General features: G+C 69.5%; 107 protein-coding genes, 4 tRNA genes, 9 pseudogenes and 1 riboswitch (2 of these 121 only partly in view). Of the genes and pseudogenes, 61 read left to right on the top strand and 59 right to left on the bottom strand.

Annotated elements, in window-relative coordinates; translation table 11 throughout:
• Together QFZ76_RS26210 and QFZ76_RS26205 are read left to right on the top strand one after the other, a co-directional pair.
• A protein-coding gene (locus tag QFZ76_RS26210; protein ID WP_307676026.1) for a transglycosylase domain-containing protein crosses the window boundary here: on the top strand, positions 1–1,767 show its 3' portion. The gene continues 945 nt to the left of window position 1, outside the view; only the last 1,767 of its 2,712 coding nucleotides appear in the window; the start codon falls outside the window, past its left edge; the stop codon is at positions 1,765–1,767.
• A gap of 100 nt (positions 1,768–1,867) precedes the next feature.
• Positions 1,868–3,397 (top strand): glycosyltransferase family 87 protein, encoded by a 1,530-nt coding sequence (locus QFZ76_RS26205; protein WP_307680129.1) that lies wholly within the window; start codon positions 1,868–1,870, stop codon positions 3,395–3,397.
• Positions 3,398–3,498: 101 nt separating this feature from the next.
• Here QFZ76_RS26205 and QFZ76_RS26200 read toward each other — a convergent pair whose 3' ends face one another.
• The 3 genes from QFZ76_RS26200 to QFZ76_RS26190 all read right to left on the bottom strand — a co-directional run bounded on the left by QFZ76_RS26200 (position 3,499) and on the right by QFZ76_RS26190 (position 6,207).
• Positions 3,499–4,530 carry an alanine racemase gene (locus QFZ76_RS26200; RefSeq protein WP_307676025.1) on the bottom strand — a complete coding sequence of 344 codons (1,032 nt, stop codon included), beginning with the start codon at positions 4,528–4,530 and terminating at the stop codon, positions 3,499–3,501.
• A 74-nt stretch (positions 4,531–4,604) separates the two neighbouring features.
• Positions 4,605–5,726, bottom strand: a complete 1,122-nt coding sequence (gene femX / locus QFZ76_RS26195) for a peptidoglycan bridge formation glycyltransferase FemX (protein ID WP_307676024.1) — start codon at positions 5,724–5,726, stop codon at positions 4,605–4,607.
• A 178-nt stretch (positions 5,727–5,904) separates the two neighbouring features.
• A complete protein-coding gene (locus QFZ76_RS26190) occupies positions 5,905–6,207 on the bottom strand; it encodes a hypothetical protein (RefSeq protein ID WP_307676023.1) in 303 nt (100 codons plus the stop codon).
• A gap of 265 nt (positions 6,208–6,472) precedes the next feature.
• Here QFZ76_RS26190 and rpsF point away from each other — a divergent pair, with 265 nt between their 5' ends.
• From rpsF to rplI, 4 genes are all read left to right on the top strand, one after another.
• Complete coding sequence (rpsF, locus tag QFZ76_RS26185; RefSeq protein ID WP_005482942.1) at positions 6,473–6,763, top strand: 30S ribosomal protein S6; 291 nt, start codon at positions 6,473–6,475, stop codon at positions 6,761–6,763.
• A gap of 77 nt (positions 6,764–6,840) precedes the next feature.
• Positions 6,841–7,449 carry a single-stranded DNA-binding protein gene (locus tag QFZ76_RS26180; RefSeq protein WP_307676022.1) on the top strand — a complete coding sequence of 203 codons (609 nt, stop codon included), beginning with the start codon at positions 6,841–6,843 and terminating at the stop codon, positions 7,447–7,449.
• A 57-nt stretch (positions 7,450–7,506) separates the two neighbouring features.
• Positions 7,507–7,743 (top strand): 30S ribosomal protein S18, encoded by a 237-nt coding sequence (gene rpsR / locus QFZ76_RS26175; RefSeq protein WP_003949403.1) that lies wholly within the window; start codon positions 7,507–7,509, stop codon positions 7,741–7,743.
• Positions 7,744–7,761: 18 nt separating this feature from the next.
• Positions 7,762–8,208, top strand: coding sequence for a 50S ribosomal protein L9 (gene rplI / locus QFZ76_RS26170; protein ID WP_307676021.1), 447 nt, complete (start codon positions 7,762–7,764; stop codon positions 8,206–8,208).
• A 144-nt stretch (positions 8,209–8,352) separates the two neighbouring features.
• Here rplI and QFZ76_RS26165 read toward each other — a convergent pair whose 3' ends face one another.
• A complete protein-coding gene (locus QFZ76_RS26165) occupies positions 8,353–9,690 on the bottom strand; it encodes an MATE family efflux transporter (protein WP_307676020.1) in 1,338 nt (445 codons plus the stop codon).
• Positions 9,691–10,149: 459 nt separating this feature from the next.
• Here QFZ76_RS26165 and dnaB point away from each other — a divergent pair, with 459 nt between their 5' ends.
• The 9 genes and pseudogenes from dnaB to QFZ76_RS26120 all read left to right on the top strand — a co-directional run bounded on the left by dnaB (position 10,150) and on the right by QFZ76_RS26120 (position 16,264).
• Complete coding sequence (gene dnaB / locus QFZ76_RS26160) at positions 10,150–11,628, top strand: replicative DNA helicase (protein WP_266436707.1); 1,479 nt, start codon at positions 10,150–10,152, stop codon at positions 11,626–11,628.
• A gap of 198 nt (positions 11,629–11,826) precedes the next feature.
• Complete coding sequence (locus QFZ76_RS26155) at positions 11,827–12,546, top strand: TnsA-like heteromeric transposase endonuclease subunit (protein ID WP_307676019.1); 720 nt, start codon at positions 11,827–11,829, stop codon at positions 12,544–12,546.
• Entirely contained in the window at positions 12,543–12,920 is a 378-nt protein-coding gene (locus tag QFZ76_RS26150) for a hypothetical protein (protein ID WP_307676018.1), read from the top strand. The genes QFZ76_RS26155 and QFZ76_RS26150 overlap by 4 nt, the downstream gene beginning before the upstream one ends.
• Positions 12,921–13,079: 159 nt before the next feature.
• On the top strand, positions 13,080–13,268 hold the full coding sequence (locus tag QFZ76_RS26145) for a hypothetical protein (protein ID WP_307680390.1): 189 nt from the start codon (positions 13,080–13,082) through the stop codon (positions 13,266–13,268).
• A gap of 86 nt (positions 13,269–13,354) precedes the next feature.
• Positions 13,355–14,668, top strand: a complete 1,314-nt coding sequence (locus tag QFZ76_RS26140; RefSeq protein ID WP_307676017.1) for a hypothetical protein — start codon at positions 13,355–13,357, stop codon at positions 14,666–14,668.
• Complete coding sequence (locus QFZ76_RS26135) at positions 14,665–15,063, top strand: hypothetical protein (RefSeq protein ID WP_307676016.1); 399 nt, start codon at positions 14,665–14,667, stop codon at positions 15,061–15,063. The genes QFZ76_RS26140 and QFZ76_RS26135 overlap by 4 nt, the downstream gene beginning before the upstream one ends.
• Positions 14,990–15,205: pseudogene (locus QFZ76_RS26130) on the top strand (ATP-binding protein); the annotation flags it as partial. The gene QFZ76_RS26135 and the pseudogene QFZ76_RS26130, both read left to right, overlap by 74 nt.
• 45 nt (positions 15,206–15,250) lie before the next feature.
• Positions 15,251–15,549: pseudogene (locus tag QFZ76_RS26125) on the top strand (hypothetical protein).
• Positions 15,550–15,634: 85 nt separating this feature from the next.
• On the top strand, positions 15,635–16,264 hold the full coding sequence (locus QFZ76_RS26120) for a hypothetical protein (RefSeq protein WP_307676015.1): 630 nt from the start codon (positions 15,635–15,637) through the stop codon (positions 16,262–16,264).
• Between the two features lie 613 nt (positions 16,265–16,877).
• On the opposite strand, the gene QFZ76_RS26115 is transcribed toward QFZ76_RS26120, so the two are convergent.
• Positions 16,878–17,441: a dihydrofolate reductase family protein gene (locus QFZ76_RS26115; RefSeq protein WP_307676014.1), complete on the bottom strand. Its 564-nt coding sequence runs from the start codon at positions 17,439–17,441 to the stop codon at positions 16,878–16,880.
• Between the two features lie 325 nt (positions 17,442–17,766).
• Between QFZ76_RS26115 and QFZ76_RS26110 the strand changes: the two genes are divergently transcribed.
• On the top strand, positions 17,767–19,152 hold the full coding sequence (locus tag QFZ76_RS26110) for a serine hydrolase (RefSeq protein ID WP_307676013.1): 1,386 nt from the start codon (positions 17,767–17,769) through the stop codon (positions 19,150–19,152).
• 91 nt (positions 19,153–19,243) lie between these two features.
• Here QFZ76_RS26110 and QFZ76_RS26105 read toward each other — a convergent pair whose 3' ends face one another.
• Together QFZ76_RS26105 and QFZ76_RS51850 are read right to left on the bottom strand one after the other, a co-directional pair.
• Positions 19,244–19,696 carry a GNAT family N-acetyltransferase gene (locus QFZ76_RS26105; protein ID WP_307676012.1) on the bottom strand — a complete coding sequence of 151 codons (453 nt, stop codon included), beginning with the start codon at positions 19,694–19,696 and terminating at the stop codon, positions 19,244–19,246.
• 25 nt (positions 19,697–19,721) lie between these two features.
• Positions 19,722–19,808 (bottom strand): annotated as a pseudogene (locus tag QFZ76_RS51850) (MarR family transcriptional regulator); the annotation flags it as partial.
• Between the two features lie 214 nt (positions 19,809–20,022).
• Between QFZ76_RS51850 and QFZ76_RS26095 the strand changes: the two are divergent.
• A complete protein-coding gene (locus QFZ76_RS26095; protein WP_266436715.1) occupies positions 20,023–21,231 on the top strand; it encodes an MFS transporter in 1,209 nt (402 codons plus the stop codon).
• 109 nt (positions 21,232–21,340) lie between these two features.
• Here QFZ76_RS26095 and QFZ76_RS26090 read toward each other — a convergent pair whose 3' ends face one another.
• The gene (locus tag QFZ76_RS26090) at positions 21,341–22,207 is read right to left on the bottom strand and encodes a GNAT family N-acetyltransferase (RefSeq protein ID WP_307676011.1); all 867 of its coding nucleotides are present in this window, start codon (positions 22,205–22,207) and stop codon (positions 21,341–21,343) included.
• A 193-nt stretch (positions 22,208–22,400) separates the two neighbouring features.
• Here QFZ76_RS26090 and QFZ76_RS26085 point away from each other — a divergent pair, with 193 nt between their 5' ends.
• Together QFZ76_RS26085 and QFZ76_RS26080 are read left to right on the top strand one after the other, a co-directional pair.
• Positions 22,401–23,033, top strand: coding sequence for an HAD family phosphatase (locus QFZ76_RS26085; RefSeq protein ID WP_307676010.1), 633 nt, complete (start codon positions 22,401–22,403; stop codon positions 23,031–23,033).
• A gap of 396 nt (positions 23,034–23,429) precedes the next feature.
• Positions 23,430–25,094, top strand: a complete 1,665-nt coding sequence (locus tag QFZ76_RS26080) for a globin domain-containing protein (RefSeq protein ID WP_373464352.1) — start codon at positions 23,430–23,432, stop codon at positions 25,092–25,094.
• A 14-nt stretch (positions 25,095–25,108) separates the two neighbouring features.
• Here QFZ76_RS26080 and QFZ76_RS26075 read toward each other — a convergent pair whose 3' ends face one another.
• The 5 genes from QFZ76_RS26075 to QFZ76_RS26055 form a co-directional block, all read right to left on the bottom strand.
• On the bottom strand, positions 25,109–25,591 hold the full coding sequence (locus tag QFZ76_RS26075; RefSeq protein ID WP_266436723.1) for an NUDIX domain-containing protein: 483 nt from the start codon (positions 25,589–25,591) through the stop codon (positions 25,109–25,111).
• A 133-nt stretch (positions 25,592–25,724) separates the two neighbouring features.
• Positions 25,725–26,738 carry a LysR family transcriptional regulator gene (locus tag QFZ76_RS26070; RefSeq protein WP_307676008.1) on the bottom strand — a complete coding sequence of 338 codons (1,014 nt, stop codon included), beginning with the start codon at positions 26,736–26,738 and terminating at the stop codon, positions 25,725–25,727.
• Positions 26,739–26,967: 229 nt separating this feature from the next.
• Positions 26,968–28,122 carry a cystathionine gamma-lyase gene (locus QFZ76_RS26065; RefSeq protein ID WP_307676007.1) on the bottom strand — a complete coding sequence of 385 codons (1,155 nt, stop codon included), beginning with the start codon at positions 28,120–28,122 and terminating at the stop codon, positions 26,968–26,970.
• Positions 28,119–28,610 (bottom strand): low molecular weight protein-tyrosine-phosphatase, encoded by a 492-nt coding sequence (locus tag QFZ76_RS26060; protein ID WP_307676006.1) that lies wholly within the window; start codon positions 28,608–28,610, stop codon positions 28,119–28,121. The genes QFZ76_RS26065 and QFZ76_RS26060 overlap by 4 nt, the downstream gene beginning before the upstream one ends.
• Before the next feature lie 7 nt (positions 28,611–28,617).
• Positions 28,618–28,995 (bottom strand): phage holin family protein, encoded by a 378-nt coding sequence (locus QFZ76_RS26055; protein WP_307676005.1) that lies wholly within the window; start codon positions 28,993–28,995, stop codon positions 28,618–28,620.
• A 57-nt stretch (positions 28,996–29,052) separates the two neighbouring features.
• Between QFZ76_RS26055 and QFZ76_RS26050 the strand changes: the two genes are divergently transcribed.
• The 4 genes from QFZ76_RS26050 (at position 29,053) to QFZ76_RS26035 (ending at position 31,457) form a co-directional block, all read left to right on the top strand.
• Positions 29,053–29,370 (top strand): cupin domain-containing protein, encoded by a 318-nt coding sequence (locus tag QFZ76_RS26050; protein ID WP_266436733.1) that lies wholly within the window; start codon positions 29,053–29,055, stop codon positions 29,368–29,370.
• 148 nt (positions 29,371–29,518) lie between these two features.
• Positions 29,519–29,731, top strand: coding sequence for a DUF5326 family protein (locus QFZ76_RS26045; protein ID WP_307676004.1), 213 nt, complete (start codon positions 29,519–29,521; stop codon positions 29,729–29,731).
• 343 nt (positions 29,732–30,074) lie between these two features.
• On the top strand, positions 30,075–30,920 hold the full coding sequence (locus tag QFZ76_RS26040) for an IclR family transcriptional regulator (RefSeq protein ID WP_307676003.1): 846 nt from the start codon (positions 30,075–30,077) through the stop codon (positions 30,918–30,920).
• A 99-nt stretch (positions 30,921–31,019) separates the two neighbouring features.
• Positions 31,020–31,457, top strand: a complete 438-nt coding sequence (locus QFZ76_RS26035; protein ID WP_266436739.1) for an SsgA family sporulation/cell division regulator — start codon at positions 31,020–31,022, stop codon at positions 31,455–31,457.
• Between the two features lie 166 nt (positions 31,458–31,623).
• Here QFZ76_RS26035 and QFZ76_RS26030 read toward each other — a convergent pair whose 3' ends face one another.
• Entirely contained in the window at positions 31,624–33,183 is a 1,560-nt protein-coding gene (locus tag QFZ76_RS26030; RefSeq protein WP_307676002.1) for a YibE/F family protein, read from the bottom strand.
• Between the two features lie 242 nt (positions 33,184–33,425).
• A riboswitch (TPP riboswitch) is annotated at positions 33,426–33,615 on the top strand.
• Here QFZ76_RS26030 and thiC point away from each other — a divergent pair.
• Positions 33,608–35,401: a phosphomethylpyrimidine synthase ThiC gene (gene thiC / locus QFZ76_RS26025; protein WP_307676001.1), complete on the top strand. Its 1,794-nt coding sequence runs from the start codon at positions 33,608–33,610 to the stop codon at positions 35,399–35,401. It overlaps the preceding riboswitch by 8 nt.
• Before the next feature lie 102 nt (positions 35,402–35,503).
• Here the strand turns inward: thiC and QFZ76_RS26020 are convergent, their stop codons facing one another.
• The 3 genes from QFZ76_RS26020 to QFZ76_RS26010 all read right to left on the bottom strand — a co-directional run bounded on the left by QFZ76_RS26020 (position 35,504) and on the right by QFZ76_RS26010 (position 38,994).
• Positions 35,504–36,364, bottom strand: a complete 861-nt coding sequence (locus QFZ76_RS26020; protein ID WP_307676000.1) for a hypothetical protein — start codon at positions 36,362–36,364, stop codon at positions 35,504–35,506.
• Positions 36,365–36,556: 192 nt separating this feature from the next.
• Entirely contained in the window at positions 36,557–37,639 is a 1,083-nt protein-coding gene (locus QFZ76_RS26015; protein ID WP_307675999.1) for a metallophosphoesterase, read from the bottom strand.
• A gap of 242 nt (positions 37,640–37,881) precedes the next feature.
• Complete coding sequence (locus QFZ76_RS26010) at positions 37,882–38,994, bottom strand: LacI family DNA-binding transcriptional regulator (protein ID WP_266436748.1); 1,113 nt, start codon at positions 38,992–38,994, stop codon at positions 37,882–37,884.
• A 419-nt stretch (positions 38,995–39,413) separates the two neighbouring features.
• Here QFZ76_RS26010 and hisC point away from each other — a divergent pair, with 419 nt between their 5' ends.
• From hisC to QFZ76_RS25980, 6 genes and pseudogenes are all read left to right on the top strand, one after another.
• Positions 39,414–40,493, top strand: a complete 1,080-nt coding sequence (hisC, locus tag QFZ76_RS26005) for a histidinol-phosphate transaminase (protein ID WP_266436749.1) — start codon at positions 39,414–39,416, stop codon at positions 40,491–40,493.
• Between the two features lie 270 nt (positions 40,494–40,763).
• Complete coding sequence (locus tag QFZ76_RS26000) at positions 40,764–42,272, top strand: cytochrome ubiquinol oxidase subunit I (RefSeq protein ID WP_307675998.1); 1,509 nt, start codon at positions 40,764–40,766, stop codon at positions 42,270–42,272.
• A 20-nt stretch (positions 42,273–42,292) separates the two neighbouring features.
• Entirely contained in the window at positions 42,293–43,300 is a 1,008-nt protein-coding gene (gene cydB, locus QFZ76_RS25995; RefSeq protein ID WP_307675997.1) for a cytochrome d ubiquinol oxidase subunit II, read from the top strand.
• Between the two features lie 90 nt (positions 43,301–43,390).
• Positions 43,391–46,882: a thiol reductant ABC exporter subunit CydD gene (cydD, locus tag QFZ76_RS25990; protein ID WP_373464351.1), complete on the top strand. Its 3,492-nt coding sequence runs from the start codon at positions 43,391–43,393 to the stop codon at positions 46,880–46,882.
• 188 nt (positions 46,883–47,070) lie between these two features.
• Positions 47,071–47,675 (top strand): annotated as a pseudogene (locus QFZ76_RS25985) (hypothetical protein); the annotation flags it as partial.
• Between the two features lie 126 nt (positions 47,676–47,801).
• On the top strand, positions 47,802–48,875 hold the full coding sequence (locus tag QFZ76_RS25980) for a M23 family metallopeptidase (RefSeq protein WP_307675995.1): 1,074 nt from the start codon (positions 47,802–47,804) through the stop codon (positions 48,873–48,875).
• A gap of 22 nt (positions 48,876–48,897) precedes the next feature.
• Here the strand turns inward: QFZ76_RS25980 and QFZ76_RS25975 are convergent, their stop codons facing one another.
• The 7 genes from QFZ76_RS25975 to QFZ76_RS25945 all read right to left on the bottom strand — a co-directional run bounded on the left by QFZ76_RS25975 (position 48,898) and on the right by QFZ76_RS25945 (position 56,085).
• The gene (locus tag QFZ76_RS25975) at positions 48,898–49,770 is read right to left on the bottom strand and encodes a Cof-type HAD-IIB family hydrolase (protein WP_307675994.1); all 873 of its coding nucleotides are present in this window, start codon (positions 49,768–49,770) and stop codon (positions 48,898–48,900) included.
• A gap of 111 nt (positions 49,771–49,881) precedes the next feature.
• Entirely contained in the window at positions 49,882–50,793 is a 912-nt protein-coding gene (locus QFZ76_RS25970) for an LLM class flavin-dependent oxidoreductase (RefSeq protein ID WP_307675993.1), read from the bottom strand.
• Positions 50,794–50,944: 151 nt separating this feature from the next.
• Positions 50,945–51,493 carry an RNA 2'-phosphotransferase gene (locus QFZ76_RS25965; protein ID WP_307675992.1) on the bottom strand — a complete coding sequence of 183 codons (549 nt, stop codon included), beginning with the start codon at positions 51,491–51,493 and terminating at the stop codon, positions 50,945–50,947.
• Positions 51,494–51,615: 122 nt separating this feature from the next.
• A complete protein-coding gene (locus QFZ76_RS25960; RefSeq protein ID WP_307680127.1) occupies positions 51,616–52,530 on the bottom strand; it encodes a MerR family transcriptional regulator in 915 nt (304 codons plus the stop codon).
• Between the two features lie 92 nt (positions 52,531–52,622).
• Positions 52,623–53,492: a metal-dependent hydrolase gene (locus QFZ76_RS25955; RefSeq protein ID WP_307675991.1), complete on the bottom strand. Its 870-nt coding sequence runs from the start codon at positions 53,490–53,492 to the stop codon at positions 52,623–52,625.
• The gene (locus QFZ76_RS25950; RefSeq protein WP_307675990.1) at positions 53,489–55,249 is read right to left on the bottom strand and encodes an SDR family oxidoreductase; all 1,761 of its coding nucleotides are present in this window, start codon (positions 55,247–55,249) and stop codon (positions 53,489–53,491) included. Before QFZ76_RS25950 ends, QFZ76_RS25955 begins: the two co-directional genes overlap by 4 nt.
• Entirely contained in the window at positions 55,246–56,085 is an 840-nt protein-coding gene (locus tag QFZ76_RS25945; protein WP_307675989.1) for a M24 family metallopeptidase, read from the bottom strand. Before QFZ76_RS25945 ends, QFZ76_RS25950 begins: the two co-directional genes overlap by 4 nt.
• Positions 56,086–56,340: 255 nt before the next feature.
• On the opposite strand from QFZ76_RS25945, the gene QFZ76_RS25940 reads away from it, so the two are divergent.
• From QFZ76_RS25940 to QFZ76_RS25915, 6 genes are all read left to right on the top strand, one after another.
• On the top strand, positions 56,341–57,306 hold the full coding sequence (locus QFZ76_RS25940; RefSeq protein ID WP_307680126.1) for an ABC transporter ATP-binding protein: 966 nt from the start codon (positions 56,341–56,343) through the stop codon (positions 57,304–57,306).
• On the top strand, positions 57,296–58,213 hold the full coding sequence (locus QFZ76_RS25935) for an ABC transporter permease (protein ID WP_307675988.1): 918 nt from the start codon (positions 57,296–57,298) through the stop codon (positions 58,211–58,213). Before QFZ76_RS25940 ends, QFZ76_RS25935 begins: the two co-directional genes overlap by 11 nt.
• The gene (locus tag QFZ76_RS25930) at positions 58,210–59,121 is read left to right on the top strand and encodes an ABC transporter ATP-binding protein (RefSeq protein WP_266436761.1); all 912 of its coding nucleotides are present in this window, start codon (positions 58,210–58,212) and stop codon (positions 59,119–59,121) included. Before QFZ76_RS25935 ends, QFZ76_RS25930 begins: the two co-directional genes overlap by 4 nt.
• An 11-nt stretch (positions 59,122–59,132) precedes the next feature.
• Positions 59,133–59,852, top strand: a complete 720-nt coding sequence (locus tag QFZ76_RS25925; RefSeq protein WP_307675987.1) for an ABC transporter permease subunit — start codon at positions 59,133–59,135, stop codon at positions 59,850–59,852.
• A gap of 79 nt (positions 59,853–59,931) precedes the next feature.
• Positions 59,932–60,177, top strand: a complete 246-nt coding sequence (locus tag QFZ76_RS25920) for a hypothetical protein (RefSeq protein ID WP_307675986.1) — start codon at positions 59,932–59,934, stop codon at positions 60,175–60,177.
• 269 nt (positions 60,178–60,446) lie between these two features.
• A tRNA-OTHER gene (locus QFZ76_RS25915) sits at positions 60,447–60,552 on the top strand.
• Between the two features lie 14 nt (positions 60,553–60,566).
• Here QFZ76_RS25915 and QFZ76_RS25910 read toward each other — a convergent pair.
• The 9 genes from QFZ76_RS25910 to QFZ76_RS25870 form a co-directional block, all read right to left on the bottom strand.
• Positions 60,567–61,382: an HAD family hydrolase gene (locus QFZ76_RS25910; RefSeq protein ID WP_307675985.1), complete on the bottom strand. Its 816-nt coding sequence runs from the start codon at positions 61,380–61,382 to the stop codon at positions 60,567–60,569.
• Entirely contained in the window at positions 61,379–62,656 is a 1,278-nt protein-coding gene (serS, locus tag QFZ76_RS25905; protein WP_307675984.1) for a serine--tRNA ligase, read from the bottom strand. The genes QFZ76_RS25910 and serS overlap by 4 nt, the downstream gene beginning before the upstream one ends.
• Positions 62,657–63,196: 540 nt before the next feature.
• Entirely contained in the window at positions 63,197–64,129 is a 933-nt protein-coding gene (gene pheA / locus QFZ76_RS25900) for a prephenate dehydratase (protein ID WP_307675983.1), read from the bottom strand.
• Positions 64,130–64,201: 72 nt separating this feature from the next.
• The gene (efeB, locus tag QFZ76_RS25895; RefSeq protein ID WP_307675982.1) at positions 64,202–65,512 is read right to left on the bottom strand and encodes an iron uptake transporter deferrochelatase/peroxidase subunit; all 1,311 of its coding nucleotides are present in this window, start codon (positions 65,510–65,512) and stop codon (positions 64,202–64,204) included.
• A gap of 8 nt (positions 65,513–65,520) precedes the next feature.
• On the bottom strand, positions 65,521–67,452 hold the full coding sequence (locus QFZ76_RS25890; protein WP_307675981.1) for a copper resistance CopC/CopD family protein: 1,932 nt from the start codon (positions 67,450–67,452) through the stop codon (positions 65,521–65,523).
• 13 nt (positions 67,453–67,465) lie between these two features.
• Positions 67,466–67,921 carry a copper chaperone PCu(A)C gene (locus tag QFZ76_RS25885; protein WP_307675980.1) on the bottom strand — a complete coding sequence of 152 codons (456 nt, stop codon included), beginning with the start codon at positions 67,919–67,921 and terminating at the stop codon, positions 67,466–67,468.
• Positions 67,918–68,571, bottom strand: a complete 654-nt coding sequence (locus QFZ76_RS25880) for an SCO family protein (protein WP_307675979.1) — start codon at positions 68,569–68,571, stop codon at positions 67,918–67,920. The genes QFZ76_RS25885 and QFZ76_RS25880 overlap by 4 nt, the downstream gene beginning before the upstream one ends.
• 112 nt (positions 68,572–68,683) lie before the next feature.
• Positions 68,684–69,436, bottom strand: coding sequence for a YcnI family protein (locus tag QFZ76_RS25875; protein WP_307675978.1), 753 nt, complete (start codon positions 69,434–69,436; stop codon positions 68,684–68,686).
• A gap of 210 nt (positions 69,437–69,646) precedes the next feature.
• Complete coding sequence (locus tag QFZ76_RS25870) at positions 69,647–70,480, bottom strand: hypothetical protein (RefSeq protein ID WP_307675977.1); 834 nt, start codon at positions 70,478–70,480, stop codon at positions 69,647–69,649.
• A gap of 231 nt (positions 70,481–70,711) precedes the next feature.
• On the opposite strand from QFZ76_RS25870, the gene QFZ76_RS25865 reads away from it, so the two are divergent.
• Together QFZ76_RS25865 and QFZ76_RS25860 are read left to right on the top strand one after the other, a co-directional pair.
• Positions 70,712–71,167, top strand: coding sequence for an ATP-binding protein (locus tag QFZ76_RS25865; RefSeq protein WP_266436783.1), 456 nt, complete (start codon positions 70,712–70,714; stop codon positions 71,165–71,167).
• Positions 71,168–71,170: 3 nt separating this feature from the next.
• A pseudogene (locus QFZ76_RS25860) lies at positions 71,171–71,694 on the top strand (triphosphoribosyl-dephospho-CoA synthase); the annotation flags it as partial.
• Here the strand turns inward: QFZ76_RS25860 and QFZ76_RS25855 are convergent.
• The 4 genes and pseudogenes from QFZ76_RS25855 to QFZ76_RS25840 all read right to left on the bottom strand — a co-directional run.
• Positions 71,669–72,600: pseudogene (locus QFZ76_RS25855) on the bottom strand (MFS transporter); the annotation flags it as partial. The pseudogenes QFZ76_RS25860 and QFZ76_RS25855 sit on opposite strands and share 26 nt — an antisense overlap.
• Positions 72,589–72,781: pseudogene (locus QFZ76_RS25850) on the bottom strand (GntR family transcriptional regulator); the annotation flags it as partial. The pseudogenes QFZ76_RS25855 and QFZ76_RS25850, both read right to left, overlap by 12 nt.
• Positions 72,782–72,834: 53 nt before the next feature.
• Complete coding sequence (locus tag QFZ76_RS25845; protein WP_307675976.1) at positions 72,835–74,301, bottom strand: aminopeptidase P family protein; 1,467 nt, start codon at positions 74,299–74,301, stop codon at positions 72,835–72,837.
• A gap of 94 nt (positions 74,302–74,395) precedes the next feature.
• Complete coding sequence (locus QFZ76_RS25840) at positions 74,396–75,919, bottom strand: PP2C family protein-serine/threonine phosphatase (protein WP_307675975.1); 1,524 nt, start codon at positions 75,917–75,919, stop codon at positions 74,396–74,398.
• Between the two features lie 492 nt (positions 75,920–76,411).
• Here QFZ76_RS25840 and QFZ76_RS25835 point away from each other — a divergent pair, with 492 nt between their 5' ends.
• Both QFZ76_RS25835 and QFZ76_RS25830 read left to right on the top strand, forming a co-directional pair.
• The gene (locus QFZ76_RS25835; RefSeq protein ID WP_307675974.1) at positions 76,412–77,077 is read left to right on the top strand and encodes a bifunctional DNA primase/polymerase; all 666 of its coding nucleotides are present in this window, start codon (positions 76,412–76,414) and stop codon (positions 77,075–77,077) included.
• 55 nt (positions 77,078–77,132) lie between these two features.
• Positions 77,133–77,732 (top strand): hypothetical protein, encoded by a 600-nt coding sequence (locus QFZ76_RS25830; protein WP_307675973.1) that lies wholly within the window; start codon positions 77,133–77,135, stop codon positions 77,730–77,732.
• A gap of 244 nt (positions 77,733–77,976) precedes the next feature.
• Here QFZ76_RS25830 and QFZ76_RS25825 read toward each other — a convergent pair whose 3' ends face one another.
• The 3 genes from QFZ76_RS25825 to QFZ76_RS25815 all read right to left on the bottom strand — a co-directional run bounded on the left by QFZ76_RS25825 (position 77,977) and on the right by QFZ76_RS25815 (position 80,801).
• Positions 77,977–78,966, bottom strand: coding sequence for a DUF5926 family protein (locus tag QFZ76_RS25825; protein WP_307675972.1), 990 nt, complete (start codon positions 78,964–78,966; stop codon positions 77,977–77,979).
• 175 nt (positions 78,967–79,141) lie between these two features.
• Positions 79,142–79,834, bottom strand: coding sequence for an ATP-binding protein (locus QFZ76_RS25820; protein WP_307675971.1), 693 nt, complete (start codon positions 79,832–79,834; stop codon positions 79,142–79,144).
• A 139-nt stretch (positions 79,835–79,973) separates the two neighbouring features.
• A complete protein-coding gene (locus QFZ76_RS25815) occupies positions 79,974–80,801 on the bottom strand; it encodes a glycerophosphodiester phosphodiesterase (protein ID WP_266448314.1) in 828 nt (275 codons plus the stop codon).
• 263 nt (positions 80,802–81,064) lie between these two features.
• On the opposite strand from QFZ76_RS25815, the gene QFZ76_RS25810 reads away from it, so the two are divergent.
• Together QFZ76_RS25810 and QFZ76_RS25805 are read left to right on the top strand one after the other, a co-directional pair.
• Entirely contained in the window at positions 81,065–82,636 is a 1,572-nt protein-coding gene (locus QFZ76_RS25810; RefSeq protein ID WP_307675970.1) for a S1C family serine protease, read from the top strand.
• Between the two features lie 61 nt (positions 82,637–82,697).
• Positions 82,698–82,784: transfer RNA gene (locus QFZ76_RS25805), tRNA-Ser, on the top strand.
• A gap of 55 nt (positions 82,785–82,839) precedes the next feature.
• Here QFZ76_RS25805 and QFZ76_RS25800 read toward each other — a convergent pair.
• From QFZ76_RS25800 to QFZ76_RS25790, 3 genes are all read right to left on the bottom strand, one after another.
• Positions 82,840–83,361, bottom strand: coding sequence for a DinB family protein (locus tag QFZ76_RS25800; RefSeq protein WP_307675969.1), 522 nt, complete (start codon positions 83,359–83,361; stop codon positions 82,840–82,842).
• A 50-nt stretch (positions 83,362–83,411) separates the two neighbouring features.
• On the bottom strand, positions 83,412–83,843 hold the full coding sequence (locus QFZ76_RS25795; RefSeq protein WP_307675968.1) for a hypothetical protein: 432 nt from the start codon (positions 83,841–83,843) through the stop codon (positions 83,412–83,414).
• A 91-nt stretch (positions 83,844–83,934) separates the two neighbouring features.
• Positions 83,935–84,801 (bottom strand): bifunctional DNA primase/polymerase, encoded by an 867-nt coding sequence (locus QFZ76_RS25790; RefSeq protein ID WP_307675967.1) that lies wholly within the window; start codon positions 84,799–84,801, stop codon positions 83,935–83,937.
• Between the two features lie 356 nt (positions 84,802–85,157).
• On the opposite strand from QFZ76_RS25790, the gene QFZ76_RS25785 reads away from it, so the two are divergent.
• The 6 genes from QFZ76_RS25785 (at position 85,158) to QFZ76_RS25760 (ending at position 90,968) form a co-directional block, all read left to right on the top strand.
• Entirely contained in the window at positions 85,158–85,472 is a 315-nt protein-coding gene (locus QFZ76_RS25785; RefSeq protein WP_307675966.1) for a hypothetical protein, read from the top strand.
• A 298-nt stretch (positions 85,473–85,770) separates the two neighbouring features.
• Positions 85,771–86,742 carry a bifunctional MaoC family dehydratase N-terminal/OB-fold nucleic acid binding domain-containing protein gene (locus QFZ76_RS25780; protein ID WP_307675965.1) on the top strand — a complete coding sequence of 324 codons (972 nt, stop codon included), beginning with the start codon at positions 85,771–85,773 and terminating at the stop codon, positions 86,740–86,742.
• Positions 86,739–87,197 (top strand): MaoC family dehydratase, encoded by a 459-nt coding sequence (locus tag QFZ76_RS25775; protein WP_307675964.1) that lies wholly within the window; start codon positions 86,739–86,741, stop codon positions 87,195–87,197. Before QFZ76_RS25780 ends, QFZ76_RS25775 begins: the two co-directional genes overlap by 4 nt.
• Complete coding sequence (locus QFZ76_RS25770) at positions 87,194–88,360, top strand: lipid-transfer protein (protein ID WP_307675963.1); 1,167 nt, start codon at positions 87,194–87,196, stop codon at positions 88,358–88,360. Before QFZ76_RS25775 ends, QFZ76_RS25770 begins: the two co-directional genes overlap by 4 nt.
• A gap of 234 nt (positions 88,361–88,594) precedes the next feature.
• Positions 88,595–89,152 (top strand): SigE family RNA polymerase sigma factor, encoded by a 558-nt coding sequence (locus tag QFZ76_RS25765; RefSeq protein ID WP_307675962.1) that lies wholly within the window; start codon positions 88,595–88,597, stop codon positions 89,150–89,152.
• A gap of 121 nt (positions 89,153–89,273) precedes the next feature.
• Positions 89,274–90,968: a long-chain fatty acid--CoA ligase gene (locus tag QFZ76_RS25760; RefSeq protein WP_307675961.1), complete on the top strand. Its 1,695-nt coding sequence runs from the start codon at positions 89,274–89,276 to the stop codon at positions 90,966–90,968.
• A gap of 67 nt (positions 90,969–91,035) precedes the next feature.
• On the opposite strand, the gene QFZ76_RS25755 is transcribed toward QFZ76_RS25760, so the two are convergent.
• Positions 91,036–92,253 carry an MFS transporter gene (locus QFZ76_RS25755; RefSeq protein WP_307675960.1) on the bottom strand — a complete coding sequence of 406 codons (1,218 nt, stop codon included), beginning with the start codon at positions 92,251–92,253 and terminating at the stop codon, positions 91,036–91,038.
• A gap of 146 nt (positions 92,254–92,399) precedes the next feature.
• On the opposite strand from QFZ76_RS25755, the gene QFZ76_RS25750 reads away from it, so the two are divergent.
• A complete protein-coding gene (locus QFZ76_RS25750; RefSeq protein WP_307675959.1) occupies positions 92,400–92,978 on the top strand; it encodes a TetR family transcriptional regulator in 579 nt (192 codons plus the stop codon).
• Here QFZ76_RS25750 and QFZ76_RS51845 read toward each other — a convergent pair.
• From QFZ76_RS51845 to QFZ76_RS25740, 3 genes and pseudogenes are all read right to left on the bottom strand, one after another.
• Positions 92,944–93,018 (bottom strand): annotated as a pseudogene (locus QFZ76_RS51845) (hypothetical protein); the annotation flags it as partial. The gene QFZ76_RS25750 and the pseudogene QFZ76_RS51845 overlap by 35 nt on opposite strands.
• A gap of 27 nt (positions 93,019–93,045) precedes the next feature.
• Positions 93,046–97,719, bottom strand: coding sequence for a PAS domain-containing protein (locus QFZ76_RS25745; RefSeq protein WP_307675958.1), 4,674 nt, complete (start codon positions 97,717–97,719; stop codon positions 93,046–93,048).
• Positions 97,720–97,999: 280 nt separating this feature from the next.
• A complete protein-coding gene (locus QFZ76_RS25740; RefSeq protein WP_307675957.1) occupies positions 98,000–98,476 on the bottom strand; it encodes an SSI family serine proteinase inhibitor in 477 nt (158 codons plus the stop codon).
• 179 nt (positions 98,477–98,655) lie between these two features.
• On the opposite strand from QFZ76_RS25740, the gene QFZ76_RS25735 reads away from it, so the two are divergent.
• Both QFZ76_RS25735 and QFZ76_RS25730 read left to right on the top strand, forming a co-directional pair.
• A tRNA-Ser gene (locus tag QFZ76_RS25735) sits at positions 98,656–98,746 on the top strand.
• A 228-nt stretch (positions 98,747–98,974) separates the two neighbouring features.
• Positions 98,975–99,047, top strand: a tRNA-Arg gene (locus QFZ76_RS25730).
• A 167-nt stretch (positions 99,048–99,214) separates the two neighbouring features.
• Here QFZ76_RS25730 and QFZ76_RS25725 read toward each other — a convergent pair.
• A pseudogene (locus tag QFZ76_RS25725) lies at positions 99,215–99,431 on the bottom strand (replication initiator); the annotation flags it as partial.
• Positions 99,432–99,476: 45 nt separating this feature from the next.
• Here QFZ76_RS25725 and QFZ76_RS25720 point away from each other — a divergent pair.
• Positions 99,477–99,860, top strand: a complete 384-nt coding sequence (locus tag QFZ76_RS25720) for a DUF3303 family protein (protein WP_307675956.1) — start codon at positions 99,477–99,479, stop codon at positions 99,858–99,860.
• A 315-nt stretch (positions 99,861–100,175) separates the two neighbouring features.
• Positions 100,176–100,433 carry a hypothetical protein gene (locus QFZ76_RS25715; protein ID WP_307675955.1) on the top strand — a complete coding sequence of 86 codons (258 nt, stop codon included), beginning with the start codon at positions 100,176–100,178 and terminating at the stop codon, positions 100,431–100,433.
• 71 nt (positions 100,434–100,504) lie between these two features.
• Here the strand turns inward: QFZ76_RS25715 and QFZ76_RS25710 are convergent, their stop codons facing one another.
• On the bottom strand, positions 100,505–101,677 hold the full coding sequence (locus QFZ76_RS25710; protein WP_307675954.1) for a hypothetical protein: 1,173 nt from the start codon (positions 101,675–101,677) through the stop codon (positions 100,505–100,507).
• Positions 101,678–101,730: 53 nt separating this feature from the next.
• On the opposite strand from QFZ76_RS25710, the gene QFZ76_RS25705 reads away from it, so the two are divergent.
• The gene (locus QFZ76_RS25705) at positions 101,731–101,913 is read left to right on the top strand and encodes a hypothetical protein (protein WP_307675953.1); all 183 of its coding nucleotides are present in this window, start codon (positions 101,731–101,733) and stop codon (positions 101,911–101,913) included.
• A gap of 52 nt (positions 101,914–101,965) precedes the next feature.
• Here QFZ76_RS25705 and QFZ76_RS25700 read toward each other — a convergent pair whose 3' ends face one another.
• Positions 101,966–102,181 (bottom strand): hypothetical protein, encoded by a 216-nt coding sequence (locus QFZ76_RS25700; protein WP_307675952.1) that lies wholly within the window; start codon positions 102,179–102,181, stop codon positions 101,966–101,968.
• 227 nt (positions 102,182–102,408) lie between these two features.
• Here QFZ76_RS25700 and QFZ76_RS25695 point away from each other — a divergent pair, with 227 nt between their 5' ends.
• A complete protein-coding gene (locus QFZ76_RS25695; RefSeq protein WP_307675951.1) occupies positions 102,409–102,711 on the top strand; it encodes a hypothetical protein in 303 nt (100 codons plus the stop codon).
• Between the two features lie 8 nt (positions 102,712–102,719).
• Here the strand turns inward: QFZ76_RS25695 and QFZ76_RS25690 are convergent, their stop codons facing one another.
• The 5 genes from QFZ76_RS25690 to QFZ76_RS25670 form a co-directional block, all read right to left on the bottom strand.
• Positions 102,720–103,433 (bottom strand): cation transporter, encoded by a 714-nt coding sequence (locus tag QFZ76_RS25690; RefSeq protein ID WP_307675950.1) that lies wholly within the window; start codon positions 103,431–103,433, stop codon positions 102,720–102,722.
• Between the two features lies 1 nt (position 103,434).
• Entirely contained in the window at positions 103,435–103,770 is a 336-nt protein-coding gene (locus QFZ76_RS25685) for a helix-turn-helix transcriptional regulator (RefSeq protein ID WP_307675949.1), read from the bottom strand.
• Between the two features lie 46 nt (positions 103,771–103,816).
• Positions 103,817–103,987: a hypothetical protein gene (locus tag QFZ76_RS25680; protein WP_307675948.1), complete on the bottom strand. Its 171-nt coding sequence runs from the start codon at positions 103,985–103,987 to the stop codon at positions 103,817–103,819.
• 177 nt (positions 103,988–104,164) lie between these two features.
• Complete coding sequence (locus tag QFZ76_RS25675; RefSeq protein ID WP_307675947.1) at positions 104,165–104,464, bottom strand: hypothetical protein; 300 nt, start codon at positions 104,462–104,464, stop codon at positions 104,165–104,167.
• Positions 104,464–104,715: a hypothetical protein gene (locus QFZ76_RS25670; RefSeq protein ID WP_307675946.1), complete on the bottom strand. Its 252-nt coding sequence runs from the start codon at positions 104,713–104,715 to the stop codon at positions 104,464–104,466. The genes QFZ76_RS25675 and QFZ76_RS25670 overlap by 1 nt, the downstream gene beginning before the upstream one ends.
• Before the next feature lie 159 nt (positions 104,716–104,874).
• Between QFZ76_RS25670 and QFZ76_RS25665 the strand changes: the two genes are divergently transcribed.
• Together QFZ76_RS25665 and QFZ76_RS25660 are read left to right on the top strand one after the other, a co-directional pair.
• On the top strand, positions 104,875–105,126 hold the full coding sequence (locus QFZ76_RS25665) for a GntR family transcriptional regulator (RefSeq protein ID WP_307675945.1): 252 nt from the start codon (positions 104,875–104,877) through the stop codon (positions 105,124–105,126).
• 95 nt (positions 105,127–105,221) lie between these two features.
• On the top strand, positions 105,222–105,578 hold the full coding sequence (locus QFZ76_RS25660) for an SCO4225 family membrane protein (protein ID WP_307675944.1): 357 nt from the start codon (positions 105,222–105,224) through the stop codon (positions 105,576–105,578).
• A 60-nt stretch (positions 105,579–105,638) separates the two neighbouring features.
• Here QFZ76_RS25660 and QFZ76_RS25655 read toward each other — a convergent pair whose 3' ends face one another.
• The 4 genes from QFZ76_RS25655 to QFZ76_RS25640 form a co-directional block, all read right to left on the bottom strand.
• Positions 105,639–106,358, bottom strand: a complete 720-nt coding sequence (locus tag QFZ76_RS25655; protein WP_307675943.1) for a hypothetical protein — start codon at positions 106,356–106,358, stop codon at positions 105,639–105,641.
• 78 nt (positions 106,359–106,436) lie between these two features.
• Positions 106,437–106,958, bottom strand: a complete 522-nt coding sequence (locus QFZ76_RS25650) for a GtrA family protein (protein ID WP_307675942.1) — start codon at positions 106,956–106,958, stop codon at positions 106,437–106,439.
• Between the two features lie 180 nt (positions 106,959–107,138).
• Positions 107,139–107,309, bottom strand: a complete 171-nt coding sequence (locus QFZ76_RS25645; RefSeq protein ID WP_307675941.1) for a hypothetical protein — start codon at positions 107,307–107,309, stop codon at positions 107,139–107,141.
• A gap of 62 nt (positions 107,310–107,371) precedes the next feature.
• Positions 107,372–107,917 (bottom strand): MarR family winged helix-turn-helix transcriptional regulator, encoded by a 546-nt coding sequence (locus QFZ76_RS25640; protein ID WP_307675940.1) that lies wholly within the window; start codon positions 107,915–107,917, stop codon positions 107,372–107,374.
• Between the two features lie 124 nt (positions 107,918–108,041).
• On the opposite strand from QFZ76_RS25640, the gene QFZ76_RS25635 reads away from it, so the two are divergent.
• The 4 genes from QFZ76_RS25635 to QFZ76_RS25620 form a co-directional block, all read left to right on the top strand.
• Positions 108,042–108,425, top strand: a complete 384-nt coding sequence (locus QFZ76_RS25635) for an HGxxPAAW family protein (protein WP_307675939.1) — start codon at positions 108,042–108,044, stop codon at positions 108,423–108,425.
• A gap of 80 nt (positions 108,426–108,505) precedes the next feature.
• The gene (locus QFZ76_RS25630) at positions 108,506–109,384 is read left to right on the top strand and encodes a DUF2797 domain-containing protein (protein WP_307675938.1); all 879 of its coding nucleotides are present in this window, start codon (positions 108,506–108,508) and stop codon (positions 109,382–109,384) included.
• Between the two features lie 149 nt (positions 109,385–109,533).
• Complete coding sequence (locus QFZ76_RS25625) at positions 109,534–110,274, top strand: response regulator transcription factor (RefSeq protein WP_307675937.1); 741 nt, start codon at positions 109,534–109,536, stop codon at positions 110,272–110,274.
• Positions 110,271–111,248 carry the 5' portion of a HAMP domain-containing sensor histidine kinase gene (locus QFZ76_RS25620; protein WP_307675936.1) on the top strand. It continues 663 nt past the right edge of the window, so 978 of the gene's 1,641 nt are visible here — the first part of the coding sequence; its start codon is at positions 110,271–110,273; the stop codon falls past the right edge of the window. The genes QFZ76_RS25625 and QFZ76_RS25620 overlap by 4 nt, the downstream gene beginning before the upstream one ends.

Raw genomic sequence — 111,248 nt, 5'->3', positions numbered from 1 at the left:
GACGCCGTCGACCTGAACGAGGGAGAGTGCGCCTTTCTCGCGGCGACACTCAAGGGTGCCACGTACTACGACCCGGCGGGCGCGCAGTCCATCGACCCGGCCAACGCCACTCCCGAGGCCAACAGCAAGCGGGCTCTGGCGCAGATGCAGGACACGCTCGACAAGATGGTCGAGTACGGCCATCTGAGCCCCACGGTCCGGGCCGACTACCGGCAGCTTCCTGAGGTGAAGAGCCCGCGCTCGAACAACGAGCTGAGCGGCCAGGTGGGTTATCTCGTCGACCTCGCCAAGGCGTATCTGATCAACAACGACGTCATCAGCGCCGACAAGATGCAGCAGGGCGGTTACTCGATCTACACGACCTTCGACAAGAAGAAGGTCAACGAACTCGAGAAGTCGGTCCAGAAGGTCCAGAAGGCGAACATCAAGCCCAAGGAGCGCCCGGATACGGACACCCACGTCCAGTTCGGCGGAGCCTCCGTGGATCCGACGACCGGTGCCATCAAGGCCATCTACGGCGGTGAGGACGCGACGAAGCACTTCACCAACAACGCCGACGCGACCGGCGCCCAGGTGGGTTCGACCTTCAAGCCGTTCGTGCTCGCGGCGGCGATGAAGTGGGGTGTGCGCGATCCGGACCTGGGCGAGAGCCAGGCGCAGGACGAGCGCACGGTCGTATCCCCGAAGAGCCTGTTCAGCGGCAAGAACGATCTGAAGATCAAGAACTACGACGGGACGATCTGGAAGAACGAGAAGGACAAGGAGTGGCTCCAGGAGAACGACGGCCAGGAGTCGTACGGCAGTCCTCCGAAGTACCAGATCGACCTGCGTGAGGCCATGCGGGAGTCCGTGAACTCCGCCTTCGTACAGCTCGGCATGGACGTCGGGCTGGACAAGGTGAAGGAGGCGGCCATGGACGCCGGCCTCAAGGAGAACAGCCTCGCGGGCACGAGCTTCCCGTCCTTCTCCATCGGCATCTCCGACCCCAGCGCGATCCGTATGGCGGGTGCCTACGCCACGTTCGCGGCCAGCGGCACGCAGCGCGAGCCGTTCTCGGTCCAGAAGGTCACGAGCAAGGACGGTCAGATCTACACGCACAAGGACGCGCCCACGGACGCCTTCGACCCGAAGGTCGCCGACAACGTCACGGACGTCCTCAAAACCGTGGTCGACAAGGGCACCGGCACCAACGCCAAGCTGGACGACCGTGAGGTGGCGGGCAAGACCGGCACCACCGACGGCAACAAGTCCGCCTGGTTCGTGGGCTACACCCCGCAGCTGTCCACGTCGATCACCATGTTCCGGATGGACGACGACGAGACAAAGAAGAACCGCGAGTTCCTGAAGATGTTCGGAACGGGTGGCCAGGAGAAGATCCACGGTGCCTCGTTCCCGTCCGAGATCTGGCACGACTACATGGAACAGGCGCTGAAAGGCGTGAAGGCGGAGCCCTTCCCGACTCCGGAGCCCATCGGCGAGATCGTCAACGACGTTCCGAGTCCGACGCCCACTCCCACGGTCATCGAGACGCCGTCCGCCACTCCGACTCCGACTCCGACGCCCAGCCAGACGTCGCCGTCGCCGTCGCCCACCCCGACCGAGAGCTGCCAGTTCGACTGGCAGTGCACTGGTGACAACACCGGGGGGACGGACACCGGAGGCACCACCGACGGGGGTGTGACCCAGACACCCACAGTCACGCCGACAGACGAGAACGGGAACAACGGAAACAACAACGGCGGCATCTTCGGAGGCCCAGCCGGTTAGCCGCCATATCGCCCGCCAAGGGTGTTTCACGTGAAACATGGGGCCGCCGCACCCACCAGGTGCGGCGGCCCTCGGCATGTTCCCAGGCGCGTACGGCAGGATGTGCGACATGCCCAGTGCAGAATCGACGCCAGCGAGCGTGCACGAGCCGGACCTGGTACGGCCGACCAAGAACGACGAGATCGCCAAGAACGGCAGCGAGCTGATCGGTGGCCCCGTCGGGCGGCGTGCCCTGTTCGGGACGTCCTGGTGGACTCCCGTCCGGATCATCGCTCTCGTGGCGATCGGCATGTTCGCCCTCGGCCTGGTCCAGAAGGCGCCCTGTTACAACGGTGCCTGGTTCTTCGGCGCCAGCTCGCAGTACACGCACGCGTGCTATTCGGACATCCCGCACCTCTACCAGGGACGCGGCTTCGCCGACGGACTCGTGCCCTACTTCGACAAGCTCCCCGGCGACATGCAGTACCTCGAATACCCGGTGCTGACCGGAGTGTTCATGGAGGTCGCCAGCTGGCTCACACCCAGCAGCGGCAGCATCCAGGACCAGGAACAGTGGTACTGGATGGTCAACGCCGGGATGCTGATGGCGTGCGCCGCCGTCATCGCCGTCTGCGTGACCCGTACGCACGCCCGGCGCCCCTGGGACGGTCTGTTGGTCGCACTGGCGCCCGCGGCCGCGCTCACCGCCACCATCAACTGGGACCTTCTCGCGGTCGCTCTGACGGCCGCCGCGATGCTGATGTGGTCGCGGGGCCGCTCCCTCGCTTTCGGCGTTCTGCTGGGGCTCGCCACGGCCGCCAAGCTCTATCCCTTCCTCTTGCTCGGCCCGTTGCTCGTGCTGTGCTGGCGCGCCGGCAGATGGCGGGAGTACGGGACGGCCCTGGTGGGTGCGATCGTCGCCTGGCTGATCGTGAACCTGCCGGTGATGTTCTTCGCCTTCGACGGCTGGTCGAAGTTCTACACGTTCAGTCAGGAGCGGGGCGTCGACTTCGGCTCCTTCTGGCTGATCTGGTCCCAGAACTCGAGCAACCCGCCCAGCACCGAGACCGTCAACACGATGGCCACACTGTTGATGCTGCTGTGCTGCGGAGGTATCGCGGTGCTCACGCTGACCGCTCCGCGCCGTCCCCGCTTCGCCCAGCTCGCCTTCCTGATCGTCGCGGCCTTCATCCTTACCAACAAGGTCTACTCGCCGCAGTACGTCCTCTGGTTGGTGCCGCTGGCCGTGCTGGCCCGGCCCAAGTGGCGGGACTTCCTGATCTGGCAGGCGTGCGAGGTGGCGTACTTCCTGGGTATCTGGATGTACCTCGCGTACACGACCAGCGGCGACGCCCACAAGGGCCTGCCGACCGACGGCTACCACTGGGCCATCGCCCTGCACCTGCTGGGCACGCTGTACCTGTGCGTCGTGGTCGTGCGCGACATCTTCATGCCGGAACGGGACGTGGTGCGCCGGGCCGGCGACGACGATCCCTCGGGCGGCGTGCTCGACGGTGCGGAGGACGTCTTCGTCCTCGGTCCCGCCGCCCATCCCCCGCGGCACGCGGCCCACTTCGACGTCCCTCAGGTGGAGTGGGGAAACCGAGGCGGGGAGGCCCCCTCCGACCCTTCTGCCGGCGGTTCGCTCTGAGCGAACGCGGCGTAAGGGAACCACCGCAAATGGCCGTACACGGGTTCCGTGTACGGCCTTTTGACTGTTCCTGGCTTGCTCAGCGGGCGGGGAGCCGCTGTTCAGCGGTCGACGAGCCGGTCGAACTGCGTGGTCGTGTGCCGCAGATGGGCCACCAGTTCCTCACCGACCTTCGGTTCCGGGGCGTCGGACGGGACGAACAGGATGGAGACCTGCATGTGCGGGGGTTCGGCGAACCAGCGCTGCTTGCCGCCCCAGACGAACGGAGAAAGGTTCCGGTTGACCGTGGCCAGGCCGGCGCGGGCGACGCCCTTGGCGCGCGGCATGACGCCGTGCAGCGCCTTGGGGGCCTCCAGGCCCACCCCGTGGGACGTACCGCCCGCCACGACCACCAGGAAGCCGTCCGAGGCGGCCTTCTGCTGCCGGTAGCCGAAGCGGTCGCCCTTGGCCACCCGCGAGACGTCCAGAACGGCCCCGCGGTACTCGGTGGCCTCGTGGTCCCCCAGCCACAGCCGCGTGCCGATACGGGCGCGGAAGCGGGTCTGCGGGAACTGCTGCTGCAGTCGGGCCAGGTCCTCGGCCTTGAGGTGGCTGACGAACATCGTGTGCAGGGGCAGGCGGGCCGCGCGCAGCCGGTCCATCCAGCCGATGACCTCCTCGACGGCGTCCGAGCCGTCGGTACGGTCCAGCGGGAGGTGGATGGCGAAGCCCTCCAGGCGGACGTTCTCTATGGCCGCGTGCAGCTGTGGCAGATCCTGCTCGCTGATGCCGTGCCGCTTCATCGAGGACATCACCTCAATGACCACCCGGGCGCCCACGAGGCCGTACACGCCGTCGATCGACGACACCGAGCGGATGACCCGGTCGGGCAGCGGGACGGGCTCCTCGCCGCGCCGGTACGGCGTCAGCACCAGCAGGTCACCGCCGAACCAGTCCTTGATCCGGGCGGCCTCGTACGTCGTGCCGACGGCGAGGACGTCCGAGCCGAGCCGCGTGGCCTCCTCCGCCAGCCGCTCGTGTCCGAAGCCGTAGCCGTTGCCCTTGCAGACCGGGACGAGTCCCGGGAACTGCTCCTGCACGTGCTTGTGGTGCGCCCGCCAGCGCGCGGTGTCGACGTAGAGGGTGAGCGCCATGGCCGGACCTGGAACCTTTCTCGTGGCTGCGGTGTATCAGAGGTATGGGAGCTATTGAAGCGAAGAACGCGACCTCAGCGACGCGACATGTAGATGTCGAGCGCCTTGTGGAGCAGCTTGTTCAACGGGAAGTCCCACTCGCCGAGGTACTCGGCGGCCTGGCCGCCCGTGCCCACCTTGAACTGGATCAGGCCGAAGAGGTGGTCGGTCTCGTCCAGCGAGTCGGAGATGCCCCGCAGGTCGTAGACCGTGCCGCCGAGCGCGTAGGCGTCGCGCAGCATCCGCCACTGCATCGCGTTCGAGGGCCGGACCTCACGGCCGATGTTGTCGGAGGCGCCGTAGGAGTACCAGACGTGCCCGCCGACGATCAGCATCGTCGCCGCCGACAGGTTCACACCGTCGTGCCGGGCGAAGTACAGCCGCATGCGGTTGGGGTCCTCGGTGTTGAGGGCCGTCCACATGCGCTGGAAGTACGACAGCGGCCGGGGCCGGAAGTGGTCGCGCACAGCCGTGATCTCGTACAGGCGCTGCCATTCCTCAAGATCGTGGTAGCCGCCCTGGACGACCTCGACGCCGGCCTTCTCGGCCTTCTTGATGTTGCGGCGCCACAGCTGGTTGAAGTTCTTGTGGACCTCTTCCAGGGAGCGGTTCGCCAGCGGCACCTGGAAGACATAACGGGGCTGTACGTCGCCGAAGCCGGCGCCCCCGTCCTCGCCCTGCTGCCAGCCCATGCGGCGCAGCTTGTCGGCGACCTCGAAGGCGCGCGGTTCGATGAAGTCCGCCTCGATGTCCCGCAGCCGCTTCACGTCCGGATTCTGGATACCCGCCTTGATGGAGGTGGCCTCCCAGCGCCGAATGATCACCGGCGGGCCCATCTTCACGGAGAAGGCGCCCTGCTGCTTGAGGTGGGCGAGCATCGGTTCCAACCACTCGGTCAGATTCGGCGCGAACCAGTTGATGACCGGGCCCTCGGGCAGGTAGGCAAGGTAACGCTTGATCTTGGGGAGCTGGCGATAGAGAACGAGGCCGGCACCGACCATCTCGCCCGTGCGGTCGTCGAACCAGCCGAGGCTCTCGGAGCGCCACTCCGCCTTGACGTCGGCCCAGGCCGGAACCTGCATGTGGCTCGCCGAGGGCAGGCTCTGGATGTACGCCAGATGCTGCTCACGGCTGATCGTCCTCAGGGTCAGGCTCATTCGGGGCGCTCCTCGGGCTGGTGTGTCCCCATGGGTACAGGGGCTCCGGCTCTCGCGCCGAAGCCTACTGCGCCTGGCGAGCGCCCCGACTGGGCATACGGCACCTTCGCCCCGGCCTGTGGCCGCCGAGACGTTCCGCCGTACTTTATGGGTGGTTCAGCGGGCGATGTCCGTGGCGTCAGCCGAAGAGACCGCCGTGCGCCATGCCGAGGAAGAAACCGACCCCCGCCGCACCCAGGCCGAGGATCAGCCCGAAGCGCTCACGCGTCGTCTCCGAAATCCACTGCCCGTACGCGCCGGTGATGATCCCCACCAGGCCGGTCCAGGAGCTGAGCAGATGCAGGCTGTGGAACATCGCCGTGACGAACGACGTGAGGCCTAGTACCAGGGTCACCGCGAGCAATGTGTCCTGGAGTGGGTGGGGCCTGCCGTCCGTGGCGAAAAGGCCTCCGACGGTGTTGGGTCGCATTGCTTGTGCCATAGGGCACCTCCTGCGGAAGACGGCGCACCGTAGCGCCATACACACCCGATGTGTACAGATTGACGGTCCTCGCGGCCGGATTTCAACCGGAAGCCGCTGTGCGGGTAGTCTGTAGCGTCTGTACCGGTGTCTGCCCACGTCATGGCAAGGGATTCCCTCTCGGGACCCCCGATTGTCAGTGGCGGCCGATACCGTTGCGTACGCATCACAACCCTCCTGCCACGGAACTGCCGTGGCCGTTGAGTCCAAAGGAGGTGGGTTCTACATGCGTCACTACGAGGTGATGGTCATCCTCGACCCCGATCTGGAGGAGCGCGCCGTCGCCCCCCTGATCGAGAACTTCCTCTCCGTCGTCCGTGAGGGCAACGGAAAGGTCGAGAAGGTCGACACCTGGGGCCGTCGTCGTCTCTCGTACGAGATCAAGAAGAAGCCTGAGGGCATCTACTCGGTCATCGACCTGCAGGCCGAGCCTGCGGTCGTCAAGGAGCTCGACCGCCAGATGAACCTGAACGAGTCGGTCCTCCGGACCAAGGTCCTCCGTCCCGAGACCCACTGAGCTCTTTCGCTCAGCTGATCTCGGGATTCGAGTAGCAGCACTAGCAGCCAGCAGCAAACCCGCCGAGAGGTTCCCCCATGGCAGGCGAGACCGTCATCACGGTCGTCGGCAATCTTGTCGACGACCCCGAGCTGCGCTTCACCCCTTCCGGTGCGGCGGTCGCGAAGTTCCGTGTCGCGTCCACCCCCCGCACCTTCGACCGCCAGACGAACGAGTGGAAGGACGGCGAGAGCCTGTTCCTGACCTGCTCGGTCTGGCGTCAGGCGGCTGAGAACGTCGCCGAGTCGCTCCAGCGAGGCATGCGCGTCATCGTGCAGGGCCGGTTGAAGCAGCGGTCCTACGAGGACCGTGAGGGCGTCAAGCGCACGGTCTACGAGCTGGACGTCGAGGAAGTCGGCGCCAGTCTGCGCAGTGCCACGGCCAAGGTCACCAAGACCGCCGGCCGTGGTGGCCAGGGTGGTTACGGCGGCGGCGGTGGCGGTGGCGCCCAAGGTGGCGGCGGCTGGGGTGGAAGCCCCGGCGGCGGTCAGCAGGGCGGCGGCGCGGCTCCGGCCGACGACCCGTGGGCGACCGGCGCTCCCGCCGGTGGCAACCAGGGCGGCGGCGGTGGCGGCGGCTGGGGTGGAAACTCCGGCGGCGCCAGCGGTGGCGCTGGCGGCGGCTACTCGGACGAGCCCCCCTTCTAGGCCTTCGGGCCGAGGGTGGGTCGTACCCACACTTCTTGATCACACAGGAGATACACCATGGCGAAGCCGCCTGTGCGCAAGCCGAAGAAGAAGGTCTGCGCTTTCTGCAAGGACAAGGTCACGTACGTGGACTACAAGGACACGAACATGCTGCGGAAGTTCATTTCCGACCGCGGCAAGATCCGTGCCCGCCGCGTGACCGGCAACTGCACGCAGCACCAGCGTGACGTCGCCACGGCTGTGAAGAACAGCCGTGAGATGGCGCTGCTGCCCTACACCTCCACCGCGCGATAAGGGAAGGGTGACCGAAAGATGAAGATCATCCTCACCCACGAGGTCTCCGGCCTCGGTGCCGCGGGCGACGTCGTTGACGTCAAGGACGGTTATGCTCGCAACTACCTGATCCCGCGGAACTTTGCGATCCGTTGGACCAAGGGTGGCGAGAAGGACGTCGAGCAGATTCGTCGCGCTCGCAAGATCCACGAGATCCAGACCATCGAGCAGGCCAACGCTGTGAAGGCCCGGCTCGAGGGCGTCAAGGTCCGTCTGGCCGTCCGCTCCGGCGACGCCGGTCGTCTCTTCGGTTCCGTCACCCCGGCCGACATCGCTTCCGCGATCAAGGCTTCCGGTGGCCCCGAGGTCGACAAGCGCCGCATCGAGCTGGGCGCGCCGATCAAGACGCTGGGCGCTCACGAGACGTCTGTGCGTCTGCACCCCGAGGTTGCCGCCAAGGTCAACCTCGAGGTCGTCGCGGCCTGATCGCTGCGCTCGGCACGAATTGCTGAGGGAAGGGGCCGCACCCCGACGGGGTGCGGCCCCTTCCCTGTGCCTGAGACCGGCGCTGGAGTTCATGTTTCACGTGAAACGCTGGTTTCACGTGAAACGGTCGGCGCGTTCAAGCGGTCAGCGCGTCGCACCCGTCACCAGCCAGCGCCCGGATCGGGCTCGCAGCCACAACGTCAGCATCCGCACGGTCATCATCAGCGTCATGGCTGCCCAGAGCGCCGTGAGCCCGCCACCGAGTGCGGGAACAAGGAAGGCGGCCGGGATGAACACAGCCAGGGTGACCAGCATCGCCCACGCCAGGTACGGGCCATCGCCCGCGCCCATCAGGACTCCGTCAAGGACGAAGACGACGCCGCAGATCGGTTGTGAGAGGGCGACGATCATCAGAGCGGGCAGGGCGGCATCCTTCACCACGGAGTCGCTGGTAAACAGCGGCAGGAACACCGGGCGGCTGATCACGACCAGGACGCCGAGCGCGATGCCGACGGCGAAGCCCCACTGCACCATGCGACGACAGACGTTACGGGCCCCCTCCGGGTCGCCGGCGCCGAGATAGCGGCCGATGATGGCCTGTCCGGCGATGGCGATGGCATCGAGCGCGAAGGCGAGCAGGCTCCACAGCGACAGGATGATCTGGTGTGCCGCGATGTCGGCGTCGCCCAGGCGGGCCGCCACAGCGGTGGCGATCATCAGGATCGCCCGCAGGGAGAGCGTGCGGACCAGCAGAGGTACGCCGGCCTGCGCGGAGGCCCGGATCCCGGCGGCGTCGGGGCGCAGAGAAGCGCCGTGCCGACGGGCGCCACGGACCACCACCACGAGATAGGCGGCGGCCATGCCGCATTGAGCGATGACTGTGCCCCAGGCGGAGCCCGCGATGCCGAGATCGGCCCCGTAGACGAGGCCCACATTGAGGACGGCGTTGGCGACGAAACCTGCGATGGCGACGTACAGGGGGGTCTTCGTGTCCTGTAGCCCGCGCAGGACGCCGGTGGCGGCGAGCACGACGAGCATGGCCGGAATACCCAGGGCCGAGATCCGTAGATACGTGGTCGCATACGGGGCGGCGGTGTCGGAGGCGCCGAAGAGCTCCACAACGGCCGGCGCCGTGGGCAGCACGACGGCTATGACGACGGCACCGAGCAGCAGCGCCAGCCAGATGCCGTCCATGCCTTGGCGTATGGCGGCCTGTAGATCATCCGCACCGACGCGCCGAGCGACGGCGGCCGTGGTGGCGTAGGCGAGGAAGACGAAGATGCTGACGGCAGTCATGAGGAGGGCCGAGGCGACGCCGAGTCCGGCGAGTTGGGCTGTGCCGAGATGGCCCACGATCGCGCTGTCGGCCATGACAAAGAGGGGCTCGGCGACGAGGGCGCCGAAGGCCGGGAAGGCCAGCGCGACGATCTCTCGGTCGTGCCGACGTCGGGCGGCCTTGAGGGGCGCGCGAGCCTGTGTCATGACCACCAATCTAATCGTCCACAGGTAAGAGATGCAATGTCTCTCTGACCCTTACCTAGTCTCTTGTGATGCGCACTTGTGAGCACCGGTCGATGTGATCTTGGCCCGACCGGGAAAGTTTTTCTTCTACACAGCCGGTGGACGGGAAAAGAGCAGGTCGGAGTAGGTGGCGCGAGAGAACGCGAGGCTTGTTCACAGGGCTGTCCACCGGGTCGTGCACAGGTTTTGTGGAGTTCTCCACAGCATCCGGGCCGTCGTCCACATGGCCTGTGGATAACCAGATTGGCTGACGGTGCCCGCGGGCCTACGGTGGACCGGCGCCCGCTCCGTTCGTCGGCTTGGAAATCACGACAAAACCGACGCTCCAGAACCGGAGTTGGGCGTCTCATTTGTCAGTGCCGTGCCGTAGAAAAGAGGGGCACGGCTAGGTCCGCTCTGCGGACGGGAGGAGGTGGCTCGGTGAGTATTTCCGAGCCCTTGGACGACCCCTGGGCCGACAGCGGTCCCAGTGATCGTCTGCCCACCTCCCGCCGGCGCGGCGACGGAGCCCGGGGCCGCGACGAGCAGCACGACCGAGGCAGGGAGAACGGCGCTTGGGAGGGCGGAGGATCGTCCTTCGAGCGCGTTCCGCCGCAGGACCTCGACGCCGAACAGTCCGTGCTCGGCGGCATGCTCCTGTCGAAGGACGCCATCGCCGATGTCGTCGAGGTCCTCAAGGGCCACGACTTCTACAAGCCCGCGCACGAGACGATCTACCAGGCGATCCTCGACGTCTACGCCAAGGGCGAGCCGGCCGACCCGATCACGATCGCCGCCGAGCTCACCAAGCGCGGCGAGATCAACAAGGTCGGCGGGGCGTCGTATCTGCACACGCTCGTCCAGACCGTGCCGACGGCGGCGAACGCCGAGTACTACGCGGAGATCGTTCACGAGCGCGCCGTCCTGCGCCGCCTGGTCGAGGCCGGTACCCGCATCACACAGATGGGGTACGCGGCCGACGACGACGTCGACGAGATCGTCAACCGGGCCCAGGCGGAGATCTACGCGGTCACCGAGCAGCGCACCAGCGAGGACTATCTGCCACTCGGCGACATCATGGAGGGCGCACTCGACGAGATCGAGGCGATCGGCTCGCGCAGCGGCGAGATGACCGGCGTGCCCACCGGCTTCACCGACTTCGACTCGCTCACCAACGGCCTGCACCCGGGCCAGATGATTGTCATCGCCGCCCGTCCCGCCATGGGTAAGTCCACGCTCGCACTGGACTTCGCGCGGGCCGCGTCGATCAAGAACAACCTGCCCAGTGTCATCTTCTCCCTCGAGATGGGCCGCAACGAGATCGCGATGCGTCTGCTGTCCGCCGAGGCACGCGTCGCCCTGCACCACATGAGATCCGGCACGATGACCGACGAGGACTGGACGCGCCTTGCCCGGCGGATGCCGGATGTCTCGGCTGCGCCGCTCTTCATTGACGACTCCCCGAACCTGTCGATGATGGAGATCCGTGCCAAGTGCCGCCGGCTCAAGCAGCGCAACGACATCAGGCTGGTCGTCATCGACTATCTCCAGCTGATGCAGTCCGGTGGCTCGAAGCGCGCCGAGAACCGTCAGCAGGAGGTCTCGGACATGTCCCGAAACCTCAAGCTGCTGGCCAAGGAGCTGGAGGTGCCGGTCATCGCGCTCTCCCAGCTGAACCGTGGTCCCGAGCAGCGCACGGACAAGAAGCCCATGGTCTCCGACCTGCGTGAGTCCGGTTCCATCGAGCAGGACGCCGACATGGTCATCCTGCTGCACCGCGAGGACGCCTACGAGAAGGAGTCCCCGCGTGCGGGCGAGGCCGACCTGATCGTGGCCAAGCACCGTAACGGCCCGACGGCGACGATCACTGTCGCCTTCCAGGGCCACTACTCGAGGTTCGTGGACATGGCGCAGACCTGATCAGCCCCCTTGTAGGGTCTCAGATTTCGTGGCCGAATCTCATGACTGGTGGCCAAGTGCTGGCCGAGTGGCCATGAATCTGAGATCGCCTGGTCAAGGTATGCACTCGTTGGAGTGAGCCGTTCGTGACCCGAGCTTTCCATGGGCAGTCGCTCAGCAGCGTGGTTCTCGTGCGAGGGCCTGAGCTGGGGGTACGCCATGGATGGTGGCACGGTCACAGTCAGCGTTCGCCGTCGTGGCAGTGAAGTCCTTGAAGACCAGGCGTGGTTGGCAGTATCGGCTGATCTTCTGGGATCGGCTGCCCCGTGGCGGACGTTCCGCTGGTACAAGGGGCAGAAGCACTATTCCGGCACCTACTGGGCGGCGACGACGCGGGATCACGTGATCTACGAGTCGCGTCTGGAGCTCGCACGGCTGTTGTTCGCCGATTTCGATCCCGTGGTGCACGGCATCGTGGCCCAGCCGTTCCTGCTGAAGGCCGAGGTTGAGGGGCAGCTCCGCAAGCACATCCCGGACTTCTTGCTCCTCACCGGGCACGGCCCGATGGTAATGGACGTCAAGCCGCGCCGACGGTTGTCTGACCCGGTGGTGGCTTTCACGTTCGCGTGGACCCGTCAGGCGGTGGAGTCGCGAGGGTGGCGCTACGAAGTCTGGAGCGAGCCGCGGGAGGCAGAGCTGGAGAATGTCCGCTTCCTGGCTGGCTACCGTCGTGCGTGGTTGTTCGCGCCGGAGCTCCTGGATGAGTTGCATCGCACCGCCCTGGATGGTGTCCCTCTGGGACAGGCGGCGAGGCTCTTGCCCGAACGGTCCGAGCTGTCGGTGCGGGCTGCAATCCATCACCTGTTGTGGACTCACGAGCTGCACACGGATCTGACCGAACCTCTGCGGCCTTCCCGGGTGTTGAGGAGGGCGGCATGAGCGGTGGCGGAGCCCGCATCGGAGCAGGTACGCGATTCCGCTACGACGGGGAGACCGTCGAGGTGGTCGAGCTGGCCGCAACGACTTCAGGCAACGAGGTGGTCCTGAAGGACGGCCTGGGCCGAGTACGTCGACTGACGCTGAAGGAACTGCTGTTTACCGACCGCGCGGAGGTGATCCCCGAGCAGGCCGAACCCTCGGCCGACGACGTCGAGGAGATCGCCTCGGTGGTGCTGGGACAACTGCGTGAGGATGAGCGATACGTCCTTCTGGATCGTGCTGAGCATGTCTGTGAAGTCCTCTCGGGTTACCGCTCCGGGTGCCAGGAGCTCGCGCGCGAGGGAGAGCCCCGCCCTGAGTACGCGCCCGGATAGGCGTTGGAGGCGAAGTACGCGGCGAAGGCGGCCGAACTGGGTGTCGGCGCACGGTCGGTGAGACGGTGGGTGAGCCTGTTCCGTGAACATGGCGAGGCCGGTCTGGCTCCCAGGAAGGGACACGCCAGCGGTTCCGCGGCGTCAGCAGACCGTCGCTGGGTGGAGATCGCGCTGGAAGTGATGGTCGAGCACACCGACCAGTCACGGCCATCGCGGACGCTGGTGATCGAGCGCACGCGGGCCAGGGTGACTGCGCGGTTCGGTCCGGATGTGGTGCCGCAGCCGAGCCGGGCGACGGAGTTTCGGATCCTGGGGCTCTGGAGCGTCGGCATCCGCTGTTCCGGCTGAGTACGAAGCGGAACCGGGACATCGCCGGCCGCCCGGAGGGCCCCTACGGCAAGTTGCGGCCGACGAGGCCGGGTGAGTACCTGCTGATGGACACCACGCGGTTGGACGTCTTCGCGTTCGACCCGCTGACGCTGAAGTGGGTTCAGGCCGAGCTGAGTGTCGGGATGGATTGGTACGCCCGCTGCATCACCGTGATCCGGCTCACTCCGGTCTCGACGAAGGCGGTGGATGTCAGCGCGGTGCTTTTCCAGTCGTTTCGGCCGAGGCCGGCGGGGCGGGACTGGCCGCGGCACGCAGTCTGGCCCGAGCACGGCATCCCCCGCACCGTCCTCGTCGATGTCGAGGGCGCCACCGGGCCGGGGCTCGCCTCGCCGCCCCTGGTACCCGAGACGCTGGTGGTGGACCACGGCAAGGTCTACGTCTCGGAGCATCTGACGAGCGTCTGCCGGCGGATGGGCATTTCGATCCAACCAGCGAGGCTGCGAACGGGCTGGGACAAAGGGCCGGTTGAGCGCTATTTCCGCAGCCTGCGCGAGGGCCTGCTGCAGGCCCTGCCCGGCTACAAGGGCCCCGACATCCACTCTCGGGGCGAGAGCCCGGAGGACGACGCGTTCTTCTTCCTCGACGAGTTGGAGGCGATCATCCGGGAGTGGACCGCGACGGTCTACCACTGCCGGCCGCACTCCAGTCTGGTCGATCCGGGTCTGCCGGGGCTGCGGATGTCCCCGGCGAAGATGTTCGAGTACGGCATGGCCAGGGCCGGATACATCGAAGTTCCGCGGGACCGGGACCTCGCTTTCGAGTTCCTGAAGACCGAGTGGCGCACGATCCAGCACTACGGTGTTGAGATCGGTCGCCGTCGCTACAGCGGCCGGGGCCTGCCCGATCCCGGCATCCGCAGTCCCTACGACAGCCCGGTGAAGAACGGCTGGCCGTTCCAGGTCGACCCCGACGACATCACCCGCATCTACTTCCGCGAGTTTGATCATCACTGGCAGGCGCTGACCTGGGAACACGCGCTGTCGGCGCGGATGCCGCTGAGTGAGGACGCGCTGGCTTTCGCCCGGAAGCTGGCCGCCGCGAAATACCCCTACCCCGACGACCGGCTCGCCGTCGCCGATCTGCTGGAACGCTGGAATCTCGGGCTGGGCACCACGCTCGCCGAACCGCGCATGGCCTTGCGGCTCTCGCGCGAACAGGCCGCCATCGACCTCCCCGACACCGAGCAGGAGGCGGTCGTCTCTCTTCTGTCGGTACGCAAATCCCTGGGCCAGGACGACGGACCGGCAGAGGCCGAAGCCCGGGAGCCGGTGACTGAGACGGGCGATGACGACGAGGCCGACCTCGAAGACCTCGCCCAGGAGAGTGACTTCTACGCGGACGCCCTGGAGGACGTGTGAGTACGGCCAGTCTGCCGAACCTGGGAAACCTGGCCCTGTCGAGGAAGGAAGACTTTAAAGCCTTCGCCGAGGCTGCCCGCCGCGACCAGCCCGAGGCGCTGAACCGGACTCAGCTGAACGCCTTGAGCGAGCCGGCAAGAGCCGATTACGACCGCCGACGGCGTGACTGGCACGCGAACCTCGGACCGATCAAGACACCTCAACTGGCCGAACTGCACAATGAGTTGTGGGACATCGTCGACAGCAACCAGCAGGACGGGGACGAAGCCAAGGGAGCAGCGCCCGTCGACGCCTTCCCCGGTCCTGGGGAAGACCACCTCGGTGCTGGCCTTCGCGCGGGAGTTCCACCGCAGGGAGATCGCCGAACAGGGAGAGTTCACCGCGGCCGGCCATGAACGCTGGCCCGTCTGCAGGGTCGGACTCACGGGCAACACGGGCATGAAGGACCTCAATCGGGCCCTGGTGGAGTTCTTCGGCCACCCCGGCCGCATCCGCGGAACCACTGCCCAGCTCGGCCAGCAGGCCCTGGACTGCGTTCTGTCCTGTGAGGTCCGTGTCCTGGTACTCGACGACCTGCACTTCTTGAAGTGGGGCAAGACGAACGTCTGCTTCTACTTCGAGGTGAACGCCGAAGGCTGGGTGACCCGGCAGATCGAGTTCCAGGGCCCTGAACTGACGCCGATCGCAGCTGCCTCCCTCGACGAATGGCAGCAGGCCCATGACGCTGGCCTCCTCGACGAGTACGACAACAGGTTCGGCATCACAGCTGAACTTCCCGTCCCAGAGTGGGAAGGGCATGATCCGGAGCAGCTCACCCCCGAGGAGTTCGAGGAGGTCTGGGACACGGAACCCGCCGACAGATCTCAGCTCGGCCAGCCTGACTCCTGACCAGTTGATCAGAACCTCCCGCACGCCGGGGGAACCTCAACCCCAAAATCGATTGACGGCGGTTGCAGAATCTCTGTCATGGGGACGGACATCAGCGGGTTTGTCGAGTGCCGAGCATGGCACCTCCACGAGGAGGACGAGGACTCGGTTTGGCGAGCCGCCATCGACCTCTTCTTCCTCAACATCACCCGGAACTACGACGCGTTTGGCTGCCTCTTTGGAGTCCGCAACTACGCGAACTTCCGACCGCTGGCCGCAGACCGAGGACTCCCAGTCGATGCGTCGGAGACTGTTCGCGCCGAACTCGATCAACTTGCCCAGTGGCCGGACCAGGCATACGGCACCACCTGGATCACCTGGGCCGAGATCAAGGAGGTCGATTGGGGCGAGCCAGCTGAGAAGGCCGACAGTCGACTTCACCAATACCGGCAGACTCCGGATGGGCTCAGGTTGACGGGGAAGTCGGCCTGGAGCTCTCGCTTCGCACAAGCCGTCGGCCTTCCTGCCCAAGTGCCGGGCGAGCCTGAAGAGTGGCCCGAGGAGAGCGAATGGCTCATCGGCGACACTCTCTACAGATCCGAGAAGCTGCGCCGTCGAGATGCCGTCCCGGAGACTGGCGAGTGGAAACCGGTCTGGACGGTCATGGAGGCGCTCGCATCGCAGCACGGCGATGACAATGTGCGACTCGTCGTCTGGTTCGACAACTGAGTGGGCCCAGGCACGAGCTCCACCTGCAGCTCGCGCTGAGGAAATGCCACCCGTCTTGAGACAAGAGTGGCCGGCCATGTCGTGAGACAGCCGGAGAACTAACTGGTCAGCACGATGCCCTGGGACACGAGCCGCGAGATCCTACACCCCTGCAGGGTCTCAAATCTCGCGGCACAATCTGATCTCCGATGGCACATAGGCAGCATATATGCCGTCCTTGAGATCCCCCTCCGGCCACGCGTCGGCGCCAGCCACCAGACCGCCCTACGCGCCGCTGACGAAGCCGAGTCTCTTCCCTCCATCCTCCGCAAAGCCTTCACCGGCCCATAGGCACGACAACGGCTCTCGCGCTGCCTGGCAGCCCAATCCGACCCCACCCTCACCGAAGCAGCCCGAGACCTCGGCATCCACCACTCGACCCTGGCGATCCAGCTCAACCGACTCGAAGCGGACCTCGGACACCCCTCTTCGAACGAGCCGAACGCGGTGCGGCCATGAAACTGACCCGATTCGGGAAACGAGTCGCTGCAGCCGCCCAGACGATCCCGGCTGAGGAAATGCCACGACGGTGAGAGGAAACACCCATCCAAGCCGTGAGACAGCGGGAAGCTGCTCAGCGCCTCGTCTCGTACCTGGTCAGGACCACGCCGCCGGGAAGCGTCCGCGTCTCCACCAGGTTCAGGTTCACCCAGCTGTCCAGCGCGGTGAAGAACGGCGTCCCGCCACCCACCAGGACCGGATGGGCGGCGATCGCGTACTCGTCGATCAGCCCGGCGCGCATGGCCGCCCCGGCGAGAGTTGCGCCGCCGATGTTCATTGGGCCGCCGTCCTCGGCCTTGAGCCGCGTGATCTCGGCGATCGCGTCGCCGGTGACCAGGCGGGTGTTCCAGTCGACCTTGTCGATCGTCGAGGAGAACACCACCTTCGGCGTGTCCCGCCAGTTCCGCGCGAACTCGATCTCCGCCGGGGTGGCGTTGGGCTGCTGGTCGCCGGTCGGCCAGTAGGAGCTCATCGTCTCCCATAGCTTGCGCCCATACAGCGACAGGCCACTCGCCTGCTCGTGGTCGAGCCACCACTGGAACAGCTCGTCGCTCGGCACGCTCCAGCCGATGTCGTCGCCGGCCGCGGCGATGTAGCCGTCCAGGGTCAGGTTCATGCCGTAGATCAGTTTCCGCATGGCCCAGCCTTCCGTCCGTGGGTGTCCGGCGTATAGACCAGCGCGACGCGGGAAACTCATCGGTGCGCGATCTGGGCTCGCCGGTAGTCCTCGTGCTCGGGGCTCAGCGTGGTGTACTCGGCCGACACGGGCAGGCTGCCTGATCTCGACCTCGCCCTCGCGAGGAAATGCCACGGATTTGAGACTGATCATGGGTGACAAGGCCGTGAGACAGCCAAGAACGCCCAGTCACGCAAGATCGACATGTCACGAGCGGCGAGACCCCACACCCCCCGAGGGCCAAATGAGCTCGACGCCCGAGCGCCCCGCAGGATGGACTGGGGTCATGACGACACCTCAGGAAGAGCTGCTTCCCGGCACGCGCCGGGCGCTGTTGCACCGGATTGCCGTGGCCCAGGCGGAAGGGCGTGCGCCGTCGATGGTCGCGGCGGTCGTTCGGGGCGGGCAGGCCGTGTGGCACGGCTCGCGGACCTCGGTGGAAGGGCACGGTCCGGACGAGAACGTGCAGTACCGTATCGGGTCGATCACAAAGACGTTCACCGCCGTTCTCGTGCTGCGACTGCGTGACGAGGGTGCACTCGACCTTGGTGATTCCCTGGAGAAGCACGTGCCGGGCACCGGTGCGGGGGAGGCCACGATCGCCGAACTGCTGGCCCACACCAGCGGTCTGGCGGCCGAGTCACCCGCGCCGTGGTGGGAGCGCACTCCGGGGTCCCTGCGGCCCGAACTCGCCGACGTGCTGGGGGAGCAGGCCTTCCGGCATCCGGCCGGCCGCCGCTTCCACTACTCCAACCCCGGTTACACCCTCCTGGGCGCGCTCGTCGAGAAGCTGCGCGGGGCTCCATGGGAGGACGTACTACGGCGCGAAGTGCTCGAACCTCTGGCCCTGGACCGTACGGGCACACGGCCGCAGGCTCCACACGCCGGCGGGTGGGCGGTGCACCCATGGGCCGACGTGATGCTGCCCGAACCCACCGAGAATCTTGGACTGATGGCTCCGGCCGGTCAACTCTGGTCGACCACAGGAGACTTGGCGCGCTTCGCCGCCTTCCTGGCGAAGGGGGACGACAGGGTGCTGAGCGCAGACACCGTGCGGGAGATGCGGACGCCCGCCGCACCGGCGGAGGCCGCGGATGTCGTGGACGGTGCCACGTACGGTCTCGGGCTGCAGATCCAGCACCGGGACGGACGGCTGCTCGTGGGACATTCGGGGTCACTGCCGGGCTTCCTGGCCAACCTCACCATCAGCGTGGTGGACGACGTCGCGGGCGTGGTGTTGGCCAACTGCACCTCCGGGCCGTTGCTGTCGGCCGTGGGCGCCGATCTCGTACGGATCGTCGCCGAGGCCGAGCCGCGCTTCCCCGATCCCTGGCGGCCCCTGCCCGAAAATGACGCTATTGCCCTCGAGTTGGCGGGCCAGTGGTACTGGGGCACCCATGCCTTTGCCCTGCGGCTGACGGCCGATGGGCTCGTCTCGCTGGAGCCCCTTTCCGGCAACGGCCGCCGTTCGCGGTTCCGGGCGAACGGCGACGGGACCTGGACGGGCCTGGAGGGCTACTACGCCGGAGAGCTCCTGAAGGCTGTACGGCGCCCGGACGGCTCCGTGAGCCATCTGGACCTCGGGTCGTTTGTCTTCACACGTCAGCCGTACGACGAGGGGGCCTCCCTGCCCGGTGGGGTGGATCCCGAGGGCTGGCGCGGCATCGGCTAGACGCGCTCGCGGTGAAGCGGCCTGTTTCACGTGAAACAGGCCGCTTCACCGCGTCACAACCGAGAGCGTCATGCCGCCTCGAAGCGGCATGTCACAACTGGAGCTTGAAGCCCACGTGAGAGGCCGTGAAGCCGAGCCGCTCGTAGAAGCGGTGGGCATCCGTGCGGGTGTTGTCCGAGGTCAGCTGGACCAACTGGCAATCCTGGCGGCGGGATTCCTCGATCGCCCACTCGATGAGCCGCGTCCCGAGACCACTGCCGCGTTCGTCCGCGTGGACGCGTACGCCTTCGACGATCGACCTGGTGGAACCGCGTCGGGACAGCCCGGGAATGATCGTGAGTTGGAGCGTACCGACGACGCGGCCCTCACGAACGGCGACCACCAGCTGCTGGTTGGGGTCGGCGGTGAGGCGTTCGAGCGCTGCCAAGTAGGGCGTCAGGTCGTCCGGTGACTCGCGCTGGGCACCCAGGGGGTCGTCGGCGAGCATGGCGACGATCGCGGGAATGTCGTCCGTCGTGGCGGGCCGTATCTCAAGATCTCCCATGCCCGCACTCTATGCAGAGGCGTCCCTATGACGGCGTGCGGCGGGTCTCGACGGCTCGTACGAGTGGGGCGAGTTCGGGGTTGTGGGCGGCGGTGTCGAGGGCTTCACGCAGGGAGTACTCGCGCAGGTCGTGTCCCTCCTGCAGGTCCGCTCGATGGGGGCCTCGATCCTGCCGTGCACCAGCGACAGGGCGCACCAGGTCCAGGAGCGGCTGTCACCAAGATATGACGACATCGAAATAGTCGGCGTTTGCATGTATCGAGCGTCTGCAATTAATGTGGCCGTGCGCAACACGCTCCTGCAATCGTCTGGAAGGTGTCACCCCCATGCCGCTCGCGCTTCTCGCCCTCGCGATCGGGGCCTTCGGAATCGGAACGACCGAGTTCGTGATCATGGGCCTGCTGCCCGAGGTCGCGGGCGACTTCGGGGTCTCCATCCCCACCGCCGGCTTCCTGGTGACCGGCTACGCGCTCGGTGTCATGTTCGGCGCCCCGCTGATGACCGTGCTCGGTACCAAGATCTCCCGCAAGCGGATGCTGATGCTGCTGATGGGTCTGTTCATCGCCGGCAATCTGCTGTCCGCCCTCGCACCCACCTTTGCCGTCATGCTGATCGGCCGCGTGATCGCCTCACTCGCCCACGGCGCCTTCTTCGGCATCGGATCGGTCGTCGCGGCCGACCTGGTCGCCCCCGACAAGAAGGCCGGAGCCATCGCGATGATGTTCACCGGACTGACCGTCGCCAACGTGGTCGGTGTCCCGCTGGGCACACTCGTCGGGCAGTCCGTCGGCTGGCGCGTCACCTTCTGGATCGTCGCCGTCCTGGGCGTGATCGGTCTCCTCGGCATCGCCAAGCTCGTCCCCGACATGCCCAAGGCGGAAGGCGTGAGCCTGCGCCACGAACTGGCCGCCTTCAAGAACGCGCAGGTCCTGCTCGCGATGGCGATGACCGTCCTGGGCTTCGGCGGCGTCTTCGCGGCCATCACCTACATCGCCCCGATGATGACCCAGGTCGCAGGCTTCGCCGACGGCTCGGTCACCTGGCTGCTGGTCCTCTTCGGCCTCGGCATGGTCGGCGGCAACCTCGTCGGCGGCAAGTACGCCGACCGCGCGCTGATGCCCATGCTCTACGTCTCTCTGGGCGCACTGGCCGTTGTCCTCGCCCTCTTCACGCTCACCGCCCACCACAAGGCCCTGGCGGCCGTCACGATCGCGCTCATCGGTGCCCTGGGGTTCGCGACCGTCCCGCCACTGCAGAAGCGCGTCCTCGATCAGGCACACGGCGCCCCGACCCTGGCGTCGGCCGTGAACATCGGCGCCTTCAACCTCGGCAACGCGCTCTCCGCCTGGCTCGGCGGTCTCGTCATCTCGGCCGGCCTCGGGTACACCGCCCCCAACTGGGTCGGTGCCGCCCTCGCCGCGGCCGCCCTGCTTCTCGCCTTCCTCTCGGCCGCTCTGGAACGCCGAGACAGCGCGCCGAGCACGGTGGTCGCTGAAGCCGTGCCGACGGATCAGCGAGCTGCCCTTCACCACTGAGCCGCACACTGCTCTCCGCAACCTTCACCACGAGTCGTACCCGGCGACCGCCGGTTCCCGAATCCCTGGGGAACCGGCTTCGTCGTACCAGAACTCGGCCTGCCGGACCTCAGCCGGCCGCCACCGTCAGCGGCGCGAAGCGCCGGCTCCAGTCCCCGGGGAGTTCCGCGACGCCATGAGTCATGACGGCGTTGAAGGCGGTGGATGCCAGACCGTGTTCCTTCACCCACGCCAGCAACTCCTCGTGCCGTACGTCGATGTCGGTGCGCAGAGGGCGGTCGGTGTGGGCGGCGAGGGAGCCGATCAGCGCCTTCGCCGTTGCTGTGTCGCGGGCGATCAGCGGGCCGACGACATGGGTGTCCATGTTGGGCCAAGCGGCCGCGTAGCCGATGATCCGGCCGTTCTCCTCGGCGACCCGCAACTGGTCGGCGAAGGCGGGCAGCCGGGTGATGATGTGCGTGCGATCGGCACCGAAGACCTCCCCGTCGAGCCGGAGGATGCCGGTCAGGTCTTCGGCGGTGACCGCACGCGTGGCGACCTCGGGCGGCGGCCCGCCCGGCGTGAAGTGGCCGCACAGCATCTCGGCCCGGCCGGTGACCTTGAAGCCGAGCTCTTCATAGAGCGGGCGACCGTACGGCGTCGCGTGCAGCGTCAGAGGTGTGGTGCCCATCGCCGAGACGACGTGGCGCATCAGCCGGCGTCCGATGCCCTGGCGGGCATGCCGTCCGGCCACCAACACCATGCCGATGGCGCCGAGATCGGGCTGGTCCTGCGGCCCGTACTCCGTGACTACGCAGGCGCTGACGAGCCCGCCGTCGGGGTCGTCGATGCCGTAGCCCTTGCCGGCCGTGAGGAGGAAGCCCCACTTGTGCTCCTCGCGTGGCCACCCCCGGTCCTCGGACAAGTCGGCGCAGGCGGTGAGATCGCGACGCGTCAGACGGCGGATGGGCAGAGCGGTGAGGGAAGGAGTCGGCACGCAGGTCAGGCTGTCTGACGGGCGCCCTCGTCGTCCACCTGTTTCCCGTAGGACGGACGAGCTTTTGGCCATGTCGTAGCCAACGGCACAGCCTGCGAACAGGCGCTGGGTGTTTCACGTGAAACATCGGCGAGCGGCGACCGTCCGGTGGCCGCCCCTGAAGCCGGACAAGCACCCCGTTAGCCTCGGTGGCATGGCCAGACTTCATCTCTTCGACCTCGACGGCACGTTGTTGCACGGAAGCACTGCGCCGGTGGAGATATCCCGGCAGCTCGGGCTGGAAGCCGAGGCGGTGGCGCTCGATCAGGCGATCGGGGCAGGGTTGATCGGGCCGCCCGAATACGCGGCGGAGGTGTACACGCTGTGGGCGGAACTCACCGAGGCTCATGTGGTGGCGGCTTTCGAAGGTGCCCCTTGGCTGGCTCGTATCCGCGAGGTCTGGGCGGAGATCAGGAGCGACGGCGACTACTGTGCCGTCGTGTCGCTCTCGCCCTCCTTCTTCGTGGAGAAGCTCATCGGCTGGGGCGCACATGCGGCGTACGGGTCCCGCTTTCCCGCACTGCCGTTCACCGAGCCCGTCGATCCGGCAGGGGTGTTGAGCGCCGCGGCCAAAGTCCGGATCGCCGACCGGCTGTGCGAGGAGTTCGGCGTGACACGGACCGACTGCATCGCTTACGGGGACTCCCTGTCGGACAAGGACCTGTTCGGGGCGGTGCCGATCTCCGTCGCGGTCAATGCGGACAGCCATCTGGTCGGCATCTCGACCCACGCCTATATGGGGCGGGATCTGTGGGAAGCCTATGAATTGGTGCGGAACGCCCGGTAATTGAAGTAATTGACGGTTCGCCCCTCGTCATATTCGTGGAGGAGGAGGGGGGACTTGTGTGCGGAGCGGTGGCCGGTATGGTCGACTCCGGTTCGCGTCCGGGTGAGGAGCTCGTCCTGCACGTCCCGAGCGGGCCGAGAGCAGGGCAATGCAGCCTAACGGGACGGAGAGATCGAAGACCCGCATTTCCGGTAATGAGGCCGGGCGTCCATACCGGGTGGGACGCTGCGGTGAGAGTGCTGCGGCCAATGTCACACTCTCGCCTACTTGTCCGTACGGAGCCGGAACACGGGTTGACTGTGGCCGCATTGGCTGCGGCGCCGGACAAGAGAGCAAGCCGTCTGCGGGGGAAAGCAGGCATCTTCCGACCAGGGAAGTGCGCAGACCGACCGAAAGATGTTCGAGGCGAGGCACACCATGGACGCTCCGATCACCACGCCGGCCGACAACGGCACGTCCGGCGGCGGGAGCGGCTGGTTCACGCCGCGCAAGCAGCCGGCGACGACTCCGGGCAGCGAACAGGAGCCCACCGACGGCCGTCGTCTGGCGGCGATGCGCCCGGTAGGCAGCAGGACCGCGACCGGCGCCGACAAGGACCCGCCGACGCCGAACACCGCACCGCCCGCCACGACAAGCGACGGCGCACAGCCGCCCGCCGAAGCCGGCGACGACACACCGCCCACACCGGCGTCAGTCGGCGCACCGCCCGCCACCCCGGCCGACGTACCGGCCGCCACCGGGACCGGCGAGACCACCGCGATACAGACGCCCGAGATATCGCCCCTCATATCGGCCTCCGGCCCGCCCGCCCCGGCTCCGCCCGTCCAATCCCCGCTCGCCCAGGCCCCGCTCGTCCAGACTCCTCTCCTCACCCAAGCCCCCCTTCCCGAAGCACCGCCCGCCGAACACCGCGTACCCACCCAGCGCTCCGCCCCGAAGCAGGACGCCTCCCCGGATGCCGTCCTCGTCCGCCGGACCATGGCCGAGGTCGGACCCGTGGCCGACAAGGTCACCTCGTACTTCTATGCGCTGCTTTTCGTACGCCACCCCGACCTCCGGTCGCTGTTCCCGGCCGCGATGGACACCCAGCGGGACCGGCTGCTCAAGGCGCTGCTCACTGCGGCCGAGCACATCGACAACACCGAGGTCCTCGTCGAGTATCTGCAGAACCTCGGCCGCGGACACCGCAAGTACGGCACCCGGGCCGAGCACTACCCGGCTGTCGGCGAGTGCCTCATCGGTGCCCTGAGCAAGTACGCCTCCGCCATCTGGAATCCGGAGCTCGAGGCGGCATGGGTCCGGACGTACACCACGATCTCGCAGGTCATGATCGACGCGGCGGCGACGGACGAACTGCGCGCCCCCGCCTGGTGGTACGCGGAAGTCGTGGCGCACGACCTCAGAACACCGGACGTCGCGGTCGTCACCGTCCGCCCCGACCAGCCCTATCCCTTCCTTGCAGGCCAGTACACGAGCGTGGAGACGCCTTGGTGGCCGCGGATCTGGCGGCACTACTCCTTCGCTTCCGCGCCCCGCTCCGACGGTCTGCTGTCGTTCCACGTGAAGGCCGTCCCTGCGGGCTGGGTCTCCAACGCCCTGGTGCACCGTGCCCGGCCCGGTGACATCATCCGGCTCGGCCCGCCCGCCGGTTCGATGACCGTCGACCACACCACCGACAGTGGGCTGCTCTGCCTGGGCGGCGGGACCGGCATAGCGCCCATCAAGGCACTCGTCGAGGACGTTGCCGAGCATGGCGAACGGCGCCCGGTCGAGGTGTTCTACGGTGCCCGCACCGACCACGACCTCTACGACATCGACACCATGCTCAGGCTCCAGCAGTCCCACCCGTGGCTCTCGGTCCGTGCGGTCATCGACCAGCAGGCGCACCTCCAGCTCCCGGACGCCATACGCGCGTACGGACCGTGGAACGAATACGACGCCTATCTCTCCGGCCCGCCCGGAATGATCCGCAGTGGTGTGGACGCGCTCAGGGACAGTGGCATCCCGTCGGAACGCATACGCCACGACTCGGTGGAGGAGCTCGTCGCCGTCGCTCAGTGACCCGGTGCCGGAGGTCAGCCGAGGTCCGGGGCGTGCATGGCGCGTACGCCCTCGATGTTGCCGTCCAGGTAGTGCCGCAGCGACAGCGGTACGAGGTGGACGGAAGCGATCCCGACGCGAGTGAACGGCACCCGCACGATCTCGTACTCGCCGATGGGCTCGTCCACCTCGGGGCCGTGCCGCAGGGAGGGATCCATGGACTCCAGGTGGCAGACGAAGAAGTGCTGCACCTTCACGCCGGTCGCACCGCCGTCCGCGCCGATGTGCTCGACGGTGTCGACGAAGCAGGGCACCACGTCGGTGATCTTGGCGCCGAGCTCCTCGTACACCTCGCGGTGCAGGGCGTCGACGACGGTTGGGTCGTCCGGCTCGACTCCGCCGCCGGGCGTGAGCCAGTACGGATCCAAGCCGGGCTTGGTGCGCTTGATCAGAATCAGGTCGTCACCGTCCAGCAGAACGGCGCGGGCGGTGCGCTTGACCACGGGTCGGACGGTCATGGGAGAAATGTGGCCCCGCTGGTTCCACGTGAAACATCGCGAAACGTCACCGAATGAGCGCACCGTGTGAACGGCTCGGAGCGAGCTGGCGGTCGGCGGCACCGCGAGGCGGTGACCAGCTGAAATACGCGGCTCAGCACCAGTCGCCGGCCGCCCGCAGCAACCACTCGTGGGCCCGCGCGATGTGCGGCATCGCCAGGGTGCCGGTGCGGACCACCAGAAAGTACGTCCGCAGGGGCGGCACCGCAGGATCATGCAGCGCGACGACCTCACCGCGTTCCAGGGCGGATGCGCACAGATAGCGGGGCAGCACGGCGAGCCCGGCGCCTGCCACCGCGCAGGCGAGGACCGCACGCAGGTCCGGGACGATCACGGTGCCCGGGGCGGCCGGGAGAGAGTCGAAGACCGAAGCCCAGTAGCGGGAGACGAAGGGCAGCGACTCGTGCACCTCGACCACCGGGACGTGCTCCAACGCGGGTGTGGACTTGGTCATGGCGAAGTTCTCCGGCGCCCGTCTCCCTTTGGCCGCGGAGCCGCCCTCCGACACCCGTCTCCCCTTGACCGAGGTGACGTTCTCCAGGACCCGTGCCCCCTTGCGGCGCGGTTTTCCGGAGCCGAGCCGCTCGGCCCAGTGTGGGGCAGCGATCAGGACGTGTTCCTCGTCGCAGAGCGCAGTCGCCGTGAGCAGTGCGCCGCGCGGACGGGCCGTGCAGATGGCCAGATCGTGATGCCCGGCGGCGAGTCCTTCCAGAACTTCTTCGGCGTTCCCGAAGGAGGCACGCAGGGCGAAGCCCTGACCGTCCTCGCCGGTCAGTTCGGTGAGCGCGGGCAGTGCCCGCTCGGCGGTGAACTCGGGAGGGCCGGCGAGGTGCAGTGTCCGTAAGGAGGACTCGTCGTCGAGCCCGGCCTCGGTGATCTCCACCAGGGCGTCGAGATGCGGCGCCGCCTTGTGGGCGAGCTCGTCGCCGATGGTCGTAGGCGTCACTCCCCGGGCCTGCCGCAGGAACAGGGGGCGCCCCAACTGCCGCTCCAGAGTGCGGATCTGTGAGGTGACGGCCGGCTGCGACAGGCCGAGCAGCGCGGCCGCGCGGGTGAAGGAACCGGCCCGGTGCACCGTGACAAAGGTGCGCAGCAAGGCCAGATCCATGGCGACGCCCTCCTCTTCCCTGCCCTTCTCCCGGCCCCCAGGCAGGGCCCAACTATAAATATGTCGATAGGTCTCTGTCGCTACTGTGATTGGACACTGACACAGAGTCAACTAGCCTTGGTCGCGCGGTTCTTCGCGCGCAGAACCGCGGCGGTCCGAGCCACGAGGGGGGAGGCTCGGACCGCCCGTTGTGCGTAGCCGTGCCCGCCCTCGGCGGGCGCGCAGGGGCTTACCGGGACGATTCGTCCAGCGCGCGCAGCACATCCGCCACCAGGTCCTCGGGATCCTCGGCACCCACCGAGAAACGGATGAAACCGTCCGGCACGGCGTCTCCGCCCCAGCGCCCGCGGCGTTCGGCCGTCGAGCGCACCCCACCGAAGCTGGTCGCGTCGTCGACGAGCCGCAGCGCGTCGAGAAAACGGTCGGCACGCGCGCGCGTGGGCAGCGTGAAGGAAACCACGCACCCGTAGCGTCGCATCTGCTGCGAGGCGACCTTGTGCGAGGGGTCGTCGGCCAGCCCCGGATAGCGCAGCCCGGTCACCTCGGGGCGCCCTCGCAGCGCCTCCGCGAGCACCAGGGCGGTCGCGTTCTGCCGGTCGACCCGCAACTGGAGCGTGGCGATCGAACGGTGGGCGAGCCAGGCCTCCATCGGCCCCGCGATCGCTCCGACGATCTTCCGCCAGCGCCGTACGGCGGCCATGGCCTCGGCGTCGCGACCGGTGACGTATCCCAGCAGGACGTCCCCGTGCCCGGTGAGCTGCTTGGTGCCGCTGGCCACGGAGAAGTCTGCGCCGAGCTCCAGCGGGCGCTGCCCGAGCGGTGTCGCGAGCGTGTTGTCGACGGCGACCAGGGCGCCACGCGCGTGCGCAGCCTCGGTGAGCCGTCGGATGTCGCACACGTCGAGCCCGGGGTTCGACGGCGTCTCCATCCACAGCAGCTTCGCGCCGTCGAGGACGTCCAGCTGGGCGTCGCCGGCGGTGGGCGCCGTGCGCACCTCAATGCCGTAGGCCTCCAACTGCGTGCGTACGAGGGGCAGCGCCTGGTAGCCGTCATCGGGCAGGACGACCGCGTCTCCGGCCCGCAGCTGCGAGAAGAGCACCGAGGAGATGGCAGCCATGCCCGAGGCGAACACGAGCGTCTCCACGCCCTCCCGCCCGGGCGCCTCCAGCTCCCCGATGGCGCGCTCCAGCAGGGTCCAGGTCGGGTTGTCGTCGCGGCCGTAACTGTACGGACCCGTCACCTCGCCCGGCAGATGGAAATGGGCGGCGAACACCGGACCGGGCAGGGTCGGCTCGTGCCTGACCGGCTCGGGCAGCCCGGCCCGCACCGCGCGCGTGCCGTCACCGCTGCCCCCAGGGAGTCCCTGCCCGCTCGTAGCGCTCATGCCGCCCGTCCCTCCACGTCCTCGCGTACCGCGGCGAGCAGACCCTCGCTCGCCGCCTCCACCATCTCAAGGCACTCCTCGAAGCCGTCCATGCCCCCGTAGTACGGATCCGGCACGTCGAGGTCGGCGCCCGCGGCGGGGTCGTAGGAACGCAGCAGCTGAACCTTCTCCGCGTCCTGCGAGGTGGGCGCGAGACGGCGCAGGGCCTTGAGGTGGCCTACGTCGAGAGCGATGACAAGGTCGAGGCGGGAGAACCACGACGGCTGGAACTGGCGGGCTGTGTGAGTGCCGTCGTAGCCGCCGTTCTCCAGGACCGTGACGGTGCGCGGGTCGGCGCCGTCGCCCTCGTGCCAGCCGCCCGTGCCGGCGCTGTCGACCTCCACCAGGCCGTCGAGCCCGGCTTCCCGTATGCGGGCGCGGAAGACCGACTCGGCCATCGGGGAGCGGCAGATGTTGCCGGTGCAGACGAAGCAGACGCGGTAGGTCATGGCGCGCTCAGTCCTCGTCGGGCAGGACGACGTGGAGCGCCCAGGACACGATCGAGATGATCAGGCCGCCCAGGACAGCGGTCCAGAAGCCCTCGACATGGAAGCTCAGGTCGAGCTTGTCGGCCAGCCATGAGGTCAGCAGCAGCATCAGGGCGTTGACCACCAGGGTGATCAGGCCGAGGGTCAGGATGAACAGAGGGAAGGTCAGGACCTTCACGATGGGCTTGACCAGGAAGTTCACCAGACCGAAGACCAGGGCGACGAGGAGCAGCGTCCAGACCTTCTTGCCGGTGCTGTCGCCGGTCAGGGTGATCTTGTCGAGCAGCCATACGGCGACCGCCAGGGCGCCCGCGTTGGCGATCGTCTTGACTACGAAATTCTTCATGTGTCTGATCGTCGCAGAAGAGATCTGTTACGACACGGGCAAGGGCGGACGAAGTCGATGAAGGCATTCCGGTTGGACGAACTGGAGGCGGAGCGCGCCGCCAATGATGGCGCCTACCTGCAGTTCCTGCGGGAGCGGAACATGTCGGTCGGCCTGTACGCCCTCGACGCGGGCGAGCGCGACCCGCAGCAGCCGCACAACCAGGACGAGGTCTACTTCGTCGTCAGCGGCCGCGCCGCGATCACCGTCGGCATGGAGACCACCCAGGTGGCGCGCGGCAGCGTCGTCTACGTACCGGCCGGTGTCGCGCACAAGTTCCATCACATCAGCGAGGACCTCAGGGTGATGGTGGTTTTCTCTCCGCCCGAGAGCTGACCTGCGACCTCGGGGTTCCCTAGGGGATCAGTCAGGGGCGGACAAGGGATGCGAGGCCCCCGCCGGAGCTCCTCCCGCCCTAGCATCGAGTGCAGGACATTCAGGAGCTCCGGCACCACAAGTGCCGGGCACCAGAGAGGCGAGGGCGATGCGAGAGATCTTCACGGGACTGCCGTGGTGGGTGAAGTGGGTCGCGGTGCCTGTCATCGCCCTGGTCGTGTTCGGCGGGCTGATAGCCAGCGTCGTCGGCTTCGTCATCGGTCTGCTCTTCAAGGTGCTGGTTTTCGTGGCACTGGTCGGCGGACTGATCTACGTCGTACGGAAGTTCACGACGAGTTCCTCGTCACGCAGCGACTGGTGAGCGGTCAACTCGAGGCAACCGGCGATCGGTAACAGGAATCACCGGTTCCCTCGGGCGAGGGAAGTTTCCTGTGCAGGCCGTCTGCCAACGGTGGCGGACGGTTAGAGTCCGGAACTCGACGCGGGGACGACGACCCCGCGAGCGGCGTACACCCCCTCCCGTGTTCCCCCGCACGGGCTGCCCCCTCGCGCTCCGGGAGTGACCCTTGGCCACGGTTGACACCGCACTCGCTCAGTCCCACGGACCCACCGCACCCGTTCCATCTCCCGTACCCACCTCACCCGCTCAGCTCCACGCACCCGCCGCGGCCGGCAGGGCCGACCTCCTGCCCCCGGGAGCCCGTATGCGGCCCCCGGAGCAGCCCGCCGCACCGCCGGCGCGGCCACGCCCCACAACCCCTCCGAGGCAGCGGCAGGCGACCGCGTCACCCACGCCGCCGCACTCCTCGACCCTCATCGGATCCGTGCAGCGCGCCATGCGCCTGCTGGAGTGCGTCGCCGAACACGAACACGGAGCCCCCGCCAAGCAACTGGCCCGCGAGACGGGCCTGGCGCTCCCGACGGCCTACCACCTGCTGCGCACCCTCGTGCACGAGGGCTATCTGCGCCGCGACAAAGGGCTGTTCTTCCTCGGTGAAGCGGCTGAGCGGCTGGGCAGCAGCGGAGCCCAGCAGAAATGTCGCAGCACGGTCGCGGAGACGCTCGCACACTGGCGCGACGCGATCGGCGTACCGGTGTACTACGCGATGTACCGCGACGGCGAGATCGAGGTCGTGTGCGTCTCCGACACCCCGGGCAACCCGGCGGTCGAGGAGTGGGCGGACTTCCGCGAGACCGGGCACGCGCACGCCATCGGCCAGTGTCTGCTGGCCCAGTTGGACGACGACGCCCGCCGCGACCATCTCGACCGCTACCCGGTGCAGTCCATCACGCCCTACACCGTGCGTGACAACCATTCCATGCTGCGACGGCTCGAACGGATGAGGCGGGCGGAACCGGTGACGGAACGACAGGAGTACGCACTGGGCACGGTGTGCGCGGCGATCCCGATCACAGTGGGTAACGTCGCGGCGACGATGGCCATTTCTCTGCCCTCCCATCAGGCCGACCGGCTCCCGGCGGCAACGCAGCAATTGCAGGGCGCGTTGGCTCGGCTCATGGGGTCACTCGCGATCTCTATCAGTATCTGAAAACTCACTCCTTGTGATCTGTCGTGCACGTTCAGCAAGATTCCCTCAGTGTCAGAGGGATGGTTCCCAGCCAGTCGACGTCAAGTGACGGGGTAGGCGATGCGCGAGTTCGTGCAGGCAGAGGTCATGATGAGCTTTCTCGTCTCCGAGGAGCTCTCCTTCCGAATTCCGGTGGAGCTGCGCTACGAGACCTGCGATCCCTATGCCATCCGGCTGACCTTCCATCTGCCGGGCGATGCCCCGGTGACCTGGGCCTTCGGTCGCGAGCTGCTGATCGACGGGGTGGGACGGCCGTGCGGGGACGGGGACGTGCGCGTCTCGCCCGCCGAGCCCGACTCACTGGGTGACGTACTGATCCGGCTTCAGGTCGGCAGCGACCAGGCACTGTTCCGCTCGTCCACGGCGCCCCTCATCGCCTTCCTCGACCGCACCGACAAGCTGGTGCCCCTGGGCCAGGAAGGCGCGCACGCCGACTTCGACGCCCACCTCGACGAGGCTCTGGACCGCATCCTGGCGGAGGAGCAGAGCGCGGGCTGAAGCGTTTCAGCGGGGAAGCGGCGAATCGCTTCACTCTCGGGCGTGGGGGTGTGCAGTAACGCTTCTGCGTGCGGGCGTGGTGGGTCATTGGCGGGACGGGTTGATGGCAGGGTCGGCAGGTGTGGCCGGGTCGGCCATGTCGGCCAGGCTGGACGGCTCTCCCGTCTCAGCGCCTGCGCCGCCGTCCCTTCCCGCCGCGTGCCGGAGCCGGTCGGGCACCGGTCGTTGCCGCTTCCGTTGCCCCGGGGGCCGTAGGGGCCCCAGACGACCCGGGAGCCCCCGTCGTCACCGCGTTCCCCATCCCCGTCCGGTCGGCCGAGACCACCAGGGCCGCGAGAGCCGTGGTGACGGGTACCGAGGCGACCAGGCCGATCGAGCCCACCAGCGTGCGCACGATCTCCTCCGCGACCAGTTCGCTGTTGGCGACCGTTCCCACACTGCTCTGCGCGATCGAGAACAGCAGCAGCAGCGGCAGCGCGGCGCCCGCGTAGGCGAGGACGAGCGTGTTGACGACCGACGCGATGTGGTCACGGCCGATCCGTATGCCCGCGCGGTACAGCCCGCGCCAGCCCATCGTCGGATTGGCCTCGTGCAGTTCCCAGACCGCCGACGTCTGGGTGACCGTCACGTCGTCGAGGACACCGAGCGAACCGATGATGACGCCGGCGAGCAGCAGACCGCTCATGTCGATCGACGGATACAGACCGTGGATCAGACCGGTGTTGTCGTCCGTGTTGCCGGTGAGTGCGGCCCAGCCGATGAACAGCGAGCCGAGTACGCCGATCAGCAGCAGCGAGATCAGTGTGCCGAGCACCGCGACGGACGTACGGGCCGACAGGCCATGGCACAGATACAGGGCGATCAGCATGATGGCGCTCGACCCGACCACGGCCACGACCAGCGGATTCGAGCCCTGCAGGATCGCGGGCAGGACAAAGAAGTTCAGCACCATGAAACTGATGGCCAGCGCGATCAGGGCCATGACGCCCCGCAGCCGGCCCACGGCCACGACGGCGAGCGCGAAGATGCCGGCAAGCAGCGCCATCGGGAGGCGACGGTTGACGTCGGTGACCGAGTACTGCAGGTCCCTCGGCGCAGAGGGCTCGTAGGCGACCACGACCTTCTCGCCCTCGTGCAACTGCCGTGACTGGTCCGGCTGGACGATCTCTGTGAAGGTACGCCCCTTGTCCTTGCCGGTGTCGACCCGGATCGTCGCCCTCTTGCAGGTGCCGTTCGCCTGCTGCTGCGCGGACGAGCCCTCGGCGGTGGAGGTGTCGCCGGTCGGAGTCTCCCCCGAGGCGTTCACCGAGGAGCAGCTCACGCTCTCGACCTCGGTGACCGTGGCCTGCTGAGTCTGCCGGTCGAAGCCGACGCCCGTGCGCTCGTGCCCCGGGGCACCACCGGGCCACAGCACCGCGAGCCCGACCAGGACGGCCGCGGCGAACGGGATCAGGATCGCCGCGATGACCTTGCGCAGATGCTTGGAGACGGGCGCCGCCGGCCCATGACTGTGGCTGTGCGAGTGCCCGTGTCCGCCGTCGGAACCGGGACCGTCATGCCCCTGCCCGCCACCGGAACCGTTGTCGCCGTGACCGTGACCATCACCGGACCCGTGACCGCCACCGGACCCGTGACCGCCACCGGAGCCCTGACCAGGCCCCTCGCCATAACCAGGCTCATGACCGCCACCGTGCCCGCCAGCGGCTTCGGCGCGATGGCCACGCATGTCGCCTCTGGCGCCGAAGAAATCATGGCCGCCTCCGTGGCCGGCTCCGCCGCCACCAGGGCTCTCGCCACGGCCGTCTCCACGTCCGCCGTCGTCTCCGTTGCCGTTCCCGCCACCCGGCCTGCGGGGCGGCTCGGAGGGCGGAAACGGGAACTGCTGTGTCGTGGTCACCGACCGATCATCGCAAGAACGACAGGGGCCCTCTGTTCACCGCGCCCGAATTGACGCTAGCGTGGAGGCACCTTTGTACACGCGGGAGCTCGGAGCACCGGGCTGAGAGGGCGCTGACCTCCGTCCCAGTCATGTTTCACATGAAACATCGCCACAAGCGAGTGATGTTTCACACGAAACATCGGCAGACGGAAGCCGCTGCGTCGACCGCCGAACCTGTTACCGGGTAATGCCGGCGTAGGGAGTAGGTCTCATGACCAACAGGGACGCACGCACGCCTGCCTCCACGCAGAACGAGCTCAGCGAGGAGAGCGGGAAGAGCGGGAAGTCCATCGGCTGGCACAAGGCGTACGTCGAGGGCTCACGCCCCGACCTGCGGGTGCCGGTCCGTCAGGTGCACCTCACCAACGGGCAGTCAGTCACGCTGTACGACACGTCGGGCCCGTACACCGATCCGCTCACCGAGACCGACGTCCGCAGGGGCCTGGCGCCGCTGCGGGAGAACTGGATCATCGCCCGCGGTGACACCGAGGAGTACGCGGGCCGTCCCGCCCGTCCCGAGGACGACGGGATCAAGCACACCTCACCGCGAGGCGGCCTGCGCAACCTCGACGCCGTCTTCCCGGGACGGCCGCGCCTGCCGCGCCGCAGCCGCGACGGGGGCGCGGTCACACAACTCGCGTACGCCCGCCAGGGGGACATCACTCCCGAGATGGAGTTCGTGGCCGTCCGGGAGAACGTTTCGCCCGAGGTCGTACGGGAGGAGATCGCGGCGGGCCGAGCCGTGCTGCCGGCCAATGTCAACCACCCGGAGATCGAGCCGATGATCATCGGCAAGCGGTTCCTGGTGAAGGTCAACGCGAACATCGGCAACTCCGCGGTGACGTCCTCCATCGAGGAAGAGGTCGAGAAGATGACCTGGGCGACCCGCTGGGGCGCCGACACGGTCATGGACCTGTCCACCGGCCGCAACATCCACACCACCCGCGAGTGGGTGCTGCGCAACTCCCCCGTCCCCATCGGCACGGTCCCGCTCTACCAGGCCCTGGAAAAGGTCGACGGCAGGGCCGAGGAGTTGACCTGGGAGATCTACAAGGACACGGTCGTCGAACAGGCCGAGCAGGGCGTGGACTACATGACGGTCCACGCGGGCGTGCGCCTGCCGTACGTACCGCTGACCGCGAACCGCAAGACCGGCATCGTCTCCCGCGGCGGTTCGATCATGGCCGCGTGGTGCCTCGCGCACCACAAGGAGAGCTTCCTGTACGAGAACTTCGAGGAGCTCTGCGAGATCCTCGCGTCCTACGACGTCACGTACTCGCTCGGCGACGGCCTCAGGCCGGGCTCGATCGCGGACGCCAACGACGAGGCACAGTTCGCGGAGTTGCGCACGCTCGGGGAACTCAACCGGATCGCGAAGCGTTTCAATGTTCAGACCATGATCGAAGGCCCGGGACATGTCCCGATGCACAAGATCAAGGAGAACATCGACCTTCAGCAGGAGATCTGTGATGAAGCTCCGTTCTATACGCTCGGCCCGCTGACGACGGACGTCGCGCCGGCGTACGACCACATCACCTCCGGCATCGGTGCCGCGATGATCGCCTGGTGGGGCACGGCCATGCTCTGCTATGTCACGCCCAAGGAGCACTTGGGCCTGCCCAATCGTGACGACGTCAAGACCGGCGTCATCACCTACAAGATCGCCGCCCACGCAGCCGACCTCGCCAAGGGGCACCCAGGTGCGCAGGAGTGGGACGACGCGCTGTCGGACGCCCGCTTCGAGTTCCGGTGGGAGGACCAGTTCAACCTCGCCCTCGACCCGGACACGGCACGTGAGTTCCACGACGAGACACTGCCGGCCGAGCCTGCCAAGACGGCACACTTCTGCTCGATGTGCGGGCCGAAGTTCTGCTCGATGAAGATCTCCCAGGACATCCGCCGCCGGCACGGCGGGAGTCAGGACGAGATCGAGGAAGGCATGGCGCAGAAGTCCAAGGAGTTCGCCGCGGCGGGCAACCGCGTGTACCTGCCCCTCGCGGACTGACAGCGCCGTAACCACCGCTGTTCGGCAACGACCGGATCGCCGCAGCAGGGTCTTCGGCTTGCGCTCCCCTGGGTGGGGGCGCAAGCCGAGGGGCTGCTCCGGCTACTCCGGCTGGTGTTCCGGCCCCCCGAAGTCCGGGCTGGTGTAGTCCGGGCTCGTGAAGCTGGGGCGCGAGCCCGGGGCGCCGTCGTCCGGGCTGCTGAAGCCCGGGCGGTCGTAGCCGAGGTGTGGCATTCGGCTGGTCCGCGCCGGTGGTGTCGCACGGTGCAGTGCGGCGCTGCCGGGGTCGGCGAGAGCCTCTCGGAGGAACGGCAGGATGCCGCGCTCCAAAAGGGCCTCGCGCCAGGCTTCCTTGGCCCGCGCCACTTCCTCGCTCATCACGCCGTACGACCCGGCTTCGAGCGAGGGCCGATTGCGCAGCGCGGTGAGCAGCAGTCCGACGGCGGCGACGAGGATCCCGGCCGCGGTCATCGCGCCGAACACCCAGCCGGTGGTGAGCATGGTCTGGGCGAACGCCGGCTCGGGGTCGAGCATCTTCAGGATGTAGCCCACGAGCAGAAAGATCGCCGCGGCCGTTCCGGCGAGGACGGGTGCCAGGACCGCGACGACGGCAACGGCGCCCGCGCCGGCCTCGGCGACCTCACCCATGGTGGTGGCGAGCCCCATCGTGCTCGTGCCCGGCTCCGCGGAGCCGGATTCGCGCCTGGACGACGGGGTGGACGGCGCCGGTTGGCGCAGTTCCTCGCGGACCTTCACATAGTGCTGGTACTCGGTCGTCGCGGCCGCCGTGATGATTACGGTGGCGTTGAGCGCCATGGTGCGCAGCTGTTCCGGGTTGAGCCGCTGACCAACAGCGGCCAGTTCAGGACGGTGTGGGGCGGAGCGCAGCGCCTCGTCGAGGATCCGCTCGTATTCCTGGCGGTCCTCGCTCAGCAGGTGCTGCGGAACGCTGTTCATGTGCATCCCCCGATGCTCCGTAGGGCTTGGGGCTCGCACGCTGACGAGCCGTCGGGCAGAAACGGAGGGGAGCCTGCTACGGATAAGCCGATGGTAGAGCGATGAAGGCACGCCGTGACAGGGGGTTTACCGAAAATGCCCTCTGGCCAGCACCGTCGTCGATCAGTCCGTCACGGGAGACGCCTGCCCTGTGAACCTTCAGATATCCAGGGGAAGTTGCTGGACCAGCAGCTTTCCGGCCATGGTCACTCCGCCGTCCATCGCGATGGCGAGTCCGTCGGCGTAGACGTGCGGTCCCTCGACCAGCGGCGTAGTCGGGTCCTCGCCCTCTTCGGAACCGACCTCGCCGAGGAGGTACGGAATGGGGCTGTGACCGTGAACGATGCGGGTGCCACCGTACGTATCGAGCAGGGAGCGTACGGCGTCGGCGCCGCCCTCGTCGCGGAAGGAGAAGCGCTTGGTGAACTTGCGGAACAGATCCCACACCTCGTCCGCGTCGTTGCGCGTGATCGTCTCGCGGACGGTGTCGTTGACCTCTTCGATGGAGTGGCCGTAGTCGAGATACGCGGTGGTGTCGGAGTGGACGAGCAGATGGCCGTCGACCGCCTCGATGGCGTCGAGGCGTGCCATCCACTGAAGGTGGTGGTCCTGGAGGCGGTCCATGTCGCTCTTCTGGCCGCCGTTGAGCAGCCAGGCGGCCTGGAAGGTGGCGGTGCCCGCGCCGGAGTTGACGGGAGTGTCGCCGAACCGCTTGGCGCCGAGCAGCAGCAGCTCGTGGTTGCCCATGAGGGCCTTGCAGTAGCCGCCGGCCGCGGCGGCCTCGGCGGACAGCCGCATCACGAGGTCGATGACGCCGATGCCGTCGGGCCCGCGGTCGGTGAAGTCGCCGAGGAACCAGAGCCGGGCGGTGCCCGCGCACCAGTTCCCCACGGAGTCGACCAGGCCCTTCTCCTGGAGGGCTGCCACCAGCTCGTCGAGATAGCCGTGCACGTCTCCGACGACGTACAGCGGCCCGGGGCCGGTCGTCGGCTGAGGATCCGGCGCGGCCGCGGGGTCGATGTGCACCTGGAGCGTGTCGCCCCGGTTGATGACCGGCAGGTCGCGCTCGGTCGGCGTGTACCCGTCGGGGTGGTCGACCGGCTCCTCCACCGTGCGGACGGCCTCGTCGGCGGGCGCGTCAGGGGGGTAGGGACCGGTCCCGTGGACGTATGCGGGCACCCGGAAGTCGCGCAACGTCGCCGCCCGCTCCACTTCGGGTCCCTGACCGGCCCCCTGAGTCATCAGACCCCTCCACCATCACGCCGCATCTGCACCGATTCGGACTGCCTGGTCGCAGCGGCCCGCGGTGTCGTGGGCCCATCATAGGAATGCGGATCGCGCCATGTGATGACCCAGGGGTGGTGAATCGGAGCAAGACTCCAGTTCACCGCGGCTTTCGCCCCGATTGGGCAGGGCTTCGACCTCCTGGCCATCGGCCTGCCCCGCCCCGGGGAACGCGCTTTCCCGCTCTGGCCCGCCCCGCGCTACTTCTCCTCGGGCGACCGCGGCGGACTGACGGTCGTTCGCTGAGGACGTCGCTGGGACGAGGTACGCACGATCAGTTCGGTCGGTATCACCTGCTCGACCGGTTGGTCCGAGTTGACCCCCTCGATGGCGTCGATGAGGAGCTGGACCACCGCGGTGCCGATGCGGCGCGGCTTCAGGGAGAGCGTGGTGATGGGCGGCTCGGTGCTGGCGTACACGGTGGACTCGCTGCAGCAGACCAGAAGCAGGTCGTCCGGTACGCGCAGTCCGTAGCGGCGGGCGGCGGCGAGCAGGTCGGTGCCGTTCGGGTCGAACAGTCCGTAGACGGCGTCGGGCCGGTCGGGGCGGGCGAGCAGCCGGTCGGCGGCGACGGCGCCCGCGCACGGATCGTGCGCCGGGTAGGCCTCGTACACCGGATCCTGGCCGACGCGCTCGCACCAGCGCAGGTACGCGGTGGTCGACAGGTGGGTGTACGTGTCCGTCGTGGTGCCCGTCAGCAGGCCGATGCGGCGGGCGCCGGCGTCGGCCAGATGGTCGAGGATGCCGAGGACGGCGGCCTCGTGGTCGTTGTCGACCCAGGCGGTGACCGGAAGCGTGCCGGCCGGGCGGCCGTCGGAGACGACCGGTAAACCCTGCCGGACCAGTTCGCTGACGACCGGGTCCTGGTCGGACGGGTCGATGACGACCGTGCCGTCCAGGGCGACGTTCGACCACACGTCGTGGCGGGAGGTCGCGGGGAGGATGACGAGGGCGTAGCCGCGGGCCAGCGCGGCCGAGGTGGCGGCGCGTGCCATCTCGGCGAAGTACGCGAACTCGGTGAAGGTGAAAGGTTCATCCCCGTACGTCGTCACGGTCAGACCGATCAGTCCCGACTTGCCGGTACGGAGTGTGCGGGCGGCGGCCGACGGGCGGTAGCCCAACCGGTCGGCGACCTCGCGGACATGCCGTCGGGTGGCGTCCGGGAGCCTGCCCTTCCCGTTGAGGGCGTCGGAGACGGTTGTGATGGATACTCCGGCGGCGGCGGCGACGTCTCTGATGCCTGCCCGGCCCGGCCGGCTTCCCCGACGTGAGGTTTCCGCGCGGCTCACCTGGTGCTTCCCTGCTGCTGTCATGGCGAGCCGATAGTAGGGCTCATGCGGTGGGGTAGGGCGGACGCATATGCACGCGTTGACAGGCACGTTTCTGCAAGGTCATTGGGTGTCAACTGCCTTGGAAAGCAAGGTAGTTGACACCTTCAATGTCAGGACGTGGCTTGTCGACCCATGCAAGCCTGCCAAGTGGCCCATGTTTCGAAGAGGTCTCAACTCACCTCTATGAGGGATGCGCGCCACGGCGTGAGCCACCGGCGCATAGATATATGTGACAGCGCCCCCGGATTCGTGCACCTTCGGGCGGTGTGATGCCCCTGATGCAGGTGTGGCGGACGAGGTCGGATCCGACCTGTACGCAGCCGCGCCGAATCCTCATAGGGTGAGGAGTATTGGAAGCCGGCGGTGGTGATGGGCCGCCGGTGGTCGCGAGGAGGACTGCGGTGAGCGAGACGAGCCCCAAGCTGCGCGCCGAGCTGGAGGGAATCCCCACCTACAAGCCGGGCAGGCCCGCCGCGGCCGGAGGCCCGGTCGCCTACAAGCTGTCCTCCAACGAGAACCCCTATCCGCCGCTGCCCGGCGTGATGGAGACCGTGACGGCCGCGGCCTCGTCGTTCAACCGCTACCCGGACATGGCGTGCACAGGCCTGATGAACGAGCTGTCCGAGCGCTTCGCCGTCCCACTGTCCCACCTGGCCACCGGCACCGGCTCGGTCGGCGTGGCCCAGCAGCTGGTCCAGGCGACCTCCGGCCCCGGCGACGAGGTGATCTACGCCTGGCGGTCCTTCGAGGCGTACCCGATCATCACGCAGGTCAGCGGTGCCACCTCGGTACAGGTGCCGTTGACGCCGGGTGATGTGCACGACCTGGACGCCATGGCGGACGCGATCACCGACCGGACCCGGCTGATCTTCGTCTGCAACCCCAACAATCCGACGGGCACGGTGGTACGGCGGGCCGAGCTGGAGCGTTTCCTCGACCGGGTGCCGGGTGATGTCCTGGTCGTGCTCGACGAGGCCTACCGCGAGTTCATCCGCGACGCCGAGGTGCCGGACGGCGTGGAGCTGTACCGCAAGCGGCCGAACGTCTGCGTGCTGCGCACATTCTCCAAGGCGTACGGCCTGGCCGGTCTTCGCGTCGGCTTCGCGATCGCCCACGAGCCCGTGGCGGCGGCGCTGCGCAAGACGGCCGTGCCCTTCGGCGTGAGCCAGATCGCACAGGACGCGGCGATCGCCTCGCTGCAGGCCGAGGACGCACTGCTCGGCCGGGTCGGCTCGCTGGTGTGCGAGCGCACGCGGGTGGTCGACGCGCTGCGCGCCCAGGGCTGGACGGTGCCCGAGACCCAGGCCAACTTCGTGTGGCTGCGGCTGGGGGAGAGCACGGTCGCGTTCGCGGCGGCGTGCGAGCAGGCGGGCGTGGTGATCCGGCCGTTCCCGGGCGAGGGTGTGCGGGTCACGGTCGGGGAGAACGAGGCGAACGACATCTTCCTGAAGGTGGCGGAAGGGTTCCGCAAAGAGCTGTAGGGCCGCCCTGTCCCAGGACGGCGGGTGCTGGGCGTCTCGGTTTCACGTGGAACCGAGAAGCCCTTCGCATGCCAGGGCCTACCGGTCCGTCCCTGGTGGGGCCCCTCGGTCCGGCTTAGGGACCCCGCCCTTCCGGTCTCGAACGGGCATGCTGCATAATTGCTTGTGAATGTGAACGCGTTCACAAGCGTGTCCCGGTTGCTCCAGTGATGTGTGTGACAAAAGGGGCAGACCGCCGCTGCACCACGGCGATGTAAGGAGACTGACGACGTGGACTTGGCTCTGGCGCCGGAGACATTGGCGCGCTGGCAGTTCGGCATCACCACCGTCTACCACTTCCTGTTCGTTCCCCTGACGATCTCACTGGCGGCCCTCACCGCCGGACTGCAGACCGCGTGGGTGCGCACGGAGAAGGAGAAGTACCTCAAGGCCACCAAGTTCTGGGGCAAGCTCTTTCTGATCAACATCGCGATGGGTGTCGTCACCGGCATCGTTCAGGAGTTCCAGTTCGGCATGAACTGGTCCGACTACTCGCGCTTCGTCGGTGACATCTTCGGCGCCCCACTCGCCTTCGAGGCGCTGATCGCCTTCTTCTTCGAGTCGACCTTCATCGGTCTGTGGATCTTCGGCTGGGACAAGCTGCCCAAGAAGATCCACCTGGCCTGCATGTGGATGGTCTCGATCGGCACGATCCTGTCGGCCTACTTCATCCTCGCGGCCAACTCGTGGATGCAGCACCCGGTCGGCTACAAGATCAACGAGTCGAAGGGGCGGGCCGAGCTCACCGACTTCTGGCTGGTACTGACCCAGAACACCGCGCTCGCTCAGGCCTTCCACACGCTCACCGCGGCCTTCCTCACCGGCGGCGCCTTCATGGTCGGCATCTCCGCCTTCCACCTGCTCCGCAGGAAGCACATCCGTGAGATGAAGACCTCACTGCGGCTCGGTCTGGTCACCGTCGTCGTCGGTGGCCTGCTCACCGCGGTCAGCGGCGACACCCTCGGCAAGATCATGTTTGAGCAGCAGCCGATGAAGATGGCCGCCGCCGAAGCACTGTGGGACGGCGAGGCGCCCGCGCCGTTCTCCGTCTTCGCCTACGGGGATGTCGACGCCGGCCACAACAAGGTCGCCATTGAGATTCCGGGACTGCTGTCCTTCCTGGCCAATGACGACTTCACCTCGCACGTCCCGGGCATCAACGACGTCAACAAGGCCGAGCAGGAGAAGTTCGGTCCGGGCGACTACCGGCCCAACATCCCGGTCGCCTACTGGGGCTTCCGCTGGATGATCGGCTTCGGCATGACGTCGTTCGCCATCGGACTGGCCGGACTCTGGCTGACCCGCAAGAAGTTCCTGCTGCCCCAGCACCTGCGGGTCGGCGAGGACGAGGTGCCGCATGTGGTCCTCTTCAAGAACAAGGCGCTCGGCCCGACACTCACCCGGTGGTACTGGCGCATCGCGATCTGGACCCTGGCCTTCCCGCTGATCGCCAGTTCCTGGGGCTGGATCTTCACCGAGATGGGCCGGCAGCCGTGGGTGGTCTACGGCGTCCTGCAGACCCGGGACGCTGTCTCCCCCACGGTCTCCCAGGGCGAGGTCATCACCTCCATGATCGTCTTCACCAGCCTGTACGCCATCCTCGCGGTCGTCGAGGTCAAGCTGCTCGCGAAGTACGTCAAGGCCGGCCCGCCGGAGCTCACCGAGGCCGACCTCAACCCGCCCACGAAGATCGGCGGCGACTCCCGTGACGCCGACAAGCCGATGGCCTTCTCGTACTAGGCCGAGGGAGCTGCACAGTCATGGAACTTCACGGCGTCTGGTTCGTCCTCATCGCCTTCCTGTGGACCGGGTACTTCTTCCTGGAAGGCTTCGACTTCGGGGTCGGCATCCTCACCAAGGTGCTCGCCCGCAACCGGCCCGAGCGGCGGGTGCTGATCAACACCATCGGCCCCGTCTGGGACGGCAACGAGGTGTGGCTGCTCACGGCCGCCGGCTCGACGTTCGCGGCCTTTCCCGAGTGGTACGCCACGCTCTTCTCAGGCTTCTACCTGCCGCTGTTGATCATCCTGGTCTCTCTGATCGTCCGGGGTGTCGCCTTCGAATACCGGGTGAAGCGGCCCGAGGAGAACTGGCAGCGCAACTGGGAGCACGCGATCTTCTGGACCTCGCTGATCGCGGCGTTCCTGTGGGGAGTGGTCTTCGGCAACATCGTGCGGGGTGTGAAGCTCGATCAGAACTTCGACTACGTCGGGACCTTCTGGGATCTGCTCAACCCGTACGCGCTCCTCGGTGGACTGGTGACGCTGACGCTGTTCACCTTCCACGGCGCGGTGTTCACGGCTCTCAAGACCGTCGGCGACATCCGGGTGCGGGCACGGAAGCTGGCGACCGGAGTCGGTCTCCTCACGGCTGTGCTGGCACTGGTCTTCCTCCTGTGGACGCAGGTCGAGGGCGGTGACGGCAAGAGCCTGGTCGCGCTCGTCGTGGCGGTGGCCGCGCTCGTCGCCGCGCTCGTTGCGAACCAGGTCGGGCGCGAGGGCTGGTCGTTCGCGCTGTCCGGCGTCACCATCGTGGCCGCCGTGGCGATGCTCTTCCTGACGCTCTTCCCGAACGTCATGCCGTCCTCGCTCAATGAGGAATGGAGCCTCACGGTCACCAACGCCTCGTCGAGTCCTTACACCCTGAAGATCATGACCTGGTGTGCGGCGATCGCCGCACCGATCGTCATGCTCTACCAGGGGTGGACCTACTGGGTGTTCCGCAAGCGGATCGGTACGCAGCACATCGCCGCCGAAGCCACTCACTGAGTCCGACCGGGGTGTGGTTCACCATGGTTTCGCGATGTTTCACGTGAAACACGGTGATCCACACCTCCTGGACCGAAGGGCATGTTTCACGTGAAACCGATCGATCCGCGTCTCCTCCGTTACGCCCGCGCCACCCGGCTCTTCCTGGCGGCGATCGTCGGTCTGGGTGTCGTCGGTGCGGGGCTCGTCATCGCGCAGGCCATGCTCATCGCCGAGGTGGTGGTGGGTGCCTTCCAGCACGGCATGGCGGTCGGTGAACTCAGGGCTCCCCTGCTGCTGTTGACAGCCGTCGCTCTGGGCCGTGCGCTCGTGTCCTGGCTCACCGAACTGGCCGCGCACCGAGCGAGCGCTGCGGTGAAGTCGGAGCTGCGTGGGAGGCTGCTGGAGCGTGCCGTCGCGCTGGGTCCCGGGTGGCTGAGCGGGCAGCGGACCGGATCGCTGGTCGCCCTCGCCACGAGGGGAGTCGACGCCCTCGACGACTACTTCTCGCGCTATCTCCCGCAGTTGGGGCTGGCAGTCGTCGTGCCGGTGGCCGTGTTGGCGCGGATCGTCACCGAAGACTGGGTCTCCGCGGCCATCATCGTCGGCACCCTGCCGCTCATCCCCCTCTTCATGGTGCTGATCGGCTGGGCCACACAGTCCCGGATGGACCGTCAGTGGCAGCTTCTGTCCCGGCTCTCCGGGCATTTTCTCGATGTGGTCGCCGGATTGCCGACCCTGAAGGTGTTCGGGCGGGCCAAGGCGCAGGCCGATTCGATCCGGCGCATCACCGGCGAGTACCGGCAGGCGACCATGCGGACGCTGCGGATCGCCTTCATCTCCTCCTTCGCGCTGGAACTGCTCGCCACGCTGTCGGTGGCACTCGTCGCTGTGACGATCGGTATGCGGCTCGTGCACGGCGACATGGACCTGTACATCGGTCTGGTCATCCTCGTGCTGGCACCGGAGGCGTATCTGCCGCTGCGCCAGGTGGGAGCGCAGTACCACGCGGCGGCGGAGGGGCTCGCTGCCGCCGAGGAGATCTTCTCGGTGCTGGAGACGCAGGTGCCGGAGTCCGGCTCCGCTGCCGTGCCGGCGGGGGGCCTGTCCTTCGAGGGAGTCACAGTCCGCTATCCCGGGAGGTCCGGCGACGCCGTGGCGGACGTGTCCTTCGCCGTCGAGCCCGGGGAGACGGTCGCGCTCGTCGGGCCGAGCGGTGCAGGCAAGTCGACGCTGCTGAACGTATTGCTGGGCTTCGTGCGGCCGGACGAGGGGCGGATTCTGGCCGGGGGAGCCGATCTCGCCGAGGCTGACCTGGAGCAGTGGCGGGCGCGGATCGCGTGGGTGCCGCAGCGGCCGCACCTGTTCGCCGGGACGATCGCCGAGAACGTACGCCTCGCCCGGCCCGACGCCGAAGACGCCGCTGTACGCCGGGCGTTGGGGGACGCGGGTGCGCTGGAGTTCGTGGACGCGCTGCCCCAGGGCGCCGACACCGAGCTCGGTGAGGACGGGGTCGGGCTGTCCGCCGGTCAGCGGCAGCGGCTCGCACTGGCTCGGGCGTTCCTCGCCGACCGCCCCGTGTTGCTGCTCGACGAACCGACGGCAGCGCTGGACGGGGCCACCGAAGCCGAGGTCGTGGAGGCGGTACGGCGGCTGGCGGTGGGCCGCACGGTCCTGCTGGTGGTGCACCGGCCGGCGCTGCTGTCGGTGGCGGACCGGGTGGTCCGGCTGGCTGAACCGGTGAGCTCGGCCCGCACGGAGGCGGGGCCCAGGGCGGCCGAGGTCCGCACGGTCGAGGTCGAACCGGCTCTCGCTCCCGACGCACTCGAGACGATGGCGCCGGCGGCGGACACCCGCGGTGTGCTGGCCCGCGTCCGTGCCATGTCCGGGGCCCGGCGCGGGCGTCTCGCGCTCGCCCTGCTGCTCGGGAGCCTCGCGCTCGGCAGCGCCGTCGGGCTCATGGCCACCTCCGGGTGGCTCATCTCGCGTGCTTCGCAGCAGCCGCCCGTGCTCTATCTGATGGTGGCCGTGACGGCGACGCGGGCCTTCGGAATCGGGCGGGCCGTCTTCCGGTACGCGGAGCGGCTCGTCTCGCACGACGCCGTGCTGCGGATGCTGGCCGACACCCGGGTCGCCGTGTACCGGCGACTGGAACGACTGGCGCCCGCCGGGCTCCGGCAGACCCGCCGGGGTGACCTGCTGTCGCGGCTCGTCGCCGATGTGGACGCGTTGCAGGACTACTGGCTGCGCTGGCTGCTGCCCGCCGGTGCCGCCGTCGTCGTGTCCGCCGCGTCCGTCGGCTTCACGGCCTGGCTGCTGCCCGAGGCCGGCGCGGTGCTCGCCGTAGGACTGCTGGCGGCCGGAGCGGGAGTCCCGCTGATCACCGGTGCCGTGGCCCGGCGGGCCGAGCGCAGGCTGGCCCCGGCCCGAGGCGTGCTGGCCACGCGGGTGACCGATCTGCTCACCGGGACCGCCGAGCTGACCGTCGCCGGAGCGCTGCCCGGACGTACCGCCGAGGCGCGGCGGGCCGACGGGACGCTCACCCGGATCGCCTCGCGCGCCGCCACCGCCACCGCGCTCGGCGACGGACTCACCGCGCTCTTCTCCGGCCTGACCGTCGCTGCCACCGCCCTCGTGGGCGCCCAGGCGGTCGTCGACGGCAGGCTGGGCGGCGTGGCGATGGCCGTCGTCGTCCTCACCCCGCTGGCCGCCTTCGAGGCCGTACTCGGCATGCCCCTTGCCGTGCAGTACCGGCAGCGGGTGCGCAGGAGCGCGGAGCGTGTGTACGAGGTGCTGGACGCACCCGAGCCCGTACGGGAACCGGAGCGGTCCCGGCAGGCGCCCGCGTCGCCGTTCCCGGTCGCGGTCAAGGGCCTCGCCGCCCGTCACGCCGGGCAGGACCGGGACGCGCTCGCCGGGTTCGATCTGACTCTGGAGGAGGGCCGCCGGATCGCCGTGGTCGGGCCGTCCGGGTCCGGCAAGTCGACGCTCGCGCAGGTGCTGCTGCGCTTTCTGGACGCCGACGCGGGCTCGTACACGCTGGGCGGCGTGGACGCGTACGCGCTGGACGGTGACGACGTGCGGCGGCTCGTCGGGCTGTGCGCGCAGGACGCGCACCTCTTCGACAGCTCGGTGCGCGAGAACGTGCTGCTTGCCAGGAAGGACGCCACCGAGGACGACCTGCGTGACGCGCTGAAGCGGGCCCGGCTGCTCGACTGGGCCGACGGCCTGCCCGACGGACTCGACACGCTGGTCGGCGAGCACGGGGCGAGGCTGTCCGGCGGGCAGCGGCAGCGGCTCGCGCTGGCCCGAGCGCTGCTGGCCGACTTTCCCGTCCTCGTGCTCGACGAGCCCGCCGAGCATCTCGACCTGCCGACGGCGGACGCGCTCACCGCCGATCTGCTGGCCGCCACCGAGGGCCGTACGACGTTGCTGATCACTCACCGGCTGGCAGGCCTGGAGGCGGTGGACGAGGTGGTCGTCCTGGACGCGGGTCGTGTGGTGCAGCGAGGTTCGTATGCGGAGCTGGCCGCGGCAGAGGGGCCGTTGCGGGGCATGGTGGAGCGGGAGGAGCAGGCGGATCTGCTGATCGGGGCGTCGTAGGGAGGCGGAGCCCCCAGCCCTTCGTCGTCCGCCCATGGCCTGCCGGCCGAACTGGCCGCGCGGCTGCCGCAGCTGCTCGAGGCGATGCGGTCCGTGGGCAGCGGCCTGGAGCTCCGCGCTGGACCGGATCTGTGACACCGCTGCGGCCCTGACCGGCGCCCGGTACGCGGCGATCGGTGTCCTCGCCGAGGACGGGGAGGGACTCGCCGGAGGCGGAGCGAGCCCTCGCGGTCCAGTTCGCCTCGCAGGCCGGGCTGGCGCTGATGACGGCCGAGGCCCCGCGCGACCGGGAACGGCTCGCGGTGTACGAGGACCGCGACCGCATCGCCCGCCACCTGCAACGCCTCGTCATCCAGGGGCTGTTCGCCAGGTCCGTTCGCCCACCGGAATGATGCTGGAGAGCGCACAGCGCGAGGGCGGACGTGCCCGAGGTGCACAGCGGTGTCGGCAAGGCCGTCGACGAACTCGACGTCCCGCCTGCGCGAGATCGGTCGGCGACCTCACCTGCAAGAACCCGATCGCTGCCCTGCGTGAGGCACTCTCCAATGCCTTCCGGTACGCCGACGCCTCCCGGATCGACGGCATCCTCGACGCGACCGTGACCCTGCCGGACGGGCGGCGCGGAGTCCGGCTGACCGTCGGACGACGGCGTCGGCATCCCCAGAACGGCCGGCGCAGTGGCCTGAGATACCTCGAACGGCGCGCGGAGGCTCTCGGCGGCGACAGCTCACACGGTCCCGGCATCGGAACGGACGGCGGCGGTACGCCGGTGGTGTGGCAGGCGCCCCACTGACGGTCCACGCACGGGAACCGAGACCCCTCCGCAGTCACGCCGTACTAGCCCATCTGCGTCAACCCGTCCCCCAGCTGTACGACTTGAACAGGGCCTTGGGCCGCCGCGCGGGCCAGGATCGCTGACATGCGCTCACCTCGCCGTCATCCGCTGCTCGTTCCGGCGCTGCTGTGCGCGTTCGCCGTGCTCGCAGCCCGGCCCACGGGAACATCCGAGGCCGTCGACGACGGTGAGGACACGCACAGCGCCGCCGACGCCGGGATCAACGCACAGGTACTCCGGCTGTACGAGGACGCGGCCGTGGCGACGCAGCAGTACGAGGCCGGCAGACAGGAGGCCGAGATGCAGCGGGCGCAGGCCGTGCGCTTCGAGGCGCTGCTGGACCGGGAGCGGCGGGGGATCGCCGTCCTGAACGAGGACCTGGGCCGGATCGCACGCGCCCAGTACCGCAGTGGCGGCGGGCTTCCGATCACCGCGCAGATGATCCTCGCGGACAGCCCCGACGAACTGATGCGTGGTCAGCGGGCCGTCTGGCAGGCGGATCTCGCCGTCAACAACGCGATCGACAAGAGCCGCCGGGCCGAGCAACGGCTCGCCGCTGACGAGGCGAAGGCCGAGGCGGCCTGGCAGGAGCTGGACCGGCACACCAGCGAACTCGCCGCTCTGAAGGAGGACATCGAGGCGAAGCTCGACCAGGCACGGTGGCAGTTGCAGGGTCAGGCCGATGCCTCCGTCGCGGCCGGTTCGTGCCGCGGTGCCGTCCGGCTGGACCAGCCGAAGACGGGAGCCACGAAAACCTGGGTCGCCCCCGTGGAGTCGTACGCGCTGTCCGCGGGGTTCGGCAGCGGCGGCGAGCGGTGGGCGAACCGGCACACCGGGCAGGACTTCGCGGTGCCGATCGGGACGCCGGTGCGGGCGGTGGGCGAGGGGCGCGTGGTGAAGGTGTCCTGCGGAGGGCCCTTCGGCATCGAGGTCGTGGTCCAGCACGCGGGCGGCTACTACACGCAGTACGCCCATCTTGCCGCCGTCACCGTCGACCAGGGCGAGAGGGTGAGCCCCGGCCAGTGGGTCGGGCAGTCCGGCACGACCGGCAACTCCACCGGCCCGCACCTGCACTTCGAGGTGCGGGTCACTCCGGAGATGGGCTCGGCGGTGGACCCGGCGTCGTGGCTGTCGGCGCGCGGAGTGAGCCTAGGTTAGCTGTGGAACGGCGACCGGGCCCTCAGCCGGCCCGCTCCACCACCAACCGCTCGATCACGACTGCCACCCCGTCCTCGTTGTTGGCGACCGTCCGCCCCGAAGCCGCCGCGAGTACGTCCGGGTGTGCGTTGCCCATCGCGTACGACCGTCCCGCCCACGTGAGCATCTCGACGTCGTTCGGCATGTCCCCGAAGGCGACGACCTGTTCGTTCGAGATGCCGCGCTCGGCGCAGCACAGGGCGAGCGTGCTGGCCTTGGAGACGCCGGGGCCGCTGATCTCCAGCAGGGCGCTGGGGCTGGAGCGGGTGACATTGGCCCGGTCGCCGATCGCGAGGCGGGCCAGGGTGAGGAAGGCGTCCGGGTCGATGTCGGGGTGATAGGCGAGGATCTTGAGCACCGGCTCGTCGGCGCCGGGGGCGTCCGGCGCCAGCAGATCTTCGGCCGGCGCGAGCGAGTCGGGGGTCTCCATGTGCAGCTTCGGATAGTCCGGCTCCTGGTAGAAGCCGTACGTCTGCTCGACCGCGTACACGGTGCCCGGCGCCGCGTCACGCAGCAGCCGCACGGCGTCCAGCGCGTTCTCCCGTGCCAGCTCGCGCACCTTCACGAACCGGTGGGCGCCGGGGCCGCCGTGCAGGTCCACCACCGCGGCGCCGTTGCCGCAGATCGCCAGGCCGTGACCGTGGACGTGCTCGCTGACCACGTCCATCCAGCGGGCCGGGCGGCCGGTGACGAAGAAGACCTCGATGCCCGCCTCCTCCGCGGCGGCGAGCGCCGCGACCGTGCGCGGGGACACCGACTTGTCGTCGCGCAGCAGGGTGCCGTCGAGGTCGGTGGCGATCAGCCGGGGCGGGAGGGCGGCGGCCGGGGTCTCGGGCTGTCGAGTCGCTGAGGTCACCCGGCCATTCTCCCGCAGATGCCCGCACGCCCGTGCGGGAGCCCGCACAGATGAAGCACAGATGAAGCACGGACGAGGCACAGACGAGGTACAGACGGCAGGTTGCCCAGGTCAGCGTAGCTGGGCAGGCGCCTCCATGGCGATCTGCTCGAAGACCTTCTCGTCCGCCGCGAAGTCGGAGTCGGGGATGGGCCAGTGGATCACGATCTCGGTGAAGCCCAGCTCCTGGTGCCGGCCCGCGAAGTCCACGAACGCGTCCAGGGACTGGAGGGGGCGGCCGCGGTCCGGGGTGAAACCGGTGAGCAGGATCTTGTCGAGCGAGCTCACGTCACGGCCGATCGCGGCACACGCGTCCGCGAGCTTCTCGGCCTGCCCGCGAAGGGCTTGAACCGACTGTTCAGGAGTGCCGTTCTCGTACAGCTTGGGGTCGCCGGTGGTCACCCACGCCTGCCCGTAGCGCGCGGCGAGCCGGAGCCCGCGCGGCCCGGTCGCGGCCACCGCGAAGGGCAGCCGGGGGCGCTGTACACAGCCCGGGATGTTGCGGGCCTCGTGCGCCGAGTAGAAGTCGCCCTCGTACGAGACCCCGCTGGGGCCGTCCTCGACCAGCAGCCGGTCCAGCAGCTGCACGAACTCGGCGAAGCGGTCGGCGCGCTCACGCGGCGTCCACGGCTCCTGCGCGAGCACGGTCGCGTCGAAGCCGGTGCCGCCCGCACCGATGCCGAGCGTCATCCGCCCGCCGGAGATGTCGTCGAGGGAGATCAGCTCCTTGGCGAGGGTCACCGGGTGCCGGAAGTTCGGCGAGGTCACCAGTGTGCCCAGGCGGAGATCGCCGGTGACGGCCGCGGCGGCGGTCAGCGTCGGCACGGCACCGAACCAGGGCCCGTCCCGGAAGCTCCGCCAGGACAGGTGGTCGTACGTGTAGCCGGTGTGGAAGCCGAGCTGTTCGGCACGTGTCCATGCCGAACGGCCGCCTTCGTGCCAGCGGAGGTACGGGAGGATCACGGTGCTCAGACGCAGACTCATGGGTCCGAGCGTATGCGGCCGATCGTGTTTCACGTGAAACAGTCACCGCCAGTCATCACACCCGGCCGCTCAGCGACGGACTGAGGTAGTGACGCCAACGCCCGCGGCGTCAGTGATGGGCAAGTGGTCCACGCCACCGACCACGCGATCGTCAATGAGCTTCCGGGAACCGCAGATACCGCGGCGGGACCGCCTTCGTCAGCCACACCCCGTTCGCGCTGACGTGAAAAACGTGGCCGTCGCGGTGCATGGCGCCCGCGTCCACCGACAGCACGACAGGGCGGCCGCGGCGGGCGCCGACACGTGTCGCGGTCTCTCGGTCCGGGGAAAGGTGCACGTCGTGGCGGTTCATGGGCCGTAGCCCCTCGGCACGGATCGCGTCCAGCGAACCGGCCACGGTGCCGTGGTAGAGGTACGCCGGCGGGGTCGCCGGAGGCAGTCCGAGCTCGACGTCGATGCTGTGGCCCTGACTGGCGCGGATCCGGGCGCCGTCGATCGCGAAGCGCTGCTTGTCGTTGGCGGCGACCACGTGGTCGAGTTCCTCGCGGGTGAACCGGAAGCCGTGCGCGGCGGCTGCCGCGATCAGCGTGTCGATCTCCACCCAGCCGGCGTCGTCGAGGATCAGCCCGATCCGCTCCGGCTGATGACGCAGGTGCTTCGACAGATATTTGGACACCTTCACGGTGCGTCTTTCATCCACCCCGCCAGGGTGCCGGGCGAGACCTGAATCACGCGAATGATTTTGCTCCGGATGTTTGATCCACAGCCAAGTACAGTTATCCACAGGGGAATTGGCGATTCTGTGGACAACTAGCCTTGGATTCAGGGCGTTTCGCCAAGATCGTCTGACGCCACGTGACGTGCGGCGAGCCGGTCCAAGGAACGGGCCCGGGCCTCCCGTTCGGCGGCGAGAGCGATGAACTCGGCCGCCTGCTCGACCCCAACCAGCCTCTCGACGGCCCGCATTGTCTCCACGGGAATCGCCACGTCACGCGTCCGCTCGGCCGGTGCCGGGACGTCGCCCGTAGCGAGGTGCTCCCTCAGATGCCGGACCGCCAATGAGCGCATCGCCCGGGCGAGTTCCGCGTCCACGGTCTGCTGGGCGAGCGGCCGGAGCCGTCGTACGAGGGAGGCCGCCTCTGCCGCGTCGGCGTCCGTGGGGCGGTGCGGTCCGTCCAGGTAGCGGGCGAAGACGTGCTCGGTCGTGAACTCCAGGAAACGAACAGCGATGTTCTCGACCCGTCCTCTCAACTCCCGCAGATGGGCGGAGATCGCGGACAGCGGCACCCCGGCCGCGTGCAACTCGGCGGCCACCGCGAGCTCTTGGGGACTCGGCACGAGGAAGGAGTTGTCGTCCCCCGGCACCGGCTCCAGCACGCCCAGCTGCACGGCCTCGGCGACCGCCGCGTCGTCGGGGACACCGCCGAACCGCTCGTCCAGCTCGGCGCGCGAGATCCGCACCGACTCCTCGGCGGTCCACGGACCGTCCACCTCGGCGACCAGGCCGAGCACCCCGCCCAGGCCCCGGCCCGCGTCCCACGCCTCCAGGAGCTCCTTGATGGAGGCAAGGGTGTAGCCGCGGTCCAGGAGGTCGGCGATCTGGCGCAGGCGCACGAGGTGGGCGTCGGCGTAGACGTTGGCGCGGCCGCGGCGCTCGGGGAGGGGGAGCAGCCCGCGGTCCTGGTAGGCACGGATGGTGCGGACCGTGGCGCCGCTGAGGTGCGCCAGGTCCTCGATCCGGTAGGCGGGAGCCTCGGCCCGCCGCCCGTACTCCTCGGTCCGGTGCCCGTAATCCTCGGTTCGTGGACCGGAACCTCCGGCGCCGCCCGTCACGAGGCAGCCCTCGCCGCCGGTGACCTCCTCAGGTACTCCACCGCCCGGCTCAACGACCCCTCCTGCGACGGGTGGTAGGACCGCCGGAAGTAGCGGGGTATCGCCGCGCCCAGCTCCCGCCAAGCGGGCAGCAGACCCTTGCGTACGGCCTTTTCGTGCTCGGCGAGGGAGTAGCGCAGGCGGCCCGCGAGCTGTGGGTCGTGGCGCATCAGATATGCCGTGCCCCATACCCACAGGTACAGCATCACCGGTGCGGTGACCGCCATGCCCGCGATGCGACGGGCGTACCGGGGTGTGCCGGTGCCGCCGCAGTGCTGGTACATGTCGAAGGCGACCGCGCGGTGTTCCACCTCCTCGGCGCCGTGCCAGCGCAGCAGATCGAGCATGACCTCGTCGGCGCGGGCCCGGTCGAGGCCGTCGGCGGCCAGCACCCAGTCGCCGAGGACGGCCGTGAACTGCTCGATCGCCGCTACGACCGCCAGCCGGAAACGCAGCCACTCCCGCTCGGGTATCGGCGCGCCGAGCGGCGGGCGCTCGCCCAGCAGCCGCTCGAAGAGGAAGTCGACGTACCGGGTGAACTCCGCGGTGTCGAGACGGTGCGCCTTGAGGTGGTCGAGCACGTGCGCGTGCTGGACGCTGTGCGTGGCCTCCTGGCCCATGAACCCCTTGACCTCGGCCAGCAGTTCGGGGTCCCTGACCAGCGGCAGACCTTCCTTGAAGACCCGCACGAACCACCGCTCCCCCGCCGGCAGCAACAGGTGCAGCACATTGATCACATGCGTCGCGGTCGGCTCGCCGGGTATCCAGTGCAGGGGCGTGTGCGACCAGTCGAAGGAGACCCTGCGCGGGGTGATCCGTGCGCTCACAGCGGAGGCTCCAGACGTGCGATCGCCCGCAGCACCCTGGGCGTGAAACGGGACATGAGGTGGGCGCCGCGCGCCTCGGGCGTCACCGGGACAACCGCCTCGTTCCGCGCCACCGCCCGCAGGATCGCGTCGGCGACCTTCTCCGGCGGGTAGTTGCGCAGCCCGTACAGGCGGGCGGTCCGCTTCTGGAGCCGCTTCTCCTCGGCGGCGTCGACCCCGGCGAAGCGAGCGGTCGAGGTGATGTTGGTGTTGACGAAGCCGGGGCATACGGCTGTGACGCCGATGCCCTGGCCTGCCAGCTCCGCGCGCAGGCACTCGCTGAGCATCAGCACGGCCGCCTTGGAGGTGCTGTAGGCGGGCAGCGCCTTGGAGGGCTGGTACGCCGCCGCCGACGCGGTGTTGACGATATGGCCGCCCTGCGCGCGGTCGGCCATCTGTTTGCCGAAGAGCCGGCAGCCGTGGATCACGCCCCACAGGTTGATGTCGAGGACCTTCTTCCAGTCCTTGGGGGCGGTGTCGAAGAATGACCCGGACAGGCCGATGCCGGCGTTGTTCACCAGCACGTCCACCACGCCGTACTCGGCGGCGACCTTCTCGGCGAGTTTCTCCATGGCCTGCTCGTCGGAGACGTCGACCGTCTCCGCCCAGGCCTCTGGCGCACCGAGCAGCCGGGACAGCTCGGCGGTGCGCACGGCGGCCTCGGCGTCCCGGTCGACGGCCACCACGCGTGCGCCGGCCTCGGCGAACGCGAACGCCGTGGCCCGCCCGATGCCGCTGCCCGCACCGGTGACCAGCACGAGCTGTCCGCCGAACCGGTCGGCGTACTTCCCGGTCGCCTTCACCGCATCAGGCCTGCCGCCCTCCACGGACGTCACGAACTGCGAGATCCAGGCCGCCAACTGGTCGGGCCGGGAGCGGGGGACCCAGTGCCTGGCCGGGATCGTGCGCCGGGCCAGCTGCGGAACCCAGTGCTCCAGGTCGTCGAAGAGGTTCTCCGAGAGGAACGCGTCTCCCAGGGGCGTGATGAGCTGCACGGGCGCGTGCGCGTACGCGTCCGTACGAGGACGGCGCAGCCGGGTCCGTACGTTGTCCCGGTACAGCCACACTCCGTGCGCCGCGTCCGTCGGCAGCGAGGAGGTCGGGTAGCCGCCGCCGGGGACCTTCTCGAGGCGCTCCAGGATCCTCGGCCAGTACGTGCCGAGAGGGCCGCGCCAGGCCAGTTCGGGCAGCACAGGCGTCTGCAGCAGGTACACGTACCAGGACTTGGCGCCCTGGCCGAGCAGCTGGCCGACCCGGCGCGGGGTGGGACGCCTGACACGCTTGTTGATCCAGTGACCGAAGTGGTCGAGGGACGGCCCTGACATGGACGTGAAGGAGGCGATCCGGCCCTCGGTGCGCCGGACGGTGGTGAACTCCCAGGCCTGCACCGAGCCCCAGTCGTGCCCCACCAGGTGCACCGGCCGGTCCGGGCTGACCGCGTCCGCGACGGCGAGGAAGTCGTCCGTCAGCTTTTCCAGCGTGAACCCGCCGCGCAGCGGCCGCGGTGCGGTGGAGCGGCCGTGGCCGCGGACGTCGTACAGCACCACATGGAAGTGGTCGGCCAGCCGGGAGGCGACCTCCGACCACACCTCCTTGCTGTCCGGATAGCCGTGCACCAGGACGACCGTCGGCCCCGAGGGATCCCCCAGTTCGGCGACGCACAGCTCGACCCCGCCGGTCCGCACCCGGCGCTCCCGCACACCCGCAGGCAACGTCACTTGTCCTCCGCCCAGCGCCGCACGTGCGGCAGATCGTCGTCCAGCCAGAAGGCGCTCTGCTCGGGGTCCGCGGAGTCGGTGACGACCAGGATCTCCTCGAACTTCGCGCCCGTGCCCCGGAAGCCGAGGTGTGGTTCGACCGCCCACAGGCCCGGCTGCGGCGGATGGTCGGAGAAGCGGTACGGCGACCACAGCGGCGACCAGCCCTCCCGGTGGCCGTGCAGCGCGTCGGCCGCCAGGCCCTTCAGGGACCGGGTGCCGAACCCGAAGACGTGCGGTGACCAGCGGCGCTCCGGCACGCGGTCCACCTTGTGCGCAATCACGCCGAAGGGGTACGCGCGGTGGCGGTTGGCGTAGCCCTGGCGGGCCATGAGGCGGTCCACGTCCTCATAGATCTCCCGCAGCGGGCGCCGCTCGCGCACTTCGCGCAGGATCAGCTCGCGGTGCGCCTCCAGGTCGTCCATCAGCCGGTTCTGCACGGGGTTGACGCCCAGGGAGCCCGAGTACCCGATGTCCGCGGTGCAGCCCTCGTACAGGGGAGCCATGTCCAGGATGAACGGCATCCCCGGCTCCAGCGGGCGGTCGGTCGGGAAGAACTGCAGCGGCACCCGGAAGTTCACGAACGCCGTGCGGTCGCCGAACCAGGCGAAGGGCAGGTGGAACCAGTCGCGCACACCCCGCTCGCGCAGCCAGGTGCGCTGCATCCGGGCCGCCTCGCGCTCGGTGACGCCGGGTTTCAGCTGCGCTGCGACCGCCTCCGCACACTCGTAGGCGAGGCGCTGCACCTTCCTGAACCCCCGCAGTTCCGCGGTGAGTTCACCTGCTGCCGTCGTCATTCCCAACGCCCACCCGTCCCCGTCGATCGCGGTACGTGCTCGTAACGTGACACTGGCGAATGTGACAGTCGTTAGAGGCTGCGTCAATAGGCCCGCGACGGCCTGTGGACAACCGCGTGGATGTGGACAACCGGGGACGCGTTGTTCGACCTGAGGGGGACCCTTAGGGACCCGTACGCCTGGAGTCTGATACCAAGACGACCCTGCGGAGTGACGACCGGCGTGGTACAGGTCACTACCTTCGTAGACGTGACTGTGATCGCGACCGAAAGCCTGAGCAAGCGGTTCCCCCGGGTGACCGCTCTTGACCGGCTCTCCGTGGACGTCGGGCCCGGTGTGACCGGACTCGTCGGAGCCAATGGAGCCGGCAAGTCCACACTGATCAAGATCCTTCTGGGTCTGTCCCCCGCCACCGAGGGCCGCGCCGAAGTGCTCGGCCTCGATGTCGCCACCAAGGGCGCCGCCATCCGCGAGCGGGTCGGCTACATGCCGGAACACGACTGCCTGCCGCCCGACGTCTCGGCCACCGAGTTCGTCGTCCACATGGCGCGCATGTCCGGCCTGCCGCCCACCGCCGCGCGCGAGCGCACCGCGGACACCCTGCGGCACGTCGGGCTGTACGAGGAGCGCTACCGTCCCATCGGCGGCTACTCCACCGGCATGAAGCAGCGTGTGAAACTCGCGCAGGCCCTCGTCCACGACCCGCAGCTGGTCCTCCTGGACGAGCCGACCAACGGCCTCGACCCGGTCGGCCGCGACGAGATGCTCGGCCTCATCCGCCGCATCTACACCGACTTCGGCATCTCCGTCCTGGTCACCTCCCACCTGCTGGGCGAGCTGGAGCGCACCTGCGACCACGTGGTCGTCGTCGACGGCGGAAAGCTCCTGCGCTCCAGCTCCACCACCGACTTCACCCAGATCACGACCACCCTCGCGATCGAGGTCACCGACACCGACGCGCACCCGGACGGCACCCGCGCGGTGCGCGACGCGCTCCACGCGCGCGGGATGGACATCCTCGACAGCGGCGCGGGCCTGCCAGGCGCCGGCCACGTACTGCTGCTCACCGCGCAGGGCGAGGAGACGTACGACCTGGTCCGCGACGTGGTCGCCGACCTCGGCCTCGGCCTGGTGCGCATGGAACAGCGCCGGCACCACATCTCCGAGGTCTTCACCAACGAGGACGAGCAGCGGAAGGAGGCCGTCGGTCATGGCGGTTGAACAGCCCATGCGGACACCGGCGGCACCGTCGGGTGACCAGACCCGCATCCACAACATCGGCTACCGCAGCTACGACGGCCCGCGCCTGGGCCGCTCGTACGCCACGCGTTCCCTGTACTCGCAGTCCCTGCGCGGCTCCTACGGACTCGGCCGCTCGGTCAAGTCCAAGGTGCTGCCGATGCTGCTGTTCGTGGTGATGTGCGTGCCCGCGGCCATCATGGTCGCCGTCGCGGTCGCCACCAAGGCGAAGGACCTGCCCGTCGACTACACGCGCTACGCGATCGTCATGCAGGCCGTCATCAGCCTGTACGTCGCCTCGCAGGCGCCCCAGTCCGTCTCGCGCGACCTGCGCTTCAAGACCGTACCGCTGTACTTCTCGCGGCCCATCGAGACCGCCGACTACGTACGCGCGAAGTTCGCCGCCCTGGCCTCGGCGCTGTTCATCCTGACCGCCGCTCCGCTGCTGGTGCTCTACGTGGGCGCCCTGCTGGCCAAGCTCGACTTCACCGACCAGACCAAGGGATTCGCACAGGGACTCGTCTCGGTGGCACTGCTCTCACTGCTCTTCGCCGGCCTCGGCCTGGTCATCGCGTCGGTCACCCCGCGTCGCGGCTTCGGCATCGCCGCCGTGATCGCCGTCCTGACCATCTCCTACGGCGCGGTCTCCACGCTCCAGGCCATCGCCGACGCGCAGACCAGCACCGGATCCATCGCCTGGATCGGCCTGTTCTCGCCCATCACGCTCATCGACGGAGTGCAGTCCGCGTTTCTGGGCGCGAGCTCGGCGTTCCCCGGAGGGGTCGGGCCGACGAACGGGGAGGGCGTGGTCTACGTCCTCGTCACCCTCGGCCTGATCGCCGCCTGCTACGGCCTCATGATGCGCCGCTACCGAAAGGTCGGACTGTGACCACGCTCAACATCGACCACGTCTCGCGCTGGTTCGGCAACGTGGTCGCCGTCAACGACATCACCATGACGATCGGCCCCGGCGTCACCGGCCTGCTCGGCCCCAACGGCGCCGGAAAGTCCACCCTCATCAACATGATGGGCGGCTTCCTGGCCCCCTCCACCGGCACCGTCACGCTCGACGGCGTGCAGGTGTGGCGCAACGAGAACATCTACAAGCACATCGGCATCGTCCCCGAGCGCGAGGCGATGTACGACTTCCTCACCGGGCGCGAGTTCGTCGTCGCCAACGCCGAGCTGCACGGCCTGGGCGCCAGAGCGGCCCAGAAGGCGCTCGCCACGGTCGAGATGGAGTACGCCCAGGACCGCAAGATCTCGACGTACTCCAAGGGCATGCGGCAGCGCGTGAAGATGGCGAGCGCGCTCGTCCACGAGCCCTCGCTGCTCCTGCTGGACGAGCCCTTCAACGGCATGGACCCACGCCAGCGCATGCAACTGATGGACCTGCTCAGGCGCATGGGCGACGAGGGCCGCACCGTGCTGTTCTCGTCCCACATCCTCGAAGAGGTCGAACAACTCGCCCGGCACATCGAGGTGGTCGTCGCCGGACGGCACGCGGCCAGCGGTGACTTCCGCAAGATCCGCCGCCTGATGACCGACCGCCCGCACCGCTACCTGGTGCGCTCCAGCGACGACCGCGCCCTCGCGGCCGCGCTGATCGCCGACCCGTCGACGTCCGGCATCGAAGTCGACCTGGCGGAGGGCGCGCTGCGCATCCAGGCCGTCGACTTCGGCCGCTTCACGGCCCTGCTGCCGAGGGTGGCCAGGGACCACGGCATCCGCCTGCTCACCGTCTCGCCGTCCGACGAGTCGCTCGAGTCCGTCTTCTCGTATCTCGTCGCGGCGTAGGAGGCCGAAAGATGTACGACCCCACAGTCGCCCGACTCACCTACCGCGCCCTGCTGGGCCGGCGCCGGGCCCTCATCCTGGGCGCGCTGCCCCTGCTGCTGATCGCGATCTCCGTGGTGGTGCGCGGCCTCGCCGGCGCCGACGACCAGACCGCGTCCGACCTGCTGGGCGGGCTCGCGCTCGCCACCATGGTGCCGATCATCGGCGTCATCGCGGGCACGGGCGCGATCGGCCCGGAGATCGACGACGGCTCCGTGGTCTACCTGCTGTCCAAGCCGATCAAACGGCCGACGATCATCTTCACCAAGCTGATCGTCGCGATCGCCGTGACGATGGTGTTCTCCGCGGTGCCCACCCTGATCGCCGGCTTCATCCTCAACGGCAACGGCCAGCAGATCGCCGTCGCCTACACGGTGGCCGCACTGGTCGCCTCCATCGCCTACGCGGCGCTCTTCCTGCTGCTCGGCACGGTGTCGCGGCACGCGGTGGTGTTCGGGCTCGTCTACGCGCTGGTCTGGGAGGCCCTGTTCGGCTCCCTGGTGGCCGGGGCACGCACGCTCAGCGTCCAGCAGTGGTCGCTGGCGGTGGCCCAGAAGGTCGCCGGCGGAGACCTGGTGACCTCCGACGTCGGGCTGACGACGGCGACGGTCCTGCTCGTCGCGGTCACCGTCCTGGCGACCTGGTACGCGGGGCAGAAGCTGCGCTCGCTGACGCTGGCGGGCGAGGAGTAGACGCCCCGCTTATTGACAGGGGCTTCACCTCGGTCCGGGCACACTGGGCAAAAGCGGGCGCACGGCTGGGAGGGCGGGGATGGCGGTGGCGGACGAGGCGTCACAGGACGAGAGTCGCGGACGGTTCGGGGACGAGGCCTGGGACGACCTCGTCCTGGACGAGGACTTCATACGCTCGGCCGAGACCGCCGAGCCGTCCGCACGGGCCCGGATGCTTGCCGAGCGCTGGCGCAAGGAGAAGCCCGAGCCGCAGCCATGGCGTTCCGACGAGCCGCCCGCAGGGTGGTTCTTCAGCAAGCGTCGGCGCAGGTGGCGGCGGCGCTAGGAGAACACGCGGGCCGCTTTTATTCAGTGGCGCCGAACTCGGCGTACCGGCACATTGGTTGTGTCCAGGACGCCGGAGCGAACCGGCGCCACGTACTGGGGAGGAGTTCGACGATGTCCATGCACGACAGTACGTCGAGCTCCCCACAGGGCAGCCCGCGGCGGACTCCGGAGTAGTTACTCCTCCGTCGAGTCCGCCCATACGGGGAGCTGCCCGGGGCGGCCGCTTCGAGCACGTGGCGCAGTGCGCTCGCGTGAGGCCGCCCACCCGGAGGATTGGCCGAGTGGTAAGGCACTGGCTTGCGCTGTGTTCAATTAAAAGCAAGTCAAGGTCGGGCCTGAAAAGCCCGCGCACGTTCGATCCGTGCATCCTCCGCCGAGTACGGAAGTTCAGCTCAGCAACCGCTCCAGCACCACCGCGATCCCGTCCTCCTCGTTGGAGGACGTCACCTCGTTCGCCACCGCCTTCAGCTCCTCGTGGGCGTTGGCCATCGCCACGCCGTAGGAGGACCAGCCGAACATCGGGATGTCGTTGGGCATGTCGCCGAAGGCGATCGTGTCGGCGGCCTTCATGCCGAGCCGGCGGGCAGCCAGGGACAGGCCCGTGGCCTTCGACAACCCCAGCGGAAGCAGCTCGACGATGCCCGCGCCGGCCATCGCGACGGTGACGAAGCCGTCGGCGGCCTGGCGGGAGGCCTCGGCCAACTCGTCGTCCGTCAGCGTGGGGTGCTGTATGTAGATCTTGTTCAGCGGGGCCGTCCAGAGGTCGGCCGCGTCCGTGAAGGGTGTCGCGGGGAGCTTGCCGGTGACCGCGTAACCGGGGCCGACCAGCACCTCGCCCTCCAGCCCGTCCCGGCTCGCCGCGAGGTACAGCGGGCCGACCTCCGCCTCGATCTTGGCCAGTGCCACGCCGGCCAGCTGCCGGTCCAGCGTCACCGACGTCAGCAGGCGGTGCTCCCCGGCGTCGTACACCTGTGCGCCCTGGGCGCAGACGGCAAGGCCGTCGTAGCCGAGGTCGTCGAGGATGTGGCGGGTCCACGGGGCCGCGCGGCCCGTCACGACGATGTGCGCGGCGCCCGCCGCGGTGGCCGCGGCGAGCGCGTCACGGGTGCGCTGCGAGACCGACTCGTCGGACCGCAGGAGCGTTCCGTCGAGGTCGGTCGCGATCAGGCGGTAGGGAAAGCCCGGGGCGGCGGACGTACTCACTTGGCGACCGGCTCCAGGATCTCCCGGCCGCCCAGGTACGGGCGGAGCACCTCGGGGACCCGGACGGAGCCGTCGGCCTGCTGGTGGTTCTCCAGGATCGCCACGATCGTGCGCGGTACGGCGCACAGCGTGCCGTTCAGCGTCGCCAGCGGCTTGACCTGCTTGCCGTCACGGAAGCGGATCGACAGGCGGCGGGACTGGTACTCGGTGCAGTCCGAGGTCGAGGTCAGCTCGCGGTACTTGCCCTGCGTCGGGATCCACGCCTCGCAGTCGAACTTGCGGGCGGCCGAGGAGCCGAGGTCGGCGGAGGCCACGTCGATGACCCGGAACGGCAGTTCCAGCGACGTCAGCCACTGCTTCTCCCACTCCAGCAGGCGCTGGTGCTCGGCCTGCGAGTCCGCCGGGTCGACGTACGAGAACATCTCGACCTTGTCGAACTGGTGGACGCGGAAGATGCCGCGGGTGTCCTTGCCGTGCGAGCCGGCCTCGCGGCGGAAGCAGGGCGAGAAGCCCGCGTAGCGCAGCGGGAGGCGGTCGGCGTCGATGATCTCGTCCATGTGGTACGCAGCGAGCGCGACCTCGGACGTGCCGACGAGGTAGAGGTCGTCCTTGTCGAGGTGGTAGACGTCCTGGGCCGCCTGGCCGAGGAAGCCGGTGCCGGCCATCGACTGGGGGCGGACCAGCGCGGGCGTCAGCATCGGCGTGAAGCCGGCCGCCGTGGCCTGCGCGATCGCCGCGTTCACCAGGGCGAGCTCCAGCAGCGCGCCGATCCCGGTGAGGAAGTAGAAGCGCGAGCCGGAGACCTTGGCGCCGCGCTCCACGTCGATCGCGCCGAGGATCGTGCCGAGCTCCAGGTGGTCCTTGGGGTCGAAACCCTCGGCGCCGAAGTCGCGGATCGTGCCGTGCGTCTCCAGCGTGACGAAGTCTTCCTCGCCGCCCACGGGCACCTCGGGGTGCACGAGGTTGCTGAGCTGGAGGGCGAGCTCCTGGGTCTCGGTGTCGGCCGCGTCGCGCTCGGCGTCGGCGGCCTTGACGTCGGCGGCGAGCTGGCTCGCCTTCTTCAGCAGCTCGGCCTTCTCGTCTCCGGAGGCCTTGGGGATGAGCTTGCCGAGGGCCTTCTGCTCGGCACGCAGCTCGTCGAAGCGGACGCCGGACGACCTGCGCCGCTCGTCGGCAGACAGGAGAGCGTCGACGAGCGCGACGTCCTCTCCACGGGCGCGCTGCGACGCACGCACACGGTCGGGGTCCTCACGGAGCAGACGAAGGTCAATCACGTGACCAAGGCTACCGGTGCGGGGTCACGGCTCACGACTCACTATTCCGGGCTGCCCAGAATCGCGGCTTACGTCACGTTCTGCGGTAATTGTCGATCGTGTCAATAAAACGCGTCTCACTCCCTGGGACGGGGCATGCGACGGGCGTCGGGTTGACTCGATTCCCTTGTGCGGAGCGGGATTTGGGATGTCCTTCGTCCACAGAAATCCACAGCGCCGAAAAGTTATCCACAGGCTGTGCGAAAGATCTGTGGATGCCGGAAGTGATCAATCCGGGCCGGGTGTGCGAGGCGAGGGATTCCCGACCCAAACCAGCGTCACATCCACTTTCGGGTGGAAATGAGTCGCTCCAAAGGATGGCGTGAGGGAAACGGGTGGACGAAGAGTGACCTACGGGACTGTGGACGAACTTGAGGGCTGTAGGGCGATTTGTCGACTGGGTGGCACTTCGTTGTCGACTTGTCCCCAGGTCGAGAAGCCCACCTGTGGATAACTCCTGTGGATAACGAAAATATGCAGGTAGGAGCAGCTGGAAACGTCCTAGAAACGTCCGTCCTGGCATCGCGCCACCCACTCCGCCGCCGACACGAACTCGCCGTCCGAGGTCCCCGGGAACGGCAGGCGTACATCCGCCACCTCCACGTCCGCGCGCGGGTAGGAGCCCAGGAAGCGCACCTGGAGGCAGATCCGCTTGAGCCCCGTCAGCGCCTCGGCGACCCGGCGGTCGGAGATGTGGCCCTCGGCGTCGATGCAGAAGCAGTAGTTGCCGATGCCCTCGCCGGTGGGCCGGGACTGCAGCAGCATCAGGTTGATGCCCCGGGTGGCGAACTCGCCGAGGAGATCGCGCAGGCCGCCCGGATGATCGTCGCGCTGCCAGATCACGACGGACGTCTTGTCCGCGCCGGTCGGTGCGGCGGGCCGGGCGGGCCGGCCGACCAGTACGAACCGGGTCTGGGCGTTCTCCGCGTCGTGGATCCCGGTCTCCAGGGCCTCCAGGCCGTACCGGGCGGCCGCGAACTCGCCCGCGAAGGCGGCGTCGTAGCGGCCCTCCTGGACCAGCCGGGCGGCGTCCGCGTTCGACGCGGCCGACTCCCAGATGGCGTCCGGGAGGTTCTTCCTGAGCCAGTTGCGCACCTGCGGCTGGGCGGCCGGATGCGCGGAGACCGTCTTGATGTCCGACAGCTTGGTGCCGGGCCGGACCAGCAGCGCGAAGGTGATCGACAGCAGCACCTCGCGGTAGATCATCAGCGGCGCGCCCGCGACCAGCTCGTCGAGCGTCGTCGTGATCCCGCCCTCGACGGAGTTCTCGATCGGCACGAACGCGGCCTCGGCCTCCCCGGCCCGCACCGCGTCGAGCGCGGACTGCACGGACACGTACGGGATCAGCTCCCGGGTGGCCGCCTCGGGAAGCGTGCGCAGGGCGACTTCGGTGAAGGTGCCCTCAGGGCCGAGATACGCATAGCTCGCTGGCATGACCTCACCCTAATGGGCCTTGCGAAACACAGCGCACGTATCTCATGGCAGCCACTCCACGGAGCGACGAGGTCACCCCTCCAGCAGCCGTTGCCCCACGTACTCCCCCTCCGCCGCCCCGCCCGGCACCGCGAACAGGCCGCTCGCCTCGTGGCGGATGAACCGGGACAGGGCGTCGCCCCGGTCGAGCTTGCGCTGGACGGGGACGAAGCCACGCAGGGGGTCCGCCTGCCAGCAGACGAAGAGGAGGCCGGCGTCGGGGACCCCGTCGCCGTCGAAGCCGTCGTGGTACGAGAAGGGGCGCCGGAGCATCGCCGCGCCCCCGTTCTGGTCGGGCCGGGTGATGCGGGCATGCGCGTTGATCGGGACGACCAGGTTGCCCTTGGCGTCGGTCTTCTCCAGGTCCATGTCGGTCGTCTCGGTGCCTCCGGACAGCGCCGCCCCGTTGGACTTGCGGCGCCCGATGACGTCCTCCTGGGCCGTGACCGGGAGGTTCTCCCAGTCGTCGAGGAGCATGCGGATACGGCGTACGACGGCGTAGGAGCCGTTGGCCATCCAGGAGGACTCCCCGGTGGACGGCACGAAGATCCGCTGGTCGAAGTCCGGCTCGCTCGGCTTCGGATTGCGGGTGCCGTCGATCTGACCCATCAGGTTCCGGGCCGTCATGGGATGCGATGTGGCGCCCGGCGAGCGGTTGAAGCCGTTCATCTGCCAGCGGATGCGGGCCGCGCTGCCCGCGTCCTTCTGGATCGCGCGCAGGGCGTGGAAGGCGACCAGCGCGTCGTTGGCGCCGATCTGCACCCACAGGTCGCCGTCGCTGCGCTTCTTGTCGAGGTGGTCGGAGGAGAAGTCGGGCAGTGGGTCCAGGGCGGACGGGCGCTGCTTCTCCAGGCCGGTACGGGCGAAGAAGCTGTGGCCGAAGCCGAAGGTGACCGTCAGCGAGGACGGCCCGGCGTCCCGGGCGACATCCGTGTCCTCCTGCGTCGCCGCCTCGCCCGCCATCAGCCGCTGTGCCGTCTGTGACCAGCGGCGCAGCAGCGCGGCGGCCTCCTTGCGGCCCGCCCCCGCCGCCAGGTCGAAGGCGACGAGATGGCCGCGGGCCTGGAGGCCCTGGGTGATGCCGGGCTGATGTTTCCCGTGAAACATCACCTGATCGGCGCCCACGGAGGTGAGCGGGGTGGCCTCGGCCGGGCGGGCGGCGTATCCCACGGCACCGCCGGACGCACCGAGGACGAGCCCGGTGGCGCCGGCGGTGCTCAGCAGCTTCCGCCGCGAAAGGCCCTCCAAAGAGGAGGCATGTTCGGAAGCACCCTCTTCGAGAGCGTCGACAGCACCCTCTTCGAGAGCGGGAGTACGGGCCTCCGGGACGGACTGGTCAGTCATGGTGTGGTTCAGCCGATCTGCGCGTTCTTGGAGACGGTCGTCTGGTCGATGTCGGAGGTCCGCACGGTCACCGCGACCTGCCAGTCGCCCGCCATGGGAATCTGCACTCCGCTCGCCGCCCAGTGCCCGGTGGTGATGTGGTCGGGGACGACGGGCAGCGGCCCGATGTCCTTGGACTCCAGGGTGAAGGCGACCTTCACCTCGGGGATGTCGAAGGCGCGTCCGTTGGGACGCTCCACATAGACGTGCATTTCGTTGGCGCCCACGCGCGCGGGGTCGAGATCGACGCGCACGAGGCCCTTGCCGTCCTCGCCGCCGGTGTCGAACGACATGTCGAGGGTGACCGCCCCGGACGACGAGGTCGAGGAGGAGGACGAGGAGGATGTGGCAGCCTTGGCCTCTTCCTCCGTCCGCCCCGGTTCGGTCTGCGTCAGCACGGTGGTGACGGCGAGCAGTACGACGGCGACCGAGGCCTCGGCGAGCACCGAGCGGCGCAGCCCGAACCGGTTGGGGTCGGCGTCCCGCTCCCGCTTCTGCCGCGCCGTGTCCATCGCGGCCCGCTGCCGGGCGAGCTGCGCGGCGCGCTTGGAACCGCCGGAGCCGGTGGACGCACCGGCAGCCCCCTGGGCCGCCCCGGCACTCCCCTTGGCGTCCCCTGCGCTTGCGATGACCCGCTCCTTCTGAGGCACCTGCTCGCTCCGCTGGACGACCTTGTCCGCCAGCTGGGCCGTCCAGCGCCGCGAGATGTACGCGACGCCGACGAGCAGCGCCACGAGCCCGATCTTGACGAGCAGCAGCTGTCCGTACCGGGTGTCGGTGAACGCGGACCAGGAGCCGAGCTGGCGCCACGACTGGTAGGTGCCGGTCAGCACCAGCGCGACGACGCTGCCGAAGGCGACGGCCGAGAAGCGGCGTACGGCGGTCGTGTCGACGGGCGTGTCCGCGGGCGCCCGGTACAGCGCCACGAGCAGGGCGGTGAGGCCGCCGAGCCAGGCCGCGACGGCCAGCAGGTGGACGACGTCGACCGGCATGGCGATGCCTGCCTGGAGGCCGACCGAGGCGTGCTCGGACATCGCCCAGCTCGCGGCGAGTCCGGCGGCGACCACGGTCCCGCCGATGGCGAGCCCGAAGGTCAGATCCCGCTTCTCTTCGTCCTCGCGTTTGTCGTACGCCCCGAAGAGCACTGCGATGAACAGCGCGGCCGCGGCGAGCAGCAGCAGCCGGGACACCAGTGCCGCGCCCGTCTTGGTCTGGAGGACCTGGCCGAGCAGGTCGAGGTCGAAGATGTCACCGACCTTGCCGGAGCCGGTGTAGGAACCGCGCAGAAGCAGCAGCAGGAGGGTGGCGGAGGTGAGCGTGAGCCAGCCGGCGACGACGAGGCGCTGCATGCCCCGGACCCCGGCCCCGCGCGGCCAGCAGGCGAGCACGAAGGCGGCCCCGCCGATCAGGACGACGAACCCGGCGTACGACAGGTACCGCCCGAACCCGTACAGCCAGCCGACGACCCCGCCGCCCGCGGTCTCGTCGGACACCGAGACGGAGGTGGACGAGGGCGCGCCGACGGAGAAGGTGAAGGCGCCGGCGACGGGATGGCTGTCCGCGGACACGACCTGGTAGGTGACGGTGTAGGTGCCGTCGGGCAGGCCGCTGTGCAGCTGGACGGCGTACGTCGTCCCGCTCACGTTGGAGGGTGTGCCGCGCTGGACGGGCGCGCCCTTGGGGTCGAGCACGCGCAGCGAGTCGGCGGACGTCGAGACCGGCTCGGAGAAGGTCAGCGAGACCTGGGTGGGTGCCTTGTCGACCACCACCCCCTGCTGAGGGTCGCTGCCGGTCAGCGCGGCGTGCGCGGAGGCCGGGGCGGCCCCGGCGAGGAGCAGGCCGGCCGCGGCCAGGAGCAGCAGCACCAGGGTCCGGACGCGGGGGGCGATGGTCGGCGTCAAGGTGATCCCTCCGTCATTGTCCGGTCTTCGGGATGTACGTCGCCGACTTCACCGGCATCTTCACGACGACCGGGTCCGCCTTGGCGAAATGCAGTTCGACGGAGACCGTCTGGCCCTCTTCGGGCTTGTGCTTCAGCTTGTCGAACATCAGGTGCGTGCCACCGCTTTTGAACACGAGTTGACCATGCGCGGGGACGGCGAGGTCCTGAACCTCCTCCATCGTTCCGCCGGCCGTCTCGTGCAGCGTGACCTCGCCGACGTCGCTGGTGACCGACGTCAGCTCGGCCTTCGTACCGCTGTCGTTGACGACCGTCAGGAAGCCGGCCGCCATGTCGTCGGACACCGGCTGCGGCATGTAGGCGCCGGAGACGGAGATCCCGCCGTCGCCGTCGCCCCCGCTGTCCGAGCCGCAGCCCGCCAGCACGAGGGCACCGGTCAGCACCGCGGCGGACACGGCGAAGGACCTCACGGCTTCGCGCCCTTCACGAGCTTGGGCAGGTCCTTGGTGTAGTCGTCGACGGTGGCGTCCTCGCCGTAGAGGACGTACCCGGCGTCGGTCTTCGGGGAGAACGCGACGACCTGGGTGCCGTGCACGGAGACGACCTTGCCGCTCTTGTCCTTGTGCGTCGGCTCGATGGAGATGCCGAGGGTGCGCGCACCGGCCTGGATGGTGGCGAAGTCGCCGGTCAGGCCGACGAACCGGGTGTCGATGCCCTTGAGCCACTTGCCGAGTTCGGACGGGGTGTCCCGGCCCGGGTCGGTGGTGACGAACACCACGCGCAGGTCGTCCTGTTCGGACTTGGGCAGCGACTTCTTGGCGACGGCGATGTTGTTCATCGTCAGCGGGCAGATGTCGGGGCAGTGGGTGTAGCCGAAGTAGATCAGGGTCGGCTTGCCCGCGGTCTCCTTGCGGAGGTCGTACGACTTGCCCCGGGTGTCGGTGAGGACCAGGTCCGGCTTCTCGAACGGCTGGTCGAGAACGGTGGCGGCCTTGTCCGAGCCGGCCTCCTCGGAGACCACGGAGACCGGTGAACCGCTGTCGTCGCTGCTGCCGCACGCGGAGAGGGTCAGGGTGGCGGCGGCGAGCAGCGCGGCCGCGGCGAACGTCTTCTTGCGCATAGAAAAATGTCCCAGATGTGATGGTGCCGGGCGGCACCGGGGTCGCACGGCCGGTCGACTCACGGTCGGCGGACGGTCGTACGCACCCCGGTGCGCCTCCGGACGGTTGGACTCAGGCGTCGGTACGCCGACGGCCGGCGAGCACGCCGTACGCCACGCCCACCACGCCGACGACGATGCCGACCACGCCCAGGACGCGGGCTGTGGTGTCGCTGCTGTCGGAGGCGAGGGAGCTCTGCGAGGAGGCGGCCTCGGCGTCACTCGCCTCCTCGGTGGCGTCGTCTGTGGCTTCGGCGGTGGCCGTGGAGTCGTGCGCGTGCCCGTCCTCCGTGGCGGCGGACAGCGCCAGTACGGGCGCCGGGTTCTCGGGCTCCTCCGCGCCTTCCTGCTGCTCCTCGATCCAGCGCACGACCTCCTTGTTGGAGTACGTCTGGATCGCCTTGAAGACCAGCTCGTCGGCGTCCTCGGGCAGCGCGCCGACGGAGACGGGGAACTTCTCGAAGTAACCGGGCTCGATGCCCTTGCCCGTGGCGGTCCAGGTGACCTTGGTGACGGCCTCGGTGAGCTGCTCACCGTGGTTGTCGATGGGCTTGTCGAGCTTGGACTTGGTGATGTCGATGTCCCAGCCGGCCATCGGCTCCGGCATCACCGAGGACAGCGGATGGTCGGTCGGGAAGGTGACCTCGAGCTTGGTGGTCGAGGCGTTGTCGCGCTCGTTGGGGACCTTGAAGTCGACGACCGCGTAACCGCCCTTGGCGGCGGCGCCCTCGGGCTGCACGCTGACGTGCGCGAACGCGGGCGAGGACAGGACGACGACAGCCGATGCGGCCACGGCACCGGCGGCGGCGAGACGAGAGGCCTTCATGGGGAGCACTCCACTCCAAGTGGTTTTCCGGGGTTCCGGTGATGGTTCCGGTGACGGTTCCGGTGATGAAGAGGGGTACGCGTGCGCGTGCGTCGGCGATCACCCGTCAAGAAGGAGGTCGCTCGGAAGCACGGGCACACGCGCGTGCCGCGCGACGGCGGCCCTCCCCACAGATCCCTCGAGAGAGAGTGGAGCGCTGGTCGCGTCGCGTCAGGCGGCGAGGGAGAGTGCGGCGGCGGGCGGGCCGCGCCTGATCACCGTGTGCTGGAGTGTGGTGGTACGGGGCGCGGGAGGCGCGAACAGGATGGTCTGCGGGGTGCGCGGACCGGCCTCGGGCGTGCCCGGCAGCCCGGCACGCAGGGCGCGCACCAGCGCGAGCGCCCCGCGCAGGGACCGTACGAGCGCCCCCTCGGCGACGGAGTGCGCGGACGGCGCGGACATCTCGATCAGCCGCCGCAGTGCCATGTCCCCCCGGCGCAGCAGCCATCCCGCGGCGAGGCCCGCGAGGACGTGACCGAGCAGCATCGGCAGGGACGGCAGCAGCGACATGGAGGAACCCGCGGTGGTGGACAGGGCGTCCGCCGGGTGGTGCGTGGAGCCCGTGCCCGCACCCGTGCCCTGATAAATCCGCGCGTCGACGAGGATCCGCTGGGCCTGCGCGGGGCTGATCGCCGCCGCGGTGGTCCCGCAGACGAGCCGTGCGGCCTGCTCGATCAGCGAGGCGTCGGAGACCGAGGCCGTACGGGCTGCCGTGGCGGCCGTCGTACCGTGCTGCACCAGCCCGAACAGCACGTGCAGCACGGTCTGTCCGACCGCGAGCAGCGCGGCGATGCCCGGCAGTGACCGCTCGCGTCCGGCGAGTGGTGCCACGACCAGGACGGCTCCCAGGAAACCCGCGCCCAGCGTCCACAGCGGAACCGTGGCGCAGGAGGCGAGGCTGTGACCGGCCGCGGCCAGCACGACGCAGACCGCGGCGAACACCGCGGTCCGCAGCACCCGGAGATCGCCTCCGGAGCGCGCCGTACGGGGGTGGGGGGCAGTCATGGCGGGCTCATCATCGCACTGGGCTTATAGCCGCCATACGGCAGGTCCACAAGATGACGTACGTGCAGTACGACCGGAAGGTCACCTTCTGCCACAAGGCGCCGCACATACACCGGTGGCCGCCCTCGGCGCATCCCCCATATGGGCGGCATCACGTCAACTCTGTGCTTACACCGGGGCACACGCGGCAATACGTAACGGTATGTCGAGCCGCGGCCAGGAGGCTGGAGCATGAGCATCTGGTGGTCACTCCATCTGCGGCGCGAAGCCGCGAGCGTTCCGCTCGCCCGGCGGCTGCTGCTCGGCACCATGGAGACGGCGGGCGTCGATCCCGACATCTCCTACGACCTCTCCCTGGCCCTCAGCGAGGCCTGCGCGAACGCGGTGGAGCACGGCGGGGACGGCGGCCACGAGGGTTCCTCGCAGGCGTACCGCGTCACCGCCTACCTCGACGGTGAGAAGTGCCGTATTGAGGTCGCCGACTCGGGTCCCGGCTTCTCGGCCGCACGCCCCCGGCCGCCGGCCCGTCCGGCGCCCCTGGAGGACGAGAACGGCCGCGGCCTCTGTCTCATCGAGGAACTCGCCGACCACGTCCACATCGGCAACAAGCCCGGTCGGCGGGGCGCGGTGGTGAGCTTCGACAAGATCCTGAAGTGGAAGAAGGACGCGCCGCTGATGGCGGTGTAGCGCCTGCTGGTCGCCGCGGCCGCCCTCGAACCCCGCGCCGGGGCGAAGGACGTGGCCGCGGCCGCCAAGCGGATCGCCGCGCATCCCGACCGGCGGGCCCCGCGGCGGCCCTCGCGCGGCTCGTCGATCTCGGCGAAGTACGGCGCCGCCGGGGCGCGCGGCGAAGCCCGGGCCGGATTCCCGCACGTACGGCGGGCGTTGGACGCCCTCGCCGTCGCCCGCTCGGTCGGCGCCGACGAGAGCGAGGCCCGGCTCGACGCCCTGCTCACCGTGATGTCCACCCTCCAGGACACCGAACTCCTGCACACCGCGGGCCCGGTCGGCCTGCGGCACGTCCAGGCGGGCGCCCGCGGGGTCCTGGAAGCGGGCGGTACGGCGACGGAGGCGGGCCGCGAAGCCCTGCACGCCCTCGACGCCGACTCCACGCGCGCGCGTGGAGCCCGCGGGGGAGCGCGGGGCTGCTGGCGGGGGCGCTGTTCCTGGACTCGCTTCCGGTGCGGCTCAGTTCACCGGTACGGGCAGCCTGAAGTCCGCCTGACAGGCATGGGCGCGGCGGATCGCCGGGCCCATCGCGTACGACGCCACGAGCGTCGCTCCTCCCAGCGCCAGCCATCCTGCCGTGCCCCACCCGAGCAGCAGCGAGGTCAGCACCAGGGGGCCCAGGGTGCGGGCCACGGTCACACCGGTCCCGAAGAAGCCTCGGCGACGACCAGCAGCACCGCCCCGGCGACCAGCGCACCGACGGCCGCCCATGGCGACGCGCCCGCCGACAGCGCGAACACCGCGCACGCCGCCGGCATCACCCACCCCGACCGCCGCACCGCGCGCGTGGCCGACGTGATCCCCGTGACGCCGCGCGCCATCCGCACCTGGAACACCATCACCGCCCCGGTGTTGAGCACGAACAGCGCGGAGACCAGCCGGGCCGGCGCGTCCGTGCACTCGGCGATCCACAGCGGCAGTCCGAGGCTGAGCAGCGGCATGCGCAGCAGGAGCACGGTGTTGAGGCGCGTAGGGGCGGTCGCGCAGCACTCCCAGATCACGACGGCCCTCGTGCACAACCGGCGCCACCGCAGGCAATCGCACCAACAGTCCCGCACACACCACAAAGCTCACCGCGTCCAGCGCGAACACCCCGAGATACGCCGCCCGCGTCCCGGCGCGCAGCGCAAGCCCTCCAGCCCCGCGCCCACTGCCAGACCGGCGTTGAGCGTCGACTGGAGATGCGCGAGCAGCCCGGTCCGCTCCCCGGTCGGCACCAGCCCCGCCTGCCGGGCCGCGGCGAGCCCCGACTGGGCGGAGGCGTAGCCGCAGGCCGCCACCAGGAAGGACCCGAAGTCCCGGACGACCAGGAAGGACGCCACCGCCAGCCCGGTCGCCAGCGCCGGCAGCACCGCCGTACCGCGCGCCCCGGGCCGGTCCGCGAGCTCCCCGCGAGACCCCCAGCTCATCCGCGAGCCGTCGGGTCGCGGGCAAGGGCGCCCCGGGCGCGAGACGCCCGTCCCGCACGGCATCGCGGAGGGCGCGCTCGAGCCCGACGCGGCGCCCTTCGGCGACGTCGCCTTCTAGATGCAGATCCACACCGATACCGCCAGGAGCGCGGGGCTGTGACATATGCGGCTCCGCCGCCTGGGGGCGACCATCCACGACACACCCGCAGACGAATCTCAGCCCTTGAGGGACGCCATCCAGGACTCCACCTCGTCGGACTGCCGGGGCAGGTCCGCCGACAGATTCCGGTTGCCGTCCTCCGTCACCAGAATGTCGTCCTCGATCCGCACACCGATCCCCCGGTACTCCTCAGGCACGGTCAGATCGTCGGCCTGGAAGTACAACCCGGGCTCGACGGTGAGCACCATCCCCGGCTCCAGCGTGCCGTCCACATACGACTCCACGCGCGCGGCAGCGCAGTCATGGACGTCCATGCCGAGCATGTGCCCCGTGCCGTGCAGCGTCCACCGGCGCTGCAACCCCAGCTCCAGCACCCGCTCGACCGGCCCCTCGACCAGCCCCCACGCCACGAGCCGCTCGGTCAGCACCCGCTGCGCGGCGTCATGGAAGTCCCGGTACTTCCCGCCCGGCTTCACGGCCTCGATACCGGCCTCCTGGGCGTCGTACACGGCGTCGTAGATCTTCTTCTGGATCTCGCTGAACCGGCCGTTGACCGGCAGCGTGCGCGTGACGTCGGCGGTGTAGTACGTGTGCGTCTCGACGCCCGCGTCGAGCAGCAGCAGGTCACCGGAGCGCACCGGCCCGTCGTTGCGCACCCAGTGCAGCGTGCAGGCGTGCGGGCCGGCCGCGGCGATGGTGCCGTAGCCGACGTCGTTGCCCTCCACGCGCGCGCGGAGGAAGAACGTGCCCTCGATGTACCGCTCGGAGGTGGCCTCGGCCTTGTCGAGGACCCTGACCACGTCCTCGAAGCCGCGGACTGTCGAGTCGACCGCCTTCTGCAGCTCGCCGATCTCGAACTCGTCCTTGACCAGCCGCGCCTCGGAGAGGAAGACCCGCAGCTCGGCGTCGCGCTCGGCGGTGACCTTGTCGGTCAGCGCGGCCTCGATGCCGGCGTCGTATCCGCGCACGACCCGCACCGGACCGGTGGCCTCGCGCAGCCGGTCGGCCAGCTCGCGCACGTCCGAGGCGGGGATGCCGTACAGCTTCTCGGCCTCGGTGAGGGAGTGCCGGCGGCCGACCCACAGCTCGCCCTGGCCGGAGAGCCAGAACTCGCCGTTCTCGCGGTCGGAGCGCGGCAGGAGGTAGATCGTCGCCTTGTGGCCGTCGGCGGTGGGCTCCATGACCAGGACGCCGTCCTCGGTCTGGTTGCCGGTGAGGTACGCGTACTCGACCGACGCCCGGAAGGCGTACTCGGTGTCGTTCGAGCGGGTCTTCAGGTTGCCCGCGGGGATCACCAGACGTTCGCCCGGGAAGCGCGCGGAGAGCGCGGCCCGGCGGGCGGCGGTCTCGGCGGCCTGCGCGATCGGCTCCAGGTCGCGCAGTTCCGTGTCGGCCCAGCCGGACTTCATGTTCTCGGCAAGCTCGTCGGACACGCCCGGATACAGGCCGTTCTTCCGCTGCTTGATGGGCTCCTCAGACTCAGCTTCCGGGGTCTCCGGGGTGAGTTCTTCGGCCACGGTCATCCTCCTAGTTACGGCACTGGACCCCCTCCATCGTACGGTCGTACGGAAGGGGGCCCAGGGCCGAATGACCTGTTACAGGACCGCTCACGCCCGGCTACTCGAAGTGAGCGGCGAGCAGGACCACGTCCTCCTCGGAGTCCGCCTCGTCCAGCCCGTCCGGCAGCACGGTCCGCAGCACGTGGTCGGCGATCGCCTCCGGGTCGCGCCGCAGCGCTCTCGGCACGCCGGCCGCCGCCGCGTGCAGCCGGGCGAAGGCGCGGTCCGTGGCGTCGCCGGTGCGGTGCAGCAGCCCGTCGGTGTAGAGCAGAACCGTCTCTCCTGGCTGGGCCTGGAGCTCCACGCCGGGCGCCTCCCAGCAGGCGAGCATTCCGAGCGGTGCGGACAGGGAGGTCTCCACGAACTCGGTGCGCCGCTCGCCGACCAGCAGCGGCGGGCAGTGCCCGGCACCGGCCAGCGTGATCTTGCGCAGCGCGGGCTCGCAGTAGGCGAACAGGGCGGTGGCGGAGCGGGCGGGCTCGGTGAGTCTGAGCAGCAGCTCCAGGTCGGACAGGACGGCGACGGGGTCCTCGCCCTCCATCACGGCGTACGCCCGCAGGGAGGCTCTCAGCCGTCCCATGGCGGCGATCGCGCTGGGCCCGGAACCCGTCACCGAGCCCACGGCGAGGCCGAGCGCGGCGTCCGGCAGCGGCAGCGCGTCGTACCAGTCGCCGCCACCGCGCGGGCCGGTGCGATGCCGGGCGGCGAGCCGTACGCCCGCGACGCGGGGGAGCCGGGACGGCAGCAGCTCCTCGGCGATCGTCGCCATGCACGCGCGCGTGCGCTCGATTTCGAGGAGCCGGGCCAGGTGCTCGCCGGCGTACCGGGCGTACAGGCCGACCAGGTGGCGCTGCCGCTCGGCGGGCTCGGCGGGCTCGTCGTAGAGCCACACGGCGGCGCCGAGACGGGCGGCGCGCTCGGTGGACGCCTCAGCCGTCAGGGGCAGCGCGTAGCTCGCGGCGTAGCCCAGACGGGCGGCGACCTCGCGGTGCCGGGGGTCGAGCCCGTCCTCGGCGAAGAGGTCGGGCTCAGTGATCTCGGCGTCGCCGCCGGGCAGTCCGTCGAGGATGCGGCCGTACGACATGGAGCTGCGCGGCACGGTCTCGATGTGGCCGAGGTCGGCGCGGGCGAGGCCCAGGCCGAGGGTGGTGTCGGGGCCGAGTCCGTCGCCGGGTTCCAGCACGACGAGTCCGCGGCGGGCGCCCACCAGGGCGGCTCCGGCGTGCAGCAGTTCCTGCAGGGCGTCGGCGAGCGTGTCCGTGCGGGCCAGGCGTTCGGTGAGTTCGTGGAGGGTCGTGAGATCCGAGACCCAGCCGGCGAGACGGTCCTGGAGCAACGCGCCCGGCGCGTTCGGCGAGAGAACCGCAGAGGTACCCGAGGCGGCAGGCGCGGGCGCGACAGTGTGTGCGGGCGAGGGAACCGTTGAATCGATTCCAGCCACTTTCGGAGGGTGAGGGGCGTTCATGGTGTCCGGCTTTCCGACCGGTGCGTATTGCTCAAAAGCATCGCAAACCCCCATGTCATTCTGCGCCGCTAGCAGTGTCTCCACATGTACACGCACTCGTGAGGGGATGTCCAGCATTGTCCTGCCGGGATTCCTGGTGTCCGTGGGTCGCGGGTGCCGCACTTGCCAAAAGGCAAAGTTGGCCTAAAACTGACTCGGGTAACGGCTTATTGCGGTCGACTGGCCTTGCTCCACAGAGCGTCACAACGGTCGTGATGGGTACGTACTCGGAGAAGACCAGGGGTGGTTGGCAATCACCCGGAACCTGGCGACGGACCCGGGCGTCTTAGCCACCGACGACCGTGCCCCATCCTCCCGTGGCGGAGGCGAAGAGAAATACGCGGGACGGCAAACGCCAGACTTCGCCACCCCCACGCCAGGCCCATGCTTGAGATGCACGGCAGTGTGGGCCAGGCCCGTGGACGCAGCTCAACGTTCGGCCCATAGGGGTTCCCCTTGTCTCTGACAGGGGTGTGATGCGCCAACAGGTACGCACAGTGAAGTGATCGACACATGGTGTGATGTGGTCCTCGGTGTTGCCAGCGGTGCAACGGAAAGGAACGAGCGCTCATGCGCGAGATCCTCGGAAAGCGACGCAGGCTCCTGTCCCAGCGCAGCGACGGAAGGCCTGAGTTGATCAGCGCGGCCCTGACCTTCGCGACGGAATGGCAGTGGCCCGTACTCCCGGGCGTGGCGGCGGACCCACAGGGGCGTGCCCGCTGCGGCTGCCCCGACCCCGAGTGCACGGTGCCCGGTGCCCACCCCTTCGACCCCGGCCTCCTCGCGGCCACCACCGACGAGCGCATGGTGCGCTGGTGGTGGACCAACCGCCCCGCCGCGCCGATCGTCCTGGCCACCGGCGGCAACGCTCCCTGCGCGGTCAGCCTGCCGGCCCTCGCGGCCGCCCGGGCCCTGGCCGTGCTCGACCGCAAGGGCATGCGCCTCGGCCCGGTCGTCGCTACGCCCACCCGCTGGGCGCTGCTCGTGAAGCCGTACTCCATGGAGCAGTTGGGCGAACTGCTGTACGCCAAGGACTACGTCCCCGGCTCCCTCCGCTTCCACGGAGAGGGCGGCTATCTGGCTCTGCCACCCTCCGAGACGGGCGACGGCGAGATCCAGTGGGAGCGCGCCCCGCTGCCCGGCTCGGCCTCTCCGTGGGTGCCCGACGTGGAGGCCGTGGTGGACGCGGTGGTCGAGGCCCTCACTCGTACGGGTGTGAGCGCACCCGAGTTGTAGGGGTGTCGGCGCGGGCGGAACCGGACGCCCGCTCCCGCTCGTTATGTTCCGATGCATGGTGCGACATTCTGGGGGAAGGCCCCCAGACTCCCGGAAGATCCGTCTGCTCGCCCTCGCGGGCGTCGTGGTCTGCGCGGCCGCGCTGCCGCTGGCCATGGCGTCCGCGGGACAGGTGGGCGACGAGGGGCGACTGCCCGCACGTGCCTCGTCCGCACGTGACGCGGTACGTCCTTCCGCGCCACCCGCCGACGCCAAGGCCCCCTCCGCCGAACCCGCCGGCTCCCCGCCGCTGTTCGGCCTCGGTCTTGCCACCGCCGCCCGCTGCGGTCCCGAACTCACCTCCTCCGACGGCGTCGAGGCGCAGACGTGTGTGCTGACGCAGGGTGAGGAGACCTGGGCGCGCACCTACTACCGCAACGCGACCGGCGGCGCACTGGACTCCGTACTGAGCCTCATGGGTCCCGGCGGACGGACCGTGCAGATGCACTGCGCGGTGGGCGCCGAGGACGAGCCGGGAACCTGCGAGACACCCCGGGAAGGCACCAGGGGGGATCTGGACGGGTACACGGCGGTGGCGGAGTTCGCGGGGCGGGCCGAGGACGGGCCGCTGCTGCTGCGGGCCGGGAGCAACTCCGGGGCCACTACGGGCAGTTGACGCAGGACGCCGGTGCGTAAAGGGCGCGCGGACATGAAAAGGCCCGGTTGCTGGCGACGGGGGATGCACCAGCAACCGGGCTACTGAAACGGTAACAAGAGATCGGCCGTTCGCAAATTCGATCTCGGCTCTTGCTCGGCTATTCGGACACCGACTGGCTTGCGGCGAAGGGGAGTTGTGAGCGGAGCCGTCGGCTCCGCAAGACTCGGTGCGGCTGACCGACCGGTCAGCCGCACGGTCTGTGTCAACTCAGCGTGACCTGCCGGTTGGTCAGTCCGCCGCGCGCGCGGCGCTCGTCCGGGGTCAGCGGTGCGTCCGTGGCCAGCGCGCCGGAGAGGCGCTCGGCGAACTCGGCGGCGGGCTTCTCAATGTCCTCCGCCGAGACTCCGCTCGGCAGGTCCCAGACCGGCACGGTAAGCCCGTGAGCGCGGAAGGAGCCCACGAGGCGGGTGCCCTCGCCGAGGTTCGACCTGCCCGCCGCGTGCAGCCGCGCCAGGGCGTCCAGAAGCTGCTCCTCCGGGTGCGGCATCACCCAGCGCAGGTGGTTCTTGTCCGGCGTCTCGCACCAGTACGCGGCGTCCACGCCGGTCAGCCGCACGGTCGGGATGGCCGCGGCGTTGGCCCGTTCCAGAGAAGCGGTCACCTCCGGCGTGGCGTTCTCCGCGTCCGGGACCCAGAACTCGAAGCCCGGGTGCACAACTGGCTCGAACGCGCCTTCGGAGTCGAGCAGTTCCTGCAGGCGCGGACCGTCCGCCGGAGCGCGGCGGGACTGGACCGGAGTGCCCGGGTCCGCGGTGAGCGCGCGCTGGAGGGTGTCGGCGAGGTCGCGGCTGATGTCGCCGGACGCCGTGTCGTTCTGCAGGCCCAGCAGGACCGAGCCGTCGTCGCGGCGCAGCGCCGGCCAGGCCATCGGCAGCACCGTGGCCAGCGTGACCGACGGGACGCCCTCGGGGAGGCCGCCCTTCAGCGTCAGCTCCACCGTGGCGGCCGGCACCAGCTCGCGCAGCGCCACCCAGTCGCACTCACCGGGCAGCCCGTCGAAGGGGCGCTGGACCAGCTCGGTCACGGCGTGCTGGGCGGCCCGGCCGTGACAGGCCTTGTAACGCCGGCCGCTGCCACAGGGGCAGGGCTCACGGGCACCGACCACCGGAAAGTCTCCATCAGCGCCTCCGGCGCGGGCGGCATCGCTGAGCTGCGGCCGCTTGGCCTTCGTCTGGGGTCGCTTCTTGGCCATCGTGGGTGTCTCCCGGTTACGGCTCGTCTCGTACGGGCGCGAGCCTAGCCGTTTGCGCCATCGACGACCGGAGCCTGTGGACAACGCGGCCTACGTGCCGACCTGTGGACAACGCGCGGATCCTCCGGTAACCGGTCGGTTCGGTCCAGGTCGTCGAACCGGAACGGGTCGGTTTTCAGTCCAGGTCGTCGAAGGCGTCCGCGAAGTTCAGCTCGGCCATCTCGGGTATCGCCGAGACCGACGGTGCCATGGGGGGTCCGGCGGTCCTTCGCGCTCGAGGGAAGTCGAGAGTGGAGGAGCGTGCGGCGAAGTCGTCGCGTCGGTGACCGGCGTCGGGATCGTGAACGTCGTCGTGGACGACGACCCATACCGTGATCTCGCCGCGGGTCTCGTCCCGTACGCCCCAGTCGTCGGCCAGCGCGGTGATGATGTTCAGCCCGCGGCCGCCGTGCGCGGTGACCGAGGGCGTGGCCGGAGCCGGGCGGGTGGGTCCGCCGCCGTCCGTCACCTCGACCGTGAGCCTGCCGCCCGTGTCAACGCGCCATGCGGCCCGGACGTCGCCGTCCCCGGCCAGGGCGTCGCCCAGCGGCCTGCCGTGCTTGCACGCATTGCTCAAGAGTTCGGAAAGAATGAGTACGGCGTCGTCGATGACCGCTTCCGCCACACCGCCCCTGCGCAACTGTGTGCGCATACGGTGTCTTGCCTCACCCACGCCCGCAGGGCCATGGGGTACGGCCATGCTCGACGACGTGGGCACCTCCTGTGCCACCACCAACGCCACCCCCGAGACCTCCTTTGCCCCACGCCACGGTGTGGATGCCCCATTGGCCTGTACCGGAAACCGGCCAATCCATGTATGGTGACGCATTCGCAATGATCGAACACGGACCGAACGCGCCGGGGCACTCCCTGTAGTCGCCTGGCTGGATTTCGACGGTGTGGCCGAGACTGGAGGATGGGGCCGGTGGGGCTGCCGGGTCAAGAGTCGTGACGCACGCGCGCGTGCGTCAGCGGCCCAGCCGGCCCAGTACCGCGCGCGGGCGGTTGGTGATGATGGCGTCGACGCCCAGGTCGACGCAGAGATCGACGTCCTCGGGCTCGTTCACCGTCCACACGTGCACTTGGTTCCCGGCTCGTTTCAGACGCTCGATGTACGCCGGGTGATTGCGCACGATCCGGATCGAGGGACCCGCGATCCCGACGCCCGCCGGCAGCCGTCCGTCGCGCAGCCGGGGCGAGACGAACTGCATCAGGTAGACCGTCGGCAGCGTCGGTGAGGCGGCCCGCACCCGGTGCAGCGAGCGTGCCGAGAAACTCATGACCCGCACCGACGACTCGGCCGCGGACGCCGGGGCGTCCAGCCCGAACCGCTTCAGCAGCACCAGCAGCCGCTCCTCGACCTGCCCCGCCCACCGCGTGGGGTGCTTGGTCTCGATCGCCAGCTCCACCCGGCGCCCCGCGTCGGCGACGAGTTCGAGCAGCCGCTCCAGGGTGAGGACGGAGGTGTCCTCACGGTCCTCGGGGCGGAACTCCCAGTCGGGCTCCTCGTCGCGGGTGCGCCAGAACTCCCGGGTCTTGCGGGAGCCGAAGTCCAGGGCGGCGAGATCGGCGAGCTCCAGTGCGGAGACCGCTCCGCGGCCGTTGGACGTACGGTTGACGCGACGGTCGTGGACACAGACGAGATGGCCGTCCGCGGTCAGCCGTACATCGCATTCGAGGGCGTCGGCACCGTCCTCGATCGCCTTCCGGTACGCGGCCAGCGTGTGCTCGGGGGCCTCTTCCGAGGCTCCGCGGTGGGCGACGACCTGAATCCGGTGCTGTCGTACGTGGGTCACCGCGTCATGGTGCCACCGCTCGGGGGTACGCATGCGAACAGAGTCCTGGGATTGCGCGTCATTTGTCCCACATAACCTATATAAGGAATGGTCGTGGACCCACAGGCACCGCTTATGGTGCTCTGACGGCCTGTGGGAAAAGCTGACGGCATACAAATACACATGCACAGCTGCATCGCGCCGGACCGTCGACCGACGCGAAGCGTGAAGCGCGTGACCGAGTGCGACCGACAAACTACAGCCGTGGACCGAGGAGAGAAGCTGTGAGCACCGAGAACGAGGGCACCGCGGTACCCCCGGCCCCGTCCGCACCCCCCGTGCCGGTGGATGCTCCCGCTGCTTCGGCGCCCCAGGAGCCCACCGCTCCCGGCGCGGGCGCCCCGACGACTCCGCTCCCGCCGACGCCGCCGAGCGCCTCCGGCGCCCAGGAGCAGCAGCTGGTGCACGCGGGCCAGACCCCCGCCTACGCCGCGGCGGACTCCGGCGGCGCCCCGCAGGGGGGTACCCCGCAAGGAGGCACCTCGCATGGAGGCACCTCGCCGCAGGGAGCCTGGCCGCCCCCACCGCCTCCGGCCACCCCGTCGTACGCCGACGGCGGCTCCGGCACGCCTGGCTACGGCGACGGCGGCTCCGGCACCCCCGGCTACGGTGACGGCGGCTCCGGCGGCTCGGGATCCGTCTGGGGCGCCGCCTACCAGCAGCCCGCACCGAAGCCCCGCAACGGCCGCGGCGGCCTCGTCGCCGCGATCCTGGTGGCCGCGCTGTTCGCCGGCGGCCTGGGCGGCGGCCTCGGCTACACGCTGGCCAAGAACGACGACAGCAGCTCCTCCACCACCGTCTCCGCCTCCGACAGCGGCGGCTCCGTCAAGCGCGACGCCGGCACGGTCGCCGGCGTCGCCGCCAAGGCGCTGCCCAGCACCGTCACCATCGAGGCCGAGTCCACCAGCGGCGAGGGCGGCACCGGCACCGGGTTCGTCTTCGACACCGAGGGCCACATCGTCACCAACAACCACGTGGTCGCCGACGCGGTCGACGGCGGCAAGGTCACGGCGACCTTCCCGAACGGCAAGAAGTACGACGCCGAGGTCGTCGGCCACGCACAGGGCTACGACGTGGCGGTCATCAAGCTCAAGAACGCCCCGTCGGACCTCAAGCCGCTCACACTCGGCGACTCCGACAAGGTGGCCGTCGGCGACTCGACGATCGCGATCGGCGCCCCCTTCGGCCTCTCCAACACGGTCACGACAGGCATCATCAGCGCGAAGAACCGCCCCGTCGCCTCCAGCGACGGCACCGGCAGCAACGCGTCCTACATGAGCGCCCTGCAGACAGACGCCTCCATCAACCCCGGCAACTCCGGCGGCCCGCTCCTGGACGCCCAGGGCAACGTCATCGGCATCAACTCCGCCATCCAGTCCAGCAGCAACGGCGGCCTCGGCGGCACCAGCCAGTCCGGCTCGATCGGCCTCGGCTTCGCCATCCCGATCAACCAGGCCAAGTACGTCGCCCAGCAGCTGATCCAGACCGGCAAGCCCGTCTACGCCAAGATCGGCGCGTCCGTCTCCCTGGACGACTCCACGGACGGCGCCCAGATCACCGAACAGGGCGCCAGCGGCTCCGACCCGGTCGAGGCGGGCGGCCCCGCCGCCAAGGCCGGCCTCAAGCCCGGCGACGTCATCACCAAGCTCGACGACCGCGTGATCGACTCCGGCCCCACCCTCATCGGCGAGATCTGGACCCACAAGCCCGACGACAAGGTCATCATCACCTACGAACGCGACGGCAAGACCCGCACGGTCGAACTCACCCTGGGCTCCCGCACAGGCGACAGCTGACCCCGCACCGCCCTGCGGCAACCGTTACTCTTGTCCCGCGCCGCCGGTGACGGCGGCGCGGGGTGGGTTGCCCGAGCGGCCTAAGGGAACGGTCTTGAAAACCGTCGTGGCAGCGATGTCACCGTGGGTTCAAATCCCACACCCACCGCGCTCGTTCGAAGGGGTGCTCCGATCCGGGGCACCCCTTCCGCGTATCTCGGCGCCTATGACGCAGCCCGCAGCAACCGAACCTGCCCGATCTCCGCCACGTTCTTCATCAGTTCGGCGTTCGCCCAGGCGAGCATGTCGGCGACCGTGTGCTCGGGGTCGTTCTGCCAGGGGAAGGGGGCTGTGGCGGACAGGTCGGTGTCGGTGAGGCGGGCCAGGGCGGTCAGCCAGGCTGTGCGGAGGTCGCGGAGCCAGGCGACCGTGGGCTTTCCGGGGCCGGGCCAGGTGACGTCGGTTCGGGCCCGGGGCGGACGGTGCTCCACGTGGTCGAGGGCGGTGCCCCACCACCAGCCGATGTGCCAGCTCAGCCAGCCGATGGTCGGTACGGGGACCGGGTCGGGCTCGGTGTCCGCCCAGTCCGGGACCCAGGTGCCGTCGGCGGTGCGGCGTACCGTCCAGCAGTGGGGCACCGGTTCCCACAGGAAGTCCTCGGGTTCGAGCCGGTCGAGATGGTATTCGAACAGCGCCCAGGTGAGGTCGAACTGGCGGCGGAGCAGGTCGGATTGGGAAACAGTCACCGGGCGACACTGGCACACCGGTACTGACCTAGAAACTGGATTTCCGGGGGCTACAACTCGTAGTCGCGTGCCAGTTCCTCCCACGCTATGTCCCGCAGCGCGGCCTCCGCGTCGCAGCCCGACGGCATCTGCGTCGTGGGCTGGAACCAGACGACCGTAAGGGCGGAGCGGTACAGGATCGGGTCGTGGTCCGGGTGCAGGGCCATGGAGCGGAAGGAGCCGACGCAGGCCACGGACGGCAGGATCTCTACCGGGCCGAGGCCTCCCGCGTACTGGTCGGGATACTCGCGCGGGGGTGGGACGAGGTGCACGGGTGTGGTGGGGAGCGTGCGCTCGGCGGCTCGTAGCAGGCCCTTGATCTTTGCCTCGTTGACCGGCTTGCAGGGGTAGCCCTCCAGCATCCCGCCGTACGTGGAGGACAGCCGCAGCTCGGAGAGGTCGAGCGAGCGGCCGGAGGTGAGGACCACGCGGGTCAGGGACATGGTGGGCACTCCAGGGCGGTGGTGCATGGTGCTCCCGTGAATTTCGGTTTCCCCTGCAGGCCCGTACGCCCGCCGTGGAGCTCCCTGTCCGCTACGGCCGGTGCCCCGTCATCCGCGCCGCCGATGCGATGGTCGCGCGGGCCTCGCGTTCGGTGAGCCCGGTGTTGAGGGCCGCTTCGACCAGGGGGTCGACGAGGGCGGGGCCGATGCCGTCCTCGTAGGCGCGGCAGGCTGCCCAGAACAGGCGGGTGTTGCGCTGGCCCTCGTGGGCGGCGAGGACGAACTGGACGAGGCCCTGGCCGTGTCCGCCGGTCGAGGAGGGCGTGGGGTGGTGGCTGCGGGGCGGGGGGAGCAGGAGGCGGAGCAGTGCGGGCGGGCAGGCCGCGGGGGCGAGGTGGGCGGTGCCGGGGGCGGTGGCGTAGGCGCCGTGGTCGGTGCGGGAGCCGGGGCCGACGAGGTAGCCGCCGGCCCCTCGGATGTCGATGCCGGGGGCCAGCCTTCCCGCCGAGTTGGGGACGACGACGTCCGGCGGTCCGCTCAGCCAGAGGTGCCGGCCGCCGCTGGGGGTCAGGACGACGACGGTGTCGGGGATCGTGAACAGGTGGCGCAGGGCCAGTTCGCGCAGGGCGGCCGAGGAGTCGGTGCCGGACTTGGTGTCGAGGTCGATGCCGATGAGGTGGTGGGGCGGCAGGCCGCAGGCGATGCCGTAGCCGGTCGCCCAGGGCGCGGCGGCGAACAGTTCGCGGATGCGGTCCGGGTCGGTGGTGGCGTCGTAGACCCCGTGACCGAGGTGGCCGCATTCGCCGTGGCAGGGCGGGGCGGAGGGGTCGTCGCGGTGGGGGGAGCGCAGGGCCGGGAGCTTCGTCCGGGACAGGGTGATGACGGCCAGTCCGCGTTCGGCGGCTGACAGGGCGTGTGCGAGGGCCAGCGTCGTGGCCTGCCGGTCGGTGGTGGCCATGCCTCTATGTTCGTACGCGTGTTCGAAAAAGGGAAGAGGGGGTGGGGGCGACGCGCCGGGCTGGACGGATTGGCTGGAAGTGCGCCGGAACGCTTCCCCCCTTGCGGGGCTTGGGTGGACCTGTCCGGAATCGTCCAGATCTGACGCGTGAAGTCACGAAAGGGGTTTATCGACATGTCATCACGCTTGAGGGCGAATAACGGCTTCAGGGGTAGTTCGCCGGGGTTTCTGTGGGCAACTCTGATCTCGCGACGTCGTGCACAGCACCGGGGCGGTCGGCCAACTGCCCAGGTAGAAGCCGTATTTCACGTACGACCGGCACCGCAGCCGGCACGTACATGTTCTGGAGGAACAACATGGCAAGCATCCGTACCGCCCGCGTCATCGCCGCCGTCTCCGCCCTCCCGCTCGCCGCCGCGCTCTTCACCGGCGTCGCGACGGCGGACAACGGCGCCTTCGCGGACAACGGATCGAACGCTGGTGTGGCGACCGTCGGTGGCCGCGGCGTCGGGAACGACAACTTCGGCAACTCGTCCACCACGCAGCAGCAGGCGACCGGCTCCGGTGCCTCGAACCAGAGCAACACCGCCCAGGTCAACGGCTCCGCGTTCACGGCCATCAATCAGGGCAACGACAACACGTCCGTCAACTTCACCCCGCTGTGGTGGTGATCTGAGGGGGCCGGTGCTCGCGGGTCGGCTAGGTCGGCTCCCGTGCGTGAGGGCCTGTGGGGGGCGCTGTCGGGGGCCTGTGGGGGGTTTTGCGGGGGTGGAAATGCGTCTGTGCGGCGGTGCTACGGCATCGCCGCGCAGACGTTTTCGCATGTGGGCCGCGGCCTTGACACCTTCTCTCATCTGACGGACAGTCAGAAATCTTCGGGAAATCTTCGGGAAATTGGTGGGAACCGGACCGGCGGCTGCGGTGTACCAGAAGTGTCAATGCAATGCGGCACGGGATGACGAGGGGGCGATGGTGAACAACAAGCAGGAGGTGAGCGATGACCTGGGCAACGTGGGCAACTTGGGCGACACAAGCAACCCGGGCGACCTGGAGAAGCGGCTGAAGGCCTTCGAGGGACGGCCCTCCGTGGTCGCCGGCGTCGGCAAGGACCCCGTCAACGCGCCCATGATCCGCCACTGGTGCGAGGCCATGGGCGACACCAACCCGGCGTATGCGGGCCCGGACGCCATCGCCCCGCCCACCATGCTCCAGGTGTGGACCATGGGAGGCCTCTCCGGCCACAGAGCCGACATCGGACGGACCGAGGCGTACGACGAACTCCTCGCCCTTCTCGACGAGGCGGGCTGCACGTCGGTGGTCGCCACCGACTGCGAGCAGGAGTACGTCAGAGCACTGCGGCCGGGCGACGAGGTCACCTTCGACGCGGTGATCGAGTCGGTGTCGGAGCGCAAGACGACCAAGCTCGGCACGGGGTACTTCGTGACGACCCGTATGGACGTCCGGGTGGGCGACGACCTCGCCGGCACCCACCGCTTCCGCATCCTCAAGTACGCCCCCGCGGGCCGACGCGAGAAACCCCCGCGCCCTCGTCCGGTCGTCAACCGCGACAACGCCGGCTTCTGGGAAGGAGTCCGGCAGCACCGGCTGCTGATCCAGCGCTGCACCGGCTGCGGCACCCTGCGCCACCCCTGGCTGCCCGGCTGCACCACCTGCGGCTGTCCGGACTGGGACACGATCGAGGCGAGCGGCGAGGGGACGGTCTATTCGTACGTCGTCCCGCACCACCCGCCCTTCCCCGCCTTCGAACCTCCCTACGCGGTCGCCCTGATCGAGCTGGCGGAAGGCGTCCGGATGATCAGCAACGTGGTGGGGGTGCCGTACGACAAGGTGCGGATCGGTCAGTCCGTCCTGCTCGAATTCCAGGCATACGACGACGACTTGGTGCTGCCCGTCTTCCGCGCCCGAGGGGAGGCCGCATGAAACCCGGTGACGAACTCCCGCCCCTGGAGATCCCGATCACCCGCACCCTCGTCGTCGCCGGAGCCATCGCCTCGCGCGACTACCAGGACGTCCACCACGACGCCGAACTGGCCCGGCAGAAGGGCTCCCCCGACATCTTCATGAACATCCTGACGACGAACGGCCTGGTAGGGAGCTACATCACGGACCACTTCGGCCCGCGGGCCGTACTCCGCAAGGTGGCCATCAGACTCGGCGCACCCAACTACCCGGGGGACACGATGGTGCTGACGGGCACGATCGAGGACGTGGCCGAGGACGTGGCCGACGACACCGCGACCGTCCGCGTGATCGGCACCAACTCCATCGGCAGACATGTGACCGGCACGGTGACGGTCGCCTTCCCGGCACCGGCCGCCCGCCGGACAGGTGCCCGCCAGGCACCGGTCACCCTCCCGGCCGGGGAGGCGGGATGAGCGTACGCACCCGCGACACCCTCGGTGGACGGGCGGCGATCGTCGGCATCGGGGCGACGGAGTTCTCCAAGGACTCGGGGCGCAGCGAGCTGCGGCTGGCGGCGGAGGCGGTGCGGGCGGCACTGGACGACGCCGGGCTGCGGCCGGCCGACGTGGACGGGCTGGTCACGTTCACGATGGACACCAGCCCGGAGATCACCGTGGCCCAGGCCTGCGGGATGGGCGAGCTGTCCTTCTTCTCCCGCGTCCACTACGGCGGCGGCGCGGCCTGCGCGACCGTCCAGCAGGCGGCGCTCGCCATCGCCGCCGGCGTCGCCGAGGTGGTGGTCTGCTACCGCGCCTTCAACGAGCGGTCGGGGCGGAGATTTGGCTCGGGCGTGCAGCACCGGGAGCCGTCGGCCGAGGGGGTGGCGCTCGGCTGGTCCCTCCCCTTCGGGCTGCTCACCCCGGCGTCGTGGGTGGCGATGGCGGCCCAGCGGTATCTGCACACGTACGGCCTGACCCCGGAGGCCTTCGGGCAGGTGGCCGTCGTGGACCGCGGGTACGCGGCGACCAACCCGGCGGCGTACTTCCACGGCCGGCCCATCACCCTCGCCGACCACGCGGCCTCCCGCTGGATCGTCGAGCCGCTGCGGCTGCTGGACTGCTGTCAGGAGACCGACGGCGGCCAGGCCCTGGTCGTCACCTCGGTGGAGCGGGCCCGCGACCTGCCCCACCGGCCCGCCGTCGTCGCGGCGGCCGCCCAGGGCGCGGGGCGGGCGCAGGAACAGATGACCAGCTTCTACCGCGACGACCTGACCGGCCTGCCGGAGATGGGCGTGGTGGCCCGCCAGCTCTGGCGAACCTCCGGGTGCACACCGGCCGACATCGACGTGGGAATCCTGTACGACCACTTCACACCGTTCGTGCTGATGCAGCTGGAGGAGTTCGGGTTCTGCGGAAAGGGGGAGGCGGCGGACTTCGTGCGGCGGGCCGAGCTGCCGATCAACACGCACGGTGGGCAGCTCGGGGAGGCGTATCTGCACGGTATGAACGGCATGGCGGAGGGAGTACGGCAGTTGCGGGGCAAGTCGGCGAACCAGATACCGGGTGCGGAGCGGATCCTGGTGACGGCGGGGACGGGTGTGCCGACGTCGGGCCTGGTGCTTGCCACCGACGGATGAAGCGCGGGGGAAAGCTCGCACCCCCCGCGGATGAATCGCGGGGAACGCGCGCACCCCCCCGCGGATGAATCGCAGGGGGAGCGCCCAGCCCCCAGGGGTCAACCCGCAGTACCCCCGAGCCGCTCGTCCACCTTCAGGAGGTGCAGCCAGCACCACCCCTACAACCTGAGGCGGACTCGTCTTCGGGACCTACGGCCGATGAGCCGGAGGCGCCCTCGCTCATAGCGTGGAGCCATGACCACACCCGTCTGCACCAGCGCTTCGAAGGCCGCCACGCCGGCGACGCAGACCCTTCCGTACCCGTCGTTCTCGTCGTACGTGAAGGCCCGCCAGCCGGTGCTGCTGCGTACCGCCCGGTCGCTGACCGCGAACCCGAGCGACGCGGAGGACCTGCTGCAGACCGCGCTCACCAAGACATATGTCGCCTGGGAACGCATCGAGGACCATCGTGCGCTGGACGGCTATGTCCGCCGGGCGCTGCTGAACACACGGACGTCGCAGTGGCGCAAGCGCAAGGTCGACGAGTTCGCTTGCGACGAGCTGCCCGAGCCGGAGCCGGTGGCCACCGCCGACGACCCGGCCGAGCAGCAGGCGCTGCACGACGCGATGTGGCGGGCGATCACGAAGCTGCCCGCCCGGCAGCGGGCGATGGTCGTCCTCAGGTACTACGAGGACCTCAGCGAGGTACAGACGGCCGAGGTGCTCGGGGTGTCGGTGGGCACGGTGAAGTCGGCGGTGTCCCGGGCGCTGGGCAAGCTGCGCGAGGACCCCGAGCTGGTGCTGGTCCGGTAGTGCCGGACCGATACCGCCTTCACACATCGACCGCAACGTGACCTGATCGATCACTCTTCCCTAGTGACATACCGCGCGGTATGCGCGCAGACTTTGCGCAGCCCTTACCACCGCCTAGGCAATGTCGCCCCGGGAGGACACCGTGCTGAGCACGATGCAGGACGTACCGCTGCTGATCTCGAGAATCCTGACCCACGGATCGACGATCCACGGAACCTCACAGGTGATCACATGGACCGGTGAGGGTGAGCCGCACCGGCGCTCCTTCACCGAGATCGGCGACCGTGCGGCCCAGCTGGCACACGCGCTGCGGGAGGACCTCGCAGTCGCGGGCGACGACCGGGTGGCGACGCTTGCCTGGAACAACGCCGAGCATGTCGAGGCCTACTTCGCGATCCCCTCCATGGGCGCGGTCCTGCACACCCTCAACCTGCGCCTCCCACCCGAGCAGCTGGCGTGGATCGTGAACCACGCGGCCGACCGGGTCGTGATCGCCAACGGTTCGCTGCTGCCCCTGCTCGCCCCGCTGCTCCCGCATCTCAAGACGGTGGAGCACGTGGTGGTGTCGGGTCCGGGCGACCGTTCGCTGCTCGCGGGCGTCGGCACCGTCCAGGTGCACGAGTACGAGGAGCTCATCGCCGGGAAGCCGACCACGTACGACTGGCCGGAGCTGGACGAGCGCCAGGCCGCCGCCATGTGCTACACCTCCGGCACCACGGGTGACCCCAAGGGCGTGGTGTACAGCCACCGTTCGATCTACCTGCACTCCATGCAGGTCAACATGGCCCAGTCGATGGGCCTGACGGACGAGGACACCTCGCTCGTCGTGGTCCCGCAGTTCCACGTCAACGCTTGGGGCCTGCCGCACGCGACCTTCATGACCGGCGTGAACATGCTGATGCCGGACCGCTTCCTCCAGCCGGCCCCGCTCGCCGAGATGATCGAGACCCAGAAGCCGACGCACGCGGCCGCCGTGCCCACCATCTGGCAGGGTCTGCTCGCCGAGCTGACCGCCAAGCCGCGTGACGTCTCCTCCCTCACGCAGGTCACCATCGGCGGCTCGGCCTGCCCGCCCTCGCTGATGGAGGCCTTCGACAAGCTCGGCATGCGGGTCTGCCACGCCTGGGGCATGACGGAGACGTCGCCGCTCGGCACGGTCGCCCGCCCGCCGGCCAACGTCGTCGGCACGGACGCGGAGTTCGCGTACCGCCTGACCCAGGGCCGTTTCCCGACGAGTGTCGCGGCCCGCCTCACCGGCCCCGGCGGCGAACGCCTCGCCTGGGACGGCGAGTCGGCCGGTGAACTGGAGGTCCGCGGTCCCTGGATCGCCGGCGCCTACTACAACGGCGTCGGCGCCGAACCGCTGCGCCCCGCCGACAAGTTCAGCGAGGACGGCTGGCTCAAGACCGGCGACGTCGGCACCATCAGTGCGGACGGCTTCCTCACCCTCACCGACCGCGCCAAGGACGTCATCAAGTCCGGCGGCGAGTGGATCTCCTCGGTGGAGCTGGAGAACGCGCTGATGTCCCACCCGGACGTCGCCGAGGCGGCCGTGGTCGCCGTCCCCGACGACAAGTGGGGCGAGCGCCCGCTGGCCACGGTCGTCCTCAAGGAGGGCTCCACCGCTGACTTCGAGACCCTGCGCGCCTTCCTCGCCGACGAGGGCCACATCGCCAAGTGGCAGCTCCCGGAGCGCTGGTCGATCGTCGAGACGGTGCCGAAGACGAGCGTGGGCAAGTTCGACAAGAAGGTGCTGCGCAGGCGGTACGCGGAGGGGGAGCTGGACGTCACCAACCTGTCCGGTCAGCACATCTAGCACGGGATACGGCGGGCAGGGCGCCCAAGAGGGCCCTGCCCGCCGTACATCGACGCCGACGCCGACTTCACCGTCGTACGGCCGTAGTCGTAGTGGCCCACCCCAGTACCAGCCACACCCCTGCCACCGCACACACCCCGCCCCACCGGAAGTGGGTGAACGCCGAGCCGGCGAGGGCCGAGGCGATGGCGCCTCCGGCGAAGCCGGCCACGACGTAGGCGGTGTTGGCGGTGGCCGGGGTGGAGGTGGTGGTGAGGGCGAGGGTCTGGTTGGCGACGTGGGAGGCGACCAGGGCCGCGTGGACGGCGATCGCGGCCACGAAGAGCGCCCACAGCACATGCCCTCCCAGCCAGAACAGCGGCACGGACGCGGCGGCGAGGAGATACGCGGACCGTACGACCTTGGCGGCGCCGAAGCGGTCGACGAAGCCGCCGGCCAGCGGCGCGACCACGCTCGCGGCCAGCCCGAAGAGGCCGAAGAGGCCGGCTGTCGCGGTGGTGAGGCCGTAGCCCGTCGCGTCCTCGGCCGTCAGCAGCAGCGCGAGCGAGGTCCACAGGGCGCTCCAGGCGCCGTACATCCCGGCCTGGCGCACGCACGCGCGCCACAGGTCGGGCGAGCGGCGGACGACGGACGGCAGGGCGGCGAGGCCGTAGAACAGGGAGCCGGTGCGGGCGGCACGGTGCTCGACGGGCAGGGCGTACGCGGTCAGCAGGCCCAGCGCGGCCGTCAGTACCGCCGCGCCCACGAACACCGCACGCCAGCCGAAGGCCTGCCCGGCCAGACCGCCGAGGACGCGGGCCGCGACGATGCCGGTGAACAGGCCCGCTATGACGGCCGCGACATGGCGGGCGCGTCGGTCGGCGGGGGCGCGCTGGGCGACCAGCGGGACGAGGAGCTGCGGGACGACGGTCGCGGCGGAGGCGATGAGGACGGCCGCGGCGAGTGCGGTGGTCCCGGCGGACATCGCGCCCGCGACCAGTGCCGCGGCCGTGACGAGCGAGAGGACGGCGACCAGGCGGCGCCGGTTCACGGTGTCGCCGAGCGGGGCGAAGACGAGCAGGCCGGCGGCGTAGCCGAACTGCGCGACCGAGGCGACCCAGGCCACGGCGGAGGGGGTCGAGCCGAAGTCGCGGGCGATGAGCGGGAGCAGCGGGGCCGCGAGGTAGATGTTGGCGGCGGTGACTGCGGTGGCCAGGGCGATCAGGGGGAGCAGGAAGCGGGCGGCGAGACGACCCGGCTCCTGGGTCGGGGTGCGGGCCTGTTGGGCGGTGACTGCTGTCGGCATGGCGGGGACGTACTCCTCGGAGTTCTTGGAGCCAGCTCTAGCAACTAACTGGTTGGTTGGAACGGGCAACAGTGTGACCCGCACCCGAATTCCCTGTCAACCAACCAGTTGGTTATAAAAGTCGCGCCCGGCGGTACCCTGCCCCCATGGCAGTCAGGGACGCCGAGGCCACCAAGGCCCGGATCTACGAAGCGGCGGTCGCCGAGTTCGCTCGCCATGGCATCGCGGGCGCCCGCATCGACCGTATCGCCGCCGAGGCCAAGGCCAACAAACAGCTGATCTACGCCTACTTCGGCAACAAAGCGGAGCTGTTCACCCAGGTCCTCGGCACGCGCATGGTCGACCTCGCCGCCGCGGTCCCCGTCGACCCGGACGACATCGAGGGCTGGATCGACCGGCTGCTCGACTACCACGCCACCCACCCCGAGCTGCTGCGCCTCCTCTTCTGGGAGGGCATCGAGTACGGCACCGCCGAGCTGCCCGACGAGGCCGAGCGCCAGGACCACTACACGCGCAAGGTCGCCGCCATCGAGGACGGCCAGGCCCGGGGCGTCATCACCGACGCGTTCCCGCCCCGCGACCTGCTGTTCCTGCTGACCGCCCTGGCCAACTGGGCCGCCGCCGTCCCGCAGATGCGCCGCATCCTCACGGGCCCGGAGGAGGCCGACCGAGCCCGCCTACGCGCCTCGATCAAGGAGGCGGCGCGAAGGCTGATCGCACCCTAGGCGCAGACTGGTCGGTCGGCTGGTCGGTCGGCTGGTCGGTCGGCTGGTCGGTCGGCTGGTCGGTCGGTTAGTTGGTCCCGATCCGGGCCAGCAGATCCACGATCCGCGCCTGTACCTCGCTGCTGGTGGACCGCTCGGCGAGGAAGAGGACCGTCTCCCCGGACGCCAGCCGCGGCAGGTCCGCCTGGTCGACGGCGGCCGTGTAGACGACCAGCGGGGTGCGGTTGAGCTGCCCGTTCGCGCGCAGCCAGTCCACGATGCCGGCCCGGCGCTTGTGCACCTGCATCAGGTCCATCACGACCAGGTTCGGCCGCAGCTGCCCCGCCAGCGTCACCGCGTCGGCGTCACTCGCGGCCCGCGCCACCTGCATCCCGCGCCGCTCCAGCGTCGCGGTCAGCGCGAGCGCGATCTCCGCGTGCTCCTCGATCAGCAGCACCCGCGGCGGATGCTGCTCGGTGTCGCGCGGCGCGAGCGCCTTCAGCAGTACGGCGGGATCGGCCCCGTACGCGGCCTCCCGTGACGCCTGCCCGAGCCCGGCCGTCACCAGGACCGGCACCTCCGCGGCCACGGCGGCCTGCCGCAGCGACTGCAGTGCGGTCCGCGTGATCGGCCCGGTCAGCGGGTCGACGAACAGCGCGGCGGGGAAGGCCGCGATCTGCGCGTCGACCTCCTCGCGCGAGTGCACGATGACCGGCCGGTACCCGCGATCGCTCAGCGCTTGCTGCGTGGTCACGTCCGGCGCGGGCCATACGAGCAGCCGCCGCGGGTTGTCGAGCGGCTCCGGCGGCAGCTCGTCGTCCATCGGCTGCGGCCGCGGGGTGTCCGCGATCTCGACGGCCCCGCCGGGACCGTCCAGCGGCTCGGGCCCCTCGGCGGCGTTCTCGTCGGGCGCCCCTATGGCGTACGACCGCCCGGTCCCCTCGGTCATCTGCGCGAGCCGCGACTGCCCGGCGAGCGAGGGCTGGGGCGCGGGCTGCGACGGCGACTGCGGTTGCGTGTTCGGCCGGGGCGGTACGGCGGGCTGCTCGGTCGGCGGGTGCGACCGTGCCGCCTGCTCCGGCGTCGTGGCCGTGGCCGTGGCGGGGTCGGGCCGCGTACCGAGCTTCCGGCGCCTGCCGGAACCGCCCGGCTGGTTCGGGGGAGGCGTGGCCGACGGCAGCGGACCGGCGCCGCTCGCCGAGGGCTGCTGCACCTGCACAGCCTGCCGATTGAACGGCACACCCTGCCCCAAGGTCCGCACGCTGATCGCCCTGCCCTGTGTGGAGTTGGGGTCCACGGGGGGTGGGGATGCGGGGGCGGAGGCGGCTTCGGCGGGGAGCGGTTGGGCGGCACGGGGGGGTGCGGCGGGGGCGGGCGTGGTCGTGCCGGTTGCGTTGGCGGTAGGGGCAGTGGGGGTGGCTCCGGTCGCCTCGGGAGGGAGGGGGGTGCCGGGGGTCGGGGTGCCTGGGTGGGGCTGCGTGTTCTGCGGGTTTTGTGGGTTTCGTGGGTTCTGCGGGGTTGCCGGGTTGGGGGGTACGGCGGTGGCGGCACCGTTCGGCGGTACGGGCATGCCGGCGCCGGTGCTGTCGTCGGCGGCGGGCCACGGCTGGGGGGCGGGGGCGCCCTGGGCGGCGCCTTGTGCCGGGGCTCCCTGGGGCGGGAGGCCCTGAACGGCGGTTGCCTCGGCCGGGAGGGGCTGGCCGGGTGCGGGTTGGGCGGACGCCGGGCCGGGCTGTGCGGGCTGTGCGGCCGGAGTGGTGGTCGGCCGACCGTGAGCGGCGGCCTGCGGCGGGACGGGGGCGCCGGGCTGTACGGGCACGCCGGGATGCTGCCCCGGCTGCATCATCTGTCCGGGCGGCACCGGCGGCACCGGCTGGCCTGCCGTGCCGCCCTGAGCGACGGTGCCTGCCTGGGCCGCATGGACCTGAGGCACACCGGCTGCCGGGACCGGTGCTCCCTGCGCCGGAACCTCCTGAACGGGAACGCCGGTCGGCTCCGCCTCCGCGCCCTGGCCGACGGCCCGGCGGCGACGCCCCGTCGGCACGCTCGTGGGATGCGGCTGCGGCGGAGTGTGGTCATCGGCCTGGCTGTGCGGCACGGCATCGTGCCGACCGTCGTCGACGAGGGCGTCACCGGGACCACCCTGGCCGGGAACCTGAGCGTGCCCCGTAGTCGGAGTACCCGGAGTACCCGGAGTACCCGGAGCACTCGGAGCCCCGGGAACGACCCCCGGCACCTGCCCCTGTGCCTGTGCCTGTGCATGAACCTGAGGCTGACCCGGTACAGCTCCCGCAGCCCCCGCAGCCCCCGCAGCCCCCGCAGCCGCCTCCGCACCCTCGGCCGCCCGGTCCGCGTCCGCCGGCGGCAGGGCGAACACCGCACGGGGCCCGGCCTCCTGCGCCGCGGCCCGCTCCGACGCGGCGGCCAGCGCACGCCGGCGCCGCCCGGTCGGCTGCCCACCGTTCTCGACATTGCCGGCACCGTCGGCACCCTCGGCATGCGCGGCGGGGCCCGCGTCGGCCCCCTGCGCCTGCGCCGCACCACCGGAGGCCAACGCGGGCAACCCCGACGGCAACGCGTGCTGTTCGCCACCTCCGCGCAGGGCAAGCTGTCCCTCGGGCGCGGGCACACCCTGCGGCGGTACGGTCCCGCCCAGCCCGGTCCCCACGGCGGCGGTCCCGGCCGCATGCTCGGCGGCCGTGACGACGGCCCCCTCGGCGACACCGGCGACCGAGCCCCCGAGCACACCCTCAACCGCACCGGTGGCGACCGCACCGTCGGCCGTCACCTCGGCAGGCCGCCCCCGGCGCCGCCCCGTACCACCGCCGGAACCCTCCCCGGCGTCACCCGAAGCCTGGGCCGGAACCGGCGCGATCTCCTGCGCGGGCGCCCCCGCGGCCCGCCGCCTGCGCCGCCCGGTCGGCGCCGAGGCCTCACCGTCGGGACCGTCGGGGGCGTCGGCGGGCACCTCGCTGTCCAGGAAGGCGTCCGTCGTGGCCCGCCGGGCCCGCCGCCGACCGCCGCCGGTGGTCTGCTCGGGCAGTACGGCCTCCGCGGGGGCCGCCTCGATCGCGGCCGGACCGGGAGCCGCGACGGCCCCGGCCCCACCGCCGAGCGGCACTTCGAGGACGTACGCACTGCCGCTCATGCCCGGCACCTCGTGCGTCTGCAGCACGCCGCCGTGGGCGCGCACGATGCCGCGCACGATCGGCTCGTGCACCGGGTCTCCCCCGGCGTACGGCCCACGCACCTCGATCCGTACGACCTCACCGCGCTGCGCCGCCGCGACGACGACCGTGTTGTCCATGTAACCGCCCGCCGAGACGGGCGAGTTGCCGGTGGCGTCGACGCCGGCGACGTCCGCGACGAGGTGCGCGAGGGCCGTGGCGAGGAGCTGGGCGTCGACCTCGGCCTCGATGGGCGGCGCGTGCACGGCGAACTGCACGCGGCCGGGCCCGATGAGCTCCACGGCCCCGTCGACACCCGCCGCGACGACGGCGTCGAGCATCACCTTCATACGCGTGATGCTGTCCGCCCCGGTGTCGAGCCGCTGGTAGCCGAGGACGTTGTCGATGAGCGTGGTGATCCGCGAGTAGCCGGCCGAGAGGTGATGCAGGACCTGGTTCGCCTCGGGCCACAGCTGCCCGGCGTCGTCGGCGGCCAGCGCGGCCAGCTCGCGGCGCAGCTCGTCGAGGGGCCCGCGCAGCGACCGCGCGAGCAGGGTGAGGAGCTGCTCGTGGCGTCCGGCGAGGGCCTCGAACCGGTCCTTCTCCCGCTCCCCGAGCGCGGCGTACCGCTCCTCGTCGGCGGCGAGCTCCTCGGCGTGCTGCTCCTGGATCTCCTCCAGTTCGGTCACGTGCTTCTGGCGCAGCGCGGTGAGCTCGGAGGCATGCTCCTCGGAGAGGCGCTCCAGCTCCTCCTCGTACCGTTTCTCGGCGGCGGCCTTCTCGTCGGCGAGCGCGTCGTACGGCCGCCGGTCGGTGAAGGTCAGCACGGCGCCGACGAGCTGGTCGCCGTCGCGGACGGGCGCGGTCGTCAGGTCGACCGGGAGCTTCTCGCCCTTCTTCGACCACACCACCTGCCCGCGCACCCGGTGCTTGCGCCCCGAGCGCAGGGTGTCGGCGAGCGGCGACTCCTCGTACGGGAAGGGCGTGCCGTCGACCCGGGAGTGCAGCACGAGGTCGTGCAGCTGACGTCCACCGAGGTCACTGGCCCGGTATCCCAGTATCTGAGCGGCGGCCGGATTGACGAGGACGATCCGCCCGTCGGTGTCCGTGCCCACGACGCCCTCGGACGCGGCCCGCAGGATCATCTCGGTCTGCCGCTGCGACCGGGCCAGCTCGGCCTCGGTGTCCACGGTTCCGGTCAGGTCCCGTACGACGAGCATCAGCAGTTCGTCGCCGCCGTAGCTGTAGCTGTCGTAGGCCTGCTGGCCGTTCTCCAGATTCGCGCTGGTGACCTCGACCGGGAACTCGGTCCCGTCGGTCCGCCGGGCGATCATCCGGGTCGGCTTGGTCCGCCCGCGCGGGTCCATGTGGTCGGGCCGCCGCATGGAGCCGGGGATCAGCTTGGAGTCGAACTGCGGCAGCAGATCGAGCAGCCCGCGCCCGACCAGGGCGGTCCCTGGCGCCTCGAAGGCCTCGAGCGCGATGGTGTTCGCGTTGACGACGGTCCCATTGGCGTTGACCAGCACCAACGCATCGGGAAGCGCGTCGAGTATGGCTGCGAGGCGAGCAGCGCCTCGGGATGGCCTGCTGCTCACGAGACGCTTCCTCCCTGTTACCGCACCTTGCCGACCGCTCGGGCCATCTTGCCAACCGGCCCGCGACGTGTCACGCGAGGGAGTCTAAGGGCAGCGGTTGCGCTCGCGACGCCGGATGAGAGGGAGGTCGCACGACGAAGTGACGTAGAACGTGTGACCCCATCCGCGAAGAGGTGCTTGTCCTCCCACTTCGGCAGTGCTCCGGCTCCGCTAGACCTTCGCGGGACTTTTACGGAGCCGGGGCGTCCGCCATGAAAACGCTATGAGGCCCGACCGGGCCCTATCGAGCCCTGCCGCCGGCCTCGGGCAGCAACGGCACGAACCGATCCCACCGCCCGATCTCGCACCCGTTGCTGCGGTCGAACCGCGCGTCGACGGGCCGCCCGGCCCAGGTGCCGGTGACATGAGCGGTGGCCGGCCCGCCGTACTGCATGGTGCAGACGCTGTCCCCGGGCACGGGCGCGAACGCGTCCTTCCCCCACCGCGTGTTCCGCTCGACGGCGGCACACGCCCCACCGGCATCGGGATGGCTCCCCCCGCCCGGATGACAGTCCACCTCGTACGTCCCGTCCGCGTCACCGGCGTTCCGCACGGTGACGGTGAGATGGTCGCCGCCCGTCGCCGGGGGCGCGAGGGAGGGGAGGGAAGAGCCGGAGGCGGCGGCAGCGGGCACCGCGGACAGGGAGACGACGGAGCCGACGCCGACGAGGAGTGGGGCGAACCGCGCGAACCGGCCGAGCCGGGTGACCTGCAACATGACCTGACTAACGCCCCGCACCCCAGGACGTTGCGCCCCGCGGCTGCCACCACATACGACGGCTTACGACTTTGCCCTGCGGCCCGCCCGCCTAGTACCGTGGGAGGCGATTGGTGACACCCCGCTCGACTGTGTCATCATCTGCACGCACCACTCGCGCTCGCGCGGGCGGTTGTGCTGGAGGCGTCGCCTAGTCCGGTCTATGGCGCCGCACTGCTAATGCGGTTTGGGACTTCAATCCCATCGAGGGTTCAAATCCCTCCGCCTCCGCACCTGATCACGAAGCCCCGGTCGACATGGCCGGGGCTTCGTCGTCCCGATGTCGTCCCGTCGTTCCCACGTCGTTCCGGCATCGCTCCCGAACCCGCTCTGAGGGCCGTTTTCGCAGGTCACAAGCGGTATGGCAAACGGATTTCACATGGCGGCGGCAGTCATGTAATGTTCCTCCTGTCGCCGCGAGCGGGCCGGAAGGGCCGAAGCGGCGGGAAAACAAAACAAGCACTCGTAGCTTAACGGATAGAGCATCTGACTACGGATCAGAAGGTTGCAGGTTCGAATCCTGCCGAGTGCACAGCAGGCCAGAGGCCCCGTGGAGGAATCCACGGGGCCTCTGGCTTTTGCCTTGACGGCAGTGATTGACGGCAACCACCTCTGCGGCTACTCGGCTCCCGTGGGTGCGTTCGTGATGGCGCCTGCGGAGTCCTGCGGCGCTGAGCGTCCATCCCCCGGAACGTCGTCCTCGCGGCGGGTGAGTCCGGCGCGGGCGGCGATCTCGCGGCGGAGGCGAGTCGTGAACCTCATCCACAGGTTGCCTGCGTGGTTGTTGAAGAGGACGGCGGCGGCGTAGTCGTAAGTCGCCGGATCGAGGGCCGTGCCGAGCGCTGGATCCTCGGGTGTGTGCTGGGTGCCGCAGCGGCAGGTGCCTCGGTCGGGGGCGGTTGTGGACGGGGCCGAAGTCATCTCTCCTTTGGCGTCACGTAGGGCGTAGGAAATGTTGCGGATGGTGATCAACGGAGGTGAAGCTGAGCTGGATGCACCGGATCCCAGCGAGCGCGGACGGAACCGCGCAGGTCGCGGTGCGCGAGGAGAGCGTGCGATGCGGATGATGATGAAGGCCCGCATGGACACCCAGATGTCGAATCAGGTGACGAAGGGCGGAGCGATGCCCAACTCGCTGAAGTCAGCGATGGAGCGGCTGAAGCCGGAGGCCGCCTACTTCACCCCTGAGGGCGGGCGCTCCATGATTCTCGTGTTCGACATGCAGGACAGCTCGCAGTTGCCCTCCATCGCCGATCCGTTCTTCCAGGAGATGGGCGCGGAGGTCACATTTGAGCCGGTGATGAACCTCGACGATTTGCAGAGGGGCCTTGCTGACCTGAAGTAGCAGAGCTGACCTCAGCAACCGCATGCTGAAGGTCCCCTGTGATCGGGCTGTACAGCAGTGAAGTACCGCAACCTCAGCAACCGACCTTGTCCGCTAGCGTCCCTCAAGGGTCCCGCGATGGCGGTTATGGCCGTCGCTGACCGATCCACATAGAACTATGGATCAGAAGGTTGCAGGTTCGAATCCTGCCGAGTGCACACAGGTGAGAGGCCCCGGGAGTTCATCCCGGGGCCTCTTGCGTTGCGGGGTTCGTATCCAGACGATCAAACGGCGATCGCCTCCTTGCCGGGTCGAGCCTCAGGCATGCTCACATGCGTGAGTGCCTACAGCAGCGACCAGGACTTGAACGTCACCGACGTCACCGGAAGCGGTGCCGAGGTGGATGTGGCCACCCACCTGCTCGACGGAACGGTGCGGCTGTCGGTGCTGTGGACCGATGAGGTGAGGCTGCATCCCGACGACGCCGAGCGCGTGGCTCAGGCTCTGCTTCGCGCCGCTGAGCGCGGTCGCCGTATCGCCGAGGCCAGAGGCTCGGGACCGGACGGCGCCGCTGTCGAGAGCCCGGATGGGTGACAGACCCAGCTGGGTGTATGCCAGGACCCGCCGTCGATTGGGCACTTGTGCTTGGAGCGGCACCCCGGTCTTCAGCCGGCTGCCGCGGATGTCAGCACCTCATGGACAGCGCGCACCGTCGCCGGAGAGATCCTGGATCGGGCGGCGTCGGCGTTGTGCAGTGCCTCGATGATGCGCGCGGTGGCCACATAGGCCTCCCAGAGCTGGTCGATGCGCGCGTCACGTGTGCGGTCGCCACCGATGTCGAGGTCGTCGATGACGGTGTAGAGGCGGCGCAGCCACAGGCGGTCTGCTTCCTCGCCGTTGTCGCGCATCGCCTCGAATTGCTTGTATCCGATGACTTCGAAGTGGCGTTGGCCTATCTGGGCGTCGTGGAGGACGAGGTCGCCGATCGCGGCCTGCCAGTCACGGTAGATCCATGCCTCGCGCACCGCCAGGCACGAAATCGCCCGGTGACGCGTCTCCTCGACGATGCCGACACCGACGCGCGGGCATTCGATGACGTCCGTCAGGGTGTCGGCCACGGCTCGGCACAGCCGTAGCTGGTCGTCGGCCGTCAGCTGGTTGGCGCTGGTTGCCTGCGCCTCGTGGAGGAACCTCCTTTGCTGGTGGTCGATCCGGATCCCCGCCTGTGCGACCACCTCGGTCGAGGGGGTCACACTGATGCTCCACAGGCTCATCAACGAAGCAACCCTCCTCGTTTCCACGTGCCCTCCCTCGGCCAAGGCCGAGGTGAAGGAGTGCAGCGCGGTGTCGAGCCGTTCCACCGTTCCGTTGCCGGCCCCCGGAAGGAAGAACAACTCGCGTCGCAGGGCGCGAATCCAGCCGAGTACGACCGCGAGGCGGTACAGCGTGCTGAGGGCCTTGTAGTGCTCGAACTTGGTGAGATGGACCTGGCCCTGCAGGTAGAAGCCCGCGCCTCTCGTATCGAAGACCTCGCGCAGGCGCCAGAAGAGATCCGTCGAACTCAGCGCGAGCGGCTCGGCGTATTTCTGGTAAGTGGCCTGGATGCCTTGCCTCTTCTCCTGGCGGGCGCGCTGCCGGAGGAAGAGCTCACCGAGGACGAGGATCAGCGCCGACACGCCGGCGCTGATCAGGCCTGCTTGCAACTGCACGGGCATGAAGGCAGGCCTCCTGCGGAGATGGCGCGGCAACTCCAGCAGCTTGCCAGACGGGGAAAGCCGACGTCCCCGGGATCGGATCGAACTCCTGAAGCCGTGCTCCGAGAAGCCGGCGTGCTGCACTCGGCAAGGTCTCCGGCGACCGGGAGGCCGCACCTCTCGACATCGATCGCGTCGTGACGGGCTGGCCGGCACAAGACGAGCGGCTCCAGCCCGAGATCGTCCTGGGGTTCGGCGGACTCTGTCTGGTGAAAGCCGTCAACGACGACCACTGGTACATGGGCAGCCTGAACGACGACGGCAGCGTCATCTGCTGGAGCGTCTACGACAACCTGTACGAGGCACTGCGCAGCCTCTAGTCCGACGACACCACCCCACCACCACTGGAAGCACCGTTGCTCACCGCCGCGTTCAGTGCTTCCAGACGTCCGGGCCGCCCTCGCGCCACTCGATCAGGCCCGACTGCCGCACCCAGTCGTCGTCGACGTCCTCCAGGCCCGCGAGGCGGAGGAACTCGATGATGTCCAGCAGCCCGTAAGCCATCCCCACGAATCGGCCGTCGACGCGGACGCGTCGGCCGCCGTCCGTGCCGGGCGGGTAGATCGCGATGGGCTTTGCGTCGGCCATGAGCACCAGCCTGAGGCTGAGCCGGGAGGGGCGCATGGTGTGATGCGCTGGTTGTGTGGTCGCCGGGTCGATCGCCCTCAGCCAGGAGGTTCTCGCCGACCTCACCTGATATGAGGAGGGCCCCCACGAATGCCCGCTCCGAGGTGCCTGTCCGATCTGGCCTGCTTAGCGTCGTCGTGCGTAGCCGCGCGGATCGTGCCGCGTCGAGACGATGGAGAGGCACCACCATGGCAGTCGTGATGACCTTTGGCTGGCCCGAGATCACGCCCGAGTTGTACGACACGGTGCGTAAGAAGGTGCGGTGGGAGGAGGAGCCCCCGGACGGGTGCCTGATGCACGTGGCGTGGTTCGCCGCCGACGGGTTCCACGTGCTCGACATCTGGGAGTCGGAGGAGCACTTCGGCCGGTTCATCGCCGCCAGGATCGAGCCCGTGCTCAAGGGCGAACTGGGGGTGGAGAGCGATCCCGACGTGGAGTTCTTCCCGCTGTACCGGCGCTTTGTGGCTCCGGGCGTCAGCGGCGCCGCCTGACGGTCCGGTCAGCAGCAGTCGCAGCCCGGCCGGCATCCGCACACGTCCGCCCCGGCGTCGGCCGGGTCGGCGGAGGGCAGTGCCGTGGTCGCGCAGCAGCCCTTGCCCTGCCAGGCGTCGCGGCCTTCCTTGACGGCGATCGCGGCGATGACCAGGGCGGCGATCGGGTCGGCCCAGGTCCAGCCGAAGAGGGTGTTGGCGAGCAGGCCGACGAGGAGGACGGCGGAGAGGTACGTGCACAGGAGGGTCTGCTTTGAATCCGCTACGGCGGAGGCGGAGCCGAGTTCGCGTCCCGCCCGGCGTTGGGCGGCGGACAGGAACGGCATGACCAGCAGGGACAGGGCGGCGATCACGATGCCGAGGGTGGAGTGCTCGGGTTCGCCGCCGGAGCCGGTCAGTGCGCGTACGGCGTCGATCGTGACGTAGGCGGCGAGGGCGAAGAAGGACACGGCGATGATGCGGAGGGTGGTTCGCTCGCGCGCCTCGCGGACCGTGTGGTCCCGGGCCGAGAACTGCCAGGCCACTGCCGCCGCGGAGGAGACCTCGATGACCGAGTCGAGGCCGAAGCCGATCAGCGCCGTGGAGGAGGCCAGGGTGCCGGCGGTGATGGCTACGGCTGCCTCGATCACGTTGTAGGTGATCGTCGCCGCGACCAGCAGCCGTATTCGCTTGGCGAGTACGTCTCGGCGGACTGGCGGCGGGCCGAGGGACAAGGCGGTCATCTCAGCAGCAGCCCTTCGCCTCGGCGTCCGGGCAGGTGCGGTCGGTCTCGACCGCGACGACGGCGGTGCGCAGGTCGTCGAGGGCATGGCCCAGGCGCTCGTCGGCGAGTTCGTAGCGGGTGCGGCGGCCCTCGGGGACGGTGACGACCAGGCCGCAGTCCCGCAGGCAGGTCAGGTGGTTCGACAGGCGGGTACGGGAGATCCCCAGGGCGTCGGCAAGATCGGACGGGTAGGCGGGGGCCTCGCGCAGGGCCAGCAGGAGGCGGCAGCGGATCGGGTCGGCCAGGGCCCGGCCGAAGCGGGCCAGGACCTCGATGTCGGAGGCGACAGTCAGCATGACTTCGATGGTACAGGTCTTCCTGAATTCAGAAAACCTTGGACTATCAGGCCGCGGTCGCTGCCAGGCGGTGGAACGCCTGGGTGGTGTGGGGGTGGGCGAGCTCGTCCAGCAGGTGCCGCCACTCGGGGTCGGCGACGGCGGGGTGCGCCTCGTCCCAGACGGTGAGGAGCGGGGCGAGGTCGCTCTCGTGGCGGGTCTCGGTCGGGTAGTCCATGGGAGGTTCCTTCCGGATGGCGGCTGTGGATCCCTGGATCCGTTGGGTTCGTTGGGTTCAACAATGCCGTCAGCCGCCTTCCCGAACCATGGAGTGACCTACCGGACCGAGAGGGCAGTTAGCTACACCCCGGGGGTCTGCTCTTCCCCCGGGGCGGCTGGGGGTTTGGCGTCCGTCTCAGTTCAGGTGGCTCAAGCGTCTTCCTCGGCTTTCCGCTACGCGGAGGGCGTCCCGGAGGGCCTCCGTCAGGCGTTCCGCCAGGTAGCGGAGTTCGCCGGGTGGTGTGTTCGGGAGCAAGTCGTGGGCGTGGGCGAGGAGTTCGGTGCCCATGCCGAGTTGGATCGACTCCATCGCGTCGGCCAGGCGGGAGACCGGGCCGGTGTGGTGGTCATCCGTGAGCAGGTAGCAGGGTTTGCCTTCCGCGCCGGCCCAAGGGAGGAGGCGGGGTTCGCGCGGCGGCTGCGGCTGCGGTTCCATCAGGCGACCTCCAACCCGTGGATCCAGTACGGGCCCTGCTCGTGGGCGGTGAGGTACGGGCGTACGGAGCGGGTCGCGGTGGCGTCGAGGGGGGTGTCGAGGCCGTACGGGCTCCGGGGAGCGGGGAGGGGTGCGGCGGTCGGTCGTACGGGGCGGGCGGCGAGCGTGGGCTGAGGGGGTGCTGGGGGTGAGCTGCGTGGCTTCAGCAGCAGGGCCACCCACGTGGCGAGGCGGTGGATAAGGTCGCTCATGTCATCAGCTCCGTTACCAATAGCTGGTGGCCGTGCCCCGGGGCGGCTCCACCCGTCGCCGGGGCTTCATTCGCGGCAACCCTACTATGGTCTACTGCGGTATGAGCGGTTAACTGTGAATCGCGCGGGGTGCTGCCGTCTGCGCATGGTGGTGCGGTGATGGAATTTGCTCCCGACATCCCGCGCTGGCGCCAGGTGGCCGAGGTGATTCGCCGCCGTATCGAGGACGGCACGTATGCCCCGCGTACGCGTATCCCCTCCGTCGTCGAGATCACGGCAGAGTTCGGCATCGCTGCGGTCACTGCGCAGAAGGTGCACAAGGGGTTGCGGCAGGAAGGTCTCATCTACACCGAGCCGGGACTCGGTTCCTTCGTCGCCGAGCGCCCCGAAACCCCGCCCGCCGAAGGCTGAAAACTGAGTCGCAGAGCTGAGTACGGGTACTCACGACCCGTACGCCCGGTCGATCCACCATGGACGCATACGACGACCAACCGGGGGAGAAACCGATGAACGCTCGCTCTGCACGCTCACGCAGGCTCGTACGCCTGATGTTCGCCAACCCCGCTTCGGCGGTCTACCTCGGGCTGGTCGCGGCCTCCATGGTGGTCGCCGCGGTCGAGCCGTTGTTCGGGGAGAACCCGGACACCTCGATGATCTGGGTGTGGCCCGCGTTGTTCACCTTCCCCGTGTTCGGGGTCGTCGCGGGCCTCGGGGAGGCTGTGTTCGGGGTCGAGGCCCCTGCGTGGTTCTTCGTCGGCGGGATCGTCGTCTCCGCGTTGGCCCAGTCGCTCGCCTTCGGGGCGGTCCTGGACTCCCTGCGCGGACGGCAGCGGCGACGGGTTCCGCGTCCGCACGGCGGCTGAGACGGTTCGGCGCGGGGAGATCGATCCCGCCGACGTGATGCGCTCTATCTGTAGTACCGACTATCCGTAGTACGGCCCCGCCGCGCTCCACGTCGAGTGGCCGAAGACGTTGTCGTCCGCGATCGTGATCTTGACGTTGGTGACCTTGAGTCCGTACTGGGTCGGGGTCATGCCCTCGGGGCAGTCGACGGTCTCGGCCGGGAAGTTCATGTAGAAGTGCGGGCCGACGTCGCGGGTGGGGTACTGGCGGTGTTCGTAGAGGACCCAGTTGGCCTCGGCGTAGTAATAGGTCCGCAGCAACTCCTGCTGCTGGGTGCGGACCACGAAGCTGGTGCCGTGGTCGAACGTGCCGTCGGGGCGCAGGCAGCCGAAGGTGCGGGCGGTGTCGGCGTACGCCTTGAACCAGTAGTCGGTGCTGCCGAGATCCGCGAGGTAGCCCGGCTGGTTGCGGACGTTGTGGAGGGTGACACCCAGCTTGAAGCCGCCGCAGCCGGGCGTCGCGTCGTAGTCGTGGTAGGTGTTCAGGCACTTGCGGTCGCCGAAGTAGGCGGTGGGGTCGGGGTTGTAGGGCTGCGGGACGACCGTGTCGTAGAACTTCACCGTGGCCGAGACGCCGCCGGCGGTGGGTGCCGGGATGTCGGTCGTGGTGGTGGCCTGGGCGGTGCCGGGGCCGGACAGGGCGAGGCCGGTTGCGGCGAGCAGCGCGATGGTCAGTCGCGAGAGTGCTCTTCGCTTGGTCCGTACGTTCCTCGTACTGCGTGCGTTCCGCGTATTCCGCATGTGAAGGAATCCCCCTCGTGCACATGGTGCACTCTCGCGTGAACAGTGGCATGGGCACGCTATCTGGCCAATGATCCGTCATCCGGCAAAAGCCTCAGCCCTCACAAACGGAGGATTCCAGTCGCTCGTGGCTCGCTTCGGTGCCGTTGTCCGGTCCGTGCGACTCCCGCCGCCCGCGAAGACGAACAGGCGCAGGACCAGGAAGCGGCCGATGCCGGCCAGGCCGGACGCTGAGAGGTAGACCGCCTGCTGCCAGAGCATGCTCGGCGAGGACTGCATCGCGTGCAGGAGCAGCACCGCGGCACTGGTCACGACGTACGCGGCGGTCGCCGAGCCGGCCGACTGCAGGTGCTGGCGCCAGCCGGGGCGCCGGCCCGTGCCGAAGGTGAACAGGGCGTGCAGCTCGGTGCAGAGGAGGGTGGAGGCGACGGTGATCACCGCGTTGGCCACCGCCCAGGGCATCGTCAGGGCCACCAGGGGAACGGCGAAGCTGGAGAGGACTCCGATGCCGCCGCCGCACACCACGAAGCGGGCGAAGGAGGCGAGGGGTCCCGGCGCCGCCTGCGGCTTCGCGGTGGAGAACGGCGACGGCGACTCCATGACGTTTCCTTCCGGGCGGCGGGCTCGAACTCTCTGGCCTGGCCGATCACTTGGATCGACCGAGGTCAACGATGCCGTCGCGGGCCGCCCGGAACGATGGTGTGCCCTACCGAACCGATGGTGGGGCTGGCTCCACCATGACGGGGTGGCCGCCCGGGGGTTGGGGGCGAGACCGGGTCGTCAGGACAGGAGCGGTACGAAGCCGCCGTGCGCCGTGCCCGAGCCCAACAGGTGGGACCAGTCGAGCACTTCGGGCAGCTGGTCGAGGGACAGGACGACCGCGCCGCCCCCAACCCCGGGCGGCCACCCCGTCATGGTGAGTTTCGGGACGATGCCCCAGCCGTCGCACACGGGTATCGCACCGTCCGGCGCGATCAGGGCCGGCAGGAGGTCGCATTTTGGCAGGCGGGCTGTCAGGGGCGAGGGCCCCGGTCGGCCTCGGCCTCGGTCTCGCCCTTGGCCTTGGCCTCGTCCGAGCCACCCGCGTCCTGCACCCGCATCTCCTCGATGTAGCCGTGCGCAAGCGTGGTCGTGCGGGTGAACCAGTCGGTGAGTACGGCGATCTCGTCGGCGGAGTAGTCGGCGAAAAGGGCGTTGAGACGGGCGTAGTAGGGCTCGTAGAGGGCGTGGACGCGGGCGACCGCGGAGGGGACGGCGGCGACGCGGACGCGGCGGCGGTCGGTCGGGTCGGGGACGCGGGTGACGAAGCCGGCGCGGACCAGGCGGTTGAGGATGCCGGTCACGGCGCCCGTGGTGACGTGGGCGTGCTCGGCGAGGTCGCCGGCCGTGAGCAGGTCCTCGCCGGCCTTGAGGACGCAGGCGAAACAGAGGAGGTCGGTGACGTTCAGGCCCAGCCGCTGGGCCATCTCCTGCTGGCCGAGCAGGTGGGCGGCGACGAGGGAGTCCATCGCCGACAGCGCCTGGGCCGGAGTGGCGGCGGGGCGCGGCTTGGCTTGCATCCGGGTACTTCCTGATTCCCTTAGTGCGTGAGAGGTTTATGTAGTAAATTTCTTAGAGCGTGAGAGACCTCGTGGTTCTTGGCATCTCGGCATCTCGGCATCTTGGCTCTGGGGAGGCGGGTACGTGAGCGCACATCAGTATGACGAGGGGCACACAGTCGCAGGGTGGGCCGGCTTCGGCATCGCGACCGTCGGGACCACGGTCCTGGGGGTGGGCGTGTGCCTGGTGTCGGTCCCGCTCCTGGCCGGCGGACTCGCGATCGTGATGGCGAGCCTCCTCGTCACCTGGGCCCTGCACCTCACCGGTTGGGGCAAGCCGCCGGGGCGGCGGCCCAGGGCGGAGTGGGGGATGCGGGTGCGGGACCTGTCGGCGCGTGGCGGGCATCCCGGGTGTGTCGGGTGCCGGATGGCGGGGCGTGGGCGCGGGGTGCGGCGTACGGCCGTCGAGGATGTGCCGGTTCCTGTGGTCGGGGAGCCCGCGCCGGCCACTGCCGGCCCCGGCGGCTGAGCCGCTCGTCACCGTGATCGCTCTCCACCGTGACCGCTCGTCACCGTGATTGTCAGTGCCGCCCTCTACTCTCGACAGAGATGGCACAGGCATGGAAGTGCGCGGGGCTGCGCTGGTCGGCGGGCGGTCCCGTGCTGGTGTGGGACGGGGGTCGGCGCAGCGCGCTGACCTGGGGGAAGCGGGTGGCCTTCGGGGTCGCGGAGGGGGGCGTGCGGACATGTGTGGGAGCGCGGGGGCATGCGTGTCCGGTGCGGGCGGCCGTGCCGGGGCGGAGTACGGGGGCGCGGTGCGAGGAGTGTGCGCGGCTGGACCGGGCGCACTCCGTGGCCGCCGACACCATCGCGGACGATCCGCGGCCGTACCGCGTCTACCTGGCGTGGTTCGGGCCCGGCATGCTCAAGGTCGGGATCACCGCCGAAGAGCGGGGCTCGGCGCGGCTGCTTGAGCAGGGTGCCGTCTGCTTCAGCTGGCTGGGCGTCGGGCCGCTCATGGCCGCGCGCCGCACCGAGGAACTGCTGCGTGCCGCGCTCGGGGTGCCCGACCGGATTCCGTACGCCGACAAGCGCGCCGTACGGGCCGTGTTGCCGGGGACGGAGGCCGAGCGGGCCGCCGAGATCACGGAGTTGCACGCGCGGGCCGTGGCGCTCGGCGGGTGGCCGGAGTCGCTCATCCCGGCGCCCCTCCAACCGGTCGATCACGTTCGGGTGTTCGGGCTCGCGGAACTGCCGGCCGCCGTCGGGGCGGTGGGCGAGCTCGTCGCGGGTGGTGCGGTCAGCGGGCGGTTGGTTGCGGCTGCCGGTCCCGACCTGCATCTGGTGACCGGGGGCGGGGACACGGTCGTACTCGACACGCGGTTGATGACGGGGTGGGAGCTGGTGCCCGCCGAGAGCGAGGACGTCACCGTTCCGGTGCGGCAGTTCAAGGCAGCGCCACCGGGCGTGCAGTCCGGGCTGTTCTGATGGGTCGATGCGTCGGTGGGTCAGTGGGTAGGTGCGTCGGTGGGTCGGTGCGTCGCCCAGGGATTCCCTGAGAGCCTCCTGTGCGTTTCTCAGGAAAATCACAGGTTCCCGAAAGCGTGCTCTCAGAGGCCCCCGACATCGTTTCCAGCATGACCACGACCTCGCCCCAGGGGCGCACCGAACTGCTGAGGCCGGACGGGAGCCCCGTCCGAGTGCTTGTGGTGGACGACGAGTTGTCGATCACCGAGCTGCTGTCCATGGCCCTTCGCTACGAGGGATGGCAGATCCGGAGTGCCGGTGACGGCACGGGCGCGATCCAGACCGCCCGTGAGTTCCGGCCCGACGCCGTCGTCCTGGACATGATGCTTCCCGACATGGACGGGCTGACCGTGCTGGGGCGGCTGCGGCGTGAGCTGCCCGAGGTGCCGGTTCTCTTCCTGACCGCGAAGGACGCGGTCGAGGACCGTATCGCCGGGCTCACCGCCGGTGGCGACGACTACGTCACCAAGCCGTTCAGCCTCGAAGAGGTCGTGGCGCGGCTGCGGGGCCTCATCCGGCGGTCCGGTGCGGCCGACCGGCGGTCCGAATCCGTGCTGGTCGTCGGTGACCTCACCCTCGACGAGGACAGCCACGAGGTGTCGCGGGCCGGGGAGGGCATCCACCTCACCGCGACCGAGTTCGAGCTGCTGCGCTTCCTCATGCGCAACCCGCGCCGGGTACTGAGCAAGGCGCAGATCCTGGACCGGGTGTGGTCGTACGACTTCGGCGGCCAGGCCAATGTGGTCGAGCTGTACATCTCGTACCTGCGGCGGAAGATCGACGCGGGTCGCGAACCGATGATCCACACCCGGCGTGGCGCCGGCTACCTGATCAAGCCCGCGGCGTCATGAGCGGGCGACGACGGACGCGTACGCAGAGGAAGCTGAGGCTAGGACGACAGCCGCGCACGCTGCGTACGCGGCTCGTCGTCTCCGCGGTGGCGTTGATCGCGGTGGTGTGCGCCGTCATCGGGACGGTGACGACGATCGCGATGCAGTCGCGCCTGTACCAGCAGTTGGACGGCTCGCTCAGCGAGGTGGTGGGACGCGCGGCGGGCGCCGGCCCCCAGTCCCTCCCCGGCGCACAGCAGCCCAAGCCCGACGACGACCTGGACAAGAAGGTTCCCAAGGTTCCCAACCTCTCGGACTTCGTCACCAGGGGTCCGCAGCAGGTGATCGGCACGGTCGCGGCGAAGGTCGTGAGCGGTGAGATCACCGAGGGCTGGGTCAGCAAGGCATCCAAGGACGACAAGGGGGTCACGGACGCCACACCGTACAAGCTGAGCGAGACGCAGAAGACCGAGCTGAACGCCGTCTCCAGGGACGGCAAAGCCCACACCGTGACCCTCACGGGGCTGGGCGAGTACCGCGTGGAGTACCGCAAGGGCGACAACGGCGCGTACTACGTGGCGCTGCCGACCACCGACGTCACCGACACCATCAACACCCTCATCCTCGTCGAGGTCAGCGTCACCGCCGCCGGCCTGGTAGCCGCCGCCATCGCCGGCTACGTCCTCGTCGGTGTCGCCACCCGCCCGCTCCGCAAGGTCGCCGCCACCGCCACCCGGGTCTCCGAACTCCCGCTCCACACCGGCGAGGTGAACCTCAGTGAGCGGGTGCCCGAGTCGGAGACCGACCCGCACACCGAGGTCGGGCAGGTCGGCGCGGCGCTGAACCGGATGCTGAACCACGTCCACGGGGCCCTGCACGCGCGGCAGCAGAGCGAGATGCGGGTACGGCAGTTCGTGGCGGACGCCAGCCATGAGCTCAGGACACCCCTGGCCTCCATCCGGGGGTACGCCGAGCTCACCAGACGCGGCAGGGAA

Source organism: Streptomyces sp. V4I2, from assembly GCF_030817655.1.
GTDB lineage: Bacteria > Actinomycetota > Actinomycetes > Streptomycetales > Streptomycetaceae > Streptomyces > Streptomyces plumbiresistens.
This window is presented reverse-complemented; position numbering and strand designations above follow the sequence as displayed.

Excerpts from the sequence above, each read along its gene's own strand:
- rpsF (WP_005482942.1), top strand. The coding sequence starts at position 6,473 with ATGCGTCACTACGAGGTGATGGTCATCCTCGACCCCGATCTGGAGGAG.
- QFZ76_RS26180 (WP_307676022.1), top strand. The coding sequence starts at position 6,841 with ATGGCAGGCGAGACCGTCATCACGGTCGTCGGCAATCTTGTCGACGAC.
- QFZ76_RS26150 (WP_307676018.1), top strand. The coding sequence starts at position 12,543 with ATGAGCGGTGGCGGAGCCCGCATCGGAGCAGGTACGCGATTCCGCTAC.
- QFZ76_RS25790 (WP_307675967.1), bottom strand. The coding sequence starts at position 84,801 with ATGGCCACCACCGACCGGCAGGCCACGACGCTGGCCCTCGCACACGCC.
- QFZ76_RS25680 (WP_307675948.1), bottom strand. The coding sequence starts at position 103,987 with ATGGACTACCCGACCGAGACCCGCCACGAGAGCGACCTCGCCCCGCTC.
- QFZ76_RS25765 (WP_307675962.1), top strand. The coding sequence starts at position 88,595 with ATGACCACACCCGTCTGCACCAGCGCTTCGAAGGCCGCCACGCCGGCG.
- QFZ76_RS26035 (WP_266436739.1), top strand. The coding sequence starts at position 31,020 with ATGCGCGAGTTCGTGCAGGCAGAGGTCATGATGAGCTTTCTCGTCTCC.
- QFZ76_RS25945 (WP_307675989.1), bottom strand. The coding sequence starts at position 56,085 with ATGACGACGGCAGCAGGTGAACTCACCGCGGAACTGCGGGGGTTCAGG.
- QFZ76_RS26060 (WP_307676006.1), bottom strand. The coding sequence starts at position 28,610 with ATGACCTACCGCGTCTGCTTCGTCTGCACCGGCAACATCTGCCGCTCC.
- QFZ76_RS26085 (WP_307676010.1), top strand. The coding sequence starts at position 22,401 with ATGGCCAGACTTCATCTCTTCGACCTCGACGGCACGTTGTTGCACGGA.
- QFZ76_RS26110 (WP_307676013.1), top strand. The coding sequence starts at position 17,767 with ATGACGACACCTCAGGAAGAGCTGCTTCCCGGCACGCGCCGGGCGCTG.
- QFZ76_RS25625 (WP_307675937.1), top strand. The coding sequence starts at position 109,534 with ATGACCACGACCTCGCCCCAGGGGCGCACCGAACTGCTGAGGCCGGAC.
- QFZ76_RS25780 (WP_307675965.1), top strand. The coding sequence starts at position 85,771 with ATGGTGAACAACAAGCAGGAGGTGAGCGATGACCTGGGCAACGTGGGC.
- QFZ76_RS26120 (WP_307676015.1), top strand. The coding sequence starts at position 15,635 with ATGGGGACGGACATCAGCGGGTTTGTCGAGTGCCGAGCATGGCACCTC.
- rplI (WP_307676021.1), top strand. The coding sequence starts at position 7,762 with ATGAAGATCATCCTCACCCACGAGGTCTCCGGCCTCGGTGCCGCGGGC.
- QFZ76_RS26190 (WP_307676023.1), bottom strand. The coding sequence starts at position 6,207 with ATGGCACAAGCAATGCGACCCAACACCGTCGGAGGCCTTTTCGCCACG.
- QFZ76_RS25720 (WP_307675956.1), top strand. The coding sequence starts at position 99,477 with ATGGTGATCAACGGAGGTGAAGCTGAGCTGGATGCACCGGATCCCAGC.
- QFZ76_RS26020 (WP_307676000.1), bottom strand. The coding sequence starts at position 36,364 with ATGCACATGAACAGCGTTCCGCAGCACCTGCTGAGCGAGGACCGCCAG.
- QFZ76_RS25695 (WP_307675951.1), top strand. The coding sequence starts at position 102,409 with ATGGCAGTCGTGATGACCTTTGGCTGGCCCGAGATCACGCCCGAGTTG.
- QFZ76_RS26155 (WP_307676019.1), top strand. The coding sequence starts at position 11,827 with ATGGATGGTGGCACGGTCACAGTCAGCGTTCGCCGTCGTGGCAGTGAA.
- QFZ76_RS25920 (WP_307675986.1), top strand. The coding sequence starts at position 59,932 with ATGGCGGTGGCGGACGAGGCGTCACAGGACGAGAGTCGCGGACGGTTC.
- QFZ76_RS25630 (WP_307675938.1), top strand. The coding sequence starts at position 108,506 with ATGGCACAGGCATGGAAGTGCGCGGGGCTGCGCTGGTCGGCGGGCGGT.
- QFZ76_RS25675 (WP_307675947.1), bottom strand. The coding sequence starts at position 104,464 with ATGGAACCGCAGCCGCAGCCGCCGCGCGAACCCCGCCTCCTCCCTTGG.
- QFZ76_RS25830 (WP_307675973.1), top strand. The coding sequence starts at position 77,133 with ATGGTGCGACATTCTGGGGGAAGGCCCCCAGACTCCCGGAAGATCCGT.
- QFZ76_RS25980 (WP_307675995.1), top strand. The coding sequence starts at position 47,802 with ATGCGCTCACCTCGCCGTCATCCGCTGCTCGTTCCGGCGCTGCTGTGC.
- QFZ76_RS25740 (WP_307675957.1), bottom strand. The coding sequence starts at position 98,476 with ATGTTGCAGGTCACCCGGCTCGGCCGGTTCGCGCGGTTCGCCCCACTC.
- QFZ76_RS25845 (WP_307675976.1), bottom strand. The coding sequence starts at position 74,301 with ATGACCGTGGCCGAAGAACTCACCCCGGAGACCCCGGAAGCTGAGTCT.
- QFZ76_RS26105 (WP_307676012.1), bottom strand. The coding sequence starts at position 19,696 with ATGGGAGATCTTGAGATACGGCCCGCCACGACGGACGACATTCCCGCG.
- QFZ76_RS26070 (WP_307676008.1), bottom strand. The coding sequence starts at position 26,738 with ATGGATCTGGCCTTGCTGCGCACCTTTGTCACGGTGCACCGGGCCGGT.
- QFZ76_RS26030 (WP_307676002.1), bottom strand. The coding sequence starts at position 33,183 with ATGCGTGGCCATCGCGCCGAAGCCGCTGGCGGGCACGGTGGCGGTCAT.
- femX (WP_307676024.1), bottom strand. The coding sequence starts at position 5,726 with ATGAGCCTGACCCTGAGGACGATCAGCCGTGAGCAGCATCTGGCGTAC.
- QFZ76_RS25835 (WP_307675974.1), top strand. The coding sequence starts at position 76,412 with ATGCGCGAGATCCTCGGAAAGCGACGCAGGCTCCTGTCCCAGCGCAGC.
- QFZ76_RS25700 (WP_307675952.1), bottom strand. The coding sequence starts at position 102,181 with ATGGCCGACGCAAAGCCCATCGCGATCTACCCGCCCGGCACGGACGGC.
- QFZ76_RS25865 (WP_266436783.1), top strand. The coding sequence starts at position 70,712 with ATGAGCATCTGGTGGTCACTCCATCTGCGGCGCGAAGCCGCGAGCGTT.
- QFZ76_RS25925 (WP_307675987.1), top strand. The coding sequence starts at position 59,133 with ATGTACGACCCCACAGTCGCCCGACTCACCTACCGCGCCCTGCTGGGC.
- QFZ76_RS26045 (WP_307676004.1), top strand. The coding sequence starts at position 29,519 with ATGCGAGAGATCTTCACGGGACTGCCGTGGTGGGTGAAGTGGGTCGCG.
- QFZ76_RS25760 (WP_307675961.1), top strand. The coding sequence starts at position 89,274 with ATGTCGCCCCGGGAGGACACCGTGCTGAGCACGATGCAGGACGTACCG.
- QFZ76_RS25820 (WP_307675971.1), bottom strand. The coding sequence starts at position 79,834 with ATGCGTCACCATACATGGATTGGCCGGTTTCCGGTACAGGCCAATGGG.
- QFZ76_RS25670 (WP_307675946.1), bottom strand. The coding sequence starts at position 104,715 with ATGAGCGACCTTATCCACCGCCTCGCCACGTGGGTGGCCCTGCTGCTG.
- QFZ76_RS26040 (WP_307676003.1), top strand. The coding sequence starts at position 30,075 with ATGCGGCCCCCGGAGCAGCCCGCCGCACCGCCGGCGCGGCCACGCCCC.
- QFZ76_RS25970 (WP_307675993.1), bottom strand. The coding sequence starts at position 50,793 with ATGAGTCTGCGTCTGAGCACCGTGATCCTCCCGTACCTCCGCTGGCAC.
- QFZ76_RS25665 (WP_307675945.1), top strand. The coding sequence starts at position 104,875 with ATGGAATTTGCTCCCGACATCCCGCGCTGGCGCCAGGTGGCCGAGGTG.
- QFZ76_RS26115 (WP_307676014.1), bottom strand. The coding sequence starts at position 17,441 with ATGCGGAAACTGATCTACGGCATGAACCTGACCCTGGACGGCTACATC.
- QFZ76_RS26205 (WP_307680129.1), top strand. The coding sequence starts at position 1,868 with ATGTGCGACATGCCCAGTGCAGAATCGACGCCAGCGAGCGTGCACGAG.
- QFZ76_RS25755 (WP_307675960.1), bottom strand. The coding sequence starts at position 92,253 with ATGCCGACAGCAGTCACCGCCCAACAGGCCCGCACCCCGACCCAGGAG.
- QFZ76_RS25785 (WP_307675966.1), top strand. The coding sequence starts at position 85,158 with ATGGCAAGCATCCGTACCGCCCGCGTCATCGCCGCCGTCTCCGCCCTC.
- QFZ76_RS25770 (WP_307675963.1), top strand. The coding sequence starts at position 87,194 with ATGAGCGTACGCACCCGCGACACCCTCGGTGGACGGGCGGCGATCGTC.
- cydB (WP_307675997.1), top strand. The coding sequence starts at position 42,293 with ATGGAACTTCACGGCGTCTGGTTCGTCCTCATCGCCTTCCTGTGGACC.
- QFZ76_RS25875 (WP_307675978.1), bottom strand. The coding sequence starts at position 69,436 with ATGAAGGCCTCTCGTCTCGCCGCCGCCGGTGCCGTGGCCGCATCGGCT.
- QFZ76_RS25825 (WP_307675972.1), bottom strand. The coding sequence starts at position 78,966 with ATGGCCAAGAAGCGACCCCAGACGAAGGCCAAGCGGCCGCAGCTCAGC.
- QFZ76_RS26055 (WP_307676005.1), bottom strand. The coding sequence starts at position 28,995 with ATGAAGAATTTCGTAGTCAAGACGATCGCCAACGCGGGCGCCCTGGCG.
- pheA (WP_307675983.1), bottom strand. The coding sequence starts at position 64,129 with ATGCCAGCGAGCTATGCGTATCTCGGCCCTGAGGGCACCTTCACCGAA.
- QFZ76_RS25640 (WP_307675940.1), bottom strand. The coding sequence starts at position 107,917 with ATGCAAGCCAAGCCGCGCCCCGCCGCCACTCCGGCCCAGGCGCTGTCG.
- QFZ76_RS25840 (WP_307675975.1), bottom strand. The coding sequence starts at position 75,919 with ATGCTGGACATCCCCTCACGAGTGCGTGTACATGTGGAGACACTGCTA.
- QFZ76_RS25795 (WP_307675968.1), bottom strand. The coding sequence starts at position 83,843 with ATGTCCCTGACCCGCGTGGTCCTCACCTCCGGCCGCTCGCTCGACCTC.
- QFZ76_RS26050 (WP_266436733.1), top strand. The coding sequence starts at position 29,053 with ATGAAGGCATTCCGGTTGGACGAACTGGAGGCGGAGCGCGCCGCCAAT.
- thiC (WP_307676001.1), top strand. The coding sequence starts at position 33,608 with ATGACCAACAGGGACGCACGCACGCCTGCCTCCACGCAGAACGAGCTC.
- QFZ76_RS26075 (WP_266436723.1), bottom strand. The coding sequence starts at position 25,591 with ATGACCGTCCGACCCGTGGTCAAGCGCACCGCCCGCGCCGTTCTGCTG.
- QFZ76_RS26200 (WP_307676025.1), bottom strand. The coding sequence starts at position 4,530 with ATGGCGCTCACCCTCTACGTCGACACCGCGCGCTGGCGGGCGCACCAC.
- QFZ76_RS25650 (WP_307675942.1), bottom strand. The coding sequence starts at position 106,958 with ATGGAGTCGCCGTCGCCGTTCTCCACCGCGAAGCCGCAGGCGGCGCCG.
- QFZ76_RS25935 (WP_307675988.1), top strand. The coding sequence starts at position 57,296 with ATGGCGGTTGAACAGCCCATGCGGACACCGGCGGCACCGTCGGGTGAC.
- QFZ76_RS26095 (WP_266436715.1), top strand. The coding sequence starts at position 20,023 with ATGCCGCTCGCGCTTCTCGCCCTCGCGATCGGGGCCTTCGGAATCGGA.
- QFZ76_RS25685 (WP_307675949.1), bottom strand. The coding sequence starts at position 103,770 with ATGCTGACTGTCGCCTCCGACATCGAGGTCCTGGCCCGCTTCGGCCGG.
- QFZ76_RS26015 (WP_307675999.1), bottom strand. The coding sequence starts at position 37,639 with ATGACTCAGGGGGCCGGTCAGGGACCCGAAGTGGAGCGGGCGGCGACG.
- QFZ76_RS26010 (WP_266436748.1), bottom strand. The coding sequence starts at position 38,994 with ATGACAGCAGCAGGGAAGCACCAGGTGAGCCGCGCGGAAACCTCACGT.
- QFZ76_RS25775 (WP_307675964.1), top strand. The coding sequence starts at position 86,739 with ATGAAACCCGGTGACGAACTCCCGCCCCTGGAGATCCCGATCACCCGC.
- QFZ76_RS25690 (WP_307675950.1), bottom strand. The coding sequence starts at position 103,433 with ATGACCGCCTTGTCCCTCGGCCCGCCGCCAGTCCGCCGAGACGTACTC.
- QFZ76_RS26065 (WP_307676007.1), bottom strand. The coding sequence starts at position 28,122 with ATGAGCGCTACGAGCGGGCAGGGACTCCCTGGGGGCAGCGGTGACGGC.
- QFZ76_RS26140 (WP_307676017.1), top strand. The coding sequence starts at position 13,355 with ATGGACACCACGCGGTTGGACGTCTTCGCGTTCGACCCGCTGACGCTG.
- QFZ76_RS25870 (WP_307675977.1), bottom strand. The coding sequence starts at position 70,480 with ATGACTGCCCCCCACCCCCGTACGGCGCGCTCCGGAGGCGATCTCCGG.
- QFZ76_RS26080 (WP_373464352.1), top strand. The coding sequence starts at position 23,430 with ATGTTCGAGGCGAGGCACACCATGGACGCTCCGATCACCACGCCGGCC.
- QFZ76_RS25750 (WP_307675959.1), top strand. The coding sequence starts at position 92,400 with ATGGCAGTCAGGGACGCCGAGGCCACCAAGGCCCGGATCTACGAAGCG.
- rpsR (WP_003949403.1), top strand. The coding sequence starts at position 7,507 with ATGGCGAAGCCGCCTGTGCGCAAGCCGAAGAAGAAGGTCTGCGCTTTC.
- QFZ76_RS25880 (WP_307675979.1), bottom strand. The coding sequence starts at position 68,571 with ATGCGCAAGAAGACGTTCGCCGCGGCCGCGCTGCTCGCCGCCGCCACC.
- QFZ76_RS25660 (WP_307675944.1), top strand. The coding sequence starts at position 105,222 with ATGAACGCTCGCTCTGCACGCTCACGCAGGCTCGTACGCCTGATGTTC.
- efeB (WP_307675982.1), bottom strand. The coding sequence starts at position 65,512 with ATGACTGACCAGTCCGTCCCGGAGGCCCGTACTCCCGCTCTCGAAGAG.
- QFZ76_RS26165 (WP_307676020.1), bottom strand. The coding sequence starts at position 9,690 with ATGACACAGGCTCGCGCGCCCCTCAAGGCCGCCCGACGTCGGCACGAC.
- QFZ76_RS25655 (WP_307675943.1), bottom strand. The coding sequence starts at position 106,358 with ATGCGGAATACGCGGAACGCACGCAGTACGAGGAACGTACGGACCAAG.